The 104,334-nt window shown below is 71.1% G+C and carries 98 protein-coding genes, 1 tRNA gene and 1 rRNA gene; 56 read left to right on the top strand and 44 right to left on the bottom strand.

Annotation, left to right across the window (positions count from 1 at the left end; genetic code table 11):
* A 5S ribosomal RNA gene (gene rrf / locus HHX30_RS36050) occupies positions 1–103 on the top strand; the annotation flags it as partial.
* 639 nt (positions 104–742) lie between these two features.
* Positions 743–1,600, top strand: coding sequence for a phosphotransferase (locus HHX30_RS36055; protein WP_211593213.1), 858 nt, complete (start codon positions 743–745; stop codon positions 1,598–1,600).
* Positions 1,601–1,674: 74 nt separating this feature from the next.
* Here the strand turns inward: HHX30_RS36055 and HHX30_RS36060 are convergent, their stop codons facing one another.
* Genes HHX30_RS36060 through pstS form a run of 5 tightly spaced genes read right to left on the bottom strand, consistent with a single transcriptional unit; the run spans position 1,675 to position 6,170 of the window.
* Positions 1,675–2,379 carry a response regulator transcription factor gene (locus tag HHX30_RS36060; RefSeq protein ID WP_310742358.1) on the bottom strand — a complete coding sequence of 235 codons (705 nt, stop codon included), beginning with the start codon at positions 2,377–2,379 and terminating at the stop codon, positions 1,675–1,677.
* Positions 2,380–2,415: 36 nt separating this feature from the next.
* Positions 2,416–3,192 carry a phosphate ABC transporter ATP-binding protein PstB gene (gene pstB / locus HHX30_RS36065; RefSeq protein ID WP_169988112.1) on the bottom strand — a complete coding sequence of 259 codons (777 nt, stop codon included), beginning with the start codon at positions 3,190–3,192 and terminating at the stop codon, positions 2,416–2,418.
* Positions 3,193–3,195: 3 nt separating this feature from the next.
* The gene (gene pstA, locus HHX30_RS36070; RefSeq protein ID WP_169988114.1) at positions 3,196–4,080 is read right to left on the bottom strand and encodes a phosphate ABC transporter permease PstA; all 885 of its coding nucleotides are present in this window, start codon (positions 4,078–4,080) and stop codon (positions 3,196–3,198) included.
* Positions 4,077–5,057 (bottom strand): phosphate ABC transporter permease subunit PstC, encoded by a 981-nt coding sequence (pstC, locus tag HHX30_RS36075; RefSeq protein WP_169988116.1) that lies wholly within the window; start codon positions 5,055–5,057, stop codon positions 4,077–4,079. Before pstC ends, pstA begins: the two co-directional genes overlap by 4 nt.
* A 3-nt stretch (positions 5,058–5,060) precedes the next feature.
* Positions 5,061–6,170, bottom strand: a complete 1,110-nt coding sequence (gene pstS, locus HHX30_RS36080) for a phosphate ABC transporter substrate-binding protein PstS (protein WP_169988117.1) — start codon at positions 6,168–6,170, stop codon at positions 5,061–5,063.
* 164 nt (positions 6,171–6,334) lie between these two features.
* Between pstS and HHX30_RS36085 the strand changes: the two genes are divergently transcribed.
* Together HHX30_RS36085 and HHX30_RS36090 are read left to right on the top strand one after the other, a co-directional pair.
* Entirely contained in the window at positions 6,335–6,793 is a 459-nt protein-coding gene (locus HHX30_RS36085) for a low molecular weight protein-tyrosine-phosphatase (protein WP_169988119.1), read from the top strand.
* On the top strand, positions 6,780–7,586 hold the full coding sequence (locus HHX30_RS36090; protein WP_169988121.1) for a fructosamine kinase family protein: 807 nt from the start codon (positions 6,780–6,782) through the stop codon (positions 7,584–7,586). The genes HHX30_RS36085 and HHX30_RS36090 overlap by 14 nt, the downstream gene beginning before the upstream one ends.
* A gap of 3 nt (positions 7,587–7,589) precedes the next feature.
* Here HHX30_RS36090 and hisN read toward each other — a convergent pair whose 3' ends face one another.
* On the bottom strand, positions 7,590–8,387 hold the full coding sequence (hisN, locus tag HHX30_RS36095) for a histidinol-phosphatase (RefSeq protein WP_169988123.1): 798 nt from the start codon (positions 8,385–8,387) through the stop codon (positions 7,590–7,592).
* Between the two features lie 81 nt (positions 8,388–8,468).
* Here hisN and HHX30_RS36100 point away from each other — a divergent pair, with 81 nt between their 5' ends.
* Complete coding sequence (locus tag HHX30_RS36100; protein WP_169988124.1) at positions 8,469–8,912, top strand: DUF4442 domain-containing protein; 444 nt, start codon at positions 8,469–8,471, stop codon at positions 8,910–8,912.
* A 4-nt stretch (positions 8,913–8,916) separates the two neighbouring features.
* Here the strand turns inward: HHX30_RS36100 and HHX30_RS36105 are convergent, their stop codons facing one another.
* Positions 8,917–10,254, bottom strand: coding sequence for a PLP-dependent aminotransferase family protein (locus HHX30_RS36105; protein WP_169988126.1), 1,338 nt, complete (start codon positions 10,252–10,254; stop codon positions 8,917–8,919).
* Between the two features lie 150 nt (positions 10,255–10,404).
* On the opposite strand from HHX30_RS36105, the gene HHX30_RS36110 reads away from it, so the two are divergent.
* Positions 10,405–11,043, top strand: coding sequence for a LysE family translocator (locus tag HHX30_RS36110; RefSeq protein WP_169988127.1), 639 nt, complete (start codon positions 10,405–10,407; stop codon positions 11,041–11,043).
* A gap of 58 nt (positions 11,044–11,101) precedes the next feature.
* Here the strand turns inward: HHX30_RS36110 and rsgA are convergent, their stop codons facing one another.
* Together rsgA and aroA are read right to left on the bottom strand one after the other, a co-directional pair.
* A complete protein-coding gene (rsgA, locus tag HHX30_RS36115; RefSeq protein ID WP_169988279.1) occupies positions 11,102–12,130 on the bottom strand; it encodes a ribosome small subunit-dependent GTPase A in 1,029 nt (342 codons plus the stop codon).
* Complete coding sequence (aroA, locus tag HHX30_RS36120) at positions 12,127–13,497, bottom strand: 3-phosphoshikimate 1-carboxyvinyltransferase (protein ID WP_169988129.1); 1,371 nt, start codon at positions 13,495–13,497, stop codon at positions 12,127–12,129. Before aroA ends, rsgA begins: the two co-directional genes overlap by 4 nt.
* Positions 13,498–13,579: 82 nt before the next feature.
* On the opposite strand from aroA, the gene HHX30_RS36125 reads away from it, so the two are divergent.
* The 3 genes from HHX30_RS36125 to HHX30_RS36135 all read left to right on the top strand — a co-directional run bounded on the left by HHX30_RS36125 (position 13,580) and on the right by HHX30_RS36135 (position 16,359).
* Positions 13,580–14,329 (top strand): SOS response-associated peptidase, encoded by a 750-nt coding sequence (locus HHX30_RS36125; RefSeq protein ID WP_169988130.1) that lies wholly within the window; start codon positions 13,580–13,582, stop codon positions 14,327–14,329.
* A gap of 141 nt (positions 14,330–14,470) precedes the next feature.
* The gene (locus HHX30_RS36130; RefSeq protein WP_169988132.1) at positions 14,471–15,874 is read left to right on the top strand and encodes a hypothetical protein; all 1,404 of its coding nucleotides are present in this window, start codon (positions 14,471–14,473) and stop codon (positions 15,872–15,874) included.
* A 152-nt stretch (positions 15,875–16,026) separates the two neighbouring features.
* The gene (locus HHX30_RS36135; RefSeq protein ID WP_169988134.1) at positions 16,027–16,359 is read left to right on the top strand and encodes a TraR/DksA family transcriptional regulator; all 333 of its coding nucleotides are present in this window, start codon (positions 16,027–16,029) and stop codon (positions 16,357–16,359) included.
* 30 nt (positions 16,360–16,389) lie between these two features.
* Here the strand turns inward: HHX30_RS36135 and HHX30_RS36140 are convergent, their stop codons facing one another.
* The gene (locus HHX30_RS36140; protein ID WP_169988136.1) at positions 16,390–17,130 is read right to left on the bottom strand and encodes a methyltransferase domain-containing protein; all 741 of its coding nucleotides are present in this window, start codon (positions 17,128–17,130) and stop codon (positions 16,390–16,392) included.
* A 318-nt stretch (positions 17,131–17,448) separates the two neighbouring features.
* Between HHX30_RS36140 and HHX30_RS36145 the strand changes: the two genes are divergently transcribed.
* The 8 genes from HHX30_RS36145 (at position 17,449) to HHX30_RS36180 (ending at position 24,475) form a co-directional block, all read left to right on the top strand.
* Positions 17,449–18,021, top strand: coding sequence for a sigma-70 family RNA polymerase sigma factor (locus HHX30_RS36145; RefSeq protein WP_249350825.1), 573 nt, complete (start codon positions 17,449–17,451; stop codon positions 18,019–18,021).
* A complete protein-coding gene (rsrA, locus tag HHX30_RS36150) occupies positions 18,018–18,284 on the top strand; it encodes a mycothiol system anti-sigma-R factor (RefSeq protein WP_169988140.1) in 267 nt (88 codons plus the stop codon). The genes HHX30_RS36145 and rsrA overlap by 4 nt, the downstream gene beginning before the upstream one ends.
* 84 nt (positions 18,285–18,368) lie before the next feature.
* On the top strand, positions 18,369–19,286 hold the full coding sequence (locus HHX30_RS36155) for an NAD-dependent epimerase/dehydratase family protein (RefSeq protein ID WP_169988142.1): 918 nt from the start codon (positions 18,369–18,371) through the stop codon (positions 19,284–19,286).
* Between the two features lie 41 nt (positions 19,287–19,327).
* Positions 19,328–19,822 carry a hypothetical protein gene (locus HHX30_RS36160; RefSeq protein WP_169988144.1) on the top strand — a complete coding sequence of 165 codons (495 nt, stop codon included), beginning with the start codon at positions 19,328–19,330 and terminating at the stop codon, positions 19,820–19,822.
* Positions 19,823–20,120: 298 nt separating this feature from the next.
* A complete protein-coding gene (locus tag HHX30_RS36165; protein ID WP_169988146.1) occupies positions 20,121–21,476 on the top strand; it encodes an HD-GYP domain-containing protein in 1,356 nt (451 codons plus the stop codon).
* Positions 21,473–22,762 carry an HD domain-containing phosphohydrolase gene (locus HHX30_RS36170; RefSeq protein WP_311923006.1) on the top strand — a complete coding sequence of 430 codons (1,290 nt, stop codon included), beginning with the start codon at positions 21,473–21,475 and terminating at the stop codon, positions 22,760–22,762. The genes HHX30_RS36165 and HHX30_RS36170 overlap by 4 nt, the downstream gene beginning before the upstream one ends.
* A gap of 133 nt (positions 22,763–22,895) precedes the next feature.
* Positions 22,896–24,230: an acetyl/propionyl/methylcrotonyl-CoA carboxylase subunit alpha gene (locus HHX30_RS36175; protein ID WP_169988148.1), complete on the top strand. Its 1,335-nt coding sequence runs from the start codon at positions 22,896–22,898 to the stop codon at positions 24,228–24,230.
* A 32-nt stretch (positions 24,231–24,262) separates the two neighbouring features.
* On the top strand, positions 24,263–24,475 hold the full coding sequence (locus tag HHX30_RS36180) for a biotin/lipoyl-binding carrier protein (RefSeq protein ID WP_169988150.1): 213 nt from the start codon (positions 24,263–24,265) through the stop codon (positions 24,473–24,475).
* A 13-nt stretch (positions 24,476–24,488) separates the two neighbouring features.
* Here the strand turns inward: HHX30_RS36180 and HHX30_RS36185 are convergent, their stop codons facing one another.
* Positions 24,489–24,866, bottom strand: a complete 378-nt coding sequence (locus HHX30_RS36185) for a thioesterase family protein (RefSeq protein WP_169988152.1) — start codon at positions 24,864–24,866, stop codon at positions 24,489–24,491.
* A 287-nt stretch (positions 24,867–25,153) separates the two neighbouring features.
* Between HHX30_RS36185 and HHX30_RS36190 the strand changes: the two genes are divergently transcribed.
* Positions 25,154–26,875, top strand: coding sequence for a serine/threonine-protein kinase (locus HHX30_RS36190; protein WP_169988154.1), 1,722 nt, complete (start codon positions 25,154–25,156; stop codon positions 26,873–26,875).
* Positions 26,876–26,924: 49 nt separating this feature from the next.
* Here HHX30_RS36190 and HHX30_RS36195 read toward each other — a convergent pair whose 3' ends face one another.
* The 3 genes from HHX30_RS36195 to HHX30_RS36205 all read right to left on the bottom strand — a co-directional run bounded on the left by HHX30_RS36195 (position 26,925) and on the right by HHX30_RS36205 (position 30,333).
* Positions 26,925–28,571: an acetolactate synthase gene (locus HHX30_RS36195; protein ID WP_169988156.1), complete on the bottom strand. Its 1,647-nt coding sequence runs from the start codon at positions 28,569–28,571 to the stop codon at positions 26,925–26,927.
* A gap of 285 nt (positions 28,572–28,856) precedes the next feature.
* Positions 28,857–29,579 carry a dethiobiotin synthase gene (gene bioD / locus HHX30_RS36200; protein WP_169988158.1) on the bottom strand — a complete coding sequence of 241 codons (723 nt, stop codon included), beginning with the start codon at positions 29,577–29,579 and terminating at the stop codon, positions 28,857–28,859.
* 25 nt (positions 29,580–29,604) lie between these two features.
* Complete coding sequence (locus HHX30_RS36205; protein WP_079316286.1) at positions 29,605–30,333, bottom strand: GntR family transcriptional regulator; 729 nt, start codon at positions 30,331–30,333, stop codon at positions 29,605–29,607.
* 661 nt (positions 30,334–30,994) lie between these two features.
* On the opposite strand from HHX30_RS36205, the gene HHX30_RS36210 reads away from it, so the two are divergent.
* A complete protein-coding gene (locus HHX30_RS36210; protein ID WP_169988160.1) occupies positions 30,995–32,458 on the top strand; it encodes a PAS domain-containing sensor histidine kinase in 1,464 nt (487 codons plus the stop codon).
* A 221-nt stretch (positions 32,459–32,679) separates the two neighbouring features.
* Here HHX30_RS36210 and HHX30_RS36215 read toward each other — a convergent pair whose 3' ends face one another.
* Positions 32,680–32,934, bottom strand: coding sequence for a WhiB family transcriptional regulator (locus tag HHX30_RS36215; RefSeq protein WP_169988162.1), 255 nt, complete (start codon positions 32,932–32,934; stop codon positions 32,680–32,682).
* 281 nt (positions 32,935–33,215) lie between these two features.
* Positions 33,216–34,208 carry a diacylglycerol kinase family protein gene (locus HHX30_RS36220; protein WP_169988163.1) on the bottom strand — a complete coding sequence of 331 codons (993 nt, stop codon included), beginning with the start codon at positions 34,206–34,208 and terminating at the stop codon, positions 33,216–33,218.
* An 87-nt stretch (positions 34,209–34,295) separates the two neighbouring features.
* Here HHX30_RS36220 and HHX30_RS36225 point away from each other — a divergent pair, with 87 nt between their 5' ends.
* Positions 34,296–34,706 (top strand): hypothetical protein, encoded by a 411-nt coding sequence (locus tag HHX30_RS36225; protein WP_310742360.1) that lies wholly within the window; start codon positions 34,296–34,298, stop codon positions 34,704–34,706.
* A gap of 98 nt (positions 34,707–34,804) precedes the next feature.
* Here the strand turns inward: HHX30_RS36225 and HHX30_RS36230 are convergent, their stop codons facing one another.
* From HHX30_RS36230 to sodN, 3 genes are all read right to left on the bottom strand, one after another.
* Positions 34,805–35,605 (bottom strand): RNA polymerase sigma factor SigF, encoded by an 801-nt coding sequence (locus HHX30_RS36230; protein ID WP_169988165.1) that lies wholly within the window; start codon positions 35,603–35,605, stop codon positions 34,805–34,807.
* Complete coding sequence (locus HHX30_RS36235; protein ID WP_169988166.1) at positions 35,605–36,030, bottom strand: anti-sigma factor; 426 nt, start codon at positions 36,028–36,030, stop codon at positions 35,605–35,607. Before HHX30_RS36235 ends, HHX30_RS36230 begins: the two co-directional genes overlap by 1 nt.
* Before the next feature lie 213 nt (positions 36,031–36,243).
* Positions 36,244–36,645 carry a superoxide dismutase, Ni gene (sodN, locus tag HHX30_RS36240; RefSeq protein WP_169988168.1) on the bottom strand — a complete coding sequence of 134 codons (402 nt, stop codon included), beginning with the start codon at positions 36,643–36,645 and terminating at the stop codon, positions 36,244–36,246.
* An 84-nt stretch (positions 36,646–36,729) separates the two neighbouring features.
* Between sodN and HHX30_RS36245 the strand changes: the two genes are divergently transcribed.
* Positions 36,730–37,044: a S24 family peptidase gene (locus tag HHX30_RS36245; protein WP_311923007.1), complete on the top strand. Its 315-nt coding sequence runs from the start codon at positions 36,730–36,732 to the stop codon at positions 37,042–37,044.
* 51 nt (positions 37,045–37,095) lie between these two features.
* On the opposite strand, the gene HHX30_RS36250 is transcribed toward HHX30_RS36245, so the two are convergent.
* On the bottom strand, positions 37,096–37,623 hold the full coding sequence (locus tag HHX30_RS36250) for a CGNR zinc finger domain-containing protein (RefSeq protein ID WP_169988170.1): 528 nt from the start codon (positions 37,621–37,623) through the stop codon (positions 37,096–37,098).
* Between the two features lie 292 nt (positions 37,624–37,915).
* Here HHX30_RS36250 and HHX30_RS36255 point away from each other — a divergent pair, with 292 nt between their 5' ends.
* Together HHX30_RS36255 and HHX30_RS36260 are read left to right on the top strand one after the other, a co-directional pair.
* Positions 37,916–39,079, top strand: coding sequence for an NADP-dependent malic enzyme (locus HHX30_RS36255; RefSeq protein WP_211593220.1), 1,164 nt, complete (start codon positions 37,916–37,918; stop codon positions 39,077–39,079).
* A gap of 183 nt (positions 39,080–39,262) precedes the next feature.
* Positions 39,263–40,669 carry a hypothetical protein gene (locus HHX30_RS36260; RefSeq protein ID WP_249350816.1) on the top strand — a complete coding sequence of 469 codons (1,407 nt, stop codon included), beginning with the start codon at positions 39,263–39,265 and terminating at the stop codon, positions 40,667–40,669.
* 28 nt (positions 40,670–40,697) lie between these two features.
* Here HHX30_RS36260 and HHX30_RS36265 read toward each other — a convergent pair whose 3' ends face one another.
* The 4 genes from HHX30_RS36265 to HHX30_RS36280 all read right to left on the bottom strand — a co-directional run bounded on the left by HHX30_RS36265 (position 40,698) and on the right by HHX30_RS36280 (position 44,911).
* Positions 40,698–41,795 (bottom strand): serine protease, encoded by a 1,098-nt coding sequence (locus HHX30_RS36265; RefSeq protein ID WP_249350817.1) that lies wholly within the window; start codon positions 41,793–41,795, stop codon positions 40,698–40,700.
* 168 nt (positions 41,796–41,963) lie between these two features.
* Complete coding sequence (locus HHX30_RS36270) at positions 41,964–42,248, bottom strand: hypothetical protein (protein WP_169988174.1); 285 nt, start codon at positions 42,246–42,248, stop codon at positions 41,964–41,966.
* Positions 42,249–42,318: 70 nt separating this feature from the next.
* Positions 42,319–43,500: a serine protease gene (locus HHX30_RS36275; RefSeq protein WP_169988176.1), complete on the bottom strand. Its 1,182-nt coding sequence runs from the start codon at positions 43,498–43,500 to the stop codon at positions 42,319–42,321.
* Positions 43,501–43,786: 286 nt separating this feature from the next.
* Complete coding sequence (locus HHX30_RS36280) at positions 43,787–44,911, bottom strand: trypsin-like serine protease (protein ID WP_169988178.1); 1,125 nt, start codon at positions 44,909–44,911, stop codon at positions 43,787–43,789.
* A gap of 211 nt (positions 44,912–45,122) precedes the next feature.
* On the opposite strand from HHX30_RS36280, the gene HHX30_RS36285 reads away from it, so the two are divergent.
* Entirely contained in the window at positions 45,123–45,662 is a 540-nt protein-coding gene (locus HHX30_RS36285; RefSeq protein ID WP_169988180.1) for an SSI family serine proteinase inhibitor, read from the top strand.
* Positions 45,663–45,727: 65 nt separating this feature from the next.
* Here HHX30_RS36285 and HHX30_RS36290 read toward each other — a convergent pair whose 3' ends face one another.
* Positions 45,728–47,161, bottom strand: a complete 1,434-nt coding sequence (locus HHX30_RS36290; RefSeq protein WP_169988182.1) for a condensation domain-containing protein — start codon at positions 47,159–47,161, stop codon at positions 45,728–45,730.
* 1,551 nt (positions 47,162–48,712) lie between these two features.
* Between HHX30_RS36290 and HHX30_RS36295 the strand changes: the two genes are divergently transcribed.
* Both HHX30_RS36295 and HHX30_RS36300 read left to right on the top strand, forming a co-directional pair.
* Positions 48,713–49,786 (top strand): ParB/RepB/Spo0J family partition protein, encoded by a 1,074-nt coding sequence (locus HHX30_RS36295; RefSeq protein ID WP_169988184.1) that lies wholly within the window; start codon positions 48,713–48,715, stop codon positions 49,784–49,786.
* A gap of 102 nt (positions 49,787–49,888) precedes the next feature.
* Positions 49,889–51,388, top strand: a complete 1,500-nt coding sequence (locus tag HHX30_RS36300; protein ID WP_169988186.1) for a LuxR family transcriptional regulator — start codon at positions 49,889–49,891, stop codon at positions 51,386–51,388.
* Positions 51,389–51,433: 45 nt separating this feature from the next.
* Here HHX30_RS36300 and HHX30_RS36305 read toward each other — a convergent pair.
* Both HHX30_RS36305 and HHX30_RS36310 read right to left on the bottom strand, forming a co-directional pair.
* Positions 51,434–51,518: transfer RNA gene (locus tag HHX30_RS36305), tRNA-Arg, on the bottom strand.
* A 29-nt stretch (positions 51,519–51,547) separates the two neighbouring features.
* Complete coding sequence (locus tag HHX30_RS36310; protein WP_169988188.1) at positions 51,548–52,552, bottom strand: bifunctional lysylphosphatidylglycerol flippase/synthetase MprF; 1,005 nt, start codon at positions 52,550–52,552, stop codon at positions 51,548–51,550.
* A gap of 364 nt (positions 52,553–52,916) precedes the next feature.
* Between HHX30_RS36310 and HHX30_RS36315 the strand changes: the two genes are divergently transcribed.
* The 11 genes from HHX30_RS36315 to HHX30_RS36365 are packed head-to-tail and all read left to right on the top strand — an operon-like array spanning position 52,917 to position 64,776.
* Complete coding sequence (locus tag HHX30_RS36315) at positions 52,917–54,359, top strand: aldehyde dehydrogenase (RefSeq protein WP_211593221.1); 1,443 nt, start codon at positions 52,917–52,919, stop codon at positions 54,357–54,359.
* 14 nt (positions 54,360–54,373) lie between these two features.
* On the top strand, positions 54,374–55,510 hold the full coding sequence (locus HHX30_RS36320) for an acyl-CoA dehydrogenase family protein (protein ID WP_169988192.1): 1,137 nt from the start codon (positions 54,374–54,376) through the stop codon (positions 55,508–55,510).
* A 10-nt stretch (positions 55,511–55,520) separates the two neighbouring features.
* Entirely contained in the window at positions 55,521–56,813 is a 1,293-nt protein-coding gene (locus HHX30_RS36325) for an aspartate aminotransferase family protein (RefSeq protein ID WP_211593222.1), read from the top strand.
* Positions 56,806–57,312, top strand: a complete 507-nt coding sequence (locus HHX30_RS36330) for a type II toxin-antitoxin system RatA family toxin (protein WP_169988194.1) — start codon at positions 56,806–56,808, stop codon at positions 57,310–57,312. The genes HHX30_RS36325 and HHX30_RS36330 overlap by 8 nt, the downstream gene beginning before the upstream one ends.
* A 16-nt stretch (positions 57,313–57,328) precedes the next feature.
* Positions 57,329–57,805 (top strand): hypothetical protein, encoded by a 477-nt coding sequence (locus tag HHX30_RS36335; RefSeq protein WP_169988196.1) that lies wholly within the window; start codon positions 57,329–57,331, stop codon positions 57,803–57,805.
* A 20-nt stretch (positions 57,806–57,825) separates the two neighbouring features.
* Positions 57,826–58,995 carry an NAD(P)/FAD-dependent oxidoreductase gene (locus HHX30_RS36340; RefSeq protein WP_169988198.1) on the top strand — a complete coding sequence of 390 codons (1,170 nt, stop codon included), beginning with the start codon at positions 57,826–57,828 and terminating at the stop codon, positions 58,993–58,995.
* Positions 58,989–60,296 carry an FAD-binding oxidoreductase gene (locus tag HHX30_RS36345; protein WP_211593223.1) on the top strand — a complete coding sequence of 436 codons (1,308 nt, stop codon included), beginning with the start codon at positions 58,989–58,991 and terminating at the stop codon, positions 60,294–60,296. The genes HHX30_RS36340 and HHX30_RS36345 overlap by 7 nt, the downstream gene beginning before the upstream one ends.
* A gap of 28 nt (positions 60,297–60,324) precedes the next feature.
* Positions 60,325–61,695, top strand: coding sequence for a cytochrome P450 (locus HHX30_RS36350; RefSeq protein WP_169988210.1), 1,371 nt, complete (start codon positions 60,325–60,327; stop codon positions 61,693–61,695).
* A 27-nt stretch (positions 61,696–61,722) separates the two neighbouring features.
* Complete coding sequence (locus HHX30_RS36355; RefSeq protein WP_169988212.1) at positions 61,723–62,667, top strand: diacylglycerol kinase family protein; 945 nt, start codon at positions 61,723–61,725, stop codon at positions 62,665–62,667.
* 4 nt (positions 62,668–62,671) lie between these two features.
* Positions 62,672–63,226, top strand: a complete 555-nt coding sequence (locus HHX30_RS36360; protein WP_169988214.1) for a flavin reductase family protein — start codon at positions 62,672–62,674, stop codon at positions 63,224–63,226.
* Entirely contained in the window at positions 63,223–64,776 is a 1,554-nt protein-coding gene (locus HHX30_RS36365; RefSeq protein WP_169988216.1) for an MmgE/PrpD family protein, read from the top strand. Before HHX30_RS36360 ends, HHX30_RS36365 begins: the two co-directional genes overlap by 4 nt.
* Positions 64,777–64,810: 34 nt before the next feature.
* Here HHX30_RS36365 and HHX30_RS36370 read toward each other — a convergent pair whose 3' ends face one another.
* The 3 genes from HHX30_RS36370 to HHX30_RS36380 are packed head-to-tail and all read right to left on the bottom strand — an operon-like array spanning position 64,811 to position 68,141.
* A complete protein-coding gene (locus HHX30_RS36370) occupies positions 64,811–65,728 on the bottom strand; it encodes an alpha/beta hydrolase fold domain-containing protein (RefSeq protein WP_169988291.1) in 918 nt (305 codons plus the stop codon).
* A gap of 5 nt (positions 65,729–65,733) precedes the next feature.
* On the bottom strand, positions 65,734–66,597 hold the full coding sequence (locus HHX30_RS36375; RefSeq protein WP_169988218.1) for an SDR family oxidoreductase: 864 nt from the start codon (positions 66,595–66,597) through the stop codon (positions 65,734–65,736).
* The gene (locus HHX30_RS36380) at positions 66,594–68,141 is read right to left on the bottom strand and encodes an NAD(P)/FAD-dependent oxidoreductase (RefSeq protein WP_311923008.1); all 1,548 of its coding nucleotides are present in this window, start codon (positions 68,139–68,141) and stop codon (positions 66,594–66,596) included. The genes HHX30_RS36375 and HHX30_RS36380 overlap by 4 nt, the downstream gene beginning before the upstream one ends.
* Positions 68,142–68,344: 203 nt before the next feature.
* On the opposite strand from HHX30_RS36380, the gene HHX30_RS36385 reads away from it, so the two are divergent.
* The 3 genes from HHX30_RS36385 (at position 68,345) to HHX30_RS36395 (ending at position 72,400) form a co-directional block, all read left to right on the top strand.
* Positions 68,345–69,907: an NAD(P)/FAD-dependent oxidoreductase gene (locus HHX30_RS36385; RefSeq protein ID WP_169988220.1), complete on the top strand. Its 1,563-nt coding sequence runs from the start codon at positions 68,345–68,347 to the stop codon at positions 69,905–69,907.
* Between the two features lie 82 nt (positions 69,908–69,989).
* Entirely contained in the window at positions 69,990–70,703 is a 714-nt protein-coding gene (locus HHX30_RS36390; protein WP_169988222.1) for an SGNH/GDSL hydrolase family protein, read from the top strand.
* A 242-nt stretch (positions 70,704–70,945) separates the two neighbouring features.
* A complete protein-coding gene (locus HHX30_RS36395; protein ID WP_211593225.1) occupies positions 70,946–72,400 on the top strand; it encodes an MFS transporter in 1,455 nt (484 codons plus the stop codon).
* Between the two features lie 31 nt (positions 72,401–72,431).
* Here HHX30_RS36395 and HHX30_RS36400 read toward each other — a convergent pair whose 3' ends face one another.
* A complete protein-coding gene (locus HHX30_RS36400; RefSeq protein WP_169988224.1) occupies positions 72,432–73,103 on the bottom strand; it encodes a TetR/AcrR family transcriptional regulator in 672 nt (223 codons plus the stop codon).
* 308 nt (positions 73,104–73,411) lie between these two features.
* On the opposite strand from HHX30_RS36400, the gene HHX30_RS36405 reads away from it, so the two are divergent.
* From HHX30_RS36405 to HHX30_RS36430, 6 genes are all read left to right on the top strand, one after another.
* Positions 73,412–74,320, top strand: a complete 909-nt coding sequence (locus HHX30_RS36405; RefSeq protein WP_169988226.1) for an AfsR/SARP family transcriptional regulator — start codon at positions 73,412–73,414, stop codon at positions 74,318–74,320.
* Positions 74,321–74,788: 468 nt separating this feature from the next.
* Entirely contained in the window at positions 74,789–75,442 is a 654-nt protein-coding gene (locus HHX30_RS36410) for a 2OG-Fe(II) oxygenase (protein WP_169988228.1), read from the top strand.
* A 31-nt stretch (positions 75,443–75,473) separates the two neighbouring features.
* Positions 75,474–76,241: a hypothetical protein gene (locus HHX30_RS36415; RefSeq protein WP_169988230.1), complete on the top strand. Its 768-nt coding sequence runs from the start codon at positions 75,474–75,476 to the stop codon at positions 76,239–76,241.
* Positions 76,242–76,254: 13 nt separating this feature from the next.
* Complete coding sequence (locus HHX30_RS36420; protein ID WP_169988231.1) at positions 76,255–77,004, top strand: hypothetical protein; 750 nt, start codon at positions 76,255–76,257, stop codon at positions 77,002–77,004.
* A gap of 14 nt (positions 77,005–77,018) precedes the next feature.
* The gene (locus HHX30_RS36425; RefSeq protein WP_169988233.1) at positions 77,019–77,933 is read left to right on the top strand and encodes a glycosyltransferase; all 915 of its coding nucleotides are present in this window, start codon (positions 77,019–77,021) and stop codon (positions 77,931–77,933) included.
* A gap of 110 nt (positions 77,934–78,043) precedes the next feature.
* A complete protein-coding gene (locus HHX30_RS36430) occupies positions 78,044–79,006 on the top strand; it encodes a zinc-binding dehydrogenase (RefSeq protein WP_169988235.1) in 963 nt (320 codons plus the stop codon).
* Positions 79,007–79,069: 63 nt separating this feature from the next.
* Here HHX30_RS36430 and HHX30_RS36435 read toward each other — a convergent pair whose 3' ends face one another.
* The 6 genes from HHX30_RS36435 to HHX30_RS36460 all read right to left on the bottom strand — a co-directional run bounded on the left by HHX30_RS36435 (position 79,070) and on the right by HHX30_RS36460 (position 86,162).
* Positions 79,070–79,810 carry a helix-turn-helix transcriptional regulator gene (locus tag HHX30_RS36435; protein WP_169988237.1) on the bottom strand — a complete coding sequence of 247 codons (741 nt, stop codon included), beginning with the start codon at positions 79,808–79,810 and terminating at the stop codon, positions 79,070–79,072.
* Positions 79,807–80,628, bottom strand: coding sequence for a DUF4097 family beta strand repeat-containing protein (locus HHX30_RS36440; RefSeq protein ID WP_169988238.1), 822 nt, complete (start codon positions 80,626–80,628; stop codon positions 79,807–79,809). The genes HHX30_RS36435 and HHX30_RS36440 overlap by 4 nt, the downstream gene beginning before the upstream one ends.
* A gap of 158 nt (positions 80,629–80,786) precedes the next feature.
* Positions 80,787–80,963, bottom strand: coding sequence for a DUF6104 family protein (locus tag HHX30_RS36445; protein WP_167769298.1), 177 nt, complete (start codon positions 80,961–80,963; stop codon positions 80,787–80,789).
* Between the two features lie 84 nt (positions 80,964–81,047).
* Positions 81,048–84,737: a multifunctional oxoglutarate decarboxylase/oxoglutarate dehydrogenase thiamine pyrophosphate-binding subunit/dihydrolipoyllysine-residue succinyltransferase subunit gene (locus tag HHX30_RS36450; RefSeq protein WP_169988240.1), complete on the bottom strand. Its 3,690-nt coding sequence runs from the start codon at positions 84,735–84,737 to the stop codon at positions 81,048–81,050.
* Between the two features lie 197 nt (positions 84,738–84,934).
* Entirely contained in the window at positions 84,935–85,576 is a 642-nt protein-coding gene (locus tag HHX30_RS36455) for a B3/4 domain-containing protein (protein ID WP_169988242.1), read from the bottom strand.
* 10 nt (positions 85,577–85,586) lie between these two features.
* Positions 85,587–86,162: a TetR/AcrR family transcriptional regulator gene (locus tag HHX30_RS36460; protein WP_169988244.1), complete on the bottom strand. Its 576-nt coding sequence runs from the start codon at positions 86,160–86,162 to the stop codon at positions 85,587–85,589.
* 66 nt (positions 86,163–86,228) lie between these two features.
* On the opposite strand from HHX30_RS36460, the gene HHX30_RS36465 reads away from it, so the two are divergent.
* The gene (locus tag HHX30_RS36465; RefSeq protein ID WP_169988246.1) at positions 86,229–86,987 is read left to right on the top strand and encodes an SDR family oxidoreductase; all 759 of its coding nucleotides are present in this window, start codon (positions 86,229–86,231) and stop codon (positions 86,985–86,987) included.
* 13 nt (positions 86,988–87,000) lie between these two features.
* On the opposite strand, the gene HHX30_RS36470 is transcribed toward HHX30_RS36465, so the two are convergent.
* On the bottom strand, positions 87,001–87,366 hold the full coding sequence (locus tag HHX30_RS36470) for a YbaB/EbfC family nucleoid-associated protein (RefSeq protein ID WP_169988248.1): 366 nt from the start codon (positions 87,364–87,366) through the stop codon (positions 87,001–87,003).
* A gap of 41 nt (positions 87,367–87,407) precedes the next feature.
* Positions 87,408–87,797 (bottom strand): YbaB/EbfC family nucleoid-associated protein, encoded by a 390-nt coding sequence (locus tag HHX30_RS36475; RefSeq protein WP_169988250.1) that lies wholly within the window; start codon positions 87,795–87,797, stop codon positions 87,408–87,410.
* A gap of 81 nt (positions 87,798–87,878) precedes the next feature.
* Between HHX30_RS36475 and HHX30_RS36480 the strand changes: the two genes are divergently transcribed.
* The 3 genes from HHX30_RS36480 (at position 87,879) to HHX30_RS36490 (ending at position 89,757) form a co-directional block, all read left to right on the top strand.
* On the top strand, positions 87,879–88,205 hold the full coding sequence (locus tag HHX30_RS36480) for a hypothetical protein (RefSeq protein WP_169988251.1): 327 nt from the start codon (positions 87,879–87,881) through the stop codon (positions 88,203–88,205).
* 19 nt (positions 88,206–88,224) lie between these two features.
* Entirely contained in the window at positions 88,225–89,217 is a 993-nt protein-coding gene (locus HHX30_RS41005) for a hypothetical protein (RefSeq protein ID WP_211593228.1), read from the top strand.
* A 240-nt stretch (positions 89,218–89,457) separates the two neighbouring features.
* The gene (locus HHX30_RS36490) at positions 89,458–89,757 is read left to right on the top strand and encodes a DUF2283 domain-containing protein (RefSeq protein WP_169988253.1); all 300 of its coding nucleotides are present in this window, start codon (positions 89,458–89,460) and stop codon (positions 89,755–89,757) included.
* Between the two features lie 74 nt (positions 89,758–89,831).
* On the opposite strand, the gene HHX30_RS36495 is transcribed toward HHX30_RS36490, so the two are convergent.
* Positions 89,832–92,372, bottom strand: a complete 2,541-nt coding sequence (locus HHX30_RS36495) for a glycoside hydrolase family 9 protein (RefSeq protein WP_311923009.1) — start codon at positions 92,370–92,372, stop codon at positions 89,832–89,834.
* Positions 92,373–92,568: 196 nt separating this feature from the next.
* Here HHX30_RS36495 and HHX30_RS41010 point away from each other — a divergent pair, with 196 nt between their 5' ends.
* Positions 92,569–93,153, top strand: a complete 585-nt coding sequence (locus HHX30_RS41010; protein ID WP_211593230.1) for a helix-turn-helix domain-containing protein — start codon at positions 92,569–92,571, stop codon at positions 93,151–93,153.
* Entirely contained in the window at positions 93,146–94,402 is a 1,257-nt protein-coding gene (locus tag HHX30_RS36505) for an MFS transporter (RefSeq protein WP_169988257.1), read from the top strand. Before HHX30_RS41010 ends, HHX30_RS36505 begins: the two co-directional genes overlap by 8 nt.
* 37 nt (positions 94,403–94,439) lie before the next feature.
* Here HHX30_RS36505 and HHX30_RS36510 read toward each other — a convergent pair whose 3' ends face one another.
* Entirely contained in the window at positions 94,440–95,078 is a 639-nt protein-coding gene (locus tag HHX30_RS36510) for an RloB family protein (protein ID WP_169988259.1), read from the bottom strand.
* Entirely contained in the window at positions 95,047–96,330 is a 1,284-nt protein-coding gene (locus HHX30_RS36515) for an ATP/GTP-binding protein (RefSeq protein WP_169988261.1), read from the bottom strand. Before HHX30_RS36515 ends, HHX30_RS36510 begins: the two co-directional genes overlap by 32 nt.
* 229 nt (positions 96,331–96,559) lie before the next feature.
* Here HHX30_RS36515 and HHX30_RS36520 point away from each other — a divergent pair, with 229 nt between their 5' ends.
* Both HHX30_RS36520 and HHX30_RS36525 read left to right on the top strand, forming a co-directional pair.
* On the top strand, positions 96,560–97,624 hold the full coding sequence (locus HHX30_RS36520; protein WP_169988263.1) for an MBL fold metallo-hydrolase: 1,065 nt from the start codon (positions 96,560–96,562) through the stop codon (positions 97,622–97,624).
* 102 nt (positions 97,625–97,726) lie between these two features.
* Positions 97,727–98,629: an SDR family oxidoreductase gene (locus HHX30_RS36525; RefSeq protein WP_169988265.1), complete on the top strand. Its 903-nt coding sequence runs from the start codon at positions 97,727–97,729 to the stop codon at positions 98,627–98,629.
* 2 nt (positions 98,630–98,631) lie between these two features.
* Here HHX30_RS36525 and HHX30_RS36530 read toward each other — a convergent pair whose 3' ends face one another.
* Both HHX30_RS36530 and HHX30_RS36535 read right to left on the bottom strand, forming a co-directional pair.
* Positions 98,632–101,037 (bottom strand): glycoside hydrolase family 65 protein, encoded by a 2,406-nt coding sequence (locus HHX30_RS36530; protein ID WP_169988267.1) that lies wholly within the window; start codon positions 101,035–101,037, stop codon positions 98,632–98,634.
* Positions 101,034–101,777 (bottom strand): beta-phosphoglucomutase family hydrolase, encoded by a 744-nt coding sequence (locus HHX30_RS36535; protein WP_169988269.1) that lies wholly within the window; start codon positions 101,775–101,777, stop codon positions 101,034–101,036. Before HHX30_RS36535 ends, HHX30_RS36530 begins: the two co-directional genes overlap by 4 nt.
* A 155-nt stretch (positions 101,778–101,932) precedes the next feature.
* On the opposite strand from HHX30_RS36535, the gene HHX30_RS36540 reads away from it, so the two are divergent.
* Both HHX30_RS36540 and HHX30_RS43000 read left to right on the top strand, forming a co-directional pair.
* Positions 101,933–103,135 carry an ROK family protein gene (locus tag HHX30_RS36540; protein ID WP_169988271.1) on the top strand — a complete coding sequence of 401 codons (1,203 nt, stop codon included), beginning with the start codon at positions 101,933–101,935 and terminating at the stop codon, positions 103,133–103,135.
* Positions 103,136–103,153: 18 nt separating this feature from the next.
* The coding region (locus HHX30_RS43000; protein ID WP_169988273.1) for a sugar ABC transporter ATP-binding protein at positions 103,154–104,334 on the top strand (1,181 nt) is incomplete at its 3' end.

Raw genomic sequence — 104,334 nt, forward strand, 5'->3', positions numbered from 1 at the left:
CGGCAGGGAAACACCCGGTTACTTTCCGAACCCGGAAGTTAAGCCTGCCAGCGCCGATGGTACTGCACCGGGGACGGTGTGGGAGAGTAGGACACCGCCGGACAATCTTTATAGGAAGGGCCACCCCCTAGGGGGTGGCCCTTCCGCATTTCCAGGCCCTTTTGATTTCCAGACTCCCCTTTTTTTCTGCCGGGGTTGCTGGTGGGTGTGTGTGTGTGTGTGGGTTTCAGCCCCGGCCGATGACGGCCGGGGCTTTCGCATATCCAGAGGCACATCCAGAGCGCAGGGGCGGGGGCGGCGTCACAAGGGACGGTGGGTGGCGTCCAGCGACGGTGGGGGTCTCAAGGGGCGGCGGTGGGCCAGGCCGATGCCGAGGCCGACTGAGGCCGACCTAGGCCGATATGAGGCCGAGGTGAGGCCGACCATGCTGGGCGTGAGCGTCGGGGGAGCGGAGCGGGCGGGAGGGAGGACCGCAGCGAAGGCCCAGCGGAGCGGGCTTCGCGAGGACCGGAGCTTCCGGCCGGCGCAGTGACCAACCCCCACCACACCCCGAGGCCCCCCACCCACACCCCGAGGCCCCCCACCCACACCCCGAGGCCCCCCACCCCAACACGCGCCCCAACCACCCAGTCCCCGTCCACGTTCCAGAGTCTCGATCCCCGCGACCCGGTGTCCCTCACGCCGTCCATGTCCCAGGTTTCCGTTCGGCCGGGGCGGGGGTGGGATGGCTAGGGTTACGGGAGTGACCGAGGAAATCATCCGGTTGTTGGCCCGACATCTGCCCGGCTACGAGGTCGGCAGCGTCAAGCGGTTGGGCGAGGGACAGGACAATGCGGCGTACGAGGTCAACGGTGAGTTGGTCGTACGGCAGAGCAAGATTGACGAGGCGGCCGGCCGTGGGGAAGCGGTGCGGCGGGAGGCGGCGTTGCTGGCTGCCGTGGCCGAGTTGTGTCCGGTGCCCGTGCCGCAGCCGGTCTTCGTGGACGAGGTGGCGGGCGTGCTGGCGTACGGCAAGCTGCCGGGCCGTCCGCTGAACCTGCACGCGGTCAGGGAGCCGATGCGCCTGGCGGCTCCTTTGGGCGGTTTCCTCAGCCGGCTCCACGCGGCCCCGGTGGAGCGGATGGAAACGTTGGTGCCGCGGGACATCTATCCGCTGAGTGAGCTGCTGGAGGAGGCCGAGGGCCATTACGGGGAGGTCGTGGCTCACGTGCCGTCGGCCGCTCGGCGGATGGTCGAGGACTTTCTCGGTAACCCGGCCCCGGCGGGGCCCGGCGTGCCGGCGTTCTGCCACAACGACCTGGGCGCCGAGCATGTGCTGGCGGACGCCGAGACGAGCACCGTGACGGGAGTCATCGACTGGACCGACGCGGCCATCGCCGATCCCGCGTACGATCTCGCGCTCGTCTACCGGGATCTCGGTCCGGAGGTTTTCGAGCGGACACTGGCGCACTATCACGGGCGTCTCGACGACGCCGGACGTGCACGTGTCCTTTTCTACGCCCGATGCGCGCTGCTGGAGGACGTCGCGTATGGCCTGCGCTCGGGTGTCCTGTCATACGCGGACGCCGGACTGGCGCATCTCGCGCGCACCTTCTGCTGACGCGCACCTTCTGCTGACGCGCACCTTCTCGTGACGCGCACCTTCTCGTGACGCGCGTCCCCCTGAGACAGCGATCAACCGGTGACCAGGCGGTACCCCACGCCGCGGACGGTCTGGATCATCGTGTCCTCCACGTCGCCGAGCCGGGCGCGCAGGCGTTTGACGTGTACGGCGATGGTGTTGGTCGACATCCCGTCGGTCGAGTGCCAGACGTTGCGCATGATCTGCTCGCGAGTGACCGTTCTGTCGGCATTGCGCATCAGGTAGTGCAGCAGCTCGAACTCACGCAACGGCAGGTGCACCACGCGTCCGCCGACCTTCACCTGGTATGCCGTGACGTCGAGCTCCACGTCGCCGATCGTGAGCACGGTCCGGTGGCCGTCCTGCCGGCGGAAGGCCGCGTGGACCAGGGGGAGCAGCTCGGGCACGCGGTACGGCCTGGCCACGCAGGCCGTCGCGCCCGCCTCCAGGGCCTGCAGCGCCTGCCCGGCGTCGCCGCCGAAGTCGATGCCGAGCAGGACGGGCACGGATCGTGCGAGCCGTACGGCGCGGACGAAGTCGACGGGTCCGACGATGGGGAGGGAGGCGCAGATCAGCACGGCGTCGGGCCGGAGCGCCCCGGCCTGCAGCAGCGCCTGGGCGCCGTCCGGTACGCCGGTCACGTCGACGCCCTCGGCCTGCATGGCGGCCGAGAGCTGTCGCACCAGACCCGCGTCCGGATCGGCCACCAGGAGCATGGGCGCCGTCCGAGTGTCCCCCTCCACTGCGGGTGCCGTCACCCGGGTCCCTCCAATGCTGTCAGCCGGAAGCGGTCGTCACCCGAAGCGGCCCGTGATGTAGTCCTCGGTCGCCTTCTCGGCCGGATTGGTGAAGATCTTCGAGGTCTCGTCCATCTCGACGAGCTTGCCGGGCTGCCCCTGCGCGGCCAGGTTGAAGAACGCGGTCCTGTCGCTGACCCGGGCGGCCTGCTGCATGTTGTGGGTCACGATCACGATCGTGTAGTCCTGCTTGAGCTGCGAGATCAGGTCCTCGATCGCCAACGTCGAGATCGGGTCCAGAGCCGAGCACGGCTCGTCCATGAGCAGCACCTGCGGGCGTACGGCGATCGCGCGGGCGATGCACAGGCGCTGCTGCTGACCGCCGGACAGGCCCGCGCCGGGCTTGTTCAGCCGGTCCTTGACCTCGTTCCAGAGGTTGGCGCCCTTGAGCGACTCCTCGACGACGCTCTCCAGCTCCGACCGCGAGTGGCGGCCGTTGAGCCGCAGGCCCGCCGCCACGTTGTCGAAGATGGACATCGTGGGGAAGGGGTTCGGCCGCTGGAACACCATGCCGATGGTCCGCCGGACCGACACGGGGTCGACGTCGGCGCCGTACAGGTCCTGCTCCTCCAGGCGCACCTTGCCCACGACCCGTGCGCCGGGGATGACCTCGTGCATCCGGTTGAGGGTCCGCAGGAACGTCGACTTCCCGCAGCCGGACGGGCCGATGAAGGCCGTCACCGACCGCGGCTCGATGGTCATCGAGATGCCCTCGATCGCCTTGTGCGAGCCGTAGTAGGCGTCGAGGCCCGCGACCTCGATCTGCTTGGCCATTCCTTACCTCCTCCTCGCGGGCGAACGCCACCAGGTGATGAGGCGTGCGACCAGGTTGAGCAGCATGACGATCAGGATCAGCGTGAGCGCGCCGGTCCAGGCCCGGTCGATCGCGGTGTCCGTGGGGCGACCGGCCTGATCGAAGACGTACAGCGGGAGCCCCATCTGCGGCCCGTTGAACGGGTCGTTGTTGATGGAGTCGGTGATGAAGACGGTCAGCAGCAGCGGCGCGGTCTCGCCGGCGACGCGGGCGACGGCGAGCATCACGCCGGTCACGATGCCGGTGAACGCCGTGGGCAGTACGACCTTGACGATGGTGCGCCACTTGGGCACGCCCAGCGCGTACGACGCCTCGCGCAGCTCCCCGGGCACCAGGCGGAGCATCTCCTCGGCGGACCTGACCACGACCGGCATCATCAGGATCGACAGGGCGAGCGCGCCGGCGAAGCCGGAGAACGGCATGCCGAGCACGAGGATCCAGAAGGCCAGGACGAAGAGCCCGGAAACCACGGAAGGGACGCCGGTCATGACGTCCACGAAGAAGCTGATCGTGCGGGACAACCGCCCTCCCTCGCCGTACTCGACGAGGTAGACGGCGGTGAGCAGGCCGATCGGGACCGCGATGAGCGACGCGAGCAGGACCTGTTCGAGCGTCCCGATGATGGCGTGGTAGGCGCCGCCGCCGGCGTCGCGCGCCCCGATGTTGCGCATGGAGTGGGTGAGGAACTCCATGTCGAGGCGGCCGATGCCGTTCTTGACGACGAGCCACAGCACCGACACCAGCGGGATGACCGCGAGCGCGAACGCCAGGTAGACGAGCACCTGGACGAGCCGGTCCTTGACTCGCCGGACGGCGGAGATGGGCTGGATTCCGGTCTGTACGGTCACGCTGCGGCCCTCGCGTACTCCTTGCGGCGGGCGATGACGAAGCGGGCGGCCATGTTCACCAGCAGGGTGATGAGGAACAGGACGAGACCCGAGGCGATCAGCGCGCCGCGGCCCACCTCGGTCGCCTCGCCGAAGCCGTTGGCGATGTTGGCGGCGATGCTGTTGCCGTACGGGCCGAGGATCTGGAACGTGATCTTGAACGTCGCGGGGAAGATGAGCGCGACCGCGATGGTCTCGCCCATCGCGCGGCCGAGGCCCAGCATGGCGGCGCTGATGACGCCGGGCCGGCCGAACGGCAGGACCGACATCCTGATCATCTCCCAGCGCGTCGCGCCGAGCGCCAGCGCGGCCTCTTCCTGCATCTTGGGGGCCTGCAGGAAGACCTCGCGGGAGATCGCCGCGATGATCGGCAGGATCATGATCGCGAGCACCAGCGACGCGGTGAGCATGCTCTTGCCGACCACGGTGTCACCGCCGAACAGCGGGATCCAGCCGAGGTAGTCGTTGAGGAACTTCGACGGGCCGAGCATGAACGGCACGAGGAAGGCGACGCCCCACAGGCCGTACACCACGCTGGGGACCGCCGCGAGGAGGTCCACCACGTAGCCCAGGAAGGAGGCGAGCCGCCGGGGCGCGTAGTGCGAGATGAACAGCGCGACGCCGACCGCCACGGGGGTGGCGATGACCAGCGCGAGCAGCGAGCTCAGCACGGTGCCGAAGGCGAGTGCCCCGATGCCGAAGACCGGCTCGGTGGCGTTCGGCTGCCAGGTCAGCTCGGTGAGGAAGTGGGATGTGTTCGCCTGGAGGGCGGGGACGGCCTTGACGACCAGGAACACCCCGATCGCGGCCATGATCGCCAGAAGGACGACACCGGCCCCGGTCGAGGCGAAGCGGAACGGGCCGTCGCCGCGGCTGCGCCGGAAGGCGGACCGGCGCATGGCCGGCCCGCTCTCCCTGGTTCTGGTTGACGTCGTCATCTGCTAGGAGATCGCCTCGACCGCGGTGCGGACCTTGGTGAGCAGGCTCGACGGCAGCGGGGCGTAGCCCAGGCTGGTCAGCGCCTGCTGGCCCTCGTCGCTGGAGGTGTAGGTGAGGAACGACTTGACCAGCTTCGCGTCCTCGGCCGCCAGGCCCTTCTCACAGGTGATCTCGTACGTGACGAGCACGATCGGGTAGGCGCCCGCGGCGCTGGTGGCGTAGTCGATCTTCAGCTTGAGGTCGTTGCCGGTGCCCTCGATCTGGGCGGCCTCGACGGTCTTGCCCGCGCTCTCCGGCGTGAGCTCGACGAACTCGCCCGAGCCGTTGGCGACCTTGGCCTTCTGGAGCTGGGAGTTCTCGGCGAAGGACAGCTCGACGTAGCTGATCGCGCCCTCGGTGCTCTTGACGCTGGAGGCGATGCCGTCCGAGCCCTTCGAACCCTGGCCCTGCGCCTCGGCCGGCCACGCCTTCGCGGGCTCGTACGGCCAGTCAGCGGTGGCCGCGAGGAACTTGGTGAAGTTGTCGCTGGTGCCCGACTCGTCCGAGCGGTGGAACGCCTGGATGGCGGTCGAGGGCAGCTTGGCGTCGGGGTTGTCCGCCTTGATGGCCGGGTCGTCCCACTTGGTGATCTTGCTGTTGAAGATGCCGCCGATGGTCTTCGGCGAGAGCTGCAGGCCGTCCACGCCCGGCAGGTTGTAGACGACGGCCACCGGACCGGTCACCATCGGCAGGTTGATCGCCTTGCCGGTCTTGCAGCGGGCGTCGGCCTGGGCGGGCTCGCCCTTGTCCTCCTTCAGGGCCGAGTCGGAGCCGGCGAACGCCACGGTGCCCTGGATGAACGCCTGGACGCCGGCGCCGGAGCCGCTCGGGTTGTAGTTGATGCTGACGCCGGGGTTCGACGACTGGAAGTTCTTCTTCCACTCCGCGATGGCGTTCGCCTGGGCCGATGAGCCGGCGGCGTTGATGGTGCCCTGAAGGGTGTCGTCGCCCTGTGCGGGAGCGGCGGCGCTGGAGGTGCCCCCCGCCGTGCTCGTGTTGTCATCGGTCCCGCATGCGGCGAGCGAGAGCACGCCGGCGATGGTGGCGGCGGCGAGCCGGCCTGCATACTTCACGGTTGTTCCTCCCCTTGTCTTCTCAACATCAGGGACGGTAGGGAGCCAAGGTGACCTAAAACCTTGGTAAAGGTGAACGCGCAATGAACGCCCCCGGTCGCTCTCGTACGACTCCTCAAGAGATAACGAGCAGGTCACGGGCGTTATGGGAGAGGATTGAGTTCATGAAGCGTGTATGTCTGGTCTGCATGGGGAACATCTGCCGATCGCCCATGGCCGAGGTCGTGCTGCGCCGTACGCTGGCCGAACGCGGGCTCGACGTGGAGGTGGACAGTGCCGGGACCGGAGGCTGGCACGCGGGGAAGCCGATGGACGAGCGGGCCCTGGCCACGCTGGCCGACCACGGGTACGACGGATCGTCCCACCGGGCCCGGCAGTTCGACCGGGCGTGGTTCGCCGAGCGCGACCTCGTCCTCGTGATGGACCGCGACAACCTGCGCGCCATACGGCGGATCGCGCCGCCGGACGCCGACGTGCGGCTGCTGCGGTCGTTCGACCCCGCCGCCCCCGAGGGCGCCGAGGTGCCCGATCCCTACTACGGCGGGCGGCAGGGCTTCGTCGAGGTGCTGCGCATGGTCGAGGCGGCGTGCGAAGGGGTGGCCAAGTACCTTGAGGATCACTAGGAACCTCGGCGGCGGGCACGCCTGGACGCTGCACGAGGGCGTGCTCGACGACGGCCGCCGGGTGTTCGTCAAGAGGAGTGCGGCCGCGTCCGCGGTGCTGGAGAGTGAGGCGGCGGGGCTGCGCTGGCTGGCCGAGCCGGGAGCGGTGGCCGTCCCCGAGGTGATCGCCGCGGACGGCGGCGCGCTGGTGCTGGAGTGGATCGACGCCGCCCCCGCGACGGCGGTGGCCGCCGAGCGGTTCGGCCGGTCGCTCGCGGCGCTGCACGCCGCCGGCGCCGCGGACTTCGGCGCTCCCTGGCCCGGCTACATCGCCGAGCTCGCGATGGGCAACGAGCCCGCGCCGGACTGGCCCTCGTTCTACGTCTCCCGCCGGGTGCTTCCGTTCGTACGGCTCGCGCGCGACCGCGGCGCGCTGTCGGCCGCCGACGTGGAGCTGGTCGAGGAGGCGTGCGACCGGGTGACGGAGATCGCCGGGCCGGCCGAGCCGCCGAGCCGGATCCACGGCGACCTGTGGAGCGGGAACCTGCTGTGGTCCGCGGACGGGGTCGTGCTCGTCGACCCGGCCGCCCACGGCGGCCACAGGGAGACCGACCTCGCGATGCTGGCGCTGTTCGGGGCGCCGCACCTCAACACGATCCTCGCCGCCTACCGCGAGGCGGCGCCCCTCGCGGACGGCTGGCGTGAGCGCGTGCCCCTGCACCAGCTCCACCCGCTGGCCGTCCACGTCTGCCTGTTCGGCGAGGCGTACCGCGGCAGCCTTCTCACCGCCGCGGGCGACGTCCTCGCCTTGTGACGCTCACCGATAGGAGGCGTGAGGGGACAGGCGCTTGAGGACCTCGTCGTGGAGAAGGCCGTTGGTGCACACGAGATTGCCGCCCTCGAGCGGCGGGGTGCCGTCGAGGGAGGTGCAGGAGCCGCCGGCCTCCTCGACGATGATCGTGAGGGCGGCCATGTCCCACGGGCTCAGCTCGGGCTCGGCGGAGATGTCCACCGCGCCCTCGGCGACCATCATGTGCGACCAGAAGTCACCGTAGCCGCGGGTGCGCCAGCACTCCCTGGTGAGACCGAGGAACGGGTCGAGCCGCCCGGCCTTCTCCCATTCCTCCAGGTCGGAGAAGGAGAAGGAGGCGTCGTCGAGGCGGCCGACCGAGGACACCTCGCAGCGCGTCGCCTTGCTCATGTTGCGCCCGGTCCACGCGCCGCTCTCCTTGGCGGCCCACCAGCGGCGGCCGAGCGCCGGGGCCGAGACCACGCCCACGACGACCTTGCCGTGCTCCATCAGCGCGATCAGCGTGGCCCACACGGGGACCCCGCGCACGTAGTTCTTCGTGCCGTCGATCGGGTCGACGATCCAGGAGCGCATGCCGTACCCGGTCATGCCGAACTCCTCGCCGACGACGGCGTCGCGGGGGCGCGCACGGCGCAGCGTGCCGCGGATGGCCTCCTCCACGGCCCGGTCGGCGTCGCTGACCGGGGTGAGGTCGGGCTTGGTGTCGACCTTGAGGTCCACGGCCTTGAAACGGCGCATCGTCATGTCGTCGGCGGCGTCCGCCAGCAGATGCGCGAGGTGCAGGTCGTCGCGGTACTCCGTCACAGGCCCAACGTATCGTGCCCCGACCTGGTCACATCAGAGGATGGATCGCCCCGAACCGTACCTGCCGGTAACATCCCGGCCATGGACATCGGCGCCTTCATGCTCGACAGCGTTCCTTTCGCGCGGCTGCTCGGCATCACGTTCGACTCGATCGGCACCGGTGCGGCGGTCGCGCGCCTGGCCGATCGGGGAGACCTGCACAACCACGTGGGCGGCCCGCACGCCGGCGCCCTGTTCACGCTGGCGGAGACCGCCTCGGGGGCGGCCATGCTGTCGGCCTTCGGCGACCAGCTGTCCCGGGCCGTGCCGCTGGCCACCGAGGCGGCGATCCGCTACCTCAAGCTCGCCAAGGGCGAGGTCACGGCGGCCGCCACTCTGCGGGCCGAGCGGGAGGCGGTCGTCGCCCGGCTGGACGCGGGGGAGCGGCCCGAGTTCGAGGTGGGCGTCGAGATCCGCGACGCCGACGACGTCGTCGTCTCGGAGATGACCGTCTCCTGGACCCTGCGCCCCAACCGCCGGAGCTGAGGCGTCACCCGGCGAGGACGTCGTCCGGGGAGGAGCGCGCGAGCGCGGCGAGGGTGGCGAGGGCGCTTTCCAGCGTGTGCGCGGGCGGTGAGGCGAGGCCGAGGCGGACGGCGTTCGGCGTGCGGTGGTCGCCGACGGCGAAGGCGGCCGCCGGAGTGACGGCGATGCCGTGCCGCGCCGCGGCGGCCACGAACGTGTCGGCCCGCCACGGCGGCGGGAGCTCCCACCAGCAGTAGTAGGACCGCGGGTCGGCGCGGACGGCGAACTCGCCCAGGTGACGCGCCGCGATCTCCTGCCGGGCCTCGGCGTCCCGCCGCTTGCCCCGGCTGAGCGCTCCCACCACGCCGTCACCGGCCAGCCGGACCGCCGCCTCCAGCGCGAAGCGCGGCGGCGCCGCGCCCATCGAGTGCAGCGCCGCGGTCACGCCGGAGGTCGCGGCCTCCGGTACGACCGCGAACCCGACGGTCAGCCCGGGCGCGAGCCGCTTGGACAGGCTGTCGACGAGGATCGTGCGCTCGGGCGCCACGGCGGCGAGCGGGGGCAGGTCGTCCCGGAGGAACGACCAGATGCCGTCCTCGATCGCGGGCACGTCCAGCCGCGCGAGCACGGCCGCGAGCGCGGCGCGGCGCTCCACCGGCATGCTGGCCGACAACGGGTTGTGCAGCGTCGGCTGGAGATAGACGGCTTTGAGCGGAGCCCCGCGCGCGGCGGTCTCCACGGCCTCGGGAACCAGGCCCGCGTCGTCGACCGGCAGGGGGACGAGGGTGACCCCGAGCCGGGTGGCGATCGTCTTCACGACGGGGTAGGTGAGCTCCTCGACGCCCAGCCGCGTGCCCGGCGGGACCAGCGCGGCGACGACGGCCGCGATCGCCTGGCGTCCGTTGCCCGCGAAGAGCACCCGTGCCGGGTCCGGGCGCCAGCCCGGGCGGGCGAGCAGGTCCGCGACGACCTCGCGGGCGACGGGGGTGCCCGCCGCGCCCACCGGCCGCATGGAGGCCTCCAGCACGTCCGGGCGCAGCAGTCGCCTGATGCCGTCCCCGAGCAGACGGGCCTGCTCGGGGATGACGGGATAGTTGAGCTCGAGGTCCACCCCGCTGCCGCTCGGTTCGGCCAGGGCGGTCCCCGGGCGCCGGGCGGAGGCGCGTACGAAGGTGCCGCGGCCGACCTCGCCGACCGTGAGGCCGCGGCGGGTCAGCTCCGCGTAGACGCGCGCCGCGGTGGAGCCGGCGATGCCGCGCCGGCGGGCGAAGTCCCGCTGCGGAGGCAGCCGGTCTCCCGGCCTGAGCCGCCCGGCCGCGATGTCGGCGGCCACCTCGTCCGCCAGCTCCCGGTAGCTCTCCACCGCCGCCTCCTCTCCGTGCCACGGTGACGCATTCAAACACGACATTGCTCCGAGAACAATATGAATTATTGCCCTGATAACGCGAGGAGGATTAGCCTGATAAAGCCGTCCGGACCGGTGCGAATGACCTGCCAAGAGAAAGCGATATCGATGGTCGAACCCCACGCGGTCCTGGGCGTCGTGTCCGTGGCGCTCGGAATGGTGCTGTCCCCGGGTCCGAACATGATGTATCTGGTCTCCCGCAGCATCAGCCAGGGACGCCGGGCCGGAATCATCTCGTTGAGCGGAGTCGTCGCGGGATTCCTCGCCTACCTGACGGCGGCGAATCTCGGGTTGGCCGTGCTGTTCGCCGCCGTACCGGAGGTCCTCGCCGCGATCCGGCTGGCCGGGGCGGGTTACCTGATGTGGCTCGCCTGGAAGACGATCAGGCCGGGCGGTGCGTCGGTGTTCACCGTGCGGGAGGTGCCGGACGATTCACCGCTCCGGCTGTTCACCATGGGACTGATGACGAACCTGCTCAATCCGAAGATAGCCATTCTGTATATCTCCGTCATTCCGCAGTTCGTCGATCTCGGCGCGGGACACGTGCTGGTCCAGGGTGTCGTTCTCGGCCTCTTCCAGATCGCGGTGGCCTCGACGGTGAACCTGTCGATCGTGCTGGCCGCCGGAAGCGTCGCGGGTTTTCTGGCGCAGCGGCCGGCGTGGCTGCGGGCCCAGCGGATCGCCATGGGGAGCCTGCTCGGAGTGCTCGCCGTGACACTGGCTCTCGGCGGTGGCGGCGTGTTCTGACGTCCCGGTCGCCGGGACTGCTTCACTGCCGCCTGGGCGACGCCCGGATCGGCGGACTTCAGTCCTCGTCGGCGGAGCCCTCGCGGCTGGCGAGCAGTCGCCGCAGGGACTCCAGCCGCGTGGGATCGGCGTGCCCCTCCGCGACGTAGCGGTCGAGGGCGCACTCGTCGCCGAGGTGGGTGCAGCCCTTGGGGCAGCCGGCCGTGGCGTCCACCAGGTCGGGGAAGGCGGCGAGGACGGTCTCCACCGAGATGTGCGCGAGCCCGAAGCTGCGTACGCCGGGGGTGTCGATGATCCAGCCGCCCTCCGGCAGTTCGAGGGCGACCGCGGAGGTGGAGGTGTGCCTGCCGCGCCCGGTGACGGCGTTCACGTGGGACACGGCCCGGCGGGCGTGCGGAACCAGCGCGTTCACCAGGGTCGACTTGCCGACCCCCGAGTGGCCGACGAGCACGCTGATCCGGTCCCCGAGTGCCTCGCCCAGGTCGTCGAGCGGGCCGCCCTTGCGGACGACGACGTACGGCACGCCGAGGGGTTCGTACAGCGCCACGAGGTCGGCGGCGGGCGCCAGGTCGGCCTTGGTGAGGCACAGCAGCGGCTCGACGTCGGCGTCGTAGGCCGCGACGAGCATCCGGTCGATCATCCGGGGGCGCGGCGGGGGGGCGGCGAGCGCGGTGACGATGACCAGTTGGTCGGCGTTGGCGACGATGGGACGCTCGATGTCGTCGACGTCGTCGGCGCTGCGGCGCAGCATCGAGGTGCGCTCCTCCACGCGGACGATGCGCGCCAGCGTGTCGGGCTGCCCGGTGACGTCACCCACCAGCGCCACGCGGTCGCCCACGACGATGCCCTTGCGGCCGAGCTCGCGGGCCTTCATCGCCACGACGAGCGTCCGCTCGCCCTTCCGCTTCTTGGGCGTGGCGGAGCGGGGGACGCCCTCGCCCACCAGACAGGTGTAACGCCCGCGGTCGACGGCCACCACGAAGCCCTCGACCGCCTCGCTGTGGGCAGGCCGGATCCGCGTCCGGGGCCGTGAGCCCTTGCCCGGCCTGACCCTGACGTCGTCCTCGTCGTACTGCCGCTTTCTCAGTGCCCGCGCCCTTCGGAGTGCACCGACCCCGGGTGATCCCCGCTGCCCAGCATCGCGGTCCACATGCGGGGGAACTCGGGCAGCGTCTTGCCGGTCGTGGCGATGTCCTCGACCTCGACGCCCGGCACGACCAGGCCGATGACCGCGCCCGCCGTGGCCATGCGGTGGTCGGCGTACGAGTGGAAGACGCCGCCGGTCAGCGGCCGGGGGTGGATCTCCAGGCCGTCGTCGGTCTCCCGGGCGTCGCCGCCCAGCCGGTTGATCTCCGTGGCGAGGGCGGTGATCCGGTCGGTCTCGTGCCCCCGGATGTGCGCCACGCCCCGGATGCGGGACGGCCCGTCGGCCAGCGCGGCCAGCGCGGCGATCGTGGGAGTGAGCTCGCTGACGTCGTGCAGGTCGGCGTCGATGCCGCGCACCCTGCCTTCGCCGGTCACCCGCAGGCCCTCCGGCACCCGCTCGACCCGCGCGCCCATCTCGGCGAGCAGCCCGCGAAGCGCGTCGCCGCCCTGCGTCGTCTCCTCCGGCCAGTCCGGGACGACGACCGAACCCCCGGTGACCAGGGCCGCAGCCAGGAAGGGCGCGGCGTTGGACAGGTCGGGCTCGACCGTGACGTCCCTGGCCCGGATCGGGCCGGGCTGCACCCGCCACACGTCGCGCTCGGAGTCGTCCACCTCGACCCCCGCCTGGCGCAGCATCTGCACCGTCATCTCGATGTGCGGCATCGACGGGACGGGCGGGCCGCTGTGCCGTACGGTCACGCCCTTCTCGAAGCGCGCGGCGGCCAGCAGCAGGCCGGAGACCATCTGCGAGGAGACCGAGGCGTCGAGGGTGACCTCGCCGCCCGGGATCGGACCGCGGATCGTGAACGGCAGCGCGTCGTTGTCCACCGACGCGCCGAGCGCCCGCAGCGCGCCCAGGATCGGGCCCATCGGCCGCTTGCGCGCGTGCGCGTCGCCGTCGAAGAAGACCGGCCCGTCGGCCAGCGCGGCGACCGGGGGCACAAAGCGCATCACGGTCCCGGCGAGCCCGACGTCGACCGACGCCCCGCCGCGCACGGGATGAGGGATCACCGACCAGTCCACGCTGTCGGCGCTCTCGTTGGACGGCGTCATCTCGGCGCCGAGCGAGCGCAGCGCCGCCGCCATCAGGTCGGCGTCGCGGCTGCGCAGCGCGAGCCGTACGGTGCCGGGGGCGTCGGCCAGCGCGGCGAGCAGCAGCGCGCGGTTGGTCACCGACTTGGAGCCGGGCAGGCGGACCGTCGCACGGACCGGCTCGGCGGCCACCGGGGCGGGCCAGAGCGGTGCGGCGGCGTTCTGGTGGACGGCGTGCGGCTCGGCGCCGCCGGACGCGGACTGCGGAGAGGCCATGTCCGCAAGCTTAGTGTGCGCGTGCGCGCCCGGGCCGTCTCGGAGAACGCGTACAGCCCCTGTAAGTGGCAGTCTTGGTGGCATGTGCGGGAGGTACGCGTCGGCGCGCAAGAAGCAGGAGTTGCTGGAGGAGTTCCAGGTCGAGCTGGACGGTGTGCCCGACCAGGAGCTGCGGCCCGACTACAACGTCGCGCCCACGAAGAACGTCTACGCGGTCATGTGCCGCGTGCCCAAGGACGACGGCGGGGAGGGCCGGGGCGACGAGCCCGTCAGGCAGCTCCGGGTGGTCCGGTGGGGGCTCGTGCCGAGCTGGGCCAAGGACCCGTCGGTGGGCTCGCGGATGATCAACGCCAGGGTGGAGACGGTGGCGGAGAAGCCGTCCTACCGCAGGGCGCTGAAGTCCCGGCGCTGCCTGATCCCGGCGGACGGCTACTACGAGTGGATGCCGCTCGAAGGCAAGAAGAAGCAGCCGTTCTTCATCCACCCCGCCGACGGCGGCGTGCTCGCGATGGCCGGCCTGTACGAGTTCTGGAAGGACCCCACCCGCCCGGACGACGACCCGCTGAAGTGGCTGTGCACCTGCACGGTGATCACCACCACGGCGGCGGACAAGCTGGGCCGCATCCACGACCGGATGCCGATGATGGTCGAGCGCGAGCGCTGGACGGAGTGGCTCGACCCACGGGTGACCGACCCCACCGGCCTGCTCGTCCCGGCCGGGCCGGACCGGCTGGAGGCGTACGCGGTGGCGGACGCCGTGAACAGCGTCCGCCACAACGGCCCCGAGCTCATCGAGCCCCTCGAAGGAGACGACGTGCCGCGGCTCCTCTGACAGGCCGCGGAATCCGAGAAAACCACGCGTTCGTCCTATCGCGGACAACTTGTTGATCGGGGACATGGCCGGACGTACGCTCCGGTGGCGCTTTGCACGACATGTACGTAACTCGCCACTCCCAGTCACCAGGAGCGTTACATGTCCCTGACGAACGACCTCACGGGCACACCGGCCGAGCCGAGGACGGTGACCTTCGCGACGGTCAAGGTGACGGCCGACTACAAGGCGCTGCGTGCCCTCACCGCGGACAAGTACCCGGAGTACTTCAACCGCGTCTACACGCTGTTCACCGGGCTCGAATTCGACGTCTGGTCGCACATCGCGCAGTACGAGGGCGAGGACAAGCTGTGGCTGGCCCACGCCCTCTACCTGTACGGCAAGAACAAGGACGCCCTCCCCGCCGGTTTCGACCACACGGCGGCGGTGGCCCGTCTGATGAACCGGGCGACCCAGCGCACGGCGATGCCCGGCGCCCAGGACGACGCGTTCGAACGGGAGGTGCTCCGGGCCAGTGGATGGGTGTCGGCGATGGTCGTCAGGAACCTCGCCCCGCCGGACCAGGGCGAGACCGCGAAGCTGACCTCGATCTACAACCCCCCGGGCCAGGACCGGGACGGCGACGGCAGGCAGCAGGTCGGGCCGCTGCGCAAGGACGTGCTCAAGGAGCTGATCGACGTGCTGGCGAAGGTGGTGGACGAGCAACTCCTCCACTGGGTGCGGCCCAAGAACACGCCCTCCGAGCCGGAGTCGCTCGACCATCTCAAGCGCATCGCCGACTATCTCCAGAAGTACGTCGCCCGCGTTCTCGGGCCGTACGCGGACGCCTGGGAGGACGGGCCGTACTTCGACGGATTCCGCTACTCCGAGCGCCTGCAGAGCACGTGGGAACTGCCCGCAGGGCCCGCCCAACGGCTCAACTGGATGACGAACAGGGCCCAGGCGGTCGGCTGGGACAAAGAGCGGGGAGCGCTGCTCGCCAAGGCGAACTACGACGGCACCCGTGGCGGCGACCAGGAGACGCTGCGCCAGATGCTGCGCGAGCGTCTGGAGTCCGACGAGTCCCTGAGTAGAAGGGTCGGCGCCATGATCAAGCTGACCGCGGCGCACAGCGGGGGCGAGGGCAAGATCTCCGTGCAGCCGATCTTCCCCAGCGCCACCTGGGGCACGAAGGCCGACTGGCGCTGGCGGGTGATCAGGACCCTCGCCCATGAGCTGATGCACCGGCTCGCGCACCCCGGCTTCACCGCCACGGCGGGCAGGATCCGGCACGGGCAGATCGTCTCCGAGGGCTTCGTCGATCTGCTGGCCCTCGACGTCTACACACGGCTGTGGGGCCTGGTGTCCCAGTCGAGCGCCGCCACCGAGGTCCTGCTGAAGGGCGTCGGCGCGACCAAGGCGCCCGACCCGTCGTTCCTGAAGGTGGGCTACGGCGAGGCGGGAACGTCGGCGGCGGCGGTCCGCGATCTGCTGGGCGACGACCGCGTCAGGGCGGCCTTCTTCCTCGGCGCGACGCACCTCATCGGGCTGCCCTCCGCGCAATGAGCACGTACGGGGATCTCCAAGGGGTGTAAGCGGCGCGCGAAGTGGGCATCCGTTCGGGAAAGCGGCCGCACGTGAGGTGATCGGCCGCTGACCGACCAGGAGACCGGGGGCTCCTGGGCGGGTGACTCCCCCACTCCCGGAGGTGCGGATCCGTGGACGTCGCGACCGTGCGTATGCGCCTGGAAGGCATGCTCGCCGAACTCGACCGGTCGATCAGCGTGCTGCGTGGGGATCCGGTCGCCGCGCACGACAGGTCCCTCGCCGACGCGGGAGCCGACCTCACCGACGCCGACCGGACCCGGGCCATGCTCGACGCCGCGTCCCGGCAGCGTACGGCCGTGCTGGCCGCGCTGCGGCGGCTGGACGACGGCGGTTACGGCCGGTGCGTCGACTGCGGCGCCCTCGTTCCCGAGGGCAGGCTGGAGGCACGCCCCGAGGCGGCCCGCTGCGTGCAGTGCCAGTCGCGGACCGAGCGCCGCCGCTGAGTCCGCCGTCCCCGAACACCGGGAGAGCGGTCACAAGGGCTTGCGCGCGCTGGCCACCAGGTGGATGCCGACCGTGTCGTCGTCGTCGGCCTCGGTCTCGAGTTCGGTGCGGACCAGCCAGGACAGCGACTTGCTCTCCGTGCTCAGCACGTGGTCGACGGTGGAGGGGGACAGCACCGTGCGCGGGCGCACCCACTCCACCTCCAGGCCGGCGCCGGTGATCAGCTCGCGTATCTGCTGGCTGGTGAAGCAGCGGGTGATGCTGCCGTCGGGCCACGGGATGAGCATGACCTCGCCCGTCTGGCACAGGTGCGCCCAGTAGTTCTGCTCGGCCAGGATCGCCATCCCGAGGACCAGCGAGTCGACGCACAGCAGCGCGCGCCCGCCGGGCCGCAGCACCCGGGCCACGTCCTCGATGACGGACTCCGCCATGATCTCGACCGACAGCACGCGCTCCTCGGCGACCACGCCGTCCACGCAGCCCTCGGGGAGGAAGCCGAGGTCGTCGGCGCGCACCTTCTGTATGCGGTCGGAGGCGTCGCGCAACCACGGTTCGGCGGGTCTGCGGAAGTCCATGACCTCGATCACCCGATGACCGGCGCGCGCCGCCTGGACCGGCCACCGCCCCCGCCCGCCGGACAGGTCCAGCAGGAGGGAGGGCCGGTCGGGCAGCCACTGGCGCAGCTGCTCGGCGACGACCGCGTGATAAAAGGTCCAGTACGGCCCGAGTGTGCCCGAGCCGTTGAGTTCGTTGGCCGGTATAGGCAGCACGAGCGGCTCCTGGACTCTGGCTGCCCCACGTATGGGGGTGAGACAGCGAAACTCGGTTTCCGGGCTACCAAGCCGGTGCTTACTTTTTTCCCCGCACCGGGTCGTTCGTCACCTCAATCTGCACCGGGAACAGACTCTACGCCCGCCCTGTTGCAGTTGGGCATGAAGACGTTGGTGCTGCCAGAAGGCCTCGACGGGCTGGACCTCACCGGGCCGGTATCCTCGGCTGGGTACGGTGTCCTTAAGGGGGTGGGTCCGGTCTCCAAGACAGCCGAGGAGACTCTGGAGCAGCGCAGCGAGCGGTTCGAGCGCGACGTGATGCCGTTTCTCGACCAGCTCTATTCGGCCGCACTCCGGATGACCCGAAACGCAGCGGATGCGGAGGATCTCCTCCAAGAGACCTTCGCCAAGGCGTTCGCCTCCTTCCACCAGTTCCAGGAGGGGACGAACCTCAAGGCCTGGCTCTACCGCATCCTCACCAACACGTTCATCAACAGCTACCGGAAGAAGCAGCGGGAGCCCAAGCAGGCGGGCACCGAGGAGATCGAGGACTGGCAGCTCGCGCGCGCGGAGTCGCACACGTCGAGCGGGCTGAAGTCGGCCGAGATCGAGGCGCTCGAACACCTTCCCGACAGCGACGTGAAGGACGCTCTCGCCGCGCTCCCCGAGGAGTTCCGCATCGCCGTCTATCTGGCGGACGTGGAGGGCTTCCCGTACAAGGAGATCGCCGAGATCATGGGCACGCCCATCGGGACCGTGATGTCGCGCCTCCACCGGGGCCGCCGGCAGCTGCGCAACCAGCTCGAGGACTACGCGCGCGAACGCGGTCTCGTGCGGCCGGACTCCCGCGGCGCGGGTCTCGGCGGGACGCTTGGCGAGGAGGAGCGATGAGCTGCGGGAAACACCACGACACCCCGTGTAGCGAGGTGCTCGACCGGGTGTACACCTACCTGGACGGCGAGCTGGACAACGACCGCATCGCCGAGATCAGGCAGCACCTCGACGAGTGCGGCCCCTGCCTGGAGGAGTACGGCCTTGAGGAGGCCGTCAAGCGGATCGTGGCCAAGCACTGCGGGTGCGACCCCGTGCCGCGGGACCTGCGCGCCAAGGTGCTCAGCAGGATCGAGCAGGTACGCGCCGAGATGGTGGAATAGCCCGCGGCCCACGGGAGGCGTGACCGGGCCGCGCCGGGGCAATGCTCGTTAGGATCTTCCGTACAGGCCGGGAAGGGCGGGGACATGCGGGCACTTGTCACGGGCGGGGCGGGGTTCATCGGATCCACCCTCGTCGATCGGCTGTTGGCGGACGGCCACGAGGTCGCGGTGGTGGACGACCTGTCGTCCGGGCACGTGCGCAACCCCGACGCCCCCCTGCACGCCATGGACGTGCGCGACCCCGCGCTCGCGGAGTTCGCCGAACGCTGGAGGCCGGAGGTCGTCTGTCACCTCGCCGCGCAGATCAGCGTGCGCAGGAGCGTCGCCGACCCGCTGACCGACACCAGGATCAACGTCGAGGGCACGGTCAACGTGCTGGAGGCCGCCCGCCGCGCCGGGGCCCGCAAGGTCGTCTACGCGTCCTCCGTCGCCGTCTACGGCAGGCCGGCCGTGATCCCGGTCCCGGGAGAAGCCCCTACCGATCCCCGCTCGCCGTACGCCGCCTCCAAGCTCGGCGGCGAGCTGTACCTCGCCACCTACCGGGCGCTGTACGGGCTCGAATACACCACGCTCGTGCTGTCGAACGTCTACGGGCCGCGCCAGTCGCCCGAGGGTGAGGCCGGGGTGGTCGCCATCTTCACCGACGCCCTGCTGGCGCGGAAGCCCACGGTCGTCTACGGCGACGGCTCCCAGACGCGCGACTACGTCTTCGTCGAGGACGTGGTGGACGGCTTCGCCCGCGCCTGCGGGCCGCACGGCGACGGCCGCCGCTTCAACCTGGGCACCGGCGTGCAGACCACCGACCGTGAGCTGCACACCCTGGTCGCCGCGGCGGCCGGAGCACCCGACCAGCCGCGCTTCGAGCCGCCGCGCATGGGCGATCTCCCCGCGATGGCCGTCGACCCCGCTCCCGCGTTCGAGGCCCTCGGCTGGCGCCCCCGGCACGACCTGCCCACCGGTCTCAAGGCCACCGTCGAGTGGGCCCGCCAAGCGCTTGTCTGACCTGTGAACCCGACGACCGGGGCGGACGTCTCAGCGGTGTGATGCGTCTGCGTTCGACCGCCCTCGTCGTCGCCCTCGCCGTGTGCGCGACAGCCGTACCGGCCGGGTGCTCGACCGGGCCGGAAGCGGTGCCGGACGCGTGCCCGCGGCGCTGGGGCGGAGAGGGCGTCGGCGGCTGGGTGCCGGCCGCCGCTGATGTGGACGGCGCCGGCGAGTCGCTGGTGCCCGGCTCGCCGGTCCGGGCGCTGATCTGCGCCTACCCCGGGAGCAACACGGATCCGGGCGGCGAACGGCTGGCCGGGTCGCGCACGCTGACGGACCAGGTGGCGGTGATGGCGCGCGACCTCGCGTACCTGCCGGTGACCTCTGGTGAACCCTCGCGTCGCGACGACGAACGGCACGGTCCGGACCCGCTCGTACGTCGGGGAGGCCCTGACCGCCGCCTATCGGGAGGGGACGTGGCGGTCACCCCGGGCCGTACGACGGCTGACTGCCCGGCTCGCGCCGGGAGAAGGCACGCCATGAAAAGGCGCTGACAAACCGGTGCAATTGCACGCGGTGTGATGGCTTGGTTACGGTTTGGCTGCGATGGTCGCGACATCCCGGACCGGCCGTCGGCCCTTCTGTAGCCTGAATCCGACATCGACGTGGAGGCGGCGCAATGCTAGGGAAGACCGTCGTCAGGCTGATAGTGGCGCTGGCGCTGCTCACTCCGGTGGTCGCTTTGGCCGGTCTCGCGGCCGGCACCCCGGGGATCTCCTGGACGTAGTCACTGCCCGTGGGCCGGTCCGGCAGGGCCGGCTCACGGGTCCGATCCGCATTCAAGGTGGCGCAATGCGGGAACTGCCGTGGCCCGCCAGGGTCTACTTCGTCGCACTCGTCGGAACCGCCGGACTCGTGATCACGCGAGGTCTCCTCGTGCATCGCGGGCTCGCGCCGGAGGACTGGTCGGCGCTCCTCGTCCTGGCGCTGCTCTTCCTGCTCTGCGAGTCGGTGCCGACGCTGCTCAACGTGCCGCACGTCGCGGTGTCGGTGAGCTTCTCCGCCGCGCTGGCCGCCGTGGTGCTCGTCGGCCCGGAGGGCGCGGCCCTGGTCGGGCTGGCCGCGGTCGTGAGCGTACGCCCCGGCCTGCCGATGGTGAAGCGGCTGTTCAACGGCGCGCAGTACGCCCTGTGCGGATACGCCGCGGGGTGGGCCTACGAGAGCGCGGGAGGCCGGGTCGGGCTGCCCGCACCGGCCGACTTCCCGGGCGTGCTCGTGCCGTACGCCGCGGCCACGGGGGTCTTCGTGGCGGTCAACTTCGCGCTGACGGCGGTCATCCTGCGCCTGGCGTCTGAGGTGAACAGAGACCAGGTCTCGCTCCGCGCGATGGTGCAGTTCCTGAGCTCCTACATCGGCTTCGCCACCTTCGGCCTGCTGATCGCGGCCCTGTGGTCGACGGTGCAGTCGATCTCGGCCGTGCTGGTGCTGCTGCCGCTGTTCGTGGCCCGGTGGGCGCTCGGGCACTACCACGCCGAGCAGCGCGCGTACGACGCGACCATCGCGGCGTTGTGCCAGGCGGTTGAGACGAAGGACTACTACACGCGCGGGCACTGCACCCGGGTCTCCGCGGCGTCGTCCATGATCGCCGAGGAGATCGGGATGGGCACCGAGCGGATGCGCGCGATCCGATACGCCGGGATGCTCCACGACGTCGGCAAACTCGGCGTGCCGACGAAGGTGCTGCAGAAGGACGGCCGCCTGACCGAGGAGGAGTACGCCGCGATCCAGCTCCATCCGATGCGCGGACTGGAGATCGTGCGGGGCATCGACTTCCTCGACGAGGCGTTCGCCGGGATCATGCACCACCACGAACGGCACGACGGGAAGGGCTACCCGATGGGGCTGGCCGGGGCGGAGATCCCCGAGTTCGCGAGGATCATCGCGGTGGCCGACGCGTTCGACTCCATGACCTCCGACCGGTCCTACCGCAAGGCCAAGCCGATCGAGTTCGCGGTGGCCGAGCTCCGCAAGAACGCGGGCACGCAGTTCGACCCCGACATGGTCTGCGCGTTCGTCAAAGCGCTCGACCGGCACGGCTGGCACCTCGCCCAGCCGGTGCAGGTCCCGCCCGACGACCCCGCCGTGGAGACCACGGTCAAGGACCACGACGACCCCACCACGCCCATCCAGGTGGTGTCGGAGCGGTGAGGGAGCGTCGGCTGACGGCCAGGCCGGTGGGGCTCGACTCGGGCCAGCTCCTGCTCATCTGCGCCGCCGGGATGCTGACCGTGGCGGGGATCGCCCACACCACGGCCCAGGGGCTGACCGACCCGCGGGTCGCCATCGGCTTCGGCGCGCTCATCGCCGCCGGGGAACTGGCCCGGCTCACGATGCCCGGCAACCGCGAGGTCGCCCCGATCTCCACCGCCGCCTCGCTCGGGTACGCCCTCCTGCTCGACGTGGGCGGACGGCCGGCGGACCACTCGGCCCTGCAGGTCGTGGCGGTGATGTCGGTCGGCATGATCGCGGGAGGGCTGCCGCATCTGGCGGTCGGCCGGCCGCCGCGTCTCGACGCGATGGCCCGGAGGCTGCTCGCCGGGTCGCTGCTCGCCTTCGCCTACCGGCCGCTCACCGGCCCGCTGGGGGAGCTCGCGCGGGACACGGGCGACCGGAACGGCAACTGGTGGCCCGCGCTCGGCGTGATGGCGGTGCTCGTCACGGTCATGCTCGCGGCCGACGTGGTGATCGCGGCCATGCACCGGGCCGACCAGGTCAAGACCGCGTTCGGCGTCGCCGTACGGGACGAGATCAGGATGGCCGCGCCGCTCGGCGCCGCCGTCGGGGCGTCGGGCATCCTGCTCGCGCTCGCCTCGCACAGCATGGACATGACCGCGCTGCCCGCGTTCGCCGCGCCGTTGCTCGTCACGCAGGTGGCCTTCCGCAAGTACGCCGGCATCCGGGCGACCTATCTGCAGACCGTGCGCGCGCTGAGCCGGGTCACCGAGGTCGGCGGGTACGTCGAGCCGGGCCACTCGCGCCGCGTCAGCCAGTTGTCGGTCGCCATCGGCCGGGAGCTGGGCATGGCGGAGCCGCAGCTGCTGGAGTTGGAGTACGCCGCGCTCATGCACGACATCGGCCAGCTCTCGCTGCGCGACCCGATCCCCGGCGGCGCGACCGTGCTCGCCGACCCGGCGCAGGCGCGGCGGATCGCCGAGCTGGGCGCCGAGGTGATCAGGAAGACCGGCGTCCTCCACGGTGTCGCGGAGATCGTCCGGCGGCAGTGCGACACGCTTGGCGAGGCCCCGCCGATGGCCAGCCGCATCATCAAGGCCGCCAACGCCTACGACGACCTCGTGGGCGGCTCGACCGACAGGGACCGGGCGGCGGCGGCGCTGGAGCGGCTGCGCCTCGACGGCGGCTCGGCCTACGACCCCGGAGTGGTGGAGGCGATGGCGCGCGTCGTCGACCGGCGCGTGCTCGTCACGCGCTTGTAGCAGACATAGCATCGGAGCGCGTTCACCGCCGCGCCGACGCCACTGATGTTGTGGCGACCCTACAGAATCGGCCCCCACGTTCAGTCGGAAGGGTCGGAGGGACGGAGCGGCGGGTCACCCTAGAGTTGGCTCCGTGTTCGACTCAGTTCTCGTCGCCAACCGTGGCGAAATAGCCCGGCGGATCACCCGTACGGTGCGGGGCATGGGCCTGCGCGCGGTCGCGGTCCACTCCGAGGCGGACGCCGACCTGCCGTTCGCGCGTGAGGCCGACGACGCCGTGCTCCTCGGCCCCGCGAACCCGGCCCAGAGCTACCTCGACATCGACAAGGTCCTCCAGGCCGCCCGTACGACGGGAGCGCGGGCGGTCCATCCCGGGTACGGGTTCCTCGCCGAGAACGCGGCGTTCGCCCGCGCGGTGATCGACGCCGGCCTCGTCTGGATCGGCCCGGACCCCAAGGCCATCGAGCAGATGGGCGACAAGATCAACGCCCGCAACCTGATGGAGGCGGCGGGCGTGCCGGTCGCCGCCGGGACCAGGGAGCCGGTGTCCGGCCTCGCGCAGGCCGAGCGGGCCGCCCGGGAGATCGGGTACCCGGTGATGGTGAAGGCGGCCGGCGGGGGCGGCGGCATCGGCATGGGCGTGGCGCGCGACGACGCGTCGCTGGCCAAGGCGTTCGAGCAGGCCTGCCGGGCGGCCGCCCGTTTCGGCGGCGAGCCGGCCATCCTGCTCGAGCGCTACATCGAGCGGGCCAGGCACGTCGAGGTGCAGATCCTGGGCCTCGCCGACGGCACCGTGGTCGCCCTGGGCGAACGGGACTGCTCGGTGCAGCGGCGTCACCAGAAGGTCGTGGAGGAGAGCCCGTCCCCGGGCGTGACCCCGGAGCTGCGCGAGCGGATGCTGGCGGCGGCCGTACGGGCCGGAGAGGCCGTTGCCTACCGCGGCGCGGGCACGGTGGAGTGCCTCGTCGACGCCGACGCCCAGGACTTCGTCTTCCTGGAGATGAACACCCGCCTCCAGGTGGAGCACCCCGTCACCGAGCTGGTCACCGGCCTCGACCTCGTCGAGCACCAGATCCGCGTCGCCGCCGGGGAGGTCTACTCCGTCGAGCCGCGGGTGAGCGGCCACGCCATCGAGTTCCGCGTCTACGCCGAGGACCCCCGCAGGTTCCTCCCCGGGCCTGGCAAGATCGGGGTGTGGGAGGAGCCGGTCGGCGAGGGGGTGCGCATCGATTCGGGATACACGGCGGGCAACACCGTCACGCCGTTCTACGACCCGCTGATGGCCAAGCTCTGTGTCACCGGCGCCACCCGCGAGGAGGCACTGGAGCGGGGCCGGGAGGCCGTCGCCGGGTTCCGGATCGAGGGCCCGAAGCACAACCTGCCGTTCTGCGCCGAGTTGCTGGACCATCCCGAGTTCGTGAGCGGGGACTACGACACCGGGCTGGTCTCCCGGATGAGAAAAGCCTGATCTGCTGAATTCACGTTGAGGGGAGTTCCCGGGTGGCCGAGGTGCGCGCCGAGATGGTGGCGAACGTTTGGAAGATCGTTGTGAGCGAGGGCGAGGTCGTCGAGGAGGGCGACACGCTCGTGATCCTGGAGTCGATGAAGATGGAGATCCCGGTCCTCGCCGAGGACGCCGGGACCATCGCCAAGCTCCAGGTGAAGGAGGGCGACGTCGTCCAGGAGGGAGACCTCATCGCCGTCATCGAGTAGGACCCGAGGGGGTTCAGAGGCGGGACAGGAACCGCTCCCGGTCGACGACGACCCGCTCGATCGTGCCCGTGGCGACCAGGGCGCCGGTCTTGTCGACGGCCCTGACGGAGAAGACGAGCCGCCTGCCGTCCACCTCCGTGAGCTCCGCGCCGATCTCGACGTGCATCCCGACGGGGCTGGGCAGCCGGTGCTCGAGCAGCACCCTGGTCCCCACCGTGGTCTGCCCGGGCTCCAGGTGCTGCTGGACGGCTTTGACCGTGGCCCCCTCGGCGAACGACAGCAGCCGCGGCGTGCCCAGCACCGGCACGTCGCCGCTGCCGACCCGGATCGCCGTGTCCTCGCGCTCCACCATGATGAGGACCTCGGCGCGCAGACCTGGAGCAAGACTCATGCGGGCCAGCCTATTGGGTCGTGATTTCCCGGTGCCCGCGGAGAACGCAGGCAACTAAACGGGGCGGGGAAGCGTCTTAATCGGCGGCGGGGACTCCGCGATGCTTTCCGGGCGGCGGAGGCGGGCAGCGGTTAGGGTGATGCACAGGTAGGCTCGACTTCCGACCCCCGAGCCTGGATCCCGTACGCGTACAGGGTTCCGTGATCCTGTCGTTATCTACCCGCGACACGAACCTGCTTTGTTGGACACCTTCGGGGGTCGAGTGACTTAGGGGGTACGGGGCGCAAATGGTGGCCCAAGGCACGACCCTGGCTGGGCGCTACCGCTTGGACGCCCGGCTCGGCGCCGGGGGCATGGGCGAGGTATGGCGCGGCGAGGACACCGTCCTCGCGCGCACCGTCGCCGTCAAGGTGCTTCTCCCCGGTCGCCTCGACGACCCCGGATTCGCCGTCCGCTTCCAGGGCGAGGCCCGGGCGATGGCGACCGTCAACCACCCCGGGGTCGTCGACGTCTACGACTACGGGGTCACCGAGGTCCCCGGCGACGGCTCCACCGCGTACCTGGTCATGCGGTTCGTCGACGGCGAGCCCCTCGACCGTCTGCTGACCCGCCTCGGCCGCATCGGTGCCGAGCCCGCGATGGAGCTGATCGCGCAGGCCGCGTCCGCCCTCCAGGCCGTGCACGAGCGGGGCATCGTGCACCGCGACGTCAAACCGGGCAACCTGCTGGTGCGTTCCGACGGCACGCTGGTGCTCACCGACTTCGGCATCGCCCGCGCCGACCAGGGGACCCGTCTCACCGACGCCGGGATGGTGCTCGGCACCGCGGCGTACTGCGCGCCGGAGCAGGCCGAGGGCGCTCCGGTCACCCCCGCCGTCGACATCTACGCGCTGGGCGTCGTGGCGTACGAGTGCCTGGCCGGGCAGCGTCCCTTCGACGGCGACTCGCCGGTGACGATCGCGCTCAAGCACATCCGGGAGGAGCCGCCGCCGCTGCCCCCGCACGTGCCGCCCGCCATCCGGGCCATCGTCGAGCGGGCCATGTCGAAGGACCCGGCGCTCCGCTGGCCGTCCGCCGCCGCGATGAGCCACGCGGCCCGGCAGTCGGTGCTGTCTCCGGGGGCCGCGGCGGACGCGGCGCCCGCCTACGGCCCGCAGGGCCCGGCCGGAGCGGCGTACGGCCCACAGGGCCTGCCCGGCCTGCCCGCGGCCCCGGCCACCACGGGCATGGGGGTCACACCGCCTCCCGTGGGGGCGGCCACCGAGGCCCACCCCCACCCGATCGGGCCGGAGCCCATCCCGGCCACCGGCCACACCTACCGGGTCACCCGCGAGTCCTGGAACGACGTACCGGCCGTCCCGCCGACGACCGTCGCCACGCCGCAGCAGGGCACACGTACGGCCCGGCGCGCCGCGCAGCGGTCCAGGAGGGGCAAGGGGATGCCCGTCGCGGCCGGGGTGGCGGGGTTCGCCGTCGTCGGAGGCCTGGCCGTGCTGGGCATCAACATGGCATCGGCGGGGCCCACGGCCCCCGTGTCGCCCGCACCGTCCCTGACCGTGGCCACCACCGACCCGCCGGCCCCGTCGCCGGCGCGGACCGCCACACGGCCCTCCGCGAGGCCCACGCAGGAGGTGCCGGTGTCGCGGCCCAGCCCGTCCAGGAGGAAGCCGAGCCCTTCGCCGAGCCCGACTCCCAGCGCCTCGCCGAGCCGCTCCGCCTCCCCGACGCCCTCGCCGAGCCCGACCGAGGGCATGGTCAAGGTGCCGCAGCTGAAGAACCTGCCGGAGAGCTCCGCGAACGCGCGGCTCAACATGCTGGGTCTCATCCCGAAGGCCGCCTACGAGGGCGCGGAGGAGTGCAAGGGGCTGGTCGTCAGCCAGAAGCCGGCGGCGAACACGCTGGTGAAGGAGGGCACGACGGTCACTTTCACCGTGAAGAGGACGTGCCCGTCCCCCTCGCCCAGCCCGTCGCCGAGCCCGGCGACGACCCGCACGCCCGTGGCGAACTGAATCCCGGAGGAGCGGAGCCCCGCGCGACCACGCGGGGCCCCTGCGCGGGTCACACTCCTGTGGTGTTGCGCGGGTAGGCGATCGCCGGGTCCGTGGCGATGTTCACCAGGTAGGGCACGCCGGAGTCGAACGCGCGGCGCAGCGCCGGCCCGATCTCGGCCGGCGACGTGACGAGCTCCCCGCCGCCGCCGAGCGCGGTGACCACCTGGTCGTAGCGGCACTGCGGCTGGAGCTCGGCCGCCACGTCGTAGCCGTACAGCATCTGCATGGGGTGCTTCTCCAGGCCCCACATGCCGTTGTTGCCGCAGATCATGACGACCGGCAGGCGGTGGCGGACCAGCGTGTCGACGTCCATCAGCGAAAAGCCCGCCGCGCCGTCGCCGAGCAGCAGCACGACCTGCGAGGACGGCCTCGCCAGCCGGGCCGCGATGGAGTAGCCGAGCCCGGTGCCGAGGCAGCCGTACGGGCCGGGGTCGAGCCAGTTGCCCGGCCGCCTCGGCTCGACGTACTTGCCGGCGTAGGAGACGAAGTCGCCGCCGTCGCCGATGACGACCGCGTCGTCGGCGAGCACCTTGTTCAGCTCGCCGTAGATGCGCATCGGGTGGATCGGGTCGGCGTCCGACTCCAGCAGGGCCGCGTCCTCGGCGATCGCCGCCGCCGCGGTCTCGCCCAGCCTGCTCACCCACGGCTCGTACGCCTTGGGGTTCACCCCGGCGGCCCCGCAGGCCGCCGACAGGCCCCAGAAGATGACCGACAGGTCACCGGCGGCCGAGCCGGACAGGCCGGTGTGCGTGGCGAGCTGGGAGGGCGCGTCGGCGATGTGGACGACCCTGGCGAGAGGCGCGCCCTCCTTGCCGCCGAACCAGCCGTACGCGAGCCGGAAGTCGAGCGGGGTGCCGACCACGATGACGAGGTCGGCCTGGCCGAAGGCGACGCCCCGGGCGCGGGTGACGAGCAGGTCGTGCCCGGCGGGCAGGATGCCCCGGCCCTGCCCGTTCGGCACGACGGGCAGCCGCCACTCCTCGGCGAAGTCCCGTGCCGCCTCCTCGGCGCGCTCCATCCACACGTCCGAGCCGAGCACGAGCATCGGGCGCTCGGCCTCGGCGAGCAGCCGCGCGATGCCGGCGAGGGACTCGGGGTCGGGCTCCAGCGGCGACGGGGTCAGCGTCTCCGAGACGTACTCGGGCGACGGGGAGAACAGGTCGTCCATGTGGAAGTCCAGGAACACCGGGCCGCGGTGCGGGGCCAGAGCGGTCCGGAACGCCATCTCGACGTCCTGCCCGATGGAGTCCGCGCCCGACCCGGTGAAGGCGAGCTTGGTGATGGGCTCGAACAGCGGCGGATGGTCCATCTCCTGCAGGGCCCCCGAGCCCCAGCGCGAGCGCGGGGCGCGCCCGCCCAGCACGACGAGCGGTGAGCCGTTGAAGTGGGCGGTGGCGACCCCCGAGACGCCGTTGGTGACGCCGGGGCCGGCGGTGAGCACGGCGAGGCCGGGCTTGCGGGTCAGCCGGGCGGTCGCCTCGGCCGCGAACACCGCGCTCTGCTCGTGGCGCACGTCCATGATGCGCATGTTCTGGTGGACGGCCCCGTCGTACAGGGGGAAGACGTGCCCGCCGGACAGCGTGAACATGGTGTCCACGCCGTAGGCCTGGGAGACGGCGACCGCGATGTCGCCTGCGTGTTTGGGGGACTCCATACCGTGAAACCTACCAGTCGGTCACATATGGGAACAGATGGATGGCCAATGCCCTCCAGCCTCAGGAGAACGTCGGTCACCTCCGCTGATGCCCGATGCGGCCCCGGCTACTCCGCTCGCAGGGCCTGGGATTCCAGCCGCCCGCCGCCCGAGCGCCCGCCGGCGGTCTTCAGAGGGTCTGGGAGAGCGCCTTGACGGGCATCTTGAGGTCGGTGAGCAGCTCCAGGTCGCGCTCCGGCGCGCGGCCCACTCTCCAGGATGTCGGTCTTCACGCGGCCCTTCCCGTCACAGGGGCAGCTTGAGGGTCGAGCGGAATCTGGCCGGGTCGAACATGCCGCCGAGCGCGGGAGCCAGTCCGGCGCGGGCGGCGCGGGCGAACGCCTCCCGGCCGAGCGCGCCCGCGCCCTCCGGCATCGCGCCTGACAAGGGCCGAGCGGCGAGTATCTCCAGGTCGGCGACGTTCGACCGCTCGGCGAGCCCCGGATCGGCCGGCCAGGACCCGATCACCACGCCCGCCAGGTCGAGGCCCCTGCCCGCCATGGCTTCGAGCGTCAGCGCCGTGTGGTTGAGCGTGCCCAGCGCGGCGCGCGCCACCACGAGGACGGGGGCGTGCAGCCGCCGCGCCAGGTCCGCGAGTGTGCCGCCCTCCTCGTCGTAGCGGACCAGCAGGCCCCCTGCGCCCTCGACGAGCACCAGCCGGTGCGACTCGGCCAGCTCCTCGATCCGGGCCGCCGCCGACGTGAGCGACACCGTCGGCAGGCCGCGGGCGCGGGCCGCCGCGGCGGGGGAGAGCGGGTCGGGATAGCGCGTCATCTCGAAGGTCGTCGTCACCCCCGACAGGCGGATCACCTCGTCGAGGTCCCCGGGCTCCCCGGCCGCCACCCCGGTTTGGGCCGGCTTCACCACCGCGACCGTCGCGCCTCGCTCCCCGGCCAGCACGGCGAGCGCCGCCGTCACCACCGTCTTGCCGACCCCGGTGTCCGTCCCGGTCACGATGAGAACACTCATGCCCGGGAGGGTAGAGCCTTCCTGCTTACGGGCGGCGGAGGCGGGTGACGAACTTGTAGCGGTCGCCGCGGTAGAGCGACTGGGCGTACTCGACGGGGTTGCCGTCGGCGTCGAAGGCGTGCCGGGTCAGCAGCAGCATGGGCAGGCCGACGTCCACCCCCAGCACCTGCGCGTCGTACGGCGTGGCGAGCACGGTCTCGATGACCTCCTCGGCGTCGGTCAGCCGTACGTTGTAGGCGTTGTGCAGGGTCTCGTACAGCGACGAGTGCACCTCCAGCTCGCGCCGCAGGCGCGGGAACCGCCGGGCGGACAGGTGCGTGGTGTCGATCGACATCGGCTCGCCGTTGGCCAGGCGCAGGCGGTGGATCCGCAGGACCCTGCCGCCGGGGTTGATGGCCAGCCGCCGTCCGAGCGCCTCGTCGGCAGTGATGTAGCTGATGTCGAGGATCTTGGTGTCCGGCTCCAGGCCGACCGTGCGCAGGTCACCCGTGTACGAGGTGAGCTGGAGGACCTGGGCGACCTTGGGCTGGGCGACGAAGGTGCCCTTGCCCTGGATGCGCAGCAGCCTCCCCTCGACCACCAGCTCCGACAGCGCCTGCCGGACCGTCGTCCGGGAGGTCTCGAACCGTACGGCCAGGGTGCGCTCGGGCGGGAGCGCGCTGCCCGCGGGCAGGCTCTTGGTGAGCTCCAGGAGACTGCGCTTCACGTCGTAGTACTTCGGAACCCGGGGAGAGTCCTCGCTGTGCTCCGTCACCTGTCCACCCTCAACTCGCCCAACTCAGGCAACATCGTCAACTCGGCCACAGCGGTGAGCGCACCCCGGACCACCGCGAGATCATCGGACCTCAGATCGGCCCCCGCGGTCAACCGCGGACAGGACCGGCCCCGAGGCACCGATGGTGGGCGGAAGCATCCCATGCGGACGCCCCGGTCCGCACGCAGGGCTCCCACTCCGGGTGCGAGCGGGGGCGGGCCGGGCACGACCGCTCCCACGGCGGCCGGCGGATCGGTCGTCTCCAGCCCGGGTTCACGGGCCGCGGCGGCCGGCTCCCGAGTCCGCTGCAGCGCACGTCCGGGCAGGTCAGCGGTGATTTCCGGGACATCTAGGACATCCAGGACATCGGGGGCGACACCGGCACGGGCCGGGGCGCGGCCGGTGCCGAGGGTGAACGACCGGGCCGTGTCGGGGAGTGTGCCGATCAACTCGGGGGCGCCCGGGACGGCGCCGCCCTGAGCGCCCGGCGACCTCGGCAACGTGACGGTTCTCACACTCTCCCCACACCCGGCGAGGCCCGCCGCCCCACGCTCGGCGGCGGCCGCGCGAACTCTGTCCGTCGACCCTGTCATGAGGTGCATCTTGCCAGGTCGCGATGGTCGATTCGCTTTCGACCCGGACGGCGGCGCATCATGCACTCGTGCCGACTCTCAGCGACCTCGTGTCGCGCCACACCGCGCTCGATTCCGCCGACGTCGACTGGATCCACTCGCTGGTCTCGGACTGGCAGTTGCTCGCCGACCTGTCGTTCGCGGACCTCATCCTGTGGGTTCCCGACCAGGGCGGCACGAGGTGGGTGGCGGTGGCCCAGATGCGGCCGACGACCGGTCCGACCGTCTACCACGACGACGTCGTGGGCATGTCGGTCGAGGCCGGGGAGCGGCCCCTGATCGACGTGGCCTGGAGCGAGCACCGCATCTGCAGGGAGGGCGACCCCGACTGGTCCAGCGGCGTGCCGGTGCGCGAGGAGACGATCCCGGTGCGGCGGGGCAAGGACGGCCCGATCATCGGGGTCATCCAGCGCTCGACCAACCTGTCGTCGGCGCGGACTCCGTCCCGGCTGGAGCTGACCTATCTGCAGAGCGCGTCCGACCTGGCGCAGATGGTGGCCGACGGAAGGTTTCCCTTCGCGGAGGAGGAGCCGATCCTGGTCAGGTCGCCCCGGGTGGGCGACGGCCTGCTCCGCCTGGACAAGGCCGGGCGGGTCACCTACGCCTCGCCCAACGCGCTGTCGGCCTACCGCAGGCTCGGCCTGCACGCCGACCTGGTGGGGGCGGACCTGGGGAAGACGACCGCCGACCTGTGCTACTCCGACGAGCCGATCAACGAGGATCTGATGGTCGTCGCCAGCGGCCGGGCCCCGCGGGAGACCGAGGTGGAGAACGGCGGCACGGTCGTGCAGCTACGGGCGATCCCACTGATCGTCGGCGGCGGCCGCATCGGGGCGCTGGTGCTGATTCGCGACGTGACCGAGCTGCGTCGGCGCGAGCGGGAACTGCTCACCAAGGACGCGACGATCCGCGAGATCCACCACCGGGTCAAGAACAACCTGCAGACCGTGGCCGCGCTGCTGCGGCTTCAGGCGCGGCGGCTCAACAACCCCGAGGGCCAGGAGGCGCTGAACGAGGCCGTACGGCGGGTCGGCTCGATCGCGATCGTCCACGAGATCCTCGCCCAGATGCCGGAGGAGATGGTCGAGTTCGACGACATCGCCGACCGGGTCATCGCGATGACGGCGGAGGTGGCGGTCGCGCAGGTGACGATCAAGCGGGTCGGCAGCTTCGGCGTGCTGCCCGCCGCGGTCGCGACCCCCATCGCCATGGTGCTCACCGAGCTGCTGCAGAACGCGGTCGAGCACGGGTTCGCCCACTGCTCGGGAAACGTGCAGGTCGTGGTCTCCCGAGACGCCGACCGGCTGGAGTTCGCGGTGGCCGACGACGGCAGGGGGCTACCCGAGGACTTCGACCTCGAGGCCACCGGCAGCCTTGGGCTCCAGATCGTCCGTACGCTGGTCGTCGGCGAGCTGTCGGGCCGGCTGGGCGTCGCGGGGAGAGAGGGCGGGGGCACCGAGGTCAGCCTCAGTATCCCGATGCAGTCCGGCTGATCTCTCGCCGGCGTCTCTCCTCAAGGGACGCGGGAGGCGCCACAGGGGACCCGCTGTGCGGGACCGTTGTGGGGGATGCCATAGTGGACGCGATGTTTTGGTGGACAGACGGCCCTATGGGCGGGAGGCTCCTCGGCCGTCCCGGCCGGGGCCAGGTGCCCCGCGATTCGGTGAATGCCATGGCCGGCATCCACCGAAGGCGTTCGCGTGCGGCGGGGGAGTCAGACGGCGGCGCGGGCGCGGGCGCGCGCCGTACGGCGCTTGAGGGCGCGGCGCTCATCCTCGCTGAGCCCGCCCCAGACTCCGGCGTCCTGGCCCGACTCGAGGGCCCACTTGAGGCAGGACTCGGCGACCGTGCATCGCCCGCATACCTGCTTGGCCTCTTCGATCTGCATGAGCGCCGGACCAGTGTTCCCGATCGGGAAGAACAGTTCGGGGTCCACGTCACGGCAGGCAGCGCGGTGGCGCCAGTCCATGCGTTCCACTCCTTCGTAAAGTGGAGCCACCGTGGCTCCTCGTCAACTTTGTGATTTCTTTCACTAACTGCTGCGAACACCGACCCGGATCCTGGGTGAGGGGCCGGGAGTGTCCGCGTGATCGCCGGGGCTCCTTACGGAGGCTGTGGTCTCCGTAAAGGTCCTACGTTCCGACGTCGTGTTCAGCTTTTCAGCCGTACCAACACCACACAAGAGGTTTGGGACAAGGTTTTGCCCGTCGTGGCTGTCGGATGCGTCACACTATGACTACCTGTAACAGGTCAGACGAGAACTTGTAACGCGTCCGGGATAGCGCGAAAGATCACCCACTCGTGTTCTCCCAGGTAGTCGCCGTCGAGCTGGAAGGCGACCGGGCGGGAGGCGAGGAGAGTGAACTCGGCCTCGTCATGGATCTGAACGAGGTTTTTACCGCGTGGCAATCCCCGGTGTTCGCCGATGATCTGCCGGACGAGCGCGAGCACGGCCGGCAGGCTCATCTTGCGGAGCCCGAGCATGTCGAGCCCCGTCTCGAAACCGGCCCACGGCGTCGGGTTGATCGGACGTGTGCCGGCGTACGTCCACGGCGACGTGTTGGACACGATCGCCATGAAGATCCCATCCTCTGGCGGCCGGCCGGGACGGGTCAGCCGGATCGCCGGCCGTCGGCGGTCCGTCACGAAGAAGTGGCGCACCGTCGTGTTCACGTAGAGGGCGGGCAGGGCGCGATGTCCCGCGCTCCGCAGGCCCTCGACGGCTCGGACGACTTCGGCGTCGTATCCCAGCCCAGCACAAAATGTGAAATATCTGGACCTTTGCTGGTCAGGTGGCGCACCTGCCCCCGGATCCGGGCCCGAAACCTCGTCATGCCAAATCGCCTGTCCCAAACCTATGGTGCGGCGGCGTCCTTCCCGTAGCGCCTCCAGGACGGCTCCGGTCGCCTCGACCGGGTTGTTGGGCAGCCCGAGAGCGCGGGCGAAGACGTTGGCGCTGCCACCGGGAATCACGATGAGAGCGGGCCGCTCGGTCGCGCCGCCGCCGGGACGGGCGTCGAGCAGGCCGTTGACGGTCTCGTTGATCGTGCCGTCGCCGCCGAGGACCGCCACCGCGTCGAAGCCCTTGGCGTGCGCGGTGGCCGCGAGCGCGGTCGCGTGGCCACGGTAGGCGGTCTCCTCGACCGACAGATCGACGGCGGCGCCGAGCGCCCGGATCAGTACGTCCCGGGTACGCCGGTGCGTCGAGGTCGCCTTGGGATTGACGAGGAGGAGTGCCCGCATGCCTGAAGGTTAACGAACGGTTTACCGCTCGCGCCGGGTGACGCCTGCTCAGTGGGGCGCACGCCGCTGCGGGTAGGGTTGGGCGGTGTGATCAGCAGTTCCGTGGGCCGTCCCGGCACACTCACCGTGGCCGCCGCTCTCCTGGCCGCAGAAGGCCTGCTCGCCCTCGTCCTGGGCGGCTACGTCGGCGTCGAGACCGTCATCGGCGAGCCCACCGACGTGATCACCAGCATCGCCGTGGCCGGATTCGGCGTGCTCGGCGGCGCTTTGCTGCTCTGGGTGGCCCGGGGCCTGTGGCTGGTGCTGCGCTGGAGCCGGGGCCCGGCCGTGACGACGCAGATATTCGCCCTTCCGGTGGCGATCAGCCTCATCCAGTCGGCGCAGTACGCCTTCGGCGTCCCGCTCATCGCCGCGGCGGCGGTCGCCCTGGTCACCCTGCTCGCACCGACCTCCACACACGCCCTCATGGGCGAGGACGGCGCACCCGGCGCGTCCTGAGCCGTGCGATCGGTGACCGGGCGCCGCCGGGGGGAGCGCGGCGTCGCGGTCGTCTGCCTGGCGATCGTCCGATCGTCCGGGCTCTGATGGGTTTCCGCTCAGTCCTCGGCGGTGAGGCCCTCGCGGAGCTGGGCCAGCGTCCGGGCGAGCAGCCGGGACACGTGCATCTGCGAGATCCCCAGCTCGGTGGCGATCTGCGACTGCGTCATGTTGCCGAAGAAACGCAGCAGCAGGATCCGCTTCTCGCGCGGAGGCAGGCGCTCGAGCAGCGGCTTGAGCGACTCGCGGTACTCCACACCCTCCAGCGACTCGTCCACGATGCCGAGCGAGTCGGACACGGCGGGCGCGTCGTCGTCGCCGGAGTCGGGCGCGTCGAGCGACACGGTGGAGTAGGCGTTGGCCGACTCCAGGCCCTCCAGGACCTCCTCCTCGCTCATGCCGAGGTGGGCGGCGAGCTCGGCGACCGTGGGCGCGCGGCTCTCCCGCTGCGACAGCTCGCTTATCGCCTTGGTGAGCGAGAGCTTCAGCTCCTGGAGCCTGCGCGGCACGCGGACCGCCCAGCCCTTGTCGCGGAAGTGCCGCTTGATCTCGCCGACGATGGTCGGAGTGGCGTACGTGGAGAACTCCACGCCGCGGGCGAGGTCGAACCGGTCGATCGACTTGATCAGCCCGATCGTGGCGACCTGCGTGAGGTCGTCGAGCCACTCGCCCCGGTTGCGGAAGCGACGGGCCAGGTACTCCACCAGAGGCAGGTGGAGCTCGACCAGCTCGTCGCGGATGCGCTGCCGCCTCGGGTCGTCCGACGGGAGCTCCGACAGCTCGGCGAAGAGTGTGCGGGCGCGTACGCGGTCCGGCACCGCCGAGTCGCCGGAGGTCATCGCACTCGTCCTTTCCGTCATCACGACGGCCTCGCCGTACTCCGGCGCTTACGCAGCACGATCGCCAGGTGGTCGGCGTGGTCGGAGATGGCGTCCACGTCGTCGGCCAGCGCGGTCAGCACCATCCAGGCGAAGTCCTCCCGGTTGGGCGAGCTGACCCCGAGCGTGTTGACCTCGACGCGGACTGTCATCTCCGGGCCCGTGAGCTCGAACTCCGCGAGGAGATCCGTTCCGGGCACGGCGTGCCGCAGCAACATGGCGCACGCCTCGTCGACGGCGATGCGCAGGTCCTCGATCTGGTCGAGGGTGAAGTCGAGCCGTGCGGCGAGCCCGGCGGTGGCCGTGCGCAGCACGGACAGGTAGGCGCTCACGGCGGGCAGCCGGACACTCACAGCATCGCGAATCCCGGTCAGATCCACCGCAGGCGTCTCGGTTTCCTCGGTCACGTTCCTCCTCGCCTCTTCAGCCGGCTGAGTGCCGCTGACTGCAACTTACCGCCACTCGCGCGGTGCCGCCCCGGGCGGACGCGCTGATTGTGGCGATCCTTGGAGGTACCTGCACGTAAATTCCGTGCTACCGAATATGGAGTTTGTATGGGCCTTGGGGTGATCTGGCCCCGCGCGGCCCTGAAAGCCGTGCGGGGCCCGAGGTTCCGAGGCTCAGGCGGCCTTGGTCTCCCAGAAGATCTTGGCGATCTCGTCGATCTTCGCGAGGAGGTCGTCGGCCAGGGCGGGGTCCACGGTCCCCTTGGCCCCGGCGGCGCCGGCCAGCTTCGTGGCGTCCCAGAAGAGCTGGTGAAGCTGGGGGTACTGCTCGAGGTGCGGGGGCTTGAAGTAGTCGGTCCACAGCACCCACAGGTGATGCTTGACCAGCTCGGCCCGCTGTTCCTTGATGATCAGCGCGCGGGTCCTGAAGACCGGGTCGTCGTTGTCGGCGTACTTCTTAATGATCGCCTTCACCGACTCGGCCTCGATGCGGGCCTGCGCCGGGTCGTAGACCCCGCACGGCAGGTCGCAGTGGGCGGACGCCTCGTGCCGGGGTCGCAGCAGTCGTGCGAGCATCGGAATCCTTCCTTAGGAATGCTGGTGACAGCACTGTTCCAGGACCGACCTTACTCGTCTCGAAATCACTGTGCGGAGGGGGATGTGCTCACCGCCGTGTGCGTGTCCGGCGATTCGATGCTGCCCGCGTTGCGACCTGGAGACTGGCTGCTGGTACGGCGCGGCGCCCCGATCAGTCCCGGAGACCTGGTGGTCGCCAGGCGGCCGCACGGGCTGATCGTCAAGCGGGCCTTCCGGCTCACGGGCGACGGCTGGTGGCTGGAGAGCGACAACCAGTCGGCCCCGGGGCGCCGGGACAGCTGGGACTTCGGCGCGGTGCCCGAGGAGGACGTCGTGGGCAGGGTCGTGCTGCGTTACTGGCCCAGGCCCGCGCTGCGCTTCCCCGCGCCGGCCGCCTGACCGAGCCCTCCCACGGGCCCTTCCATTGGGCCGGGCCGTCCTGCGCCCGGCTCAGGCGCCCCGCTTGCGCGCCCGGTAGGCGGCCACGTTCGCCCGGCTGGCGCACCGTTCCGAGCAGTAGCGGCGCGACCGGTTGGAGGAGGTGTCGAGATAGGCGTTGCGGCACGGCGCCGCCTGGCACATGCCGAGCCGGTCCACGCCGAGCCGGGTCACGACGCTGGCCAGGCCCATGACCGACCCGACCGAGAGGGCGTCGGCGACCCGGCCGCCCTCGGTCAGGTGCAGGTGCCAGGGCTGGCCGTCGTGCCCGGAGATCTGCGGATGCACGGGATGACGGACCAGCAGCCCGTTGAGCCGCTCGACCACCTCCACGTCGTCGCCATCGGCGGCGGACGCGAAGACCCCCGCGAGTTCGTCGCGCAGCTCGCACAGCGCGTCGATGTCACGGCGGGTCAGACGCGCGGCCGCCTCCGTACGACCCGTCTCCTCCAGGAGGGCTCGCAGGGAGAAGGGGTTTTTGAGTTCGTCGCCCATGTTGACCAGCTGTACGGCCAGCTCGGCGTAAGACGTCAAGTCCACTGGGACGCCCAAATACGTAAGAGATCACCGGCAAAGCCGAGTATTACATGCGCGATGGCCTGGGGGAACACCTGAACGTGCAACGATATGTGACCCGATCCGGCCGGGGCGCGTGTCACATCCTGTGGCACAATCAGGGAACGGGTGACCCCCGTACCCCCTCAAGAGACGACCGTCAACGACGACGGCCTCCGGCGGCTACCGAAGCCAGGCTCTCGTTCTCTTGACGGCGTCTACCGAAGGAACTCGTCCTTTCGACACTGGGGTCGCTGTGACCGTCACATCTTCTTCCTTGGAATCTCTCGACCTGGATCCCGCTTTCGCCCTGCACCGCGGTGGCAAGCTGGAGGTCCGCTCCACCGTCCCGGTCCGCGACGCCGACGACCTGTCGCTCGCGTACACGCCCGGGGTCGCCCGCGTCTGCACCGCCATCGCCGACAACCCCGACCTGGTCAACGACTACACCTGGGTCTCCAACGTCGTGGCCGTGGTCTCCGACGGCACCGCGGTCCTGGGGCTCGGCGACATCGGGCCCGCCGCCGCCATGCCCGTGATGGAGGGCAAGGCCCTGCTGTTCAAGCAGTTCGCCGGCGTCGATGCGGTGCCCATCTGCATCGACTGCACCGACGTGGACGCGATCGTCGAGACCGTGGTCAGGCTCGCGCCGTCGTTCGGCGGCATCAACCTCGAGGACATCAGCGCCCCCCGCTGCTTCGAGGTCGAGGAGCGCCTGCGGGGGCTTCTCGACATCCCCGTCTTCCACGACGACCAGCACGGCACGGCGATCGTGGTCCTGGCCGCGCTGCGCAACGCGGCCCGCCTCACCGGGCGGTCCCTCGGCGAGCTGCGCGCGGTGGTGGCCGGCGCCGGAGCCTCCGGCGTCGCCGTGTCGCGGATCCTGCTGAACGCCGGGATCGGCGACATCGCGGTCTCGGACTCCAAGGGAGTCATCCACGCCGGTCGCGAGGACCTAAACCCGGTCAAGCGGGCGCTGGCCCGCGACACCAACAAGCTCGGCCTGTCCGGGTCCACCGAGCAGGCGCTCGCCGGCGCCGACGTGTTCGTCGGCCTGTCCGGGTCGACCGTTCCGGAGCGGGCCATCGCGTCGATGGCGCCGGACTCGATCGTGTTCGCGCTGTCCAATCCCACACCGGAGGTGGACCCCGCGGCGGCGGGCAGGCACGCCCGCGTGGTCGCCACCGGGCGGTCCGACTACCCCAACCAGATCAACAACGTGCTGGCCTTCCCCGGGGTCTTCCGCGGCGCGCTCGACGTCCGCGCGACGACGATCACGGAGAACATGAAGGTGGCCGCGGCGGACGCGCTGGCGGCCGTGGTCGGCGACGACGTCACCGAGAACTACGTCATTCCCTCGCCGTTCGACGCCCGGGTCGCCCCCGCCGTGATCGCCGCCGTCGCGCGGCAGGCCCGGGAGGACGGCGTCATCCGCAAGTAGTCCTCCGGCCACCACCGGACGCCGAAGGGCCGCGAGCCGCGCGATCACGCGGTGCGCGGCCCTTCGCCTTCTCCCCGTCAGCGTGCGTAAACATTTGGGAATGCCTTTAGGTCCTCACGGTTAGTGCTATAAAGAAAGCTCTCCGTAACCAAATCGGCTATTGCCTGTCCCGGTTGGAGAGCGATGCGACGTGACCCCAACCGCCTGCTCCAGCAGCACCTCACCGAAGCCGGACTGTCCCGCAAGGGTCTGGCCCGCCGGCTCAACGGTCTCGGCCTGGCCCGGGGGCTGCGGGGGATGCGGTACGACCACGGTTCCGTGCTGCGCTGGATCGGCGGACGCCGCCCGCGCGAACCGGTTCCCGGCCTGCTGGCGGAGATCTTCTCGCTGCGGCTGGGGCGGCAGGTGTCCAGGGAGGACATCGGCATGCCGCGTGGAACGGTCCCCCTCGATCTGGGACGGGAGTTCCCCCATTCATGGGAGGAGGGTGTGGCAAGCGTGACAGCACTGTGGAGGGCCGACGTCGAGCGGCGCAGGTTCCTGCTCGACTCCACTTTCGCCCTGGGAGCGGGTTCGGCGGGCATCGTCCGCTGGCTGGCGGCGCCCGACGGGGAGCGGCTCTCCGCGAACGGGCCGCGCCGCGTCGGACCTTCGGACGTGGCCGCCATTCGCGAGGTCACCCGGTCGTTCGGCGAGCTGGACAACCGGTTCGGCGGCGGCAGCATCCGCGGCCCGGTCGTGCGCTACCTGCACACCGCCGTGACGCCGCTGCTGCGCGAGGGCGCGTACGGCGAGGCCACCGGGCGCTCGCTGGCGACCGCGGCGGCCGAGCTGACCCGGCTGGCGGGATGGATGGCCTACGACCTGGAGCAGCACGGGCTGGCCCAGCGCTACCTGATCCAGGCGCTCGGCCTGGCGCGCGGCGCGGGCGACCACGCCCTGTGCGGCGAGATCCTGGCCGGGATGAGCCACCAGGCCGTCTACATCGGGCATCCCCGGCACGGTCTGGAGCTGGCCAGGGCGGCGGTGGCGGCGGCCCGGCGCTCGGGGGTCGGGTCGCTGCTGGCCGAGGCCCGGGTGCTGGAGGCGCACGCCCTGGCCCTGCTCGGGGAGCGCACGGCGTCCGGCGGCGCGCTGCGCGAGGCGGAGGCCGCCTTCGACCGGCGGACGCCGCAGAACGAGCCCGGCTGGATCGGCTACTTCGACGAGGCCTACCTGGCCGCGAAGTCGGCCCACTGCCTGCGCGACCTCGGCGACGGGGCGCGGGCCGTACGGCAGGCCCGGCGTTCGCTGGTGATGGACGGGCGCTACGTGCGGGGCAAGATGTTCAACCTCTCGCTGCTCGCCACTGCCCTCATCCAGGAGGGCGAGCTGGAGGAGGCGTGCCAGGCGGCATCGTCGGCCCTCGACCTCGCCGACAACATCCAGTCGGCGCGAACCCGGACGTACGTGGCGGACATGTGCCGCCGGTTCGCGCCGTACGCCGCGGAGCCGCGGGTGGCGGAGCTGCTGGAGCGCGGCCGGGGCCGCGCGCGGAACGGGGAGAGCACGAGCAGGCGGACCGCGGCCAAGGAGGCGGTCGGCGTCTGAGGGGGCCGCCACGCCGGGGCCGGCCCCCTCAGCCGGCGCGCCGGGCCGCGTTGTAGACCTGGAACAGCTCCCCGTCGAAGTACGGCGACAGGCCGGTGCCCGCGCCGGAAAGCCCGATGGTCAGGCCGTTCAGGTACCCCAGGCCGCGTACGCCGCGGTAGGCGGCCAGCCACGGCGACCCGGATGCGGCGGCGAAGGCCGAGCGTACGGCGACCAGTTCGTTCGCGCTTCTGGACAGGTCCTGGGCCAGGAAGGGTCTGCGGTACGCCCGGATGAGCCCGTCCGCGGGACGCGCGGAGGCCCGCAGGGGGTAGCCGAAGATGGCGAGCGGCCGGTCGACCGGCAGGTTGTAGGCGAGGCCCTGCCCGCCGACCTTGTCGCCGAGACGCCCCGCGGGGAGCAGCCGGACGCCGGTGTAGCCGGTCGCGGTCCGGTATTTGGGGCCGCCGGAGAACCCGGCGTACTGCGCGGCGTTCCGCAGCGCGACGCGCTTGGGCAGCACGCCGGCGTGGACGCTGACGAACGCGTAGTCGCGGTCCAGGTCGCCGTACCTGGTGAAGTCACTGTGGGCGAAGGCCTGGTCGCCGGCGTAGACGCCCCACGGTGCGCCGCCGCCGGCGAAGCCCGGAATGAAGATCCAGTTTCGGTGGGGTGTGGCGGTGGAGCCCGCCGCGGACCGTGCGGCGTACACGCAGTGCCCGGCCGTCGCCACGAGATTGCGGTGGTCGGACTGTAGGGACGTGCCCGCGCACCAGTGGGGGCGGCCGTCCGAGCCGACGAAGAAGACCTTGCCCGTCGTCCTCGGCAGGTTGACGTTCTTCGAGGGGCCGGTGGCCCGCTTGACCCCGGCGGCGGCGGGCACCACGCCCCGGACGCCGCCGGGAGCGGCGCCGTCGGCCGTGACGGGGGTGGCCTCGATCCCGGTCGGCGCGGACGCGGGAGTCGCGCCGGTGAGCGGGCGACCGCCGTCCCTCAGCCAGTAGGCGAGCACCGAAGCCACCTTCGCGCCGGAGGCGAGGGGCGTCGTCACGGTGATCTCGTAGCCGTGAGCGGGCACCGCCGTCCCGGTGACGAGCAACGCGGCCGTCGCCGCCGCACCCCACAGCGGGGGGAGGATGCGCTTCAACGGATCTCCTTGCTGTGTGACGTCTCCCGCGCCCCACACGTGAACGGGCTGCGAAGGAACATACAGCGATGGGGATCAAGTCGGGAAAACAACGCGGACGCCCGTCGTCGTCCCCGGAACGCCGAAGTGCCCCGCCGCGGCGCGGCGGGGCACTTCCTGGGGGGTGCCTCAGGACTGTGTCGTGAGGTTCGCAGTCCGCTGGGCGAACGTGATGACGATGTCCCTGCCGTTGGCGTAGCTGACCACCGGCCGCTGCAGCATCTCACCCACCCTGCGGGCGACCGTCTGCCACAGATCCACCATCTCCGGGCTGTCGGCGGTGATCCTGAACCGGCCCTTCGCCACGAGGTGTTCGGCGACGAGCTGCGAGAAGTTGACCTCGCTTCGCACCCTCTCCTCCGCGTCGAGGGGGGTTCGCCGGGGGGCGGGCTGCGTTCCGGAAGGGTGGGTCATCGCTGATCTCCTCGTGATCGCCGTCCGCTCAGCATGCCACCCGGGGGGCGGCGCCGGGCGTCCGCGCGACTCAGGCGATCGAGCCGGACCAGTTGTTGGCGGCGGCCTTGTAGACGCCGTAGGTCTCGCCGTCGAAGTACGGAGAGACGCTGGTGTCGATCCGCTTGTTGCCGTCGGTGTCGGAGACGCCGCTGGTGACGCCGTTGAGGTAGCCGAGCCGCTTGGCGCTGCTGTACCTCAGCAGCCACGACGAGCCCGAGGAGCCCTCACCGGTGAAGGACGACTTGACGCCCACGAGCTCCTCGCCCTTGACCGCGGGGGCCTTGGCGGCGAAGGTCTTGCCGTACGACCACTTGAGGGTCTGGCCGGTGAAGGCGTGGTTGCCGTCCGGGTGCGACCCGCTCGGGTAGCCGAACACGTAGACCGAGCTGCCGACCTTCTGGTTGTAGGCCAGGCCCTGGCCGCCGACGTTGTTCTCGAGCCGGCCGACGTCGGTGAACTTGACGACGTAGTACTTGCCGCCCCGGCTCTTGCGGATGAATCGGTCGTACTTGAGGTAGGTCTTCCTGTCGACCTGCTTCCAGTTCCACTCGGCGATGTTGCGCAGGTCGCCGCCGCGCCCCGCCTTGATGCCGTTGTAGACGGTCACGAAGGCGTAGTCGCGGTCGCCGTCCTCGTAGACGTCGAAGTCGTAGTGCGTGTAGGCCGTCTTGCCGACGTAGATGCCCCACGGCGCCTTGCCCTGGTAGTAACCGGGGATGAAGACCCAGCGGTCCAGGGTGGCCTTGTTCGTCTTGGTGTCGTATACGCAGTGCCCGGCCGTGGCGACCAGGTTGCCGTACTTCGACTGGACGGAGGTCGCGCTGCACCAGTGCGGCCTGCCGTCGCCGCCGCGGAAGAAGACCTTGCCGGTGGTGCGCGGCAGGTTCACGTTCTTCAGGGAGCCGCCCGACTTGCCGCCGCCGGTGGGCGAGACGGTGCCGGGCTTGCTGTCGGCGGACGGCCCGCCGGTCGAGACGTGCTTGGCGCTGACCCGGCTCTCGTACCCGTACGGGGTGGCGCGGACCAGGTTGGAGGCCTTCTGGTTGAGCCAGTAGGCGATGACGTTCTTCGCGGCGATGCCGCTCGCGGCCAGGGGGTCGGAGGCCGTGTCACCGGCCGCCTGCGCCGGGACCGCGATGGTGGCCCCGATGAGGCCGGCCGCGGCCACACCCCCGATGGGGACGATCAGACGGTTGACTCGGGTGCTCATAGAACTCCAGGTGCTGTCGTGGTACGCCACATGCGTCCCACCCGTGTGTAAAGGGCTAGTAAAGACAGTACCTCTCGCCTTTATTCGATTTTTACGTGGTTTTTGGGGTGTGGCGTCCGTGACTTTTCTGTGACTCCTAACAGGACTTGTCAGGGTCGAGATCACGCCGTGACATCAGTGCAGGTCCACTCGGATGCCTTCCGTGTCAAATCACGCACTGTCCGCAGCCGGATCGGATGGCGGGGTGTGACGTGAATCACACAGGAGCCTGTCGCGGCCCGGAGAGTCAGCCCGTGCTCTGCTTGCTCGCCTGGGTGTACACCCGTCGCGTCAGCTGGTTGAAGTACGGCGTGGAGACGGCGTCGAGGCGTCCGCCGCCGCTGAGGTTCCAGGTCAGGCTGGTGATTCCGGTGAGGTAACCGGTCCGCTTGGCGGCGTCGTAGCCGATCACCCACGGGCCGCCGCTCGCGCCGGCGGTGAACGGGCAGCCCGGCAGCCGCACCCCGTGTTCGAGCTGCCATGTCGGCGCGCTGACGAACTTCTTCTCGGTGGTGCCGTCGCAGGACTTCACCGTCTGGCCGGTGTACGGGCGGCTGCCGTCGGGGTGGGCCCCGGCCGGGTAGCCGAAGACGGAGGTCGGTTGTCCGGTCGGCTTGCCGGAGGCGAAATGGAAGGCGCCCACCTTGTCCTCCAGGCGGCCCACGTCGACCGACCGGTACTTGAGCCTGCCGTTCTCCACGTACGGCTGCCAGGTGAAGCCCCGGTGCACGGTCACGAAGGCGTAGTCGCGGTCGAAGTCGCCCTGGCCGGCGAAGTCCTCGTGCATGTAGAGCGTGTGGCCGACGAAGATGCCGGAGGGGGCGACGCCGTCGTGGTAGCCGGGGATGAAGACCCAGTTGTCCACCGTCTTGTCCTGGGCCAGCGCGTACGCGCAGTGCCCGGCGGTGGCGACGAGGTTGCGGCGGGCGGAGTGCACCGCGGAGGCGGAGCACCAGTACTCCTTGTCGCCGACCTTGAAGAAGACCTTGCCCACCATCGGAGGGGAGGCAGCGGGAGGGGGCGCCGCGGCGCGCGGCGCGACCGCGCGCGGTGTCGCGTCCCCCGGGCCCACCTCCACCAGGGAGGGCGTGCTCTTGGTCGAGGGCGACGGCTTCGTGCTCGGCACGTAGCTGCTCGCCTGCTTGAGCCGCTCCGGGCTCCAGTACGCCGCCACCCGTTGCTCGTCGGCCTGACGGGGGGCGAGGGGGAAGGCGCTGACCCCGTTCTTGCCGATGCCCGCCGCGGCGGAGACCGTCGTCGTGGTGACGCTCGACGCGGCGGTCGCGGGAACGGCGGGTCCCTGACTCCACAGCACGGCGACCGCACTCGCGGCGGCGACGCCACCGGCGGCGAGTGTCAGCTTCCTGGTCACCGTGGGACCTCTCGTTGTGGAGATATGGATAGTAAGGGGTGATTTTTCCAGATCCACACGGTTGTGGCATCCCTTCTTGCCCAGCTCGTTATGAATCCAGCGGAACCGATGTGGTCTGTGGTACGTCAGATTTCGTTGCGGTCCGGAGTGGGCGCTTGCCCTCGGGGGCTCCCCTGAGAACGCTGGTCACCAGCGGAAACGGGGGGATCGCATGAAACCGCTGCTTGTTCTCCTGGCCGGTGCGGCGCTGGCCGCCGGCCCCTCTGCCCAGGCCTGGGCCCATCCCGGCGCGGCCGGCGACGGCGGAAATACCGCCCGATCCGGGCCGCTCGGACCCGTGACGCCCGCGAGGGCGGGTGCGGCGCCGACGCGGGGGGCCACCCTGCCGGCTCCGCCGCCACCCGAGATCGCCCTGCGGGCCGCCCGGTCGCCGGCCTCCCGGGTGCGGGCGGTGATCCTGACCATCGCGGACGGCGAGCAGCCGGAACCCGCGACGCGGTCGGCCTTCCTGAACTGCGCTCCGGTGGGCGGCTCACACCCCGCCCCGGAGAAGGCGTGCGCCTGGCTGAACCGGTCGGGCCGCGACCCGGGCGCCCTGCGGGTGAACGGAACCGAGCCCTGCACGATGATCTACGCACCTGTCACGGTCACCGCCAGCGGCATCTGGGACGGGAAGTACTTCCAGTTCCGGCGTACCTTCGGCAACGACTGTGAGAAGCGGTCGGCCGCCGGGGAACTGTTCGACTTCTGACACGCGCAGCAAACCGCACCCGGCGTACGGGGGACGTAAAGGTCGAAGACGCGATGGCCGCGCGGTCAGGTGTCCGCTCTCGCCGGATCCACCGGTTGGCGGCCACCGCCGTGGAGGTCGCCGAGGGACGACGTCAGCAGTGTGCGGAACGTCTCGGCGAGGTGCCGCGCGGTCGTGGCGGAGAACAGGTGGGCCGCGTAGTCCAGGAAGCCGAGGTGTTCGCCGTCGTCGACGACGAACGTGAAACTGAGGTCGGCCCAGGGCAGCCCCGGCCCCACGCGGAGCCGCCGGGCGGTCGCGCCCGGGAGGTCGATGCGTGGCCGCCCGGGCTCGTCGACCACGATCAGAGTGCGGCACAGTCGCATGGCGCCGGACCGCGACCTGCGGATGAGCCGGACGAGGTCGTGCTGGGTCACGTTCCGGTGGACGAGGGCCTCGTGGACCTTCCGCTTGGTCTGCCTGACGAGGTCCGCGTACGACTGGCCGGGGGCGAGCCGCAGCCGGAGCGGCAGGAGCCTGGTGAGCGGGGCGATCATCTGATCGCGGTCGGCGGCGCCCCGGTAGGACACCGGAGTGCCCACGATGACGTCGCGTGCGCCGCCGGCGGCGTGCAGGAGAAGGGCCGTCGTCGCGGCGAGCAGAACCAGGGGCGTGGTGTGGAGCCTGCGGCAGGCGGCGCGGAGGTTCTCGGCGAGTGCGGCGTCGAGCGCGAACGCCACCCGGTCGCAGTGGGGCGGTGCTCCCGGTGCCTGGGTCGGGGGAATCGTGGTCGCCGTGTCGGGAGACAGGCCGCGCAGGTTGTCGAGCCAGTAGGTCAGCGCCGCCGGGTCGCGTGGCGTCGAGCGTTGCCGGATGGCGTACGGACCGGGCTGCATGGAAGGCGGCGCCGACCGTAGGGGACGGTGTTCGACGCAGGCGCGGTAGTGCTCGGCGAACTCCCGCATGAAGGTGCGCATGGCCCAGTCGTCGGCCACGACGCGGTGGAACTGGACACAGAGGATCATCGCCTCGGGCGACATCTCCAGGAGGGTGGCGCGCATGGGGCTCGCGGCCAGGTCGATCGGCCGCCGGGCGAGTTCCCGCAACTTCACCGCAGCCTGCTCGGGGGAGCACGTGTGGTGGGCCATCTCCGGCACGTTCCGCGCGGGCAGGACGACCTGGAGCAGTTGGTCTCCGTCCAGGACGAACCGGCTTCGCAGTGCCTCGTGACGGGCCACGATCCGGGCGACCGCCGAGGCGGCGGCCTGCCGGTCGACGTGCCCGCGTAGCTCCAGAGCGAAGCTTTCGAGGTGGTGGGACGGCCCGTCGCCGTGCCGGCCGTCGAGCCATATCGACTCCTGCTCCAGCGTCATGGGATAGGTCCACGACGGTGTCGTGAGCGCCTTGCCCGGGGAGTCGTCGCCGGCCCGGCTCGGACGCCGCCGAGTCTCACCCGCCGGTCGGGGGAGGACGCCCGGCGGCCCGCCCTTCCGGATGCCCGTGCCGAAGTCGGTTCTCACGGAGCCTTCCCGCGATCTGCTCATGGTTTGGGTTCCCCCGTCGTCGAGTGCGGGTCCCGGAGGGGCGTCGGCGATCGAGCCGACGCCTTCGGCGATCTCAGCGGTGATTGCCTTTTCAAGTACAAGCGCGGGAAAGCCAACGCTTGTGCGGGCTTTCGCGTACCGTGCCCGTCCCTATCCTGTGCGTGCGCACGAAGGGTGAGAGGTCCCGAAAGACTCGGGCGGTGAACGGCGAGGATGAGCGTGACTTGACGAAGCAGGTGCTAATGGCTGATCGCTCTATAGCAATATCGTCAACGTATTCGCGGCCCCGCCGGCCCGTCAAGGCCGGCCGTACCGTCCCGGGACGGTACGGCCGCCCGTACGTGCTCAGACCTGCCGCCGGTGTGCAACTGTACGGATGTGCACTCGCACACTTTTTCCGGATGGTGATAGTGGAACGTGCCAGGCCGATGCCGGCGAATTTCAATTGCGGGGCGTGCAAGCCGGACTGCGGTCGGTGACAGCCCGGGACCCCTCGGGCTCCGTGGTGCTGTTCACAGCCGAACTTGACACTTTGCGCGGCTCCGGGTTAACGTCGAAATACATTTCTGTGGCAGGCGCGTCCGGCGTTCATTCTGACCGGCCCTGCGCGGCGTCGTCGAATCGTTTTATTCGGCACGCTCATCCAGTGAAGTCTCTCGCCGTACCGATCACTGACAGGGCCGTCCGGGCGGTGACGCGGTGGGGTGGAAACCGTCCGGGCCGCGGGCTCACCCAGCCGTCTCCGCTCGGCGGCGCCTGCCGGGCGGGCGCTGATCAGGCGACCCGTCGAGCCGTATGAACAGGCAATATCTGTCCGCAGTCAGGCGAGCGACGCCCGTTGCCGGGCGTGGCGCCGGTTCCCGGCCCTCCGGCCCGTTCTGTGGGAGCGGTGTCATGACGCGCTGCTCCTTCCGCGGACGCACCGGATTGTGTCGCACAAGTCGCATCCGCCGCACAATCACCACTCGGATTGCGCACGAGCCCGAATTCGGATCGGTCCACAGCGAAAACACTGATCTGGTCGGCGCCGATTCCTCTGCTTACACATTGCCTCCGCCGCCGGGGCGTGCTTAGCATGCGTCGGTCGAGGAATGAAACCGGCCAATGAAACCATCGGGAGGCTCGTTGTGCACTGCCGGAGGGTGCCGAGATCACACGGCGGTCCGTTGACAGGATTATGTGCAGGCGTGACGTGAGCGACTCTCCGGGGCGCGACTCCGGTCCTCATCGCCACCGCGGGTGTCGTTCGGAGTTGCGTGCGCCGATCTATGGGTTTTCCTGAAACGGTCGGGAGCAAATGGAATACGGCCGGTATCCGCCGGGTCACCGGACGGTGTGCCGCCCGGCCGGCCACGTCGCACTCGTCCGCCGCCGGATAAAAGCCGGGGAGGACTGGACTCACATTCTGCATACGGGTGATGACGCATGGAAGAAAATCGTGGGAACGGTTCGGATCCGGATGGTTATTGTGCCGCCGAGGGCCGGTGGAGCGATTTTCCGGTCCCGCCCTCACTCGCGAGGTCGCGGGTGCTGTCGATCGGCTCGCTGCTGCCGCCGAGGTCGCTGCGTCTCGAGGGTGAGAACGTCGAGCACACCCGTGTGCTGGCAGAGCTACGGGTCGCCCTCCCGCCGATCATCGTCCATCACCCGTCCATGCGGATCATCGACGGGATGCACCGCGTCGCGGCCGCGAGGCGGCGTGGCGAAACGACGATCCACGCCGTGCTGTTCACCGGGGACGAGCGTGAGGCGTTCGCTCTCGCGGTGCGGGCCAACACCGCACACGGTCTGCCGCTCTCGTACGCCGACAGAGCGGCCGCGGCGGTCGAGATCCTGCGTTACTTCCCGGGCCGGTCGGACCGCTGGGTGGCGGCGACCACGGGACTGAGCGCGGCGACGGTCAAGAACATCCGGGACCGGACGATACCTCCGGGCCAGGAGCCCGGGAAACGCATGGGCAGGGACGGCCGTATGCGGCCGGTGAACGGCAGCGCCGGGCGTAAGCACGTGCAGGAACTGGTGGAGAAGAATCCCGGCGCCTCGCTTCGGCAACTCGCCCGCGCGGCCGGGGTCTCTCCCAACACCGTGCGCGAAGTGCGCAGACGCATGCTGCAGGAGAAGGACACCGCACCGGACGCCGGGAAGACGGCCGGACAGGAAGACCGGGCCGCCTCCGGCGAGGTCGCCGCCCAGGTGACCGAGCCGCACATCCCCGAGCCGTCCATTCCCGAGCCGCACATCCCCGAGCCGTCCATCGACGGAGTGCTGCGGCGGTTGAGCAAGGATCCGTCGCTCCGGCTCACGGAGTCGGGGCGTAGCACCATCCGGTGGTTCTTCTCGCGGGTCCTACGGCCCCGCGAATGGGCCGGCGTCATCGACGGCCTGCCCCCGCACACCGCCTTCGTCCTGGCCGCCGTGGCCGACAGGTGCGCCGCCGAATGGCGGGATCTCGCGTGCCGTCTGCGCGATGTGGGCGGGTCCGAATCCGATCGGGGGAAAGGCTCCCCGAGACGCCGATCCGGGTCGTGGCGCGGAAACGGCCGGACCCGGGCGGGTCCCGACTTCCGGTCGTCACCGGGTGTGGACGGTCCGGCGGTCTAGATCCGTTCGGCCTCTCCGCGTGACCGCGCACGCCGCCTCCCCGGCCCGATTCCCGCGCAATCCGCACCGCACCGGACAAGCAGCCGACGAGGGAAGATGGATATGAAGGAGACGCAGATGGCGGGCACGGGCGGAAATCCGCTGGATTTCGCCGCCGCCCCCTCGTATATCAGCGACGTCCTGTATCTGATCGCCTCCGGTTACGAGGACCTGGTCGACTGCGAGGCCGTCGAGCGGCTCAACCAGGCGAACATCAGCTTCGTCCGGGGAGAATTCGTCAACGCGCTCGGCCTGATCGAGGCCGTTCTGGCCGATCTGGACAGGTCACAGCCCGCCTACACGAGCATCGCGGCGTTCAGGATGCTCCTGCAGTCCGTGGTCGGCCCCGATCCCGACCGCTGGAAGGCGGACGTCGACGAGAGACTCCTCGCCGTTCCCGGACCCTCCAAAGTCGTCCACCTCTGTATCGAGTCGGACCGGCTCTGGCACTCGGGCCGGCTCTTCCAGGGGCTCAGGCTGAACCAGCACGCGCTCCAGCAGTCCCGGCACGATTGCGGCCAATGGCACCTTTACGCCCTCGTCCTCCTGGCCAAGAAGCTCACCGACATGCATCTCCGCGGGCAGGCGCACAGGCTGGTCGGCAAGGTCGAGGCATGTGTCCACGACTCCGGGCTGCTGGCCTTCGAGCCCGTGGTGGAAGCCCTGCGGTCGTCCCTGCACCTGCAGGCCGGCGCGTTCGAGAAGGCGCTGGCGTCCGTCGCCGAGACGCTGGAGGTCGCCCAGCGCCGGGGATCGATAATCGGGGTCGAGCTCGCGCTCTCGGTGGCGGCCGTGACCCATCTCCGTCTCGGGGACCGCGACGAGGCGGCCGCGTGCCTCAAGCTGTTCCACGCCCGGAACGGGCAGCACACTCCGGCCGACACCAGGGCGCGGGCGGCCTTCGCCGAGATCTCCCTGGTGGCCGCGGAGGAGGGACCGCGTGCGGGCGCCGAGGAGATCCGGGACCGGTGGCATCTCCTCGCGACCGAGTCGGCGTGCTTCGCCGAGGACGTCACCCGGCCGGCCTGGCTGGTGGCCGTCGCGCTCCGGGCGGGGGACGCCGCGCTGGCCGAGCGGGCGCTGTGCGCGATCGAACGGCTGGCCGGCGACAACCGCGAGGTCCAGCTGCTCGCGGTCGCCGAAGAGCACGCGCGGGCCGTGTACCGGGGCGACGGCCGGTCGCTCCCGCTGCCGCTGGACCTCGACGCCGGCGCCCGTCCCGGAACCGGCGCCGCTCTCGCCGCGTCGCAGGAGCCGAAGAGATCGCCGGTGCCGCCCCGGGTCCGCCCGGCCCGGCAGGCCGCGTCGGCGGCGAGGCCCGCCTGCCCGCCGACGCTCACCGCCCGGGAAAGCGAGGTCGCGACTCTCGTGTCGCGCGGCATGACCAACCGGCAGGTCGCCAACGAGCTCGGGCTCTCACCGCACACCGTGAACTTCCACTTACGGCGGATCTTCCGGAAGTTCTCCGTATCCAGTCGCACCCAGCTCTGCCGGCTCATCGCGCAGACGGGCCCGGTGCCTGCGCCCGGGCTCGGGCCCGGGCGGGACGCCGAGCCGCGGTAGGACGGGCGGGACGATCACCACGCCCGGGCCCGCGTCATCACGGAGCGGAAGGGGCAGGATTCGAACCTGCGTGGGCTTTCACCCGACCGGGTCGCCCCGGTCCTCGTTGGGCCGCTTCGAGTACCCTTCCCTGTCCTGCGTCGCCGGGATCCCAACCGGTCACAGGATGTTCGTCGCTCGCACCAGGGCCCACAGGGACCGTGGCGACAGTCCGCCGTCGAAGGCGAAATACTCGGGCAAAATCGCCGACGGACCCCACTTGAGCTTGTACTCCAGCTGGCTCTTCGCCGGATAGACACGATCGCCGTGGTCCGCGATGAGCCGGATGATCCGCGCGCCCGCTCCGCTGGCCGTCGGCAGCTCGTGCTCCTCGTCCAGGCCGGTGAAAGGCGTGAAGCCGAAGTGCAGCCAGGGCGTGCCCAGGGCGCGGAAGTGTTCGACGGCGTGGAAGTTGATCGCCTCCATGACGCCGGGCGGGCAGTCGGGCAGGCGCCGGCTCAGGTCGTGCAGCCAGCCGGGGCGCGAGCCGTACACGGGGGCGAAGGAGACGTACGCGACGGGCCTGCCGCCGATCGTCCCGAGGAACAGCTTGCGCAGCGGCTGCCACTCCCCGCCGATCTCGCCGATCAGGAATGTCAGCTCCTTGGTGTGCCGGCCCTTGTCGCGCAGCCAGCGTGCGTCGATCTCGGCGACGTCTTCGGCGTATCGGGTGGCGTCCACGACCGCTGTCTCGAGGCCGGCGCGCAACGCGCGGGATATCTTGTTGCGCAGTTTGAGGAACCGTTTCCCGCGCAGGTTGAAATCCGCCAGCTCCACGGCATAGGACGCACCGACCTGATTCACGGTGAATCCCAGCTCGGCGAACAGTTCCGCGTCCGCGCGCTGAAGCTGCACGCCGATGACACGGCGGCCGCCGGCGTGGGCGTGCTCGATGAACCTGGTTTGCAGCTCCTTCCTGGTCGCGGCGCCGGTGAACGGCCCGCCGAACTGCAGCCACCTGCGTCCGTGCGGCCGGTAGCACACGAAACCGTCGATCCCTGGCCAGGCGAAGTACTCGTTGCCGCGGTTGAGGGCGAGGAACGCGCTCGGGTTGTCCGCGTGCCGTTCGAGGCCGGACAGGATGTCGTCCCGGCTCTGCAACCGGGGCGAGTCGGGCGCCTTCATGCCTGCTCCCAACGGTTCGGAGTTCGTCGGTCCCGACCCTAGGGACCTCCTCTGACGTCGGGTCGACGCCGCGCCCCCGGTCATGTCAGGGCTGTGTCAGGGCCGGCTCCAATACTTGCGAAGCATGTCCTCGGCGGTGCGCCTCGAAAACGCGCCACCGGCTGTCAGAAACGCCTGGAACGCGGATTGCGGGGTCGTGGTGGCGGCGAACATCACCGAAACCCAACGAGTGCCTTCGTTGGGCAGCTTTGTTCGAGGTAAGGACGTCGAGAGCGGCAAATGGGTGTACAGCCTTCGGCCGCGCGCGGTTCTGGATGACTCGTTCGCCAGCCTGACGCTGAAACGCAGGCTGGAATCCGGCGTGATGTCCCTCGACGAGGCGCCGCCGGGCGTGATCGCCGGCCGCGTCGCGCTGGCGGAGGACGAGACCATCGAGGACGCGCTGGCCGCGGCGGCGGAGGCCACGAAGATCTGGCGGTCGGCGCCGTTGTCCACGCGCCTCGACGCCTGGACCGGGCTGATCCGGCGCGTCCTGCTGGACAGGCGCGACGAGCTCATCCACATGCTGACCCTGGAAGGCCACCCGGTGGAGCTGGCGCGCTGGGAGCTGTCCGGGATGCTGGAGCTGACCAGGGCGGAGACCGTCGAGTTCCTGCGCGGCCAGTTGTGGCAGGAGTTCACGGTCGACGGCCGCCGCAACATCGTGAGGCGCCAGGCCGACGGCGTGGTGTGCGTCAGCCCGCCCGCGAACGCGCCGCTGGTCAGCGCGCTGCTCGGCGCCGTGAGCATCGCGGGGGGCAATGCCGTCGTCGTCCGCGCGCCCCGGGCGGCGCCCTTCGCCGTCTCCCACGTCCTGCGTACGATGATCGTCCCGACCCTGGAGGAGCTCGGCGCCCCGCCCGGCACGCTCAACATCGTCTGCGGCAGCCCGGGGCGCATGCTCGACACCTGGATCGCCAGCCCGCACGTCAACGACATCATGTACTTCGGCGACACCCCCACCGGGCTGAAAATCGAGCGCCGCTGCGTCGAGATGGGCAAGAAGCCGATCCTCGAACTGGCCGGCAACGACGTCGTCCTGATCTGGAAGGACGCCGACCTGGACGCGGCCGCGGCCGCGCTGACGGAGAGCTTCTACGGGTCCGGGCAGCTGTGCATGGTCCCGAACCAGGCGCTGGTCCACCCGGAGGTGGCCGACGAGCTGATCAGCCGGGTGGCGGCCAGGGCGGAGGCGCTGCGGCCCGGCTACCCCGAAGAGGACGGCGTGCTGCTGTCGCCTGTGCTGCGCCACGACCGGTTCGACGAGTTCCTCGCGGAGGCGGTCGAGGCCGGTGCCACCGTCGTCACCGGCGGGCAGGGCATGCAGATCGACGGCACTCCGGACGCCTCCGGGTTCTTCCTGCAGCCGACGGTGCTCCGGATCGACGGCCTGGGCGGCGCGCGCGACCTCAAGGCCGTGCGGGAGGAGACGTTCTTCCCGCTGCTGCCCGTCGTCGTGCCCGAGCCGGCGGACGACGAGATCCTGCTTGACGCCTTCATCGGGTTCGTCAACTCCAACCGGTACGGCCTGCGCAACTCGCTGTGGGCCAGGGACGAATCCGTGATCGGCAGGTATGTGGCGGAGACCGCCGGAGGCGGCCTGCTCAAGGTCAACGACTCGCACATCGCGTTCACCGCGCCCCTGCCGTCGCACGGCGGCACCGGGCTGACCGGCGGCGCCTTCGGCGAGGCCAACTATCCCGCCCTCCGGGCCACGCACCTGCAGGGCATCTCGATCGTCACCGGCGAATCCGGGTCAGCGGCCTGAGGAGGGGCGGCTCCATGCGAACGATGGATGAAGCACGCGCGGTCTGTGAGCGGCACCTGCCGGGCCTGCTGGCCAAGCTGGCGGCCGTTCCGCTGCTCGAGCTGGAGAAGCCGGGCAACCCCGCGCTCGAGCTGTTCAAGGCGAGCGGCGGGCCGGGGCTGGTGATCCCCAAGGCGTACGAGGGGCGCGGCGTCACGCCGATGGAGGCGATCCAGGTCACCCGCGCGATCGGCGCGGCGGCCCCCTCTCTGTCGGTGGCCTCGACGATGCACCACTTCTCGGTGGCGACCATCTTCGCCCTCGCGGAGAGCCTGCGCTCCAGCGGAGTCGAGTGGGCGCTGCTGGAGGGCATCGCCACCCAGAACCTGCTGGTGTCCTCGGCGTTCGCCGAAGGCAACCCCGGCCAGGGCATCCTGTCGCCCACCGTCACCGGCGTACGCAAGGAGGACGGGGTCGTCGTCAACGGGTCCAAGCGGCCCTGCAGCATGTCGCGCTCCATGGACCTGCTCTCGGCGAGCATCGCGGTGCCCGGCGAGGACGGCGGGTCCGAGGTCATGCTGATGCTCGTCCCCAAGGAGACGCCGGGGCTGTCGGTGCATCCGTTCTGGGGGAGCGACGTGCTGGCCGGCGCGGAAAGCGACGAGGTGCGGCTGACCGACGTGTACGTCGACAACCGCCTCCTCGTCCCCACCGAGGTCGGTGAGCAGGGCGAGCTGGACGAGCTGCAGACCGTCGGCTTCATGTGGTTCGAGATGCTCATCACCTCCTGCTATCTCGGCATGGTCAGCGCGCTGGCCGAGCGGGCGCTGGCGAGCGGGAAGCTCGGCGCCGACCTCGCGGCCGAGCTCGGCGTGCGGCTGGAGACGGCCACGCTCCTGCTGGAGAGGATCGCCGCGCAGCTCATGGCGCGGGAGAGCGACAACGTCGCCCTCGCCAAGGCGATGATCGCCCGGTACGGCGCGCAGGAGGCGATCCTGGACGCCGGGAAACGGGCCGTCGAGGCGCTGGGCGGGATGGCGTTCATCTCCTCGCCGGAGGTCGCCTACCTCGCTGCGGCCGCCCACTGCGTCACCTTCCATCCGCCCTCGCGCTCCGGTACGCGCCGGCACCTGGCCGCGTACTTCCAGGGCGACGTCCTGCGCGTCTCGTGAGGACCTGCCGATGCTCGAGAACCTTGTGACGTACGACGCCGGGATGAGCGACGAACAGGTGTCGGCTCTGTACCGGCGCACGATGAGCTCCGGCCGTGCCCGCCTGGCCGAGGTGCTGGGCGGGCAGGTGGAGGTGGAGTCGTCGGGCGCGTGGCTCACCACCAGCGACGGCCGGCGCCTGCTCAACGTCGGCGGGTACGGCGTGCTCATCAGCGGCGCCCGCCACCCGATCGTGGTGGCCGAGGTCGAGCGGCAGCTGCACAGGCACCCCGTCGGGACGAGGATCTTCCTCGACCCGGTGGCCGCCCGCGCCGCCGAGCTCCTGACCTCCGTGACCCCTCCCGGCCTGACCCGGGTGCACTTCTCCGGCTCGGGGGCCGAGGCGGTCGAGGCCGCCATCAAGATCGCGAGGCTCAACGGGCGGCGTCACCTCGTGGCGATGACCGGCGGCTACCACGGCAAGACGCTGGGCGCGCTGTCGGTGACCGCGAAAGACGCCTTCAGGGAGCCGTTCCACCCGCTGCTGCCGGGGGTGTCGCACGTGCCGTTCGGCGACGTGCAGGCGCTCACCGCCGTCCTGCGGCAGCACCCGGGCGAGTGCTGCGTCATCGTCGAACCCGTCCAGGGCGAGGGCGGCGTGGTGATCCCGCCGGAGGGCTACCTCGGCGACGTGCGCGCGGTGTGCTCCGAGTACGGCGCGCTGCTGGTCGCCGACGAGGTGCAGACGGGCCTCGGCCGGCTGGGGGCGTGGTGGGGCGTCGACCTGGAAGGGGTGTGCCCGGACATCCTGCTGTCCGGCAAGGCGCTCGGCGGCGGCGTCATGCCGGTCGCCGCGACCATCGCCACCGAGGAGACCTTCGCGGTCCTCGACCGGGATCCGGTCCTGCACACCTCCACCTTCTCCGCGGCTCCGATCGCCATGGCCGCCGTGTGCGGCGCGATCCGGGCGATCCGCGAGGACGACCTGGTCGGGCGGGCCGCCCGGCTCGGTGAGCGGCTCACCCCCGAACTGCGGCGGATCACGGCGGCGGGCCTGGTCCACCAGCGGCACGAGGTGCGCGGCCTCGGCCTGCTCATCGGGATCGAGTTCGCCGACCCCGCGACGGCGATCGAACTCTTCATGGCACTGGTCGCCCACGACGTCGTGGCGAACGTGTCCCTGAGCTCCGACCACGTCGTCCGGCTCACGCCGCCCGCGACGCTGGGCGAATCAGAGATCGCCTTCCTTCTGGAACGGTTCGAGCGGGCGGTCGCGCTGGTCGCCGAGCAGAACCCCGAGTACGAGGTGCATGCGGATGCGTAGTGTCGAACTCACCCTGAACTCGCCCGTGGACGCGGACTTCGCGTTCCAGCGGATCACCGAGTTCGAGCGATATCCCGACTTCGTGGACGAGGTCCGCTCGGTCGTCGTGCGGGACAACGACGGCGAGACGCTGGTCAGCGAGTGGGACATCCTGTTCCGCAACGGCCCGTTGCGCTGGTCGGAGGCCGACTACATCCAGCGCGGCGCCCGCCGCATCGTCTTCGAGCAGACCGCCGGCGACTTCGACGTGTTCCGCGGGACGTGGCGGGTCGAGCCCGCCGCGACGGGCTCCGTGATCACCTTCGAGGCCACGTTCGACTTCGGCATCCCGAGCCTGGCCGGAGTGCTGGAGCCGATCGCGGCCAAGGTGCTCAAGGAGGCGATCGCCACCATCGTGCACCGGTTGCTGGGAGAGGCGACCGTCGTCGGCGAGCCCGCGATCGCCGTGGCCGTACGCGCCCGGCTCGAACGTCAGCGCGCGGCCGTCGAATCGGCCTAGGCCCCGGGAGGATGGCATGGACCACGCGAACCGTTTCCAGAGCCTGGTCACCTACCGGCTGCTCCGCGCGGAGTACGCCGTCGCCCTCGTCGTGTGCTCGGTGCTGTTCCTTTGGCACATCCGCGAGGTGCGATGGCTGCCGGCCGTGGCGCTGTTCGCCTACATCGACGTGATCGGCTACATCCCGGGGGCGATCGCCTTCAGGCGCGCCCGCGGCCGCCCCATCTCCAAGGTCTACTACGTGCTCTACAACACGATGCACAGCATGGTGACCCAGGCCGTGGTGGTGGGGGTGTGGGCCGCGGTCGCCGGCTTCGAGTGGGCCCTGCTGGTGGTGCCGATCCACCTGTGCGGCGACCGCGCGCTCTTCGGCAACTTCCTCAAGTCCTTCAGCGTGCCGTTCGAACCCGCGGTGATCCCGCAGTTCGCGGAGTTCGACAGGCGCGTCTTCGGGCGGGACGACGCGAAGCTCGCCGTCCCCACGCGGATTTGACCGGAACGGTGAGGAACGCGATGTCTCAGAGCCTGGAACGCCCTCTCATCATCGGCGCGGGGCCGGGAGGTCTCGCGGTCGCCTGGACGCTGAAGGAGGCGGGACTCGACCCCCTCCTGCTCGACCGGGGCGAGGTCCCCTGCTCCACCTGGCACAGCTACTACCCCTCGATGCGGATGAACTCCTGGCGGCGGCTCAGCCACCTGCCGGGCAGGAAGCTGTCGGCCGAGTACGGCCCCTGGCCGATGCGGGACGACTTCCTCGCCTACATCAAGGCGTACGTCCGGGACCTGGACCCGGACATCCGGTTCGGGACCGAGGCGCGGCGGATCGACCGCGAGGACGGCCGGTGGGTGGTGCGCACCTCCGGCGGCGACCTGACGACCGGGAACGTCGTGGTCGCCACCGGCCTGCACCGCACGCCGTACGTGCCGGACTGGCCCGGCCTGGACGAGTTCGAGGGCGAATTCCTGCACGCCCGGGACTACCGGGTGCCCGGGCCCTACGTCGGCAAGGACGTCCTGGTGGTCGGCTGCGGGCCGACGGGGATCGACATCGCGGTGGCGGTGATGCGGGCCGGCGCCTCCCGGGTCCGCATGTCGATCCGGAACACCCCGGTGCTGTTCAAGCTCAGCCCGGTCACGTCGCTGCTGAGCCAGGCCATCAAACACGGGCCGCTGCCGGACTGGCTGGTCAACCGGGGCAGTCTGCTGATGCACCGGTGGCACTGGGGGGACCTCACGCCGTACGGCCTGGCCCCGCCCACCGAGGGAACGCTGGCGGGCACGGCCCGGATCGGGCACGCCTACGGCGCGATCGACCGCGGCCTGATCCCCGCCGTCCGGGAGGGGTCGATCGAGATCGTCCCGGGCGTCGCCGGGTTCGACAGGAAGGCCGTGATGCTCGAGGGAGGCGCCGGCATCAAGCCGGACGTCGTCATCGCCGCGACCGGCCAGCGGCCCGGCATCGACGGGCTGGTCGGGCACCTTGGCGTGCTGGAACGGCCCGGCGGACGGCCGGCCGTGCACGGCGGCAGGTGCGCCCCGCACGCGCCGGGACTGTACTTCCAGGGGTTCCGGCTGCCGCCTGGGCAGCTGCCCGACATGGCCTTGGACGCACACGCGATCGCCCAGGCGATCACCGGGACCCGCCGGTTCAACCCCCTCCGGGTCCTGGGGATCGCATGGTGAGCGGGCGGCCGGACGGCCCGGCGAACGGTCTCGGACCGCACTGGGCCGGCGCCGGCTCCACCGGCCCGCGCCCCCGCCTGCACGGCCCGCACCGCTGTGACGTCGCCATCGTCGGCGCCGGCCTGACCGGACTGTCCACGGCGGTGGAACTGCTGGAACTCGACCCGGACCGCCGGGTCGTCGTGATCGAGGCCGACCAGGTGGCGGCCGGCGCGAGCGGCCGGGGGACGGGCCTGCTGGGGCCGCGTATCGGCCCGGCTCTGACGGTCGCCCGCCGTCGCTACGGCGACGACGTGGCGCGGGCCGCCCACCGCTGGTCGGTCTCCGCCGTCCGGCACGTCCTGGACCTGGTGGAGCGCCATCGGATCCCCTGCGACCTGACGCCGGGCGGTCAGCTCGTCGTCGCGTCCGGCGACACGGCCGCCGAGGAGCAGGCGCGCGAGGCCGAGGCCGCCCGCGCCCTCGGCCTGGACATCCCCCTGGTCACCCGCGAGGCGCTGCCCAGGATCGGCGCCTCCTACACCAGCGGGCTGCGGTACGCCCCCGCCGCGACCCTGGACCCGGCCGCGCTGACCGCGCACCTGGCCCGGATCGGCGAGCAGCGCGGACTGACCGTCTTCGAGCGCAGCCCGGTCCGCGACGTACGGCCCGGCCTGCTGATCACCGTCGTCACCGATCACGGCGAGGTCGTCGCCGACCACGTCGTCATTGCGACCAACGCCTACGGCGGCCCGGGAGCGCCGGCGGGAGTCGTGGGCGTGCGGGTGCAGGCGGGGGTCACCGAGAAGCTGCCGGACGCGGTGCTGGCCGCGTTGTCGCCGCTCACGGCCGAGCCGCTGATCGGGCACGGCGAGCTGTCGCCGTACTTCCGGCTCACCTCCGACGGGCGGCTCGTCGTGGGCGGAGGGGCGATCCGGCGCGGGCCGTACGGTTCGTTCGCGCCGTCCCCCGGGAAGCTCCGCGCGGCGGTACGGGAACTGTCCCCGCTCCTGGCCGAGGTGGAGCTCGAGTCGGCGTGGGCGGGACCGATCGGTGTGACGCGCGACGGCCTGCCGGTCGTCGGCCGCCACCCGCACGACCCGGAGCTGTACCACGCGGGCGGGTGCAACGGGCACGGGCTCGCGGCCTCGGTCTACCACGGCGCCCGGCTCGCGTCCTGGATCGCGCACGGCGACGAGCACGCTCCGCGTCGCCTGCCCTGGGTCCGGGCGAAGGCCCCGTGGGTGCCCCGGGGACGTCTCGTGGACCGCGCCCTCGACCGGTACCTGTCGCATCTCACCGCAGTGTCCGACGTGTCGTGACGTCGCGTCCCGTCAGAGAGGAACACCGATGGACAGCCTGGGCAGCGACAACGCGACCGCCAACGAGCGGTTGATGTCGTCGGCGTCGATCGGCCGCGTGTCGGTCGACGTCTCGACGGAGGGAATGCCGCCGGGTCCGTCCCACCCGGTGTTGTGGCAGACCATCCGCTTCCGGCACGGCCGCCAGCACTACCTGCCGGAGATGCACGACCGGTTCGGGGACATCGTCACGCTGCGGGTCGTGCCCGGCGGCCCGTTCGTCATCCTGCGCGATCCCGAACACATCCGGGAGGTCTTCCGGGGCGCGCCCGAGGTCTTCCACGCGGGCGAGGGCAACTCCCTCCTGGTGCCGATCGTCGGCCGCCACTCGGTGCTGACGCTCGACGCGCCGGAGCACAAGCCGGCACGCAAGCGGATGATGCCGCCCTTCCACCACGAGCGGATCGCCACGATGGCCGAGGCGATGCGTGAGATGGCGATGGAGGAGGCCCGGAGCTGGCCGGTGGACCGGCCCTTCAGATTCCTGGAGCGGGCCTACGCGCTCACCCTCAAGATCATGGTGCGGCTCGTGTTCGGCGTCGACGACCTGCGGCGCGCCGACGAGCTCGGCCGGGCGCTGCGCCGCGTGTCCGACATCCGCCTGTCCGACATCCTGGTCTGGATCCGGCCCGAGCTGGGCAAGGTGTGGCCGTGGCGCGACTACGTACGCAGTCTCGACCACACCGATGAGCTGATCCACGCCGAGATCGCCAGGCGGCGCCGGGATCCGTCGCGCGGCAGCCGTTCCGACGCCCTGTCCATGCTGCTGGAGGACGAGCCCGACGACGTGGTCGTGCGCGACGAGGTGATGACGCTCCTGGTCGCCGGGCACGAGACGACGGCGGTCGCCCTCGCCTGGCTGTTCGAACGCCTGCTGCGCCACCCCCGGGCGCTGGCGCGGGTGCGCGAGGGACTGGACGAGCCGAAGGACCCCTACCGCACCGCCGTCTTCAAGGAGGCGCTGCGGGTCCGGCCCGTGATCCACAACGTCGCGCGGCGCCTCACCGAGCCCATCGAACTGGCCGGCTACCGGCTGCCCGCCGGAGTCTCCGTGCTGCCGTCCGTCGGCGCCGTGCACATCGATCCCCGGCTGTGGGGTCCCGACGCGCGGCGCTTCCGCCCGGAGAGGTGGCTGGAGGGCAGCCCGCCGCAGAACGCCTGGATCCCCTTCGGCGGCGGCGTACGCCGCTGCCTTGGCGCGACGTTCGCCCAGGTGGAAGTCGAGAACGTGATGGCCGCGCTGCTGCGCGCCGTGGACCTGGAGACCGTCGACCCCGGTGACGAGGGCAGCGCGATGCGCCACATCACCATGATCCCCAAGCAGGGCGCGCGTCTTCGCGTCGTCCGCAGACGCGACTGACGCCGGAGCGTCGCGAAAGGTGTGAACATGAATCAGCAGGTGCGCGTCGCCGCGGTCGTCAACCCGGCGGCCGGCGGCGACGGCGAAGCCGCCGTCAGCGCCATGAGGGAGGTGGGCACCGCCGACGTGGAGGTCTTCGCGACCACGGCGGCGGGCGACGCGGCCGGCATCGCCTACAAGCTGGCCGCCGCCGCCGTTCCTCCGGACATCCTCGTCGCCGTCGGCGGTGACGGCACGGTCTCGGAGGTGGCCGCAGGCCTCTGCCAGGCCCGCGAGACGGGCGTCGCCGCGCTTCCCCCGCTCCTGATCGCGCCGGCGGGAACCGGTAACTCCAGCTACCGGGGGCTTTGGAACGACCGGCCGTGGGAGAGCGTGGCCGGGCTGGCGCTGCGGGGCGAGGCCGTCACCCGGACGATCGACCTGGCCAGGATCGAGCAGAACGACCACCTGGTGCTGCTGGGCTCGGGCAGCGGTCTGTTCGCCGAGACCCTGCTCACGGCCAGGAAGATGGCGGGCAGGGGACGTGAGTTGCTGATGGCGGCCGCCCTGGCCGCCATGGAGGGCTACGTGCCGTACCCGGGCCGGGTGACCGTCGACGGCGAGGTCGTCTACGAGGGGGACGTCATCGAGACGATCGTGGCCGGTTTCCGCTACCGGGGAGGCCTGCTGCAACTGGTCCCGGAGTCGATCGTGGACGACGGAAGGCTCGACATCACCGTCGTCACCGCCGCCGTGGACATGGACGAGTTCGGACAGGCCGCCCTGTACGGCCGTGTCTACGACGTGCCGGGAGTGCGGTGGGGGCGCGGCGAACGGATCACCGTCGAGCGCCTGGACGGACAGCCGTTGTTGTACGAGCACGACGGGGAGCTCATGCCGCGGACCACCCCGTCCTACGACGTCCACGTCGTCCCGGCCGCGCTGACCGTCCTCACGGCGGCCGACGCGCCGTCGTGGTTCAGTGAGAGGTGATCGCGTGGTCAGCGCGAGTTCCGTGCGGGGGAGCGGCCCGTCCCTGGGCGCCGAGCCGTTCCGCGACTACTGCCGCAAGCTGGCCGCCGGCGTCGCCGTGGTCACCTCGTGCGGCCCGTCCGGCTGGTCGGGGACGACCGTGAGCACCGTGACCAGCGTGTCGATGGACCCTCCCCTCCTGATGTGCTGCGTCCGCCCCTGCTCCCAGACCCTGGCCGCGATCCGCGCCGCCGGGCGCTTCGCGGTCCACCTGCTGACCGACGACCAGGCCGCCCTGGCCGACCGGTTCAGCCGGTCGGCCGGCGAGGGCTCGCGTTTCGCCGGGATCGAGGGCCAGGTGCAGCTCGTCGACGGAAGCCCGGTGATCGCCGGCGCACTCGCGGTCGGGTGGTGCGACCTGTACTCCCTGGACGAGATCGGCGACCACGTCGTGGTGTACGGGCGGCTCACGAACATGCGGCTCGGGCAGGGCCGTCCGCTGGTCTGGCACGAGCGCTCCTACCGGCACCTGGAGGCCGCGTCGCCCGACGGCGTGAACGGGAGGGGAACCGCGTCATGACGACCACCCGGCCCGCCGGCGTCACCTCCGGCGAGGCTTCCGAGCCGCCCGCGAGCCTCACGGCGCAGCTCGCCGCCTGGGCGCACGCGGTGACGTACGGGGACATCCCCGCGGCCACGCTGGCGGCGGCCCGCAGCCAGCTCATCTCCAACCTGGCGGCCGTGCGGGCGTCGCTGCGCCATCCCGCCGGACGGGCGATCGTCGCGGCGTACGGCCCGCCGCTGCAGGCCGACCCCGCCCGGTCGGCCTGCGTACTGGCCGCCCTGGCCTCGGCGCTCGACTTCGACGAGGTCGCCTACGCGGGGCACGTCTCGACGGGGGGCGTGAACGTCGCGATCGCGCACGCCGGACTCGACCGGCTGGACGGGCGGGCGCTGCTGGCCACGATCGTCACCGCCAACGAGTGCGCCGCCAGGATCACCGCGGCGACGATCCTCAGCCCGTTCTTCCGGGGGCAGACCAACACCCACTGCCATCTGGCCGGCGCGGCCGCCGCCCGCCTCCGCGCCCGCGACGCCGCACCCGGCGAGTGGGTCGCGGGGCTGGGGCTGGCGCTGGGAACCCTGCCCGTCCCCCTCCACCACGCGGTCGTGACCAGCGACGTCAAGGCGCTGTCGGCGGCGGCGGCCGTCCGCATGGCGCTCGACGGGTGCGACGGCGCGGCGCACGGCCTGGCCGGGCCGGCCACGGTCCTCGAACACCCGGAGGGCCTGCTGGCGGCGCTGTCGGCCGTCCCGCTGCCCGAGATCGTGACCACCGGGCTCGGCCACCGGTGGCACACCGACACCCTGACCTACAAGCGCTTCCCCGGCAGCGCCTACCTGCACGCCGCGTTCGACTGCGCCGAGCGGTTGCACGAGTGGCTGCAGGGGCGGCTCGGCGCCGTCGATCCGTCCCGGGTCCGCCGGGTGGTCGTCCACGGGTCGCTGCTGACCTGGCAGATGGAGCAGAAGGTGGCCCGGGACCTCGACGGCCCCCGGACGAACGTCTCCGCCGCGACCCTGTCGGTCGGGTACGGCGTGGCCACACTGCTGATGACCGGGGCGTTCGGGCCGGAGGACCTCACTCCCTCGGCCCTGGCCGACCCGGAGCGCTGGGCCCTGGTGGAGAAGGTCGTGGTCGAGCACGACATGGACCTGTCGATCCGGATGGCGCAGGCCACCTCGCCGCTGGGCGAGTCGCTGCGCCGGGCCGGGGACCGGGCGCTGGACTGGCCGGAGTTCGTGCGGTGGACCGGCGACGCCGCGCCGGGCCTGCTGGCCGCGCTGGGCGGCCCGGAGGAGACGTTCGAGCAGGCCACCATGGCGATCGGCGCCAGGGTCACCGTCGAGCTGGCCGACGGCGCGTCCGCCGCGGAGAGCCGCGACGCGTTCACCGGGTCCGCGGGCCCCGCGACGCGCCGTGACCACGGCGCGATCGTGGGCCGCAAGTTCCTGTCCACCGGCGGGCCGCGGGACGTGCTGGTCGAGCTGGAACGCCTGGACGCCCTCGGCCCCGACCAGGTCGTCGCGGTCCTGGCCCGCGCCTTGGAGGAGCCGCCGGAGCCCTGACGGCCTGGAGCCCCGGCGGCAGGAGCCCGGCCCCTCAGGGCTCCGAGCCGTGTCCGGGCCCGGCGCCCTGCCGGAGCCCGGACCAGACGCCGGTCAGGAAACGGCCGATGTCGTGCACCGACTCGGCGGCCGCCCTGACCAGGCCCGCCTGCGCCTGGGCGGCGTGCCACAGCCTGGCGTGCTCGACGTAGCGCACCTCGACCCCCGCCGCCCGCAGCGCGGAGGCGAGCGTACGGCACTGGGAATAGAGCAGTTCCCGCGTGTTGGTGTGCAGGTACGTCGGGGGAAGCCCGGCAAGCGCTCCCAGCGCGGGCGCGTAGCGGTGGTCGGCGGGGTCGCCGTCGCCGAGGTAGGCGGCCGCGCAGGCGAAGGCCCACGTGCGGCTGACCACGAGATCCCGGCGCCGATCGGCCTGGACGCCGGGGTTGGCCCAGGGAGAGACGAGGGCCAGCGCGGCCGGCCGCGCCGTTCCCCTGGCGGCCAGCACCTGGGCGGCGGCGAGGGCGAGGCCGCCGCCCGCGGAGTCGCCCGCCAGAGCGACCGAGCCCACGACGCGGGTCAGCGCGTCGAAGGCCGCGACCGTGTCGTCCAGCGCGGCCGGGCACGGGTGCTCGGGCGCGAGGCGGTAGTCCAGAAGGTAGACGGGACGGCGGATCTCCCGGGCGAGGTGGGCGGCCAGCGACCTGTGGGTGGCCGGCGACCCCGTGGTGAACCCGCCGCCGTGGAGGTAGAGCACGGCCTCGGACGAGGGGGTGGCGCCGACGACGACCCGCTCGGCCGGACGGCCCCCCAGCCACGCTTTGGAGACCGTCGTGCCCGCCGGGAGCGGCTGCAGGCGCGCCACGGCGTTCAGCAGAGCGCGCTGCACCGGCCACGGCACCCGGTGATGGAACGTCAGGCGGTAGTAGGGCGCCAGCAGCGCGGACGCGAGCGGCAGCGGAAGCGTCGGCATCGCCGTCACAGCGCGCTCCGGGGCGAGGGGGAGAGCCCGAGGAGCCGGGCCATCAGCACGCCGGCCCGCTGCGAGCCGGAGGGCGTGATCCGGGCCAGCCAGTCGAGGGCCTTGGCCTCGGCGCCCACGACGACCCGCGCCCTGCGCCTGCGCACGCCGTCGAGGATGACGGCGGCGGCCATCTCGGGGCTGTGCAACGCCAGCCGCCGGTCGAAGACGCCCGCGATCGCGTCCCCGTCCAGGCCGTCGGCGACCGCCAGGCGCCGGGTGATCCCCGTTCTGATGCCGCCGGGGTGGACGCAGGTCACGTGCACCGGGTGCCGCGCGGCCAGCATCTCCTGGCGCAGCGCCTCGGTGAACCCGCGGACGGCGAACTTGGAGGCGTTGTAGGCGCTCTGGCCGGGGAAGGTGATGAGCCCGAACAGGCTGGAGACGGTGACGAGGTGCCCGTCTCCGGACGCCACCAGATGGGGCAGGAAGGCGGTGGTGGCGTACACGGCGCCCCAGAAGTTGACCTTGAGGATGTGCTCGACGTCCTCCAGGCGCGCCCGCTCGACCTCGCCGTAGTAGGCGATTCCGGCGTTGTTGTACAGCTGGTTCACCCTCCCGAACCGGGTGAGGACGTCGCCGGCGTAGGAGACGACCGCGTCCCGGTCGGTGACGTCCAGGTGGTCGGCCTTGACGTCGGCGCCCCCGGCCTTGCACCGGTCGGCGGTCTCGGCCAGACCGGCGGCGTCGACGTCGGAGATCGCCAGAGCGGCACCGGACCCGGCGAGGCGCAGGGCGAGCGCCCGCCCGATCCCCGAGCCCGCGCCCGTGATGGCGGCGACCTTTCCCGTGAAACGGGTTGTTCCGGTTCTCCTGGTCATGGGGTCTCCGCGTGGGACGTGTGGTAGGCATCGAGGTCGAACGTGCGGGTGACCTGCCGGAACTCGTAGGAGAAGCCCGGCCACATCGTGGTGTTGGCGCCGTGTTTGTCCATGTACCAGCTGGCGCAGCGCCCGGTGTTCCACACGCTGCGCGACAGCTTGTCCTGCAGCGTCCGCGAGAACCGGTCCTGGGCGTCCGCGCGCACCTCCACCGATCGGATGCGCCGCCGCCTCATGGTCTCGATGGCCTCGACCAGGTAGTTCACCTGGCACTCGATCATGAAGATCATCGAGTTGTGGCCGAGGCCCGTGTTGGGGCCCACGAGGATGAACAGGTTCGGGAAGCCCGCGACGGCGGTGCCCTTGTAACACTTGCGGCCGACGTCGTCGAAGACCTCGCCGAGACTCCTGCCGTGCCTGCCGAAGATCTTGCGGTAGGTGGGGGAGTCGGTCACCTGGAACCCGGTGGCCAGGATGATGGCGTCGGTGTCGTGGAGGCCGCCGTCCGCGGTGGCGATGGAGTCGACGCCCACCTTGTCGATCCGCGCCGTCACCAGGCGCACGTGCTCACGGTTGAAGGCGGGGTAGTAGGAGTTGGACAGGAGGATGCGCTTGCAGCCCAGACGGTAGTCGGGCGTGAGCTGCCGGCGTACCTCCGGGTCGCGCACCTCGTACCGCAGCTTGGCCCTGCTCAGGTGCTCCACGGGCTTGAGCAGCATCGGCCGCCGCGCCAGGCCGACGACCTGGGCCTCGTGCGCCCAGTACAGGACCGAGCGGACGAGCCGCCGGTAGAACGGCAGACGGCGGAACGCCAGCCGTTCCGGCTTCGTGTAGCGGCGTTCCAGGCGCGGCAGTATCCAGGGGGCGGTGCGCTGGTAGACGCGCAGCTCGGCGACCTCGTCCGCGATGGCGGGGACGATCTGGACGGCCGAGGCGCCGGTGCCGATGACCGCGACCTTCTTGCCGGTCAGGTCCGCCTCGTGGCTCCACCGGGCCGAGTGGAAGATCGGCCCGCCGAACGTGTCGAGCCCGGGGATGTCGGGCAGCGCCGGCTCGCACAGCGCGCCCCACGCGCCCACCAGGACGGCGGCGGTGAACCGCCCCTTGGAGGTGCGCAGCTCCCACCGCCCGGTCGCGTCGTTCCAGCGGGCGTCGGTGACCTCGCACCCGAACACGTGCCTGCGGCGGATGTCGTACCGGTGCGCCACCTGGCGGATGTAGTCCTGGATCTCCGGCTGCTCGGAGAACGACCTCGTCCAGTTCGGATTGAGGGCGAAGGAGTACGAGTACAGGTGGGACGGCACGTCGCACGCCGCCCCGGGATAGGTGTTGTCACGCCAGGTGCCGCCGACGTCGCCGCCGCGTTCCAGGATCAGGAAGTCGTCCCACCCCTTGAGGCGGAAGCGGACCGCGGTGGCGACACCGGCCAGTCCTCCGCCGATCACGATGATGTGCGCGTGCCGCTCCGGCGGATCCGCGGGCTCCGGGTCCCCGGTGCCCGCGGCCACGACGTCGAGCGGCGTCTTCGAGTCTGTAGAGTCCACGCGCGATCCGATCTCTCGTCATCGCCGTCTGCGCGATTCGCCCGGCGATTGTCCCAACCCGGCCTGACGTGCCTCTGAAACCCGGCCCCGCCGACGGACAGCGGTGTTTCAGGGGGCTTGTGGACCATGGGTGCCGCAACGGCCGCGATGTCCGGTGCCCCGGACCTTCGCCGTCGACGACCGGGCAGGTGAGGAGAGGTCCCATGGGATTCACGCCAGCGGAGACGGGATCGGCCGAGACGCCGGACGTCCTGATAGTGGGGGCCGGAATGGCCGGGCTGGGCATGGCGATCGAACTGCTCCGAGCCGGCATGTCCGACTTCGTCGTGCTGGAGAAGGCCGACGGCGTCGGCGGGACGTGGCGCGAGAACACCTATCCGGGCTGCGCGTGCGACGTGGCGAGCGTCATGTACTCCTACTCCTTCGCCCCCAGCCGCAAGTGGTCCAGGATGTACGCGCGGCAGCCGGAGATCCTCGACTACATCGGAACCGTCGCCAAGGACCACGAGCTGGAGCCCTTCATCAGGTTCGGCACCGAGGCGGTGTCGTACGAGTTCGACGAGGCCGACGACCGGTGGCGGGTCCGCACCCGGTCGGGCCAGGAGTACCGGCCGCGGATCGTCGTGCTGGCGCACGGGGCGCTGCACCTGCCGAACATCCCGGACTTCCCGGGCATGGCCCGTTTCAAGGGCCCGATCTTCCACTCGGCCCTGTGGGACGACTCCGTCGAACTGGCGGGCAAGCGGGTCGCGGTGATCGGCACCGGGGCGAGCGCCGTGCAGTTCATCCCGGAGATCGCGGGGATCGCGGCGCACGTCGACGTCTACCAGCGCAACGCGCACTGGATGCTGCCCAAGGCCGACCGGCCGTTCAAGACCTGGGAACACCGGCTCTTCCGTACGCTGCCGTTCACGCAGTGGCTCTACCGCAACGTCGCGTACTGGACGCACGAACTCCCCGTCCTGGCGTTCCTCAACCCGCGGTTCGTCAAGATCCTGGAGGTGGCGTCGCGGCGCATGCTGGACAAGCAGGTTCCCGATCCGGAACTGCGTGCCAAGCTCACCCCCCGGTACAAGATCGGGTGCAAGCGCATCCTGTTGTCGAACGACTACTATCCCGCGCTGCTGCGCCCGGACGTGGACCTGGTCACCGACGGCGTCGCCGAGTTCACCGAGACGGGCGTCAGGACGGCGTCCGGTGAGGTCCGGGAGGCGGACGTGGTGATCCTCGGCACCGGGTTCCGCACCCACAACAGGTGTGCCGACATCCCGATCACCGGCCGGGACGGGCTCACGATCCAGGAGGCGTGGCGCGACGGCATGACCGCCTATCTGGGCATGACCGTCGCCGGGATGCCGAACATGTTCATGATCATGGGGCCCAACTCCGGCGGCGGAGCGCAGTCGATCCTGTTCGTCATCGAGTCGCAGCTCCACTACATCGTCGAGTGCCTCCGCATGATGAAGGCGCGCCGGGCCACCCGCCTGGAGGTGCGCGCGGAGGTCCAGCGCCGGTTCAACGCCTGGCTGCACGGCAAGCTCAACCGGTCGGTCTGGAACACCGGCGGCTGCCACAGCTGGTTCCTCGACCACACCGGGCACAACCGGCATTCGTGGCCGGGGACCGGCACGTCGTACTGGAAGGCCACCCGCCGCCCCGACCCGCGGGCGTTCATCCTGTCCGGCTCACGGGCCGGGCGGGACGCCCAGGGCGCCCCGCGGGTGGACGCGCCCCCGCGGGCCGGGTCCTCCACCGGCGGTCAGTGAGGCGCACGCCCGGCACGCCGCCGTGGGCCCGAGGCGTCGCGTTTCCCTTGCCCATAAATACGGTCGATCGTACTCTTTCTTAATGGATACCACCGCGCACATCGGTCTGACCGAAGAGACGGACCCCTACTGCGTCACGGCGGAGGACGCCGTCAGGATGCTGTCCGGAGCCCCCTGGCGCCGATACGCCGTGATCGGGGACAGCCTGTCGGCCGGCACCGGGGATCCCAGCCCGGGCTATCTCGACCAGGGGTGGTCCGACCGGCTCGCCGGCATCCTGCGGCGCGTCCGGCCGGACCTGGAGTACCTGAACACGGCGGAGATCGGGGCGACCACCGGCGAGACGCTCGACAAGCAGGCCGGGCGGATGCTCGAGTTCAAGCCCGATCTCCTGCACGTGCCGTGCGGGGCCAACGACATCATCCGCAGGCAGCCGGACTTCGGCGAGATCGAGGCGACGCTGCGGCGCATGTACGACCTGGCGGCGGGGACCGGCGCGCGGCTGACCACGTTCACCCTGGGCCGGGCCTTCGTCGTGCCGGTCTTCCCTGACTGGCACGACCGGGTCACCACGCTGAACGACATGGTCCGCCGCCTGGCCGCCGAGTACGGCGCCGTCGTCATCGACATGTGGAGCCACCCGGTCAACGACCGCGACACGCTGCTGAGCGCCGACCGCATCCACTTCTCCACGTCCGGGCAGGCGGTGATGGCGGCGGAGATGGTCAGGGCGCTGGCCGGCGTCCTCGGCCGCGACCGGCTCGGGTCCGGCGACGACGCTCCCCGGCACACCTGACAGACCCCACCTGACAGACCCCACCTGACCGGCCGCACCTGACCGGCCACACCTCTCGGTCCCGCCTCCGCGCACGGGCCGGCGGCTCTCGCCGCCGGCCCGTCGTCGCGAGAGCGTTGAAGAAGAAATACGTACGGGCGTATGCTCTTCTTGTTCTCTTCGTGTCCCGTCGTGCCGAGAGCCGGCGGGGATTCCCACGTACGGCAGGCGCAGTGCGAGAGGCGCAGGAACAGGGAGGTCATGTGACCAAGGACCGGCAACAGGTGATCGCCCCCGCGGCGCCGACGGAGGAGGCGGCGATCCCCTGGGGTGCGATGTCGCTCGTCATGGTCGGCATGTTCATGGCGATCCTCGACTCGTTCATCGTCGTGGTGGCGGCCCCGTCGATCGCGGCCGATCTCAACGCCTCCGTCGGCGACCTGCAATGGATCCTGGCCGCATACCAGCTCAGCTACGCGACCCTGATGATCACGGGTGGTCGCGTGGCGGACCTGTTCGGCCGCAAGCGGATCTACATCCTGGGCATGGGGATATTCACGCTGTCCTCCATCGCGTGCGCGATGGCGCCGAGCCCGGGAACGCTCATCGCCGCGCGTGTCGTCCAGGGCGTGGGCGCGGCCCTGATGGTCCCCCAGGTGTTCGCCGTCGTCACGGTGCTGGTCCCCGAGAAGGGAAGACACCGGGTCTTCGGCGTCCTGGGCGTCGTGATCGGCATGGCCACGATCAGCGGCCAGCTCGTCGGCGGCCTGCTGATCGGAGCCGACATCTTCGGGTCCGACTGGCGGGCGGTGTTCTGGGTCAACGTGCCGATCGGCGTCGTCACGCTCCTGCTCGCCCTGGCGTACGTCCCGGAGTCGCGGTCTCCGGCGGCTCGCAAGCTCGACATCCCCGGAATGCTGGCGCTCAGCGTCGCGCTGCTGCTGGCGGTCTTCCCGCTGATCCAGGGGCGGGAGGAAGGCTGGCCGTGGTGGATCTGGGCGTGTTTCGCCGCGAGCCTGATCGCGTTCGGGGTCTTCGTCGTGGTCGAGCGCGCCGTGGCCGCCCGCGGCGGCGATCCGCTGATGACGCTGTCGCTGTTCGCCCAGCGCTCGTTCTCGCTGGGCATCGTGCTGGTCCTGGCCGTGTACGCGCTGCTCAGCTCGTACTACCTGTCGCTGTCGGTCGCCATGCAGCAGGGTCTCGGCATGTCGGCGCTGGGCGCGGGGCTGGTGTACACGCCCGCCGCGACCGTCTTCTTCATCTTCAGCATGGTGGCGGGCCGGCTCGTGCCGAGGTACGGCCGGCGCGTGCTCGAGGTCGGTGCGATCATCCTGGCCCTCGGATACCTGACGACGACGCTCGTGCTGCTGTTCGGCCCGCGGCTTACCCCGGCGCTGGTGATCCCCACGCTCATGCTGCAGAGCGTCGGCGGCGGGCTGCTCATCACGCCCCTGCTGAACACCGTGCTGAGCCGGATCAAGCCGGAGTCGGTCGGGATGGCCTCCGGGTCGCTGTCCACGGCTCAGCAGGTCGGCGGCGCGCTCGGCGTCGCCGTGATCGGCGCGGTGTTCTTCAACTCCTTCCACCCGCAGGCGGACGGACCGGTGGAGGCCGCGGGGCACGCCTTCGCGATGGCGTCGCTGGGCACGTTCGTGGTCGCCGCGGTGACCGCCGTCCTCATCTTCCTGTTGCCCAAGCAGGCCAGGGCAGGCCGATGAGGCGATGACCGGCCCTCCCCGGGAGGGCCGGTCAGAGGCCCAGCATCCCGTTCACGGCACGGTAGACCTTGTCCACCACGCCGGCGTCTCCCATGCGCAGGGCGGTGTTGGCGGCGCACAGCAGTGCGTCGATCTGGAAGGCGGCGAGCTGGGTGTCCAGACCGGAGACCTCGCCCTCGGCGACGGCGTGCCCCAGCTCGCCCGCGATGGTCGCGACCCACTCCTGCTGGTCGCGGAACAGCGCGTCGCGGATCGGGCCCGGCCTGCTGTCGAAGTCCGCCAGGTTAGCGGCCCGGAAACAGCCGCCGGCGAACAGCGGAGCCGTGGCGTACTCGGTCCAGTGGTCGAGCAGCGCGCGCAGCCGGGCGACGCCCGGCTGCGCCGACCGGGTCGGCCGGATGACCGCGTCGATGAACAGGCGGCGCGCGTACTCGATGGTGGCGAGCTGGAGCGTCTCCTTGCTCTTGAAGAGGGTCTGGATGCCGGCCTTGCTGAGCCCGGTCTCGGTGGCGAGCCGTCCGAAGGAGACGTTCTCGAGACCCTCCAGCGAGGCCAGGTCGACCGCGTGCCGCAGGACGCGCTCGCGTGTCCTGGCACCGCGCAGCAGGCGTTTGTCCGTGACCCCGGTCTTTCCCCGCAGGAGAGCCTGACCGGGTGCGATCGTGTCATCGTGCGGCGCGACGGGATCCACAGCACTCCCCATACGATCGACCGTACACCATAAGTCCTCACCCCGATCGGCCGCAGGCAAACGCGAGGACCCGGATCCGCCGTCATTCCCCCGACCGGCCTCAGCGCGACCTACTCGATCGACCGGGTAGCTGCTCGAACGTGCGGGTCCCCCCTGGAGATTCCCTCTGGTTAGACTCCTGCCGATGACAATTCGGTGAGATCCACCTTTTACTCGTCGCCAGAGGCCTTGACCTGCCGCCGGGGAGGATGTCCCGTTCCTCCGCCGGTGATGCGGCAACTATGTGGCACAGCCTGTTTTCCACTAGGGGGAAGTGAACTGTGGCGATCGTTGGCATAGATATTCTCGGCCCACTGCGAGTCAGGTTCTCCAATTGCGAGGCGGCACCGACCGGAGCGAAGCTGAGGAGTCTTTTCGCCATTCTCGCGTTCCGCGCCGGCCATACGGTGATGCGCGACGAACTCATCGACGAACTCGACCTGATGAACACCACCGACGACGCCGTCAACGCCCTGCACGCGCATCTGGCCCGGCTCCGCCGCTGGCTGCGGCACTACGGCCGGGAATCCGACCTGATCGAGACGGTCGGCTCCGACTACCGGCTCAACCTGGACCGGGGCACGGTGGACGCGCACCGGTTCGTCAATCTCACCGAGCGCGCGCTGGAACTGGCGCCGGGAACTCCCTCGGTGGTCGCGAGCATCCTCAAGGACGCGCTCTGCCTGTGGCGCGGCGATGCCATGCTCGACGCCCTCGACGGCCGGCTGGGTGCCGCCGCGGCCAACGAACTCGACAACTGGCGCGCGGTCGCGCGGGAGACGCTGATCGACGCGTGGCTCTGTCTCGGCAGCAACCAGCAGGTGGTGCTGAACGCCAGGAAGTTCATCGCCGAGAATCCGCTGAACGAGATGATGCACGCCCGGCACATACGCGCGCTGTGCCGGATGGGCCGGTACGCCGAGGCGATCGAGGCCTACAAGAACGCCGAGAAGGTGCTGAGCGACGAACTGGGCGTCGGGCCGGGCAGCGAACTCCGTCTCGCCACCGAGGATCTGGCGACCCTCGGCCCGGGCCTGGCGCTCCCCGCCGAGAGCCGGCGAGGCGCGGCCGACCACGGGGAGCCGACGCCCCACGCCGGACGCGCCACAAGGAAGGCGCCCCGCCCCACGGGTCCGGCCCGGCCGGACAGGCCCGCGGACCGGTGGGCCGCACTCGGTGCGGGCCGATGACCCCCGACGGGAAGCGGCGGGACCACTGCGACCGGCCGCTCCTGCGGCAGGCAAGCCCGCGCCCGGGCGGTGTCTCCTGACGAAAGCCGGAAGGGCGGGCGGCGACCGCGATACATGATTCGTCGTTTTCCGGATGAGCAGGCCGCCTGCCGATTTCTGCCCTTGTCACTGTTTTCCCGATATGCCCGTCTGTGGCGGCGGATTTCCCTGCGGGCGGCCGCCGGGCTTTCGCCGAGACCGGACGTCACCGTCGCGCCACCGTTTTATCGCCACTATGTCACCGCCATGGCGCGATGTCCTGGCCTGCGACGGCGGAGGAGGGATATCGTCGGGGACAGTCCGATTCCAATTGCTCATTCCGTCTGATCAGCCGCTGTCGGCGCCGGTAACGGCGAGGGCGGGCATCCGGGTGCCCGCGGGCCGTCCCGTACACGCGGACGTGCGCGACGGAGCCGGGAGGAGGCGGCCATGCGGCATCGGCGGCACGCCGGCGAAACGCCTGCGGGCACGGGCGAGCCGCTCGTGCGGGTCCTGGAGGGAGCGCTGTCACGAGCGGAATGCCGGGCGGTCGTCCACCGCATGGCGGATGCGACCGGTCATCCGGGAAGCGTGCTCAGGAGGAGCGCCGACGTGGTCGACCTCCGCTTGCGCCGCTGCCGGGAGCACTCACTCGACGCCGGGGAGGCCCGCCTCGTCGTGGCGGCCATGGTCGGGGCCGCCCGCGAGGCGCACGCCGGCGCGGTGGAGGAGATCAGGCTCGACGGCCCCAAGTTCTGCAGCTACGGGCAGGGCGAGTACTTCCGCGCCCACCGCGACCGTTCCGGAGACGCGCGTGACCCGGCCGCCGTACGGACTCGGCGCCTGACCATGGTGTGCGCGCTCAACGACGCGGACCCCGACGGCGGGTTGCCGGTCTTCGACGGCGGCGCGTTGATCCTGCACGTGCCGGGGAGCGACGGCGTCATGGAGGCCCGCCCCGTCCAGCCGGCGGCCGGGTCGTTGGTGATCTTCGAGGCCGGCCTGTTGCACGAGGTGCGTCCGGTCAGAGCCGGAACCAGATACTCGGCCATCGCCTGGACCTTCGCCCCCGCCGGGACGGAGCCCGCCGGGCACGACGGGTGAAGTCCACACGGACCGACAGGAGGGTCAAGCGATGCGGAACCTGCACGACGACGTCAACGAGTGTCTCGAAGTCCGGGTGACGGACGATCTCCTCGGTGCCTACCGTCCGGAGCTGGCCGGGTTCCTGAGCGCATGCGGGCTCGGCCGTCTCCTCGAGGAGGTGTTCGTCCCGCTGGCCGCCTCGTCCCGAACCCGGACGGCCGTCGCGTACGAGGAGCGCCCCTGGCCGCCGGCCGGGGTCGGCGCGCGGGCGCTGCGCGGGCTGGCGCTCGCGGTGGTCAGCGACGACGGTCAGGCGCTGCTGACGCCGGTCGCCCTCACACCGCAGCACCGCACGAACATCGGGCTCTCCGCCGCGCTGCTCAAGATCCTCCTGGAGGACCTCGGGGCGCAGGAGATCGAGTGGCTCGCGGTGTTCGTCAACCAGCGCTCCCAGCTCGTCGCCGGGGAACTGGCGAGCGTCGGGTTCGAGCCGCGTGAGGCGCGGGTGGTCACCGGCCAGGCCGAGTTCACCGCGTACGCCGCACGACCCGCCGAGGTCCTCGGGCGCCTGGGGCTGGCCGATGCCCGGCTGGGCGACGTCCTCGCGCTCAACCTGGAGCACGCGCTGATCACCAAGCTCGCCGCGTTCCAGTTCTCGCTGTCCGAAGGGGTCAAGAACTACTGGGCGGACAAGCCGCAGTGGGCCGAGGTGTTCCCCGGATTCATCGACTGGGCGGCGCTTCCCCCCGGCGGCATCACCGGGACGGCCGGGCCGGGCGCCGACCCGATCGACCCCGTGATCGTCATTCCGAAGTAGGCGTCGTCCCGTCGTGGCGGCCTCCATCGACATCGTCATCCGGTCCTATCACCGCGACAGGCACTGGCTCGCCCTCGCGCTGCGGTCGGTCGAACTGTTCGTGACGGGCCAACGGAACGTGGTCGTGGTGATACCCGAGACGAGCGCGTCCCGGATGGACACCGCGCCGCTGCGCGACGCCCCCGGCGTGCGTCTTCGTCTCTGTCCCGGCGGCGACGACGACTACCTGGGCCAGCAGCTCACCAAGCTGCACGCCGACCTGCTGACCGACGCCGACCTGATCGTGCATCTCGACTCCGATCAGGTGTTCGTCCAGCCGTGCGACCTGCGCGAGCGGCTCTGGAAGGAGGGAAGGCCGTGGATGGCGTTCTCTGGCGGCGACCGCAGGCCGCCTCGCGACGGGTGGCGGCGATCGCCCGCCGCGTTCTACGGGCGTCCCGTGCACTGCGATCTGGCGACGCCGTTGCCGCTCGCCGTACCACGTCACGTCTACGGCGCGGTGCGGGAGCACAGCCTCGTCGCGCACGGCGTCCCCATCGCCGAGTACGCCCGGCGCGCGGGGGCCGGGAGGTTCAGTGAGGCCGCGCTGCTCCGCGGCCACGCCCTGCTGTTCGAACCCGAGCGGTACGCCTGGGTGGACGTGCGCGACGCGGATCCCCTCCCCGAATGCCTGACCTTCTGGAGCCGGGCCGAGACCCCGGCCTCGGCCGCCCACCGCCTTCCCGGGGCGCTGGCCGAGCAGGCGCTCGCGGGCCTGCCGTGACGAGGACGGCGCCGGTGTCGGTCGTCATCTCCACCTACCAGGAGGGAGAGGCGCTCGCCGCGACGGTGCGCTCCGTCTCGCACGCCGTCCCGCGGCCGCGCGAGATCGTCGTGGTCGACGACGGGAGCACCGACGGGAGCGCCGAGCGGGACTGGCCGGACCACGTCACGCTCGTGCGCCAGGCGCACCGCGGCATCGCGGCCGCGAGGAACCACGGAGCGCGGGTCGCCTCGCAGCCGGCGCTGGTGTTCCTCGACGCCCACTGCGGTGTGGCGGACGGCTGGCTGGACCCGCTTCTCGACGTCCTCGACGAGGAACCCGAGGCTGTCGCCGGGCCCGCCGTACGGGACGCGGAGCAGCCGGATTACGTCGGGTGCGGCGCCCGTATCGTGGACGCGCTGTTCACCTACCGGTGGCAGCGCGTCCCGGACACGGCGTGCGCCCACGTGCCCGTCGGCGTGGTCCCCGGAGGCTGCCTGGCGGTGAACCGGAGGACGTTCGCCGACGCCGGCGGGTTCGCCCCCTTCACCGGCTTCGGCGTGGAGGACGTCGAGATCAGCCTGCGGTGGTGGCGCGCGGGCCGTCCCCTGCTCGGAGTCCCGGCCTCGCAGGTCGCTCACCGGTTCCGCGCGGCGCCGCCGTATCGCCCCGACCACGCGTCGTGGCTGCGCAACGTCCTGCGTACGGCCCTGCTGCACCTGACGGGCGAGCGCCTGCGCGTGACCGTGCTCGCCTGCGCCCGTTTCTCGTCGTTCAACAGGGCCGTCGCGGACGTCCTCGCCGAGCGGTGGGCGGAGGCGGCGTCGCGGCTCGCCGTGGCGGAGGTCCGGCAGGTCGTCTCCTACCTCGACACGTGGGCCCCGGCGGCCTTCCCGGCACAGGCCTGCCCGAATGAAGCTCCGAGGGCCGACGGATGGACCGCGTGGTGACAGGCTGCCTCGAAGCGGCCTCCGCGGTTCTCCCGGGCGTCACAGGCGCCGGCGGCGAGCCGCGCGGGGCCGTACCGGGCCCGGCGCGATGGCCGGAGTAATGTTCTGGCATGTTCGCCGTCACCGTCACTCAGACCGATCCGGACGACCCGCTCAAGGGCCTGACGCTCGGGGAGCACCCCGAGCCGGCCGTACCGGAAGGATGGACGACCGTCACGGTCCGGGCCGCCGCGCTCAACCATCACGACCTGTGGACCCTCAAGGGGGTGGGGATCAGCCAGGACCGGCTGCCGATCGTGCTCGGCTGCGACGCGGCGGGTGTGGACGAGGACGGCAACGAGGTCATCGTCCATTCCGTGATCGGCACTCCGGTCGACGGGGACGAGACCCTCGACCCGGCGCGTTCGCTGCTGTCGGAGAAGTACGACGGGACGTTCGCCGAGAAGGTCGCGGTGCCCCGCCGCAACCTGGTGCCCAAGCCCGCGGCGATCACCTTCGAGGAGGCCGCCTGCCTGCCCACGGCCTGGCTGACGGCCTACCGCATGCTCTTCGACAAGGCAGGGCTGGAGCCGGGCTCGACCATCCTGGTCCAGGGCGCCGGTGGCGGCGTGGCGACCGCGCTGATCGCGCTCGGCCGGGCCGGCGGCTTCCGCGTCTGGGCGACCAGCCGCTCGCAGGACAAGCGGGAACGGGCCCTCGCGCTCGGCGCCGACCGGGTCTTCGAGACGGGCGCCCGGCTGCCCGAGCGGGTGGACGCCGTCATGGAGACGGTCGGCGAGGCCACCTGGAAGCACTCGCTGAGCTCCCTGCGCCCGGGCGGCCGGATCGTCACCTGCGGCGCGACGAGCGGCATGGTCGCCGCGACGCAGCTCGCGCAGGTCTACTTCCTGCAGAAGTCGATCATCGGGTCCACGATGGGCACGCGCGGGCAGCTCGGGCGGCTCGCGGTGTTCCTGGAGCAGACGGGCGTCCGGCCGGCGATCGACCGGGTGCTGCCGCTGACCGAGGCGGAGGAGGGGTTCGCCGCCATGCATCGCGGCGAGGTCTTCGGCAAGGTGGTCTTCACGCTCTGACGGGGGCCCGCGCGGGGTGGGCGGCGCTCTCGTCGCCGCCCTCCCGCCGCGTCGTAGGGGACGTCAGGGGTGCAGGGCCCGGCGGATGCGCTCGGCGGCCTCGTCGAGGGCGGCCCGGCACTCGGCCAGGGCGCGCTCGTCCGGCACGCCGGCATCCGAGGTCCGGTGGACGTCGGCGACGAAGTCGGCCAGCATCCGGCTGAGCTCGGCGTCGTGGCCGCCCTGCCGGCCGCCGCCGAACCCCCAGGACTCCTCCCAGACGCGGCGCCACTCGTGCTGCCAGCGCTCGCTCTCCTCCTGCCACTGGCGCTTGTGGCGGCGCCACTCCTCCTTCTGCCTGCGCCACTCCTCCTTGGCGTGGTCGCGCTGCCGCCGCCAGTCCTCCTTCTGCTCACGCCGCTGGTCGCGGTTGTCGTGGCCGATGTCCCTGGCCATCTGGGTGAGCTCCTCGCGCAGGGAACGCACGGTCTGCCGCACGTCCTCCTTGACCTCGCGCGCGATGTCCTGGACCGAGGCGGTGATCTCCTGTTCGAGGTCGGCCAGCTCGTCCATCCGGTCGTTCAGCTCGGCCCGGCCCTTGTCGGTGAGGGTGAAGACCTTCTTGCCGTCCACGACCTCGTGGGTGACCAGGCCCTCGTCCTCCAGCCGGGCCAGCCGGGGATAGATCGTGCCGGGAGAGGGGGAGTAGACGCCGAGGAAACGGTCCTGCAGGAGCCGGATGACCTCGTAGCCGTGCCGCGGGCTCTCCTCCAGCAACTTCAACAGGTACAACCGCAACCGGCCATGCCCGAAAACAGGACTCATGCCTTCTCCTCTGCTCGCCTGCCGGCGGGCTGGCCGCACAGCAGGGTGACTGCGCCGGACACCGTGGTCGCCGACAGGGACGCCATGCCGCCGCCCAGCCGGCCGTCGAGCGAGCGGGCTCCCGGCATCGCGGAGGCGCGCAGCTCGGGGAAGGCCGAGTCGATCCTGCCCGAGGTCGAGTGGACGGACACGTCGGCGTCCACGTCCTGCGGGAGCCGTACGACGATCGTGCCCGACATGCTGTGCAGCGTGACGTGACCGGTGGGCTCCAGGTCCAGGTCCGCGGTGACGCGCCCGGACACCGTGTTCGCGCGCAGCCGCCGCGGCCGGCCGGCGGCGACCGTGAGCTCGCCGGAGACGCTGGAGAAGGACAGGTCGCCCACCAGCCCCCGGCTCTCCACCGAGCCCGAGACCGTCTCGGCCTGCACCTCGCCGCTGACGCCGTCGAGGACGATGTCCCCGGACACGGCCTTCACGCCGGTGATCCCCTCCATGCCCGCGACGACGGCGGAGGCGGAGACGACCCCGGCCTGGACGGGACACGTCCTCGGCACGGTGAGCGTCAGCGTGGTCCTGCGCGGGCCCGGGCGCAGCCACCCCAGGATGCCGTCCCATGTCAGGTCCTTGTACGCGACCGTCAGGCGGCCGTCGTCGTCGTGAGTCACCACGAGCGGCGCGCCGTCCACCTCCGTCACTTCGAGTGTCGGCGGGCCGTCGCTGGCCAGCACCGCCAGCCGGCCGGCCACGACGCGTACGTTGAGTGCGGTGACCTCTCCGAACGTGAGCCGTCCGGGAGAGTCGATCGTGTATTGGGGCATCGCTCGGGCCCTTCCACGCGAAGTCCTGCGTCCCCGCGGACACCGCGCGGACGTACCATCACAAACAAGATATATCTCGTTCGCGAAAAGTCAAGACATATCGCGTTTGGCCGGGCTCCCCGGCCGGGCGGAGCGGGCCTCGTCAGTCGTCGTCTCCCTCAGTCGTCGTCCTCGTCAAGGCGGGCGAGCCAGGTGGCCAGCCGCTCCACGGGCACCTCGAACTCGGGGTTGAGGTCCACGAACTCGCGCAGCCGCTCCGCGAGCCAGCCCACGCTGACCTCCTCCTCGCCGCGGCGCTCGACGAGCTCCTCGATCCCCCTGTCGGTGAAGTACATACCTCGCTCCAGTACATGGCCTGATTCATGGAGAGAGGTCCCCCACGGATGTGGGGGACCTCCTCAGTCGTACGAAACCTCCGGTCAGCCGAAGATCTCGCCCAGGATGCCGTGCAGTTCCTCGTCGTGCTTGGCGTGGGAGCCGACGGCCGGCGAGGAGTTCGGCGTACGCGAGACCCGGCGGAAGGTGCGGCCCCCGAGCAGCTCGGGCTTCTCCACCATCTTCAGGCTCAGGTACGGCCACGGGCCCATGTTGACGGGCTCGTCCTGCGCCCAGACGAGGTCCGCGTCGGCGGGGTAGCGGCCCAGCTCGGCCTTGAGCGGGTTCTCCGGGAACGGGTAGATGCGCTCCAGGCGCACCAGCGCCACGTCGTTCCTGCCGTCCTTCTCGCGCCGCGCGAGCAGGTCGTAGTAGATCCTGCCCGAGCAGACCACGATCCGCCGGACCGCCGCCGGGTCCACCGTCGAGTCGCCGATGACCGGGCGGAAGGCGCCGGTGGTGAACTCGGACGTGGCCGAGGCCGCCGCCTTGAGCCGCAGCAGCGACTTGGGCGTGAACACGATGAGGGGCTTGCGCCGCTGCGAGAGCACCTGCCAGCGCAGCAGGTGGAAGTAGTTCGCGGGGGTGCTCGGCTGCGCCACCGTCATGTTGTCCTGCGCGCACAGCTGCAGGTAGCGCTCGATCCGGCCGGAGGAGTGGTCCGGTCCCTGACCCTCGTAGCCGTGCGGCAGCAGCAGCACGACCGAGGAGCGCTGGCCCCACTTCTGCTCGCCCGACGAGATGAACTCGTCGATGATCGACTGGGCGCCGTTGGCGAAGTCGCCGAACTGCGCCTCCCAGGCGACCAGGGCGTCCGGGCGGACCACGCTGTAGCCGTACTCGAAGCCCATCGCGGCGAACTCGCTGAGCAGCGAGTCGTACACGTAGAACTTCGTGGTGTCGTGGTTGAACGTCTTGAGCGGCGTGTGCTCCTCGCCGGTCACGCGGTCGACCAGCACGGCGTGGCGCTGGCCGAAGGTGCCGCGGCGGGAGTCCTGGCCCACCAGGCGGACCGGGTGGTCGTCGATGAGCAGCGAGCCGAACGCGAGCAGCTCACCGGTCGCCCAGTCGATCGCGTCCTCGGAGATCATGGTGCCGCGGCGCTGGATCACCGGGGCGAGGCGCGGGTGGACGGTGAAGCCCTCGGGCAGGTTGAGCTGGGTGTCGATGACCCGCTTGACGACCTCCTCCGAGATCGCCGTCTTGGTGTCCTCGTGCGACCACGGGATCTGCTCGTCGGGCTCGGGAACCACGACCGCGCCGGGCTCCAGCGGCCTCTTGGCGGCCTCGCGGGTCTCGGTGAAGGCCCGCTCCAGCTGCTCCTGGTAGTCGCGCAGGGCCTGCTCGGCCTCCTCGACCGTGATGTCCCCGCGGCCGATGAGGGCCTCGGTGTACAGCTTGCGGGTCGAGCGCTTGGCGTCGATGAGGTCGTACATCAGCGGCTGGGTGAAGGCCGGGTTGTCGCCCTCGTTGTGACCGCGCCGCCGGTAGCAGATCATGTCGATGACGACGTCCTTGCGGAACGTCTGACGGTACTCGTAGGCGAGCAGACCGACGCGGACGACCGCCTCGGGGTCGTCGCCGTTCACGTGGAAGATCGGCGCCTGGATCATGCGCGCGACGTCGGTGGCGTACACGCTGGAGCGCGAGGACGCGGGGGAGGTGGTGAAGCCGACCTGGTTGTTCACCACGATGTGCACGGTGCCGCCGGTGCGGTAGCCGCGCAGCTGGGACAGGTGCAGGGTCTCGGCGACCACGCCCTGACCGGCGAACGCCGCGTCGCCGTGGACGAGCACGGGCAGGACGGTGAAGCCCTCCTCGCCGCGCTCAAGCAGGTCCTGCTTGGCCCGGACCACGCCTTCCAGGACCGGGTCGACGGCCTCCAGGTGCGAGGGGTTCGCGACCACGGACGTGCTGATCTTGTTGCCGCACGGGGCCACGAAGTCGCCGCTCGCGCCGAGGTGGTACTTCACGTCGCCGGAGCCGTGCGCGCTGCGGGGGTCGATGTTGCCCTCGAACTCGCCGAAGACCTGGGCGTACGACTTGCCCACGATGTTGGCGAGCACGTTGAGCCGGCCGCGGTGGGCCATGCCGATGACGACCTCGTCGAGGTTCTCCTCGGCCGCCGCGCTGATGACCGAGTCGAGCAGCGGGATCAGCGACTCGCCGCCCTCGAGCGAGAACCGCTTCTGGCCGACGTACTTGGTCTGCAGGAACGTCTCGAACGCCTCGGCGGTGTTGAGCCTGCGCAGGATGTGCAGCTGCTCCTCGCGGTCGGGCTTGGCGTGCGGCCGCTCCACCCGCGCCTGGATCCAGGCCCGCTCCTCGGGGTTCTGGATGTGCATGTACTCGATGCCGACCGTGCGGACGTACGAGTCGCGCAGCACGCCGAGGATGTCGCGCAGCTTCATCAGCGGCTTGCCGCCGAAGCCGCCCGTCGGGAACTCGCGCTCCAGGTCCCATAGCGTCAGCCCGTGCGACTGGATGTCGAGGTCGGGGTGCTTGCGCTGGCGGTACTCCAGCGGGTCGGTGTCGGCCATGAGGTGGCCCCGGACCCGGTAGGCGTGGATGAGCTCGAGCACGCGGGCGGACTTGGCCACGTCGTCGTCGTGCGTGGCCGAGATGTCCTGCACCCAGCGGACCGGCTCGTACGGGATGCGCAGCGACTCGAAGATCTCGTCGTAGAAACCTTCGGCGCCGAGCAGGAGCTGGTGGATGCGGCGCAGGAAGTCACCCGACTGGGCGCCCTGGATGATCCGGTGGTCGTAGGTGGAGGTGAGCGTCATCACCTTGCTGATGGCCAGGCGGGACAGCGTCTCCCCGGAGGCGCCCTGGTACTCCGCCGGATACTCCATCGCGCCGACGCCGATGATCGTGCCCTGACCGGGCATCAGCCGCGGCACCGAATGGACCGTGCCGATCGTGCCGGGGTTCGTCAGGGAGATCGTGGTGCCCTGGAAGTCCTCCACGCCCAGCTTGCCGCCGCGGGCCTTGCGCACGATCTCCTCGTACGCGGTCCAGAACTGGCGGAAGTCCATCGACTCGGCGTGCTTGATCGAGGGCACCAGCAGCTGACGGGTGCCGTCGCTCTTCTGCACGTCGATCGCGAGGCCGAGCCCGACGTGCTCCGGCTTGACGAGGACCGGCTTGCCGTCCACCTCGCCGTACGAGTAGTTCATCTCAGGCATGGACTTGAGCGCCCGGACGATCGCGTAGCCGATGAGGTGGGTGAAGGAGATCTTGCCGCCGCGGCCGCGGGACAGGTGGTTGTTGATGACGATGCGGTTGTCGATCAGCAGCTTCGCGGGGACCGCGCGGACGCTGGTGGCCGTGGGGACGACCAGCGAGGCCTCCATGTTGGCGGCCGTGCGCGCGGCGGCGCCGCGCAGCTTCTCCTCGACCGCGCCGGCCGGCACCGGGGCCTGCTGCTTGGCGGGCGCGGGCGCCTTCGCCTCGGGCTTGGCCTGCGGCGCGGGCTTCGGCGGGGCCGTCTGCGGCGCCGGGGTCACCGGCGCTGGAGCCTCGGGCGCGGCCGTCGCCGTCGCACCGTTCGCGGCGCCTGCGGACTTGGACGGAGCGGGCTTGGCCGTCCCGTTGTAGTCAGCGAAGAAGTGCCACCAGGCCTGGTCAACAGACTCGGGATCTTCGAGATACTTTTGGTACAACTCGTCGACAAGCCACTCATTTTGCCCGAAGCTTGCCAGCGGGTTTGTCCGCGACGACTCAGACGACACGGCGGAAATCGCCCTCTTCCGCAGATCGGCGTTGATGTTTGGTGAACCTGTCCAAGGCTACTCGCCTCGCACACCGAGGTGCGCCCCGGCGGGTCGCAGGTCCCGGCCCATCCTCCCAGGATCGATAAAACAGGTCACGCGCGGATAGTCCGTCTGGGTGGTGAGGTGTCCCTTACCATCTGGTCACATCGACTGGGTCAGCCGATGAGCCGCGACTCGATCCGGATATCGGGAGCTATATCGGACAGCATACCCGTGAGGTCGTCGCCCGCCGCACGCAACGCGTCCAGAGAGAGCGGTTCGAGTCGCTCCAGGAGGAAGAGCGCGTCCACCGTCTCCTCGGTGATCCTCGTCCTGACGCACTGCCGCCAGTTCCACCGCCGGCAGGTCACCCCGGCGTCGTCGCGCCACACCACCTCGCCGATCTCCGGGTCGCCCAGCGCCTCCTCCGACGGCTCGTCGCCCGCGGCCCGCATCAGCCGCGCGCTGCCCTGGTAGCGGCGCAGGTCCTCGCCGCCGATCGGCAGGCCGTGCCGTACGGACACGGTGTTGTAGGCGTCCACCACCAGGTTGATCTCGGGGAGCGGCATCCGGCGGACCAGCGCGTCGACCGACGGCCGGGTGCGCTGGGGCTTGGCGCCGAAGGCGCGGTAGGCCGTCCGCCAGGCCTCGATCCTGGGGTCGTCCAGCGGCACGGCGTCCGCGGCGGCGTCGGCGAGCCAGGCCCGCGAGCGGTCGTCGGACGGCCCGTTGCGCAGGCCGTACGCGCAGATCACCAGGACGGCGAAGTCCGGACGTAGCGCCGTGACGGCGTCGTCCACCCAGATGTCGTCGATCACGCCCGACAGCCTACGGCCACGCCCGCATGGCGAGCGTCGCCACCGCCTGGAGGTCCTCCCGGCTCGCGCCATCCCTGGCCTGGGTGGACATGCCCTGGATGACGGCGGCGAAGAACGTCGCCAGCGCGGGGGCGTCGGTCTCGGGCGAGAGGAGGCCGGCCTCGACGTCCCGCTCGACGCGGCGGCGGATCGCCGCCTTGCCGGCCTCGCGGTGCGCCCGCAGTTCCTCGATCACGCCGGGGTCGCTCGTGTTCACCCCCGCGGAGATGACCATGCACCCGGGCGGGTGCGCGGGATCGGTGTAGACCTCCGCCGCCTCGCGGAGCAGGCGCTCGACGGCCGCCCGCGCGGCCGGCTCCCCGGCCAGGGCCCGGCCGGCGAACGCGCCGTGGGTCTCCTGGTAGCGCCGCACGGCCTCGGCGAACAGCCGGCGCTTGTCGCCGAAGGCGGCGTAGAGGCTGGGCGGGTTGATGCCCATCGCGGCCGTCAGCCCCGCGACCGAGGTCGCTTCGTAGCCGTGCCGCCAGAACTCCTCCAGCGCCCGGTTCAGTGCGACGTCCCGATCGAACGCCCTGGCCCTTCCCATGCGCCGATTTTATAGCGATCGCTACAGTCGTGTATTTTGTAGCGATCGCTAAAGAAAGAGGCGGACATGGCTGCACTGCATGGCAAGACGGCGCTGGTGACGGGCGCGGGCAGGGGGATCGGACGGGGGATCGCCGAGCGGCTGGCGGCCGACGGGGCGCTGGTGGCGGTCAACTACGCCAGGGACGAGGCGGCGGCGAAGGACACGGTGGCGGCGATCGAGGCCCGGGGCGGCCGGGCCTTCGCGGTGCGGGCCGAACTGGGCGTGCCGGGCGACGTGGACGAGCTGTTCGCCGGGCTGGACCTGGAGCTGGGGCCGGAGGCGCCGATCGACATCCTGGTCAACAACACGGGGATCACCGTGCGGGGAACGATCGAAGAGATCACGCCGGAGGATTACGACAGGGCGTTCGCCGTCAACACGCGGGCGGCCCTCTTCGTCACGCGCCGGGCGCTGCCGCGCATCCCCGACGGCGGGCGGATCGTGACCGTCACCTCGGGGGTGACCCGGATCGCGTTCCCCGAGGCGATCGCGTACGCGATGACCAAGGGCGCGCTGGAGACCTTCACACTGGCGCTGGCCAAGCATCTCGGGCCCCGGGGGATCACGGTCAACAACGTGGCGCCGGGGATCGTCGACACCGACACGAACGCGGACTGGCTGCGCGGCGACGAGGCGGCCTGGGCGGCGTCGGCCGGCCGGGCGGCGCTGGGCCGGGTGGGCACCCCGCGGGACGTGGCCGGGGTGGTCGCGTTCCTCGCCTCCGACGACGCGGGCTGGGTCACCGGCGCCACCGTGGACGCCACCGGCGGCAGCGACCTGTGACGCCTTCGGGCCCTCAGTCCCAGGGGACGTCGAGCAGCCGCTCGAACTGGGCGGCGGCCTCGTCGGGGTCGAACCCGGGAAGGCCGTCGCGGATCAGCTCCCGGGTCCGGCGCGCGGCGTCGAGCCGCGCCCGGGAGACGGCGGTGCGGACCTCCTCCGCCAGCGTCCGGCTGTCCAGGCGCGTCGCGCGCGGCCCGAACGCCACGTCCAGCACCAGGCCCTCCGCCGACACGGTGGCCGTCACCTGACCGGAGGCCGCCTCGCCCGTGCCGGTGATCTCTTCGAGGTCGGCCCGCGCCCGCTCGGCCCAGGCGTGGACTCGCTCCGCCTGCTCCTCGGCCCGGGCGAGATCCTCCTCGCGGATGTCGGCCGGGTTCATGCGAGAGCCGTACACGGGGCCTCCAGTCGGGTCGTGAAGGGTCACAGCAGGTCGCGGGCGATCCGCTCCACGCGGTCGCGGACGAACCTCTCGTCCAGCGGCGCGGGGACGTCCGCGGTCTCGGCGAGGGCGGCGTCCATGATCTCCCGGGTCCTGGCCTCGGCGTCCCGCTGGGCCGCGCGCAGCACGGCCGTCACCTGCCGGCCGAGGGCCTCGCGGTCGAGCCGCATGACGCGCGGGTCGAAGTGCAGCTCCACGATCTCGCCCCGGCCGTCGGCCACCGCTTTCATCGTCCGGTCGGGGCTTTCCGCCCGTCCCGTCACGTCGCGGACCAGGGCCCGCGCGTCCTGCAGCCGCCGCATCATCGTCCGGCCCTCCAGCAGCACGCGCTCCAGCAACTCGGCGTCGCCGTCGGGGGAGGGGGTCGTCATGAGAAAGAAGGCTATCGAAAGGTAGATCAGTGTTTACTGTGATCCGTACGAAACGGGAAGTGGGGGAGTTGAGTCTGCGGCATGGAGTCGGGACTGGAGATCATCCACGACCGGATGAGGCAGGACGCCTCCCGGATGCAGGTGCACGGTGAGGACTACGCCGCCGCGCTGAGCCGGCTCAGGGAACGCGGGCTCGGCGGCGCTGCGTGGCAGGACGACGGCCTGCTCGGCATGCTGGCCGGGCCGTACGCCGAGTGCACGCTCCTGGGGGTGGAGGCGCTGACCGGCCTGTCCGCGGCGATGGGCGACACCGGCGACGGGCTGGGCAGGGTCAGCGCCCGCGTCGGCGAGGCCGAGGGCGCGAGCCTGTCGCGGTCCCGCGACCTGTACGGCGAGCAGTGGGCGTGACGGGGGCCCGACGGTGGGTGTGACGGTTCCCCCGCAGGTGGAGATGATGCTGAGCCTGCTCGGCGTGCCCTGGCCGAACGTCGACGAGGACGAGATCCGCAAGGACGCCGACGCGTGGCGGACCGTGCTCGCGGGCACCGATCGGTCCGGTACGGCGGCGAACGCGACGATCGCGGGGACGGGCGAGGTCTACCGCGGCAGGTCGGCGACGGCGCTGGCCGGCTACTGGAGCGAGACGGGCGGCGAGGGCGGACACCTGAGCCGGGCGGCCGCCGCCGCGCGATGGGCCCCGCCCGTGCTCGACAACGCGGCCTGGCTGACGACCGGCGTGAAGGTCGCGGTGGCCTCGACCGCCGTCTACACGACCGTGCGGGTGGCCAGGGCGTACCTGGCGGGCGGTCCGCTCGGCGCGGCCCTGGCCGCGGCGGAGATGTTCCGCTCCCGCGCCGCCATCGGGAAGATCCAGCGGGAGGGCGCCGAGGGCGCCGGACGGGTGCTGGCCCCCGCGCTCGACCGCCGGGTCACCGAGCAGTTCCGCCGGATCCTCGAAGGCCTGCGCCGCCCGGGCGGCGGGCCGGTCCCCGCGTTCGCCGGCGCGGGTCACCGCATCCCGGCCCGGGGCACGGTGGGCCCCCGAGCGTCCGGCCGGTCCCCGCACGACGGCCTGGCACTCATGGGGCGCAGCAACAAGAACGCCAGGAGCGGCGGCAACGGGCGCCGCGGCGGGGGCGGGCGCCGTGGCGGCGGCGGTGGCGGAGGAGGCGGGGGCGGAGGCGGGGGCGGCGTCGCCCGCCCGAACGAGGACGGCAAGACCGCTCATGTCGCCCGGGACCGGCAGTTCCAGCGTGGCTTCAGCGACGACATGATCGACGAGGTCAAGGCGAACGGCCGGAGGAGCCGCGGCCACGATCCCGGCACCTCCGTCTACGAGACGGACAAGCTGAAGGTCGTCGTGAACGACAGGACCGGTAACGTGATCACGGTCATCCGCAAGAAGAAGAGAAGGAACTAGGGAGTATCTGACGAATGCTGCCCGTCGCGAGCCGGGATACAGGTGGATGCATCGCAAGGCGGAGGAGGAGCCGATAACAGCGTTATCGGCGACGACGACCCCGGGCCCCGCGGAAATTCCGAGCCTGCGAGGAATTTTCGTGGGTGGGGCAACGCAGCGAGGCGCCGCCTGGGCCGCGCGCAGCAGGGCCATGATTCGTCAGACACGACCTAGCCGCCGGGCGAGGGTGGGAGGTCTGACGTGCGCGTCGATCACGACAGAGAGAACAACGTCGCCTACATCTACCTGGTCGACGAGATCGGCGAGGGAGAGGCGGTCACCCAGATCGAGGTCGAGGACGACGAACTGCGCGGGGAGATCGTGCTGGACCTGGACCGGGAGGGGCGCCTCCTGGGCATCGAGGTTCTCGGTGCGTCGCGCATCCTGCGGCCGGAGGTCCTCGCCCAGGCCGACGACGAAGCGGACGACGGGGACGAAGGAGACGAGGGCGGGCAGGGCGGCGGCGTCGCCCTGCCGCCCTACGAGCCGCATCTGCGCTGAGCCTCCCCGATGACATGGAACCGGCCGCCGCCTCTGCCGAGGCGGCGGCCGGGGTCTTCAGGAGCGGCGGCCGGTCAGACGGAGCAGGCGGCGCCGTTCAGCGTGAACAGGTCGGGCGCGGGGTTGGCCCCCGGTGCGCCCAGGCCGTTGAAGCCGAAGGTGACCGACTGGCCCGGCTTGATGGTCTTGTTGTACGACTCGTTCGCGGCGGTCACGGTCGCGGCCTGCTGCGAGAACTTGGCGTTCCAGCTGACGTCGACCTTCTGGCCGCCCAGGAACGACCACTTCAGCGACCAGCCGTCGATCGCCTTCGTGCCGGTGTTCTTGAGGGTGACCTGGGTGGTGAAGCCGGACGGCCAGGAGCCGTGCGTGGTGTAGGTGACCTTGCACGAGGCCGGAGCCTTGACCGTGCCGTCGCCCTGGTCGGCGATGAAGGCCGAGATCCACGACAGCGGCGAGTTCCAGTTGATCGTCAGCTCGTTGGTCGCCCACGAGTTGATGTCGTCGATGTAGCAGAACTGCGCCACGCAGCCCTTCAGCTTCGCCTGGGCCACCGGGTCCTGGATGCCGGAGTTGGCGCCGCCCGCGAGCGTGCCGCGCGGCGGGCTCGGCAGCGAGGTGTCCAGCGCGTGGGCGTACCACCTGCTGTGCTGGTTCTTCGACGCCACTTCGCCGTAGCCGGTCACGTACGACTGGTTGAGCGCGTTGCGGCCGAAGATGTAGTCGACGCCCTCCAGCACGCCGTCGCGGTACTTCACGTCGCCGGTGAGGTCGTAGGCCGTGGCCAGGACCACCAGGTTGTTGACGATGATGCTGTTCGATCCCCAGTCGTAGGACGTCGTGTCGTACGGCAGGCCGTACGGGTGGGCCTTCAGCGCGGAGAGGTACTTGTCCGCGCCGGCCACCACCGAGGCGCGCACCTCGTCGCGGCCGGGCAGGGCGTTGGGCACGGTCGCCAGGTCGAGACGGCCGAGCGCCGCGACGTTGCCCCAGTCCATGGCGCCCGTCCGCCAGATGTCGGCCGTGTGGACCGGCGAGGCGAGGACGAAGTCCTTGTACTCCTTGTCACCGGTGGTGATGTAGAGCTCGGCCGCCGCCCAGTAGAACTCGTCGCTGACGTTGGCGTCGTCGTAGGTGCCGCCGCCGACTCCGTCGGCGGTGGAGGCCAGGATGTTCGGGTTCGCCTTGGCCGCCGCCCACGCCTTCTTCGCCGCCGCGAGGTTCTTCGCCGCGAACGCCGCGTCGTACGGCGCGAAGATGCGGGCCGCCTGGGCGGCCGTTGCGGCGAGGTTGAGCGTGGCGGCCGTGGTGACGGGGTGCAGCTCGCGCTTCTGCGCGTCCAGGTGCGGCAGCAGCGGCAGGCCGGTCCAGTTCTCGTCGTGGATCTTGTGGTGGGCCATGCCGTCGGGCCGCTGCATCTTCAGCAGGAACTCCTGCTCCCAGCGGGCCTCGTCGAGCACGTCGGGGACGTCGTCGCCGCTCTCGGGGATGTTCAGGCTCCCGATCGGCTTGGCGGTCGCGGCGTTCTTGGTGCGTTCGAACTCGCTCATGAGCTGGGCGACCGAGATGCCGCCGTTGACGACGTACTTGCCGTGGTCGCCCGCGTCGTACCAGCCGCCGGACACGTCGAGGGTGTAGTCGCAGACGCCCGGCTGGCAGGGGACGTTCTTGTCGCCCTGGTTGGGGGCGACGCCCACGTGACCGGCGGGCCGGCCGTAGCCGGGACGCAGGGCGTCGTCGATCGCGATGCCGCTGCGCTGGGTGTAGTAGAACTTCAGCGCGTCGAGCTTGAGGCCGGCGTACGCGTCGGGCTTGATGTCGAACGGCCGGCTGGTCTCGCCGTCGGCGGTCAGCGTGTAGCCGGTCCCGGCCTTCACGTACGAGCCGAAGTCGATGGAGTGGACGTTCTGGCCGGAGCTCGCGTCGACGCCGCGCGGGGTGGTCGTGCCGTGCGCGACCACGGTCCCGGCGGAGTTCTTGAGCTGCCACGGCAGCGCCGCGGTGGCGTCGGTGACCACGGTGGCGTTCTTGGGGCCCTTGGGCAGGTAGGCCACCTGGTTCACGCGGACCCGGGGGCCGGTGTCGGGCGTGTAGACGTCCGGCGGCGCCCCGCCCTTGAGCGAGACGTTGTCCACGCAGAACCGCCACGCCGTCGCGCTGCCGCCGAGCTGGAAGACGACCTGCGCGTTGGGCAGGTCGACCGGTGAGGTGAACGTGTAGCTGTAGGTGTTGCCCGAGACGCTCAGCTCGGGGGCCGCCGCCACGTACTGCGTGTAGGGGTCGGTCGGGAGCTGGACGTACGCCCTGGCGACCTTTCCGGGGGTCGCGGTGGCGAAGAAGCTGAACGCGTACGTCTCGTCCTTTACCAGCGGGATGTCGTTGACGCCGACGATCGCGTCCCAGGGGTTGGTCGTTCCCGCGGGGATGTCGGAGCAGAGCCGGCCGTCGGTCAGCTCGAAGTTCAGGTTCGCGGTGTGCCACCACGGTTCCGTGGTGGTGTCGAACGTGCCGTTGGGGATCTGTTCCGGGCCCTCCTCCGCCGTGGCGGGAGGTGTGCCGGTCAGGCATGCCGTGGCCAGTGCCGCCACGGCGAGGATGCCGATTCGTCTGAGCACAGTCGTCCTCGGGGGGTGGTGTGGGAGCGCTCCCAAGCCGGTGAGCGAATGGCATGTTTCCTTCGCGTTTCGCCGGGCGTCAACGATCCGGTGGGGAAGACGCCGCTGACCGGCCATTGCGGGGCCGTGCAGCTGAAACTTTCATTTCCGCAGAGATATCTTTGCAAAAGTTCCTTTGCGAAGTAGTGTCCGCGATATGGATCAGGAGGTCTTCCACGTCCGCGATTCCCGGACCCTGAAGGCGGTCGCCCACCCGCTGCGGGTGCGGCTGCTGGGGGAGCTGCGCACGAACGGCCCGGCGACCGCGACCGAGCTGGCCGGGCGCCTCGGCGAGAGCTCCGGCTCCACCAGCTATCACCTGCGTCAGCTCGCCCGATACGGCTTCGTGGAGCAGGATCCCGGCAGGCGTGACCGGCGTGAGCGCCGGTGGCGCGCGATCCACCGCTTCACCTCCTGGAGCGACGTGGAGATGGCCGCGACCGCCGAGGGCCGGGAGGCCGCCGCGTTCCTGCGGCGGCGCCAGCTCGAGAAGCTCACCGCCGACGTGGAGAACTTCGAGCGCGAGCGTGAGCTGTGGAGCGAGGCGTGGGTCGAGGCCGCCGGCATGTCCGATCTGGTGGTACGGCTCTCGCCGGCGACGGTGACGGCCCTGTACGAGCGGGTGTCGGCCATGTTCCTGGAGGCCGCCGAGCGGGACCGGGACGACCCCGACGCGCGCACGGTCGCGGTGCTGCTGGCGGCCCATCCGCGCCGGGACGACCCGGCGGCCGGACATGCGTGAGCACGGGCGGTACGCCGCGATCGAGTTCCTCACCTGGCTGCCGACCGGCCTGATGCTGGCGCCGATGGTGTTGCTGATGGCCGGGCGCGGGCTGGACATCGCCGAGATCGGCCTCGTCACGGCGGCCTACTCGGTCACCGTCGTCGTCCTGGAGCTGCCGACCGGCGGGCTCGCCGACGTGCTCGGCAGGCGGGCGGTGCTCGCCGCCTCGGCCGTCGTCGGCGTGGCGGCGCTGGCCGTCATGGCGCTGGCGCACTCCGCCTGGGCGTTCCTGGTCGCGTCCGTGCTCAAGGGCGTCTCCCGCGCGTTGTCCAGCGGACCGGCGCAGGCGTGGTACGTCGACACGCTGCACGAGCGGCACGGCCCGGACGCCGACCTCAAGCCCGCGCTGGCGGCGGGCAACGTCGCGGGCTCGGCCGCCCTGGCGCTCGGCACGCTCGCCGGGGGCCTGCTCCCGCTGGCCGTACGCCGGGATCCGCTGGCCGCGCCGGTCTGGGCGGCGGCGGGGGCCGCGGTCGTCCTCCTCGTGGCCGTGCTCGTGCTGATGCGCGAGCCGAGCCGTACGGCGCGGGGGCCGGGCCGGGTGGCCCGGCTGACCGCGGCGGTCCGCGACGTGCCGGTCACGATCGCGGGCGGAGTGCGGATCGGGCTGACCGACCGCGGTCTCGGCCGGCTGCTGCTGGTGGCCGCGGCGGGCGGCGTGATGCTCAACACGATCGAGATGCTGACCCCCGGCCGGCTCGCGGAGATCACCGGGCGGGCCGAGACGGGCGGCGCCGCCTACGCCTTCGTGACCTTCGCCGGGTTCGCCGCCAACGCGCTCGGCAGCTCGCTCGCGCCGGTGGCGGCCCGGCTGGCCCGCGGCTCCGTCCGGGCGGCGGTGCTCGCCACCGTCGTGGTGGCGGCGGCGGTCGCCGCGCTGGCCGCCTCGGTGGTGCTGCGCGGCTGGGCCGCGATCGCCGCCGCCGCGGCCGCCTACGTCGTGCTGTTCACCGCGCTCGCGGTCGCCTCCCTGCTCAGGACCGAACTGGTCCACCGGCGGGTGGCCGCGGACCGCCGGGCGACCGTGATGTCGGTGGACTCCCTGCAGCTCCAGTTCGGCGGCATGCTCTCCTCGCTCTGCCTGGTGCCGCTGGCGGGGGTCGCCGGCGCCGGTCCCGTCTGGGCCCTCACCGCCGTGGTCGTCCTCGCCTCCGCCCTCCTGTACGTACGCCTCCCCGCCGGTCCCATCCTGAGGCACCTCCGGTAGAGCACGCGGTCACCACGACCGCCGGGAACCTCGCGGATCATCGTCCTCCGCCGGCGGATCCTCGGATGGCTTCCACGAGCCTCCACACCGATGTCGACGGGTTCCGCATGTGGTCCTTCTTCTCGGAGGCAACGGCCCTGGCCCGTCGGCAGGCATCGTCGACGCCGTCCCGGAAGTCCGCGAACTTCGTACTTCCCTTACTCCACCCCGGCAGCGCCCGCTTCAGCGCCTTCTCGACGTCACCCGCCGTCTGAAAGGGAGCGCGGCGGTCCTCTCGATGCAGCAGAAGCCAGAAGTCAAAACATGGGGTCGAGAGCGCGAGGCGAATCGTGCCGCCCGCCTTGGCCAGGATCCGATCAGCGAGCCCGCGGTCGAGTTCGGTGTCGAGAACGCACCAGACCTCGTCGCCGTCGTCGTAATCGTCCAGACATCGACGTCGATGGGCTTCCACGACTACGTTGACGTGGTCGACCTTGGGATTGATAACGTCGAGCACCGGACCGCCACGGGTACGCATGCCTTGAAAGTAACGTTCCTCGGTCTCGCCCTCACAAAGGATAAGGAAACGCTTCTTCTGGGCTCGTGTGCCGGAAGGCCGTCGTTCAAGGAGCGACCGCCTCGCTATTGATGAGCTACCTTTGCGGCTATTGTCGTTCTTGGGCTGCCGGGGGGACATGCGCCGAATCTACACGTGTGGCAAGCGCCGCCGTGAATAGTTCGTCGTCCATGTTCGGAACGGCGCCGTAGCGACCCGTCAGATAGCGGCGCTCTCTGTTGTCCTCCTTGCGCGGCTTGAAATCGGTCAGCGGGAACAGCTGAGTGCCGCCGTCCTCTCCCTTCTCGGTGAACCAGATCTGGTCACGCCTGAGCACGTCTCTCCCTTGAATCCGCCCCAGTAGCGCGGAGTCATGGCTGGCGAAGACGAGCTGAGCGCCGCGCGGGTTGGTGACCGGATCCTGGAACAGTTGGATCAGCTTGGCGCTGAGGTAGGTGTGCAGGCTCGCGTCCAGCTCGTCCGCCACGAGAACGCCTCCGTGCTGCAGGACGGGAAGCACCGAGACCGCGAGGTGGAACATCTGCTGGGTTCCCTCGGACTCCTGCTGCAGGGGGAGCGTGAACTCGCCCGCGCCGCACATATGCCGGAACAAGAGCCTTGTCCGGCGCGAGGGCATGTATTCCCCTCCAACCCTTGGCCTTCTCGCGGCCCGTACGGCCAGCTCCTCGTCGGTCTCCTCGACGACCTCGAATTCGGTGATTCCCGTGTCCGCGGCGCGCATGAGGTCGGCTATGCGGGCTTGAAGCTCGGGGATTTCCATACTTCCCAGCCTGCCCAGGAGCGTCTCCGTGTTCATGATGGTGGACGGTGAGCGAAAGCCTTGAGCTGCGAACCAGCCGTAAACGGGTCGCAACGTCTCCTGGCGCGCACGCGCACCCACGGACAGAAGAAGAACGTTGGGCTCCACGAGTTCCGCCAACCCCTTGACGGAGTCGGGAGTATTCACTCCATAGGTGAACGTATCGCCGCTACGCTCGAATATCTTACGTTCCCTCTTGCGCGGGTAGCTGTACAACCACTCATCTACTACGGCGAGATCGTCAACTGCGAATCCGTATGTGTATCGAACTCCATCAATAGAGAGATCCACCACATAGGTGGACGGTTCATCGCTGTTGAGTGCGAAGGGGTTTCGTCGCAGCCCTGCCCCTGGCTCGTTCTCCCGGAAGGACCATCTGACGACGTACGACATGTACCTGATCGCATCAAGCACGTTGGACTTGCCGGAGGCGTTCGGCCCGAAGATCGCCGCGACCGGGACGGCCGGCCACTCGACGTCGGCGGTGTCCTGCCCGTCATACGCGGGCGTGAGGAGCAGACGCTGCTCCTCACGCAGCGACCGATGGTTGGCTGTGCGGAAACTCAGCAACATTCCGCCTGACACCCCGTCCTATGCCGACTCTCAGGCTGGATCTCGCAGAATACTCGCACGGTCGATCGTGAGGCGATAAGCCCGGCCGTCGAAGTACGGCCAGAGCCGCAGATTGTGCTCCGAACCGGAGAGGCGGTCGCATGCCTCGGCCTGAGGCACCTCCGGTAGAACCAGATTCGGTAAGACGGCACAATCGAGCGGGCAGGGCTGCGAGAGGGGCGGGGAGCCGATGAACAAGGTGAGTGTGACCGCGGCGAACGAGGCGCAGCGCGCGGCGTGGCTGGGCGGGAGACTGCCCGAGGTCGAGCGGGTGCGGCCGGGGCTGTGGTCGATCCCCGTCCCGATCCCGATCAACCCGCTGCGCTACGTGCTGGTCTACGCCCTGGAGGTCCCCGACGGGGTAGTGATCATCGACGCCGGATGGAACACCGAGGAGGCGTACGCCGCGCTCGTCGCGGGGCTCGCCGCGGCCGGGTACGAGATCACCGACGTGAAGGCCGTGCTGGTCACGCACATCCACCCGGACCACTACGGCCTGGCCGGGCGGATCCGGGAGGTCTCCGGCGCCTGGATCGGGCTGCACCCGGCCGATGCCCGCATCGTGCACGACCGCTACGACGAGTCGGCGATCGAGTCGCTCGTACATCGGGAACGCGCCCTCCTGCTGAGGTGCGGCGTGCCGGACCTGACGGCCGAGGAGCTCGCCGGAGCGTCGGTCATGCTGCGCCAGTTCGTCACGATGGCGACGCCCGACCGGCTCATCGAGGACGGAGACCGGCTCGACCTGCCCGGCTGGGACCTGCGGGCGGTGTGGACCCCGGGCCACTCGCCCGGTCACCTGTGCTTCGCCGAGCCGGAGCGCAGGCTGCTGTTCTCCGGCGACCACGTGCTCGCCCGGATCACGTCGATGGTCGCCGTGCACCCGCAGTCGTCGGCCAACCCGCTGGCCGACTACCTCGACGCGCTGCGGGCGGTGGGCAAGCTCGACGTCGAGGAGGTGCTGCCCGCCCACGAGTACCGCTTCCTGGAGCTGGCCGACCGGGTGGACTACGTGATCGCGCACCACGAGGAGCGGCTGGCCGAGGTGCGCCGCGTCGTGGCCGAGAGTGACGGCTCCACCTGCTGGGACATCGCCACCCGGCTCACCTGGTCGCGCGGCTGGGAGGAGATCCCCGCGTACATGCGGCGGGCGGCCAACAACGAGACGCTCGCCCACCTGGTGTGGCTGGAGCAGCGGGGCATGGTCACCCGCGTGCCCGGCGAGCCCGACCTTTGGTACGGCCCCTCCGCCTGACGCTCCGTCAAGGCGGCTTTCTCCGGCTGAGCGGTTGAGGATATCGTTCTGGAAGAACTAGAACGATGTTCTCTTCTGGTCCTGCGAGGGAAGGGTGGCGCCATGTCTGAGGGGTCCGAGCTCAGGTTCGACGGGAGAGTGGCGATCGTCACCGGAGCCGGGCACGGTCTCGGCCGGTCGCACGCGCTGCTGCTCGCCCAGCGGGGGGCGAAGGTCGTCGTCAACGACCTGGGCGGCGCCCTCGACGGCTCCGGCGCGTCCACGGGCCCGGCGGCGGAGGTCGCCGAGCTCATCGGGAAGAACGGCGGCGAGGCGGTGGCCAGCACCGACAACGTCGCCACGCCGGAGGGCGCGGAGGCGATCGTGCGGACGGCTCTCGACGCGTTCGGCCGCGTGGACGTCGTCGTCAACAACGCCGGCATCCTGCGCGACCGGTCGTTCGGGAAGATGGCGGTCGAGGAGTTCGACGCGGTGATCGCCGTGCACGTGCGCGGGTCGTTCCTGGTCAGCCGGGCGGCGTTCCCGCACATGAAGGAGCAGGCGTACGGGCGGATCGTGAACACCTCCTCGCCGGCCGGGCTGTTCGGCAACTTCGGCCAGGCCAACTACTCGACGGCCAAGATGGGCCTGGTGGGCCTCACCAAGACGCTCGGCATAGAGGGGGCGCGGGCGAACATCAAGGCCAACGCGATCGCCCCCGTGGCGTGGACGCGGATGACCGAGTCGCTGCTGCCCGCGGAGTTCGAGGAGAAGTTCACCCCCGAGCGGGTCAGCCCGCTGGTGGCCTACCTGGCCCACGAGAGCTGCGAGACCAGCGGCGAGGTGTTCTCGGTCGGCGCGGGCCGGGTCGCCCGGGTGTTCGTGGCCGAGGGGCCGGGCTGGCGGACCGACGACCTCACCGTCGAGGCGCTCCGCGACAACTGGGAGGCCGTCATGGCCGAGCAGCCCTATCTGCCGACCAAACTGGGCGAGCAGGCCGGCGCCTCCCTGCAGGCCATGCTCTGACCTCAGAGCTCCTCGCCCGGCTGCTCCGGCGGGCAGGCGAGGTCGATGGACAGGTCCCCGGGTCGTCGCGGAACGGGCGCGCGGCCGGGGGGCTGCCTGACCCGCAGGCCGGGAAACGGCGGCGCCGGGTTGCGCCGGGCCTGCGGCTGCGCGCCGAGCGTGAGCTCCTCACCGTGGTGCGTCAGCGTGAGGGGGGTGCCGTGCAGCAGCCGGTACGTCGTGCCGTCCGGCGTGACGTCGACCCGCAGCAGCCGGCCCCGGTAGCGGACGCGGAAGGTGAGCCGGGTGATGCCCGAGGGCAGGCGGGGGGCGAAGCGGACGCGTCCCTCGCGTGCCCGCATGCCGCCGAACCCCGCCACCAGCGCGATCCACGCCCCGGCGAGCGAGGCCATGTGGACCCCGTCGCGCGTGTTGTGCTCCAGGTCGCGCAGGTCCATCAGCGCGGCCTCGCCGAGGTAGGCGTAGGCGAGGTCGAGCTGCCCCACCTCGGCGGCGAGCACGGCCTGGGTGGCGGCCGACAGCGAGGAGTCCCTGACGGTCAGCGCCTCGTAGTAGGCGAAGTCACGCGCCTTCTGCTCGGGGGTGAACGCCTCGCCGCACAGGTGCATGGCCAGCACGAGGTCGGCCTGCTTGACGACCTGCTTGCGGTACAGGTCGAAGTAGGGGAAGTGGAGCAGCAGCGGATACTGCTCGGGCCGGGTGCCCGCGAAGTCCCACACCGCGTGCCCGGTGAACCCCTCGCTCTGCTCGTGGACCCCCAGCCGTTCGTCGTACGGCAGGTACATGGCCGCGGCGGCGTCGCGCCACGTCGCCGTCTCCTCCAGCGTGACCCCGAGCTGCTGCGCGCGGTCGAGGTGACGTACGGCCACGGCGGCGGCGGCCCGCAGGTTCCGCTGCGCCATGAGGTTCGTGTAGACGTTGTTGTCCGCGACGGCGCTGTACTCGTCGGGGCCGGTCACGCCGTCGATGCGGTAGCGGCCTTCGGCGTCGTGGTGGCCGAGCGCGCACCACAGCCGGGCGGTCGCGACGAGCAGCGGCAGGCCGATGTCCCGCTCGAAGCCGGTGTCCTCGGTCGCGTCGACGTACCGCGTGACCGCGGCGGCGATGTCGGCGTTGACGTGGAAGGCCGCCGTGCCCGCGGGCCAGTATCCCGAGCACTCCTCGCCGTTGATCGTCCGCCAGGGGAAGGCGGCCCCGCGCAGCCCGAGCTGTTCGGCGCGCGCCTGTGCGAGGGGGAGGATCGACTGCCGCCACATCAGGGCGTCGGCGGCGGCCCGGGGATAGGTGTAGATGGCCACCGGCAGCACGAAGCTCTCGGTGTCCCAGAACGCGTGGCCGTCGTAGCCCGAGCCGGTCAGGCCCTTGCCGGGGATGGGCCGCCGCTCCAGCCGGGCACCCGCCTGGAGCAGGTGGAACAGCCCGAAGCGCACGGCCTGCTGCACCTCGGCGTCGCCCTCCACCTCGACGTCCGCGCCCGCCCAGAAGTCGTCGAGGAAGGCGCGCTGCTCGTCGCACAGCCCGTCCCACCCGGTGAGCCGGGCCGCCGCCAGCGCCGCCACGACCTGGTCGTGCATCGCGGGCCTGGACCGCTTGGCCGACCAGCCGTAGGCGAAGAACTTGTCCAGCCGCAGCCGCTCGCCGGGTTTCAACCGGGTGGCGACCGTCACCCGGCTGACGTTGCCGCCGCCGTCGCACTCCGCGTGGGTGCCGTCCGGGCCGTCGATCTCGTGGCGCATGCCCGCCGCGACCCGCAGCCGGCTGGCCCTCGTGGAGTGGACCATGACGCACACGCCGTTGCGCGCGGTGACGTTCTCCTCCAGGACGAGCGGCGCCTCCAGCGCGGCGGCGGCGCGGGGGTCGGTGGTCGGCGGCGGCACGGTCTCGTTGGCCACCAGTTCCGACTGGACGACCACGCTGAGCGCCTGGTCCACGGGCTCCACCTCGTAGCGGATCGCGGCCACGGCCCGGTGGGTGAACGACACGAGCCGGGTCGAGGTGACCCGCACTTCCGCCCCGGTCGGGGAGCTCCAGCACACCTTCCGGGTGAGCGTCCCCGCCCGCAGGTCGAGGACTCGTTCGTGTGAGTGCAGCGTGCCGTACCGGACGTCGAACGGTTCGTCGTCCACCAGCAGCCGGATCAGCTTGCCGTTGGTGACGTTGACGACCGTCTGCCCGGACTCGGGGTAGCCGTAGCCCGCCTCGGCGTACGGCATCGGGCGCAGTTCGTAGAAGGAGTTGAGGTAGGTGCCGGGCAGCCCGTACGGCTCGCCCTCGTCGAGGTTGCCGCGCAGCCCGATGTGCCCGTTCGACAGGGCGAAGACCGACTCGGTCTGGGCGAGCACGTCGGTGTGCAGGTGGCACTCCCGCACCGACCACGGCTCGACCACGAAGGCGGGATGTTTGATCATTTCTCGTCCAGCAGGTCGGAGAGGTCCGTCACCACCACGTCGGCGCCGTTGTCCCGCAGGGCACCGGCCTGATGCCCGCGGTCCACGCCCACCACGACGGCGAAGCCGCCCGCGCGCCCGGCGGCGACCCCCGCCAGCGCGTCCTCGAACACCGCGGCCTCGGCCGGGGCGAGCCCGAGGGCCTCGGCGGCGGCGAGGAACATGTCGGGGGCGGGCTTGCCGGCCAGGCCGCGCCGCCTGGCCACCTCGCCGTCGATCCGCGCGTCGAACATGTCGTCCAGCCCGGCCGCGGCGAGCACGCGCGCGGTGTTGGCGCTGCTGGAGACCACCGCGCGGCGCAGCCCGGCGTCGCGGACGGCCCGCAGGTAGCGCACCGACCCCTCGAAGACCTCCACGCCCTGCCGGTCGAGGATCGCCTGGACCAGTTCGTTCTTGCGGTTGCTCAGGCCGTTGACCGTGGGCATGCCCGGCGGGTCGTCCGGCTTGCCCTCGGGCAGGTCGATGTCTCTGGCCCGCAGGAACCCCCGGGTGCCGTCCAGGCGTTTTCTGCCGTCGACGTACCGCTCGTAGTCGCCGGTCTCGTCGAAGGGCACGAACGGCGTGCCGCTGTCGGCCGCCCGCTCGCGCAGATACTCGTCGAACATCTCCTTCCACGCCGCAGCGTGGACCCGCGCCGTGCGCGTGAGCACCCCGTCCATGTCGAACAGGCAGCCGCGCACCTCGTCCGGCAACCCCAGCATGCGCCCTCCAACGGTCCTCCTGCTCTTCTACCCCGTACGTCGGAGGCGACTTTTGCTGATTCCAGCGAAAGGTTGCATCGGATCGATAAAAGGTCTTCCCAGATCAGCAGAAAAGGGGTACGTTTCCAGCCAATCACTGGGACGCGGAGGCGTAGGTGAAGAGGACGACCATCAGGCCGGAGAACGCGCACCAGGCCGCGCTCCTGCGATTGCTGAGGGACGGCGGGCGTTCCCGCGCCGAACTCGGCGACGTGGTGGACCTGTCCCGGTCGAAGCTCAACGTCGAGCTGGACCGGCTGATCGAGCTCGGGCTCGCCGAGCCCGACGGGCTGGCCGCCTCGCGCGGCGGCAGGCGCTCGGGCCGCGTACGGATCGCGCGTGACATCCGGTTCGCCGGGATCGACATCGGCGCCACCTCGATCGACGTCGCGGTCACCAACGGCGAGCTCGAGGTGCTCGGTCACCTGAGCGAACCCTGTGACATCAAAGAGGGACCCGGCGTCGTGCTGGACCGGGCCATCGAACTGCTCGGCAAGCTGAGCAGGGACGGGCTGTTCACCGATCTCAGCGGCGCCGGCATCGGCGTCCCCGGGCCGGTGAGCTTCGCCGAAGGCGTTCCGGTGGTGCCGCCGATCATGCCGGGCTGGGACCGCTACCCGGTCAGGGAGACGGTCGGGCAGGCACTGTGCTGCCCCACGGTGGTCGACAACGACGTCAACATCATGGCCCTCGGGGAGCTGCACGCGGGCCTCGCACGGCACGTCGAGGACTTCCTGCTCGTCAAGATCGGCACCGGTATCGGCTGCGGCATCGTGGTGGGCGGGAAGATCTACCGCGGTGTGTCCGGCAGCGCCGGCGACATCGGCCACATCCGGGTGGACGACCTCGGGCCGGTCTGTTCCTGCGGCAACTCCGGGTGTCTGGAGGCGTACTTCGGCGGCGCCGCGCTGGCGCGGGAGGCCGTCGCGGTGGCGCGCTCGGGCGGCTCGCCGTACCTGGCCGAGCGGCTCGCGGTCGCGGGCACGCTGACGGCCGAGGACGTCGCCGCCGCGGCGGCGCAGGGCGACGCGGGCGCGATCGGGCTGATCCGCGACGGCGGGCGCCGGGTGGGACAGGTCCTGGCGAGCCTGGTGAGCTTCTTCAACCCCGGTCTTGTGATCATCGCGGGTGGCGTGGCCAAGCTCGGCCACGTGCTGCTCGCGGAGATCAGAAGCGTCGTCTATCGCCGGTCGCTGCCGCTCGCCACCGGAAATCTGCCGATCGTGCTGTCCGAACTGGGCGACACCGCGGGTGTCATCGGCGCCACCCGCCTGATCAGCGATCACGTCTACTCCGACCACGTCTATTCCGGCAATTGACATCGTTGGGAGATCCCCATGGGAGACGAACACCCCCTGCTTCAGATGAGGGGGATCGTCAAGCAGTTCCCCGGCGTGCGTGCGCTGGACGGCGTGGACCTTGAGGTCAGGGCCGGGGAAGTGCACTGCCTGCTCGGCCAGAATGGTGCCGGGAAGTCCACGCTTATCAAGATTTTGTCTGGTGCTCACGCGCCTGATGAGGGCGAGGTGCTGCTGGATGGCGCGCCGGTGCGGCTGGCGCCGCCGACCGCGGCGATGGGCCATGGCATCGCGACCATTTACCAGGAGCTCGACCTGGTCGACGGGTTGAGCGTGACGGAGAACATCTTCCTCGGGCATGAGCCGGCGAGTTTCGGGTTCTCCCGCAGGGGTGAGGCCGATCGGGCGGCGGGGGAGTTGCTCAAGCGGCTGGGGCACGGGGAGATCCGGCCGCGGACCGAGGTGGGCCGGTTGTCGCCGGCGCACAAGCAGATCGTGAGCATGGCCCGGGCGTTGTCGCATTCGGCCCGGTTGATCATCATGGACGAGCCGTCGGCCGCGCTGGCTCATGACGAGGTGGACAACCTGTTTCGGGTGATCCGTGATCTGACCGCTGCGGGGGTCGCGGTGATCTATATCTCCCACCGGTTGGAGGAGATCCGCCAGATCGGTGACCGGGTGACGGTGCTGAAGGACGGGCGGACGGTCGCGGTGGGGCTGGCGGCCAAGGACACTCCGACCTCGCAGATCGTGGCGTTGATGACCGGGCGGAATGTGGAGTATGTGTTCCCGCCGCGGCCGGGCAGGGGCGCTCATGAGGGGCGGCCGGATGTGCTGCGGGTGGAGAACCTGAGTGTGCCGGGCCGGGTGCGGGATGTGTCGTTCAGTATCCGGGCGGGGGAGATCCTCGGGTTGGCGGGGCTGGTCGGGTCGGGTCGCAGCGAGATCATCGAGGCGATCTACGGGGCGCGGCGGGCCAGTGGCCGGGTGGTGCTGGACGGGCGGACGGTGCGGCCGGGGAGTACGACCCGGGCGGTGCGGATGGGTATGGGGCTGGCGCCCGAGGAGCGCAAGGCGCAGGCGTTGCTGCTGGATCATCCGGTGGCGCAGAACATCACGCTGGCGAGTTTGAGCCGGTATACCCGGCCGCGGTGGCTGGGCTGGCTGGATCGGCGGGCGGAGTTCGCCGAGGCCAAGCGGTTGTCGCAGGCGTTGGACAT

Origin of the sequence: Microbispora sp. H10836 (assembly GCF_012999525.1) — a bacterium.
In the GTDB taxonomy this organism is placed as follows: Bacteria; Actinomycetota; Actinomycetes; order Streptosporangiales; family Streptosporangiaceae; genus Microbispora.

What these genes read in the sequence shown, in the direction of transcription:
- pstB (WP_169988112.1), bottom strand. Translation starts at nt 3,192, where the DNA reads ATGGCCAAGCAGATCGAGGTCGCGGGCCTCGACGCCTACTACGGCTCG.
- pstC (WP_169988116.1), bottom strand. Translation starts at nt 5,057, where the DNA reads ATGACGACGTCAACCAGAACCAGGGAGAGCGGGCCGGCCATGCGCCGG.
- HHX30_RS36085 (WP_169988119.1), top strand. Translation starts at nt 6,335, where the DNA reads ATGAAGCGTGTATGTCTGGTCTGCATGGGGAACATCTGCCGATCGCCC.
- HHX30_RS36100 (WP_169988124.1), top strand. Translation starts at nt 8,469, where the DNA reads ATGGACATCGGCGCCTTCATGCTCGACAGCGTTCCTTTCGCGCGGCTG.
- HHX30_RS36110 (WP_169988127.1), top strand. Translation starts at nt 10,405, where the DNA reads ATGGTCGAACCCCACGCGGTCCTGGGCGTCGTGTCCGTGGCGCTCGGA.
- aroA (WP_169988129.1), bottom strand. Translation starts at nt 13,497, where the DNA reads ATGGCCTCTCCGCAGTCCGCGTCCGGCGGCGCCGAGCCGCACGCCGTC.
- HHX30_RS36125 (WP_169988130.1), top strand. Translation starts at nt 13,580, where the DNA reads ATGTGCGGGAGGTACGCGTCGGCGCGCAAGAAGCAGGAGTTGCTGGAG.
- HHX30_RS36130 (WP_169988132.1), top strand. Translation starts at nt 14,471, where the DNA reads ATGTCCCTGACGAACGACCTCACGGGCACACCGGCCGAGCCGAGGACG.
- HHX30_RS36145 (WP_249350825.1), top strand. Translation starts at nt 17,449, where the DNA reads ATGCCGTTTCTCGACCAGCTCTATTCGGCCGCACTCCGGATGACCCGA.
- rsrA (WP_169988140.1), top strand. Translation starts at nt 18,018, where the DNA reads ATGAGCTGCGGGAAACACCACGACACCCCGTGTAGCGAGGTGCTCGAC.
- HHX30_RS36155 (WP_169988142.1), top strand. Translation starts at nt 18,369, where the DNA reads ATGCGGGCACTTGTCACGGGCGGGGCGGGGTTCATCGGATCCACCCTC.
- HHX30_RS36160 (WP_169988144.1), top strand. Translation starts at nt 19,328, where the DNA reads ATGCGTCTGCGTTCGACCGCCCTCGTCGTCGCCCTCGCCGTGTGCGCG.
- HHX30_RS36165 (WP_169988146.1), top strand. Translation starts at nt 20,121, where the DNA reads ATGCGGGAACTGCCGTGGCCCGCCAGGGTCTACTTCGTCGCACTCGTC.
- HHX30_RS36185 (WP_169988152.1), bottom strand. Translation starts at nt 24,866, where the DNA reads ATGAGTCTTGCTCCAGGTCTGCGCGCCGAGGTCCTCATCATGGTGGAG.
- HHX30_RS36190 (WP_169988154.1), top strand. Translation starts at nt 25,154, where the DNA reads ATGGTGGCCCAAGGCACGACCCTGGCTGGGCGCTACCGCTTGGACGCC.
- HHX30_RS36195 (WP_169988156.1), bottom strand. Translation starts at nt 28,571, where the DNA reads ATGGAGTCCCCCAAACACGCAGGCGACATCGCGGTCGCCGTCTCCCAG.
- bioD (WP_169988158.1), bottom strand. Translation starts at nt 29,579, where the DNA reads ATGAGTGTTCTCATCGTGACCGGGACGGACACCGGGGTCGGCAAGACG.
- HHX30_RS36215 (WP_169988162.1), bottom strand. Translation starts at nt 32,934, where the DNA reads ATGGACTGGCGCCACCGCGCTGCCTGCCGTGACGTGGACCCCGAACTG.
- HHX30_RS36220 (WP_169988163.1), bottom strand. Translation starts at nt 34,208, where the DNA reads ATGCGGGCACTCCTCCTCGTCAATCCCAAGGCGACCTCGACGCACCGG.
- HHX30_RS36230 (WP_169988165.1), bottom strand. Translation starts at nt 35,605, where the DNA reads ATGACGGAAAGGACGAGTGCGATGACCTCCGGCGACTCGGCGGTGCCG.
- sodN (WP_169988168.1), bottom strand. Translation starts at nt 36,645, where the DNA reads ATGCTCGCACGACTGCTGCGACCCCGGCACGAGGCGTCCGCCCACTGC.
- HHX30_RS36260 (WP_249350816.1), top strand. Translation starts at nt 39,263, where the DNA reads ATGCGACGTGACCCCAACCGCCTGCTCCAGCAGCACCTCACCGAAGCC.
- HHX30_RS36270 (WP_169988174.1), bottom strand. Translation starts at nt 42,248, where the DNA reads ATGACCCACCCTTCCGGAACGCAGCCCGCCCCCCGGCGAACCCCCCTC.
- HHX30_RS36275 (WP_169988176.1), bottom strand. Translation starts at nt 43,500, where the DNA reads ATGAGCACCCGAGTCAACCGTCTGATCGTCCCCATCGGGGGTGTGGCC.
- HHX30_RS36285 (WP_169988180.1), top strand. Translation starts at nt 45,123, where the DNA reads ATGAAACCGCTGCTTGTTCTCCTGGCCGGTGCGGCGCTGGCCGCCGGC.
- HHX30_RS36300 (WP_169988186.1), top strand. Translation starts at nt 49,889, where the DNA reads ATGAAGGAGACGCAGATGGCGGGCACGGGCGGAAATCCGCTGGATTTC.
- HHX30_RS36310 (WP_169988188.1), bottom strand. Translation starts at nt 52,552, where the DNA reads ATGAAGGCGCCCGACTCGCCCCGGTTGCAGAGCCGGGACGACATCCTG.
- HHX30_RS36315 (WP_211593221.1), top strand. Translation starts at nt 52,917, where the DNA reads ATGTCCCTCGACGAGGCGCCGCCGGGCGTGATCGCCGGCCGCGTCGCG.
- HHX30_RS36320 (WP_169988192.1), top strand. Translation starts at nt 54,374, where the DNA reads ATGCGAACGATGGATGAAGCACGCGCGGTCTGTGAGCGGCACCTGCCG.
- HHX30_RS36325 (WP_211593222.1), top strand. Translation starts at nt 55,521, where the DNA reads ATGCTCGAGAACCTTGTGACGTACGACGCCGGGATGAGCGACGAACAG.
- HHX30_RS36330 (WP_169988194.1), top strand. Translation starts at nt 56,806, where the DNA reads ATGCGTAGTGTCGAACTCACCCTGAACTCGCCCGTGGACGCGGACTTC.
- HHX30_RS36335 (WP_169988196.1), top strand. Translation starts at nt 57,329, where the DNA reads ATGGACCACGCGAACCGTTTCCAGAGCCTGGTCACCTACCGGCTGCTC.
- HHX30_RS36340 (WP_169988198.1), top strand. Translation starts at nt 57,826, where the DNA reads ATGTCTCAGAGCCTGGAACGCCCTCTCATCATCGGCGCGGGGCCGGGA.
- HHX30_RS36345 (WP_211593223.1), top strand. Translation starts at nt 58,989, where the DNA reads ATGGTGAGCGGGCGGCCGGACGGCCCGGCGAACGGTCTCGGACCGCAC.
- HHX30_RS36350 (WP_169988210.1), top strand. Translation starts at nt 60,325, where the DNA reads ATGGACAGCCTGGGCAGCGACAACGCGACCGCCAACGAGCGGTTGATG.
- HHX30_RS36355 (WP_169988212.1), top strand. Translation starts at nt 61,723, where the DNA reads ATGAATCAGCAGGTGCGCGTCGCCGCGGTCGTCAACCCGGCGGCCGGC.
- HHX30_RS36365 (WP_169988216.1), top strand. Translation starts at nt 63,223, where the DNA reads ATGACGACCACCCGGCCCGCCGGCGTCACCTCCGGCGAGGCTTCCGAG.
- HHX30_RS36370 (WP_169988291.1), bottom strand. Translation starts at nt 65,728, where the DNA reads ATGCCGACGCTTCCGCTGCCGCTCGCGTCCGCGCTGCTGGCGCCCTAC.
- HHX30_RS36375 (WP_169988218.1), bottom strand. Translation starts at nt 66,597, where the DNA reads ATGACCAGGAGAACCGGAACAACCCGTTTCACGGGAAAGGTCGCCGCC.
- HHX30_RS36385 (WP_169988220.1), top strand. Translation starts at nt 68,345, where the DNA reads ATGGGATTCACGCCAGCGGAGACGGGATCGGCCGAGACGCCGGACGTC.
- HHX30_RS36390 (WP_169988222.1), top strand. Translation starts at nt 69,990, where the DNA reads ATGGATACCACCGCGCACATCGGTCTGACCGAAGAGACGGACCCCTAC.
- HHX30_RS36400 (WP_169988224.1), bottom strand. Translation starts at nt 73,103, where the DNA reads ATGGGGAGTGCTGTGGATCCCGTCGCGCCGCACGATGACACGATCGCA.
- HHX30_RS36410 (WP_169988228.1), top strand. Translation starts at nt 74,789, where the DNA reads ATGCGGCATCGGCGGCACGCCGGCGAAACGCCTGCGGGCACGGGCGAG.
- HHX30_RS36415 (WP_169988230.1), top strand. Translation starts at nt 75,474, where the DNA reads ATGCGGAACCTGCACGACGACGTCAACGAGTGTCTCGAAGTCCGGGTG.
- HHX30_RS36430 (WP_169988235.1), top strand. Translation starts at nt 78,044, where the DNA reads ATGTTCGCCGTCACCGTCACTCAGACCGATCCGGACGACCCGCTCAAG.
- HHX30_RS36435 (WP_169988237.1), bottom strand. Translation starts at nt 79,810, where the DNA reads ATGAGTCCTGTTTTCGGGCATGGCCGGTTGCGGTTGTACCTGTTGAAG.
- HHX30_RS36440 (WP_169988238.1), bottom strand. Translation starts at nt 80,628, where the DNA reads ATGCCCCAATACACGATCGACTCTCCCGGACGGCTCACGTTCGGAGAG.
- HHX30_RS36445 (WP_167769298.1), bottom strand. Translation starts at nt 80,963, where the DNA reads ATGTACTTCACCGACAGGGGGATCGAGGAGCTCGTCGAGCGCCGCGGC.
- HHX30_RS36460 (WP_169988244.1), bottom strand. Translation starts at nt 86,162, where the DNA reads ATGGGAAGGGCCAGGGCGTTCGATCGGGACGTCGCACTGAACCGGGCG.
- HHX30_RS36465 (WP_169988246.1), top strand. Translation starts at nt 86,229, where the DNA reads ATGGCTGCACTGCATGGCAAGACGGCGCTGGTGACGGGCGCGGGCAGG.
- HHX30_RS36470 (WP_169988248.1), bottom strand. Translation starts at nt 87,366, where the DNA reads ATGAACCCGGCCGACATCCGCGAGGAGGATCTCGCCCGGGCCGAGGAG.
- HHX30_RS36475 (WP_169988250.1), bottom strand. Translation starts at nt 87,797, where the DNA reads ATGACGACCCCCTCCCCCGACGGCGACGCCGAGTTGCTGGAGCGCGTG.
- HHX30_RS36480 (WP_169988251.1), top strand. Translation starts at nt 87,879, where the DNA reads ATGGAGTCGGGACTGGAGATCATCCACGACCGGATGAGGCAGGACGCC.
- HHX30_RS41010 (WP_211593230.1), top strand. Translation starts at nt 92,569, where the DNA reads ATGGATCAGGAGGTCTTCCACGTCCGCGATTCCCGGACCCTGAAGGCG.
- HHX30_RS36505 (WP_169988257.1), top strand. Translation starts at nt 93,146, where the DNA reads ATGCGTGAGCACGGGCGGTACGCCGCGATCGAGTTCCTCACCTGGCTG.
- HHX30_RS36510 (WP_169988259.1), bottom strand. Translation starts at nt 95,078, where the DNA reads ATGTCCCCCCGGCAGCCCAAGAACGACAATAGCCGCAAAGGTAGCTCA.
- HHX30_RS36515 (WP_169988261.1), bottom strand. Translation starts at nt 96,330, where the DNA reads ATGTTGCTGAGTTTCCGCACAGCCAACCATCGGTCGCTGCGTGAGGAG.
- HHX30_RS36520 (WP_169988263.1), top strand. Translation starts at nt 96,560, where the DNA reads ATGAACAAGGTGAGTGTGACCGCGGCGAACGAGGCGCAGCGCGCGGCG.
- HHX30_RS36525 (WP_169988265.1), top strand. Translation starts at nt 97,727, where the DNA reads ATGTCTGAGGGGTCCGAGCTCAGGTTCGACGGGAGAGTGGCGATCGTC.
- HHX30_RS36530 (WP_169988267.1), bottom strand. Translation starts at nt 101,037, where the DNA reads ATGATCAAACATCCCGCCTTCGTGGTCGAGCCGTGGTCGGTGCGGGAG.
- HHX30_RS36535 (WP_169988269.1), bottom strand. Translation starts at nt 101,777, where the DNA reads ATGCTGGGGTTGCCGGACGAGGTGCGCGGCTGCCTGTTCGACATGGAC.